This is a genomic window from Arthrobacter sp. 05T420, from assembly GCF_056396305.1.
The window spans coordinates 1-115,343 of sequence record NZ_JBFTLG010000003.1; the positions used below are offsets into that span (position 1 = coordinate 1).

General features: G+C 66.7%; 98 protein-coding genes (1 of these 98 running past the window's edge). 59 read left to right on the forward strand and 39 right to left on the reverse strand.

Translation table 11 applies throughout. The features are described 5' to 3' along the window. Together AC1DEM_RS04035 and AC1DEM_RS04040 are read left to right on the forward strand one after the other, a co-directional pair. Window positions 1-438 (forward strand): DUF2252 family protein (locus AC1DEM_RS04035; RefSeq protein WP_476883242.1); only part of this gene is annotated, 438 nt, incomplete at its 5' end. A 28-nt stretch (window positions 439-466) separates the two neighbouring features. Beyond that, window positions 467-2,065, forward strand: coding sequence for an FAD-dependent oxidoreductase (locus tag AC1DEM_RS04040; RefSeq protein ID WP_476883243.1), 1,599 nt, complete (start codon window positions 467-469; stop codon window positions 2,063-2,065). Between the two features lie 47 nt (window positions 2,066-2,112). On the opposite strand, the gene AC1DEM_RS04045 is transcribed toward AC1DEM_RS04040, so the two are convergent. The 3 genes from AC1DEM_RS04045 to AC1DEM_RS04055 all read right to left on the reverse strand — a co-directional run bounded on the left by AC1DEM_RS04045 (window position 2,113) and on the right by AC1DEM_RS04055 (window position 3,932). Continuing rightward, complete coding sequence (locus AC1DEM_RS04045; RefSeq protein ID WP_476883244.1) at window positions 2,113-2,952, reverse strand: CDP-alcohol phosphatidyltransferase family protein; 840 nt, start codon at window positions 2,950-2,952, stop codon at window positions 2,113-2,115. 147 nt (window positions 2,953-3,099) lie between these two features. After that, complete coding sequence (locus AC1DEM_RS04050) at window positions 3,100-3,573, reverse strand: hypothetical protein (protein ID WP_476883245.1); 474 nt, start codon at window positions 3,571-3,573, stop codon at window positions 3,100-3,102. Continuing rightward, window positions 3,570-3,932 carry a cupredoxin domain-containing protein gene (locus AC1DEM_RS04055; protein WP_476883246.1) on the reverse strand — a complete coding sequence of 121 codons (363 nt, stop codon included), beginning with the start codon at window positions 3,930-3,932 and terminating at the stop codon, window positions 3,570-3,572. Before AC1DEM_RS04055 ends, AC1DEM_RS04050 begins: the two co-directional genes overlap by 4 nt. 194 nt (window positions 3,933-4,126) lie before the next feature. Between AC1DEM_RS04055 and AC1DEM_RS04060 the strand changes: the two genes are divergently transcribed. Continuing rightward, on the forward strand, window positions 4,127-5,092 hold the full coding sequence (locus AC1DEM_RS04060) for a cation diffusion facilitator family transporter (RefSeq protein ID WP_476883247.1): 966 nt from the start codon (window positions 4,127-4,129) through the stop codon (window positions 5,090-5,092). Window position 5,093: 1 nt separating this feature from the next. On the opposite strand, the gene AC1DEM_RS04065 is transcribed toward AC1DEM_RS04060, so the two are convergent. The 3 genes from AC1DEM_RS04065 to AC1DEM_RS04075 all read right to left on the reverse strand — a co-directional run bounded on the left by AC1DEM_RS04065 (window position 5,094) and on the right by AC1DEM_RS04075 (window position 7,883). Continuing rightward, on the reverse strand, window positions 5,094-6,863 hold the full coding sequence (locus AC1DEM_RS04065; protein ID WP_476883248.1) for a putative bifunctional diguanylate cyclase/phosphodiesterase: 1,770 nt from the start codon (window positions 6,861-6,863) through the stop codon (window positions 5,094-5,096). Window positions 6,864-6,902: 39 nt separating this feature from the next. Then, window positions 6,903-7,208, reverse strand: coding sequence for a hypothetical protein (locus tag AC1DEM_RS04070; RefSeq protein ID WP_476883249.1), 306 nt, complete (start codon window positions 7,206-7,208; stop codon window positions 6,903-6,905). Window positions 7,209-7,580: 372 nt separating this feature from the next. Beyond that, a complete protein-coding gene (locus AC1DEM_RS04075; RefSeq protein ID WP_028276793.1) occupies window positions 7,581-7,883 on the reverse strand; it encodes a DUF4193 domain-containing protein in 303 nt (100 codons plus the stop codon). 302 nt (window positions 7,884-8,185) lie between these two features. Here AC1DEM_RS04075 and AC1DEM_RS04080 point away from each other — a divergent pair, with 302 nt between their 5' ends. After that, window positions 8,186-8,431 carry a hypothetical protein gene (locus AC1DEM_RS04080; RefSeq protein WP_277523824.1) on the forward strand — a complete coding sequence of 82 codons (246 nt, stop codon included), beginning with the start codon at window positions 8,186-8,188 and terminating at the stop codon, window positions 8,429-8,431. Between the two features lie 99 nt (window positions 8,432-8,530). After that, the gene (locus AC1DEM_RS04085; protein ID WP_476883250.1) at window positions 8,531-9,241 is read left to right on the forward strand and encodes a response regulator transcription factor; all 711 of its coding nucleotides are present in this window, start codon (window positions 8,531-8,533) and stop codon (window positions 9,239-9,241) included. Here AC1DEM_RS04085 and AC1DEM_RS04090 read toward each other — a convergent pair. Further along, window positions 9,189-10,664: a sensor histidine kinase gene (locus tag AC1DEM_RS04090; RefSeq protein WP_476883251.1), complete on the reverse strand. Its 1,476-nt coding sequence runs from the start codon at window positions 10,662-10,664 to the stop codon at window positions 9,189-9,191. The two genes, AC1DEM_RS04085 and AC1DEM_RS04090, sit on opposite strands and share 53 nt — an antisense overlap. Window positions 10,665-11,007: 343 nt before the next feature. After that, window positions 11,008-12,933 (reverse strand): amylosucrase, encoded by a 1,926-nt coding sequence (locus tag AC1DEM_RS04095; protein WP_476883252.1) that lies wholly within the window; start codon window positions 12,931-12,933, stop codon window positions 11,008-11,010. Window positions 12,934-13,100: 167 nt separating this feature from the next. On the opposite strand from AC1DEM_RS04095, the gene AC1DEM_RS04100 reads away from it, so the two are divergent. Next, on the forward strand, window positions 13,101-13,850 hold the full coding sequence (locus tag AC1DEM_RS04100) for an ABC transporter permease (protein WP_476883253.1): 750 nt from the start codon (window positions 13,101-13,103) through the stop codon (window positions 13,848-13,850). A gap of 24 nt (window positions 13,851-13,874) precedes the next feature. Here AC1DEM_RS04100 and AC1DEM_RS04105 read toward each other — a convergent pair whose 3' ends face one another. Further along, window positions 13,875-14,378 carry an HtaA domain-containing protein gene (locus tag AC1DEM_RS04105; protein WP_476883254.1) on the reverse strand — a complete coding sequence of 168 codons (504 nt, stop codon included), beginning with the start codon at window positions 14,376-14,378 and terminating at the stop codon, window positions 13,875-13,877. Between the two features lie 184 nt (window positions 14,379-14,562). Between AC1DEM_RS04105 and AC1DEM_RS04110 the strand changes: the two genes are divergently transcribed. From AC1DEM_RS04110 to AC1DEM_RS04120, 3 genes are all read left to right on the forward strand, one after another. Then, the gene (locus AC1DEM_RS04110; protein WP_476883255.1) at window positions 14,563-15,546 is read left to right on the forward strand and encodes a S1C family serine protease; all 984 of its coding nucleotides are present in this window, start codon (window positions 14,563-14,565) and stop codon (window positions 15,544-15,546) included. Between the two features lie 355 nt (window positions 15,547-15,901). Next, window positions 15,902-16,840 carry an AfsR/SARP family transcriptional regulator gene (locus AC1DEM_RS04115; RefSeq protein ID WP_476883256.1) on the forward strand — a complete coding sequence of 313 codons (939 nt, stop codon included), beginning with the start codon at window positions 15,902-15,904 and terminating at the stop codon, window positions 16,838-16,840. Window positions 16,841-17,024: 184 nt separating this feature from the next. After that, entirely contained in the window at window positions 17,025-17,288 is a 264-nt protein-coding gene (locus tag AC1DEM_RS04120) for a hypothetical protein (protein ID WP_277523809.1), read from the forward strand. A gap of 94 nt (window positions 17,289-17,382) precedes the next feature. Here the strand turns inward: AC1DEM_RS04120 and AC1DEM_RS04125 are convergent, their stop codons facing one another. The 10 genes from AC1DEM_RS04125 to AC1DEM_RS04170 all read right to left on the reverse strand — a co-directional run bounded on the left by AC1DEM_RS04125 (window position 17,383) and on the right by AC1DEM_RS04170 (window position 27,639). Further along, the gene (locus tag AC1DEM_RS04125) at window positions 17,383-18,003 is read right to left on the reverse strand and encodes an L-threonylcarbamoyladenylate synthase (RefSeq protein WP_476883257.1); all 621 of its coding nucleotides are present in this window, start codon (window positions 18,001-18,003) and stop codon (window positions 17,383-17,385) included. Between the two features lie 79 nt (window positions 18,004-18,082). Beyond that, entirely contained in the window at window positions 18,083-19,210 is a 1,128-nt protein-coding gene (locus tag AC1DEM_RS04130) for an XdhC family protein (protein ID WP_476883258.1), read from the reverse strand. A gap of 9 nt (window positions 19,211-19,219) precedes the next feature. Next, window positions 19,220-19,942: an SRPBCC family protein gene (locus AC1DEM_RS04135; RefSeq protein WP_476883259.1), complete on the reverse strand. Its 723-nt coding sequence runs from the start codon at window positions 19,940-19,942 to the stop codon at window positions 19,220-19,222. After that, window positions 19,932-21,239 carry a vWA domain-containing protein gene (locus AC1DEM_RS04140; RefSeq protein WP_476883260.1) on the reverse strand — a complete coding sequence of 436 codons (1,308 nt, stop codon included), beginning with the start codon at window positions 21,237-21,239 and terminating at the stop codon, window positions 19,932-19,934. Before AC1DEM_RS04140 ends, AC1DEM_RS04135 begins: the two co-directional genes overlap by 11 nt. Next, window positions 21,232-22,155, reverse strand: coding sequence for an AAA family ATPase (locus AC1DEM_RS04145; protein ID WP_476883261.1), 924 nt, complete (start codon window positions 22,153-22,155; stop codon window positions 21,232-21,234). The genes AC1DEM_RS04140 and AC1DEM_RS04145 overlap by 8 nt, the downstream gene beginning before the upstream one ends. Continuing rightward, window positions 22,152-22,829 carry a nucleotidyltransferase family protein gene (locus AC1DEM_RS04150; RefSeq protein ID WP_476883262.1) on the reverse strand — a complete coding sequence of 226 codons (678 nt, stop codon included), beginning with the start codon at window positions 22,827-22,829 and terminating at the stop codon, window positions 22,152-22,154. Before AC1DEM_RS04150 ends, AC1DEM_RS04145 begins: the two co-directional genes overlap by 4 nt. Then, window positions 22,813-23,781: an XdhC family protein gene (locus tag AC1DEM_RS04155; RefSeq protein WP_476883263.1), complete on the reverse strand. Its 969-nt coding sequence runs from the start codon at window positions 23,779-23,781 to the stop codon at window positions 22,813-22,815. Before AC1DEM_RS04155 ends, AC1DEM_RS04150 begins: the two co-directional genes overlap by 17 nt. Then, window positions 23,781-26,174 carry an aerobic carbon-monoxide dehydrogenase large subunit gene (locus tag AC1DEM_RS04160; protein WP_476883264.1) on the reverse strand — a complete coding sequence of 798 codons (2,394 nt, stop codon included), beginning with the start codon at window positions 26,172-26,174 and terminating at the stop codon, window positions 23,781-23,783. Before AC1DEM_RS04160 ends, AC1DEM_RS04155 begins: the two co-directional genes overlap by 1 nt. Further along, window positions 26,171-26,755 carry a (2Fe-2S)-binding protein gene (locus AC1DEM_RS04165; RefSeq protein WP_476883265.1) on the reverse strand — a complete coding sequence of 195 codons (585 nt, stop codon included), beginning with the start codon at window positions 26,753-26,755 and terminating at the stop codon, window positions 26,171-26,173. Before AC1DEM_RS04165 ends, AC1DEM_RS04160 begins: the two co-directional genes overlap by 4 nt. A gap of 5 nt (window positions 26,756-26,760) precedes the next feature. Beyond that, window positions 26,761-27,639, reverse strand: a complete 879-nt coding sequence (locus tag AC1DEM_RS04170; protein WP_476883266.1) for an FAD binding domain-containing protein — start codon at window positions 27,637-27,639, stop codon at window positions 26,761-26,763. 131 nt (window positions 27,640-27,770) lie between these two features. On the opposite strand from AC1DEM_RS04170, the gene AC1DEM_RS04175 reads away from it, so the two are divergent. Both AC1DEM_RS04175 and AC1DEM_RS04180 read left to right on the forward strand, forming a co-directional pair. Next, window positions 27,771-28,745, forward strand: a complete 975-nt coding sequence (locus AC1DEM_RS04175) for a LysR family transcriptional regulator (protein WP_476883431.1) — start codon at window positions 27,771-27,773, stop codon at window positions 28,743-28,745. A 108-nt stretch (window positions 28,746-28,853) separates the two neighbouring features. Further along, complete coding sequence (locus AC1DEM_RS04180; RefSeq protein ID WP_476883267.1) at window positions 28,854-29,171, forward strand: DUF6457 domain-containing protein; 318 nt, start codon at window positions 28,854-28,856, stop codon at window positions 29,169-29,171. Between the two features lie 186 nt (window positions 29,172-29,357). Here AC1DEM_RS04180 and AC1DEM_RS04185 read toward each other — a convergent pair whose 3' ends face one another. Continuing rightward, a complete protein-coding gene (locus tag AC1DEM_RS04185) occupies window positions 29,358-31,706 on the reverse strand; it encodes an FdhF/YdeP family oxidoreductase (protein ID WP_476883268.1) in 2,349 nt (782 codons plus the stop codon). Between the two features lie 396 nt (window positions 31,707-32,102). On the opposite strand from AC1DEM_RS04185, the gene AC1DEM_RS04190 reads away from it, so the two are divergent. From AC1DEM_RS04190 to AC1DEM_RS04210, 5 genes are all read left to right on the forward strand, one after another. Continuing rightward, window positions 32,103-33,215: an SDR family NAD(P)-dependent oxidoreductase gene (locus tag AC1DEM_RS04190; protein WP_476883269.1), complete on the forward strand. Its 1,113-nt coding sequence runs from the start codon at window positions 32,103-32,105 to the stop codon at window positions 33,213-33,215. A 118-nt stretch (window positions 33,216-33,333) separates the two neighbouring features. Then, entirely contained in the window at window positions 33,334-34,347 is a 1,014-nt protein-coding gene (locus tag AC1DEM_RS04195) for a glycosyltransferase family 2 protein (RefSeq protein ID WP_476883270.1), read from the forward strand. Window positions 34,348-34,878: 531 nt separating this feature from the next. After that, entirely contained in the window at window positions 34,879-40,257 is a 5,379-nt protein-coding gene (locus tag AC1DEM_RS04200; protein ID WP_476883271.1) for a peroxidase family protein, read from the forward strand. A 116-nt stretch (window positions 40,258-40,373) separates the two neighbouring features. Next, complete coding sequence (locus tag AC1DEM_RS04205) at window positions 40,374-42,083, forward strand: multicopper oxidase family protein (RefSeq protein ID WP_476883272.1); 1,710 nt, start codon at window positions 40,374-40,376, stop codon at window positions 42,081-42,083. A gap of 1 nt (window position 42,084) precedes the next feature. Next, entirely contained in the window at window positions 42,085-42,954 is an 870-nt protein-coding gene (locus AC1DEM_RS04210) for a hypothetical protein (RefSeq protein WP_476883273.1), read from the forward strand. A 33-nt stretch (window positions 42,955-42,987) separates the two neighbouring features. On the opposite strand, the gene AC1DEM_RS04215 is transcribed toward AC1DEM_RS04210, so the two are convergent. Then, window positions 42,988-44,727 carry a long-chain-fatty-acid--CoA ligase gene (locus AC1DEM_RS04215; protein WP_476883274.1) on the reverse strand — a complete coding sequence of 580 codons (1,740 nt, stop codon included), beginning with the start codon at window positions 44,725-44,727 and terminating at the stop codon, window positions 42,988-42,990. Window positions 44,728-45,133: 406 nt separating this feature from the next. On the opposite strand from AC1DEM_RS04215, the gene AC1DEM_RS04220 reads away from it, so the two are divergent. The 5 genes from AC1DEM_RS04220 to AC1DEM_RS04240 all read left to right on the forward strand — a co-directional run bounded on the left by AC1DEM_RS04220 (window position 45,134) and on the right by AC1DEM_RS04240 (window position 49,691). Further along, complete coding sequence (locus AC1DEM_RS04220) at window positions 45,134-46,450, forward strand: erythromycin esterase family protein (RefSeq protein ID WP_476883275.1); 1,317 nt, start codon at window positions 45,134-45,136, stop codon at window positions 46,448-46,450. A gap of 179 nt (window positions 46,451-46,629) precedes the next feature. Next, a complete protein-coding gene (locus AC1DEM_RS04225; protein WP_476883276.1) occupies window positions 46,630-47,316 on the forward strand; it encodes a hypothetical protein in 687 nt (228 codons plus the stop codon). A 266-nt stretch (window positions 47,317-47,582) separates the two neighbouring features. Beyond that, window positions 47,583-48,812 (forward strand): inorganic phosphate transporter, encoded by a 1,230-nt coding sequence (locus tag AC1DEM_RS04230; RefSeq protein ID WP_476883277.1) that lies wholly within the window; start codon window positions 47,583-47,585, stop codon window positions 48,810-48,812. Continuing rightward, window positions 48,809-49,030 carry a hypothetical protein gene (locus AC1DEM_RS04235; protein WP_277523773.1) on the forward strand — a complete coding sequence of 74 codons (222 nt, stop codon included), beginning with the start codon at window positions 48,809-48,811 and terminating at the stop codon, window positions 49,028-49,030. The genes AC1DEM_RS04230 and AC1DEM_RS04235 overlap by 4 nt, the downstream gene beginning before the upstream one ends. A gap of 112 nt (window positions 49,031-49,142) precedes the next feature. Continuing rightward, window positions 49,143-49,691, forward strand: a complete 549-nt coding sequence (locus AC1DEM_RS04240; RefSeq protein WP_476883278.1) for a dihydrofolate reductase family protein — start codon at window positions 49,143-49,145, stop codon at window positions 49,689-49,691. A 31-nt stretch (window positions 49,692-49,722) separates the two neighbouring features. Here the strand turns inward: AC1DEM_RS04240 and AC1DEM_RS04245 are convergent, their stop codons facing one another. Next, the gene (locus tag AC1DEM_RS04245; RefSeq protein ID WP_476883279.1) at window positions 49,723-50,187 is read right to left on the reverse strand and encodes a hotdog fold thioesterase; all 465 of its coding nucleotides are present in this window, start codon (window positions 50,185-50,187) and stop codon (window positions 49,723-49,725) included. A gap of 19 nt (window positions 50,188-50,206) precedes the next feature. Here AC1DEM_RS04245 and polA point away from each other — a divergent pair, with 19 nt between their 5' ends. The 4 genes from polA to AC1DEM_RS04265 all read left to right on the forward strand — a co-directional run bounded on the left by polA (window position 50,207) and on the right by AC1DEM_RS04265 (window position 57,166). Continuing rightward, entirely contained in the window at window positions 50,207-53,068 is a 2,862-nt protein-coding gene (gene polA, locus AC1DEM_RS04250) for a DNA polymerase I (protein ID WP_476883280.1), read from the forward strand. A 63-nt stretch (window positions 53,069-53,131) separates the two neighbouring features. Then, window positions 53,132-54,418: a GNAT family N-acetyltransferase gene (locus AC1DEM_RS04255; RefSeq protein WP_476883281.1), complete on the forward strand. Its 1,287-nt coding sequence runs from the start codon at window positions 53,132-53,134 to the stop codon at window positions 54,416-54,418. Window positions 54,419-54,681: 263 nt separating this feature from the next. Then, window positions 54,682-56,157 carry a 30S ribosomal protein S1 gene (gene rpsA, locus AC1DEM_RS04260; RefSeq protein ID WP_476883282.1) on the forward strand — a complete coding sequence of 492 codons (1,476 nt, stop codon included), beginning with the start codon at window positions 54,682-54,684 and terminating at the stop codon, window positions 56,155-56,157. A gap of 577 nt (window positions 56,158-56,734) precedes the next feature. Beyond that, complete coding sequence (locus AC1DEM_RS04265; RefSeq protein ID WP_476883283.1) at window positions 56,735-57,166, forward strand: VOC family protein; 432 nt, start codon at window positions 56,735-56,737, stop codon at window positions 57,164-57,166. Between the two features lie 283 nt (window positions 57,167-57,449). Here AC1DEM_RS04265 and AC1DEM_RS04270 read toward each other — a convergent pair whose 3' ends face one another. Further along, complete coding sequence (locus AC1DEM_RS04270; protein WP_476883284.1) at window positions 57,450-58,103, reverse strand: GNAT family N-acetyltransferase; 654 nt, start codon at window positions 58,101-58,103, stop codon at window positions 57,450-57,452. Then, window positions 58,087-58,788 carry an IMPACT family protein gene (locus tag AC1DEM_RS04275; protein WP_476883285.1) on the reverse strand — a complete coding sequence of 234 codons (702 nt, stop codon included), beginning with the start codon at window positions 58,786-58,788 and terminating at the stop codon, window positions 58,087-58,089. Before AC1DEM_RS04275 ends, AC1DEM_RS04270 begins: the two co-directional genes overlap by 17 nt. Before the next feature lie 22 nt (window positions 58,789-58,810). On the opposite strand from AC1DEM_RS04275, the gene coaE reads away from it, so the two are divergent. The 3 genes from coaE to AC1DEM_RS04290 all read left to right on the forward strand — a co-directional run bounded on the left by coaE (window position 58,811) and on the right by AC1DEM_RS04290 (window position 63,419). Continuing rightward, window positions 58,811-60,106 (forward strand): dephospho-CoA kinase, encoded by a 1,296-nt coding sequence (coaE, locus tag AC1DEM_RS04280; protein WP_476883286.1) that lies wholly within the window; start codon window positions 58,811-58,813, stop codon window positions 60,104-60,106. 40 nt (window positions 60,107-60,146) lie between these two features. Next, window positions 60,147-62,228, forward strand: a complete 2,082-nt coding sequence (gene uvrB, locus AC1DEM_RS04285; protein ID WP_476883287.1) for an excinuclease ABC subunit UvrB — start codon at window positions 60,147-60,149, stop codon at window positions 62,226-62,228. Window positions 62,229-62,390: 162 nt separating this feature from the next. Further along, window positions 62,391-63,419, forward strand: coding sequence for a TerC family protein (locus tag AC1DEM_RS04290; protein WP_277523753.1), 1,029 nt, complete (start codon window positions 62,391-62,393; stop codon window positions 63,417-63,419). 138 nt (window positions 63,420-63,557) lie between these two features. Here AC1DEM_RS04290 and AC1DEM_RS04295 read toward each other — a convergent pair whose 3' ends face one another. From AC1DEM_RS04295 to AC1DEM_RS04305, 3 genes are read right to left on the reverse strand one after another with little or no spacing between them, the layout of a single operon-like run. Continuing rightward, window positions 63,558-64,916, reverse strand: coding sequence for an alpha/beta fold hydrolase (locus AC1DEM_RS04295; RefSeq protein ID WP_476883432.1), 1,359 nt, complete (start codon window positions 64,914-64,916; stop codon window positions 63,558-63,560). A gap of 19 nt (window positions 64,917-64,935) precedes the next feature. Then, entirely contained in the window at window positions 64,936-65,472 is a 537-nt protein-coding gene (locus AC1DEM_RS04300) for an N-acetyltransferase family protein (RefSeq protein ID WP_476883288.1), read from the reverse strand. Between the two features lie 50 nt (window positions 65,473-65,522). Further along, a complete protein-coding gene (locus AC1DEM_RS04305) occupies window positions 65,523-68,069 on the reverse strand; it encodes a DEAD/DEAH box helicase (RefSeq protein ID WP_476883289.1) in 2,547 nt (848 codons plus the stop codon). 143 nt (window positions 68,070-68,212) lie between these two features. Here AC1DEM_RS04305 and AC1DEM_RS04310 point away from each other — a divergent pair, with 143 nt between their 5' ends. The 17 genes from AC1DEM_RS04310 (at window position 68,213) to AC1DEM_RS04390 (ending at window position 88,044) form a co-directional block, all read left to right on the forward strand. Next, entirely contained in the window at window positions 68,213-68,992 is a 780-nt protein-coding gene (locus AC1DEM_RS04310) for a trans-aconitate 2-methyltransferase (protein ID WP_476883290.1), read from the forward strand. Window positions 68,993-69,126: 134 nt separating this feature from the next. Next, the gene (locus AC1DEM_RS04315; protein WP_476883433.1) at window positions 69,127-70,863 is read left to right on the forward strand and encodes an ABC transporter ATP-binding protein; all 1,737 of its coding nucleotides are present in this window, start codon (window positions 69,127-69,129) and stop codon (window positions 70,861-70,863) included. A gap of 113 nt (window positions 70,864-70,976) precedes the next feature. Then, window positions 70,977-72,818: an ABC transporter ATP-binding protein gene (locus tag AC1DEM_RS04320; protein ID WP_476883434.1), complete on the forward strand. Its 1,842-nt coding sequence runs from the start codon at window positions 70,977-70,979 to the stop codon at window positions 72,816-72,818. After that, on the forward strand, window positions 72,815-73,207 hold the full coding sequence (locus tag AC1DEM_RS04325) for a GntR family transcriptional regulator (RefSeq protein ID WP_476883291.1): 393 nt from the start codon (window positions 72,815-72,817) through the stop codon (window positions 73,205-73,207). Before AC1DEM_RS04320 ends, AC1DEM_RS04325 begins: the two co-directional genes overlap by 4 nt. A gap of 67 nt (window positions 73,208-73,274) precedes the next feature. Beyond that, the gene (gene uvrA / locus AC1DEM_RS04330) at window positions 73,275-76,223 is read left to right on the forward strand and encodes an excinuclease ABC subunit UvrA (RefSeq protein WP_476883292.1); all 2,949 of its coding nucleotides are present in this window, start codon (window positions 73,275-73,277) and stop codon (window positions 76,221-76,223) included. Window positions 76,224-76,379: 156 nt separating this feature from the next. Next, a complete protein-coding gene (locus AC1DEM_RS04335; protein WP_476883293.1) occupies window positions 76,380-77,153 on the forward strand; it encodes an HAD hydrolase-like protein in 774 nt (257 codons plus the stop codon). After that, a complete protein-coding gene (locus AC1DEM_RS04340) occupies window positions 77,140-77,808 on the forward strand; it encodes a lysophospholipid acyltransferase family protein (protein ID WP_377986804.1) in 669 nt (222 codons plus the stop codon). Before AC1DEM_RS04335 ends, AC1DEM_RS04340 begins: the two co-directional genes overlap by 14 nt. A 67-nt stretch (window positions 77,809-77,875) precedes the next feature. Further along, the gene (gene uvrC, locus AC1DEM_RS04345) at window positions 77,876-79,882 is read left to right on the forward strand and encodes an excinuclease ABC subunit UvrC (protein WP_476883294.1); all 2,007 of its coding nucleotides are present in this window, start codon (window positions 77,876-77,878) and stop codon (window positions 79,880-79,882) included. Between the two features lie 123 nt (window positions 79,883-80,005). After that, entirely contained in the window at window positions 80,006-80,929 is a 924-nt protein-coding gene (rapZ, locus tag AC1DEM_RS04350; protein WP_476883295.1) for an RNase adapter RapZ, read from the forward strand. After that, window positions 80,929-81,948 (forward strand): gluconeogenesis factor YvcK family protein, encoded by a 1,020-nt coding sequence (locus AC1DEM_RS04355; protein ID WP_476883296.1) that lies wholly within the window; start codon window positions 80,929-80,931, stop codon window positions 81,946-81,948. The genes rapZ and AC1DEM_RS04355 overlap by 1 nt, the downstream gene beginning before the upstream one ends. A 10-nt stretch (window positions 81,949-81,958) precedes the next feature. Continuing rightward, the gene (gene whiA / locus AC1DEM_RS04360) at window positions 81,959-82,939 is read left to right on the forward strand and encodes a DNA-binding protein WhiA (RefSeq protein ID WP_377986807.1); all 981 of its coding nucleotides are present in this window, start codon (window positions 81,959-81,961) and stop codon (window positions 82,937-82,939) included. A 185-nt stretch (window positions 82,940-83,124) separates the two neighbouring features. Beyond that, the gene (locus AC1DEM_RS04365) at window positions 83,125-83,748 is read left to right on the forward strand and encodes a superoxide dismutase (protein WP_277523724.1); all 624 of its coding nucleotides are present in this window, start codon (window positions 83,125-83,127) and stop codon (window positions 83,746-83,748) included. 266 nt (window positions 83,749-84,014) lie between these two features. Then, on the forward strand, window positions 84,015-85,025 hold the full coding sequence (gene gap / locus AC1DEM_RS04370) for a type I glyceraldehyde-3-phosphate dehydrogenase (protein WP_476883297.1): 1,011 nt from the start codon (window positions 84,015-84,017) through the stop codon (window positions 85,023-85,025). A gap of 10 nt (window positions 85,026-85,035) precedes the next feature. Continuing rightward, window positions 85,036-86,262, forward strand: a complete 1,227-nt coding sequence (locus AC1DEM_RS04375; RefSeq protein ID WP_476883298.1) for a phosphoglycerate kinase — start codon at window positions 85,036-85,038, stop codon at window positions 86,260-86,262. Window positions 86,263-86,429: 167 nt separating this feature from the next. Further along, window positions 86,430-87,245: a triose-phosphate isomerase gene (tpiA, locus tag AC1DEM_RS04380; RefSeq protein ID WP_476883299.1), complete on the forward strand. Its 816-nt coding sequence runs from the start codon at window positions 86,430-86,432 to the stop codon at window positions 87,243-87,245. Window positions 87,246-87,293: 48 nt separating this feature from the next. Next, entirely contained in the window at window positions 87,294-87,551 is a 258-nt protein-coding gene (secG, locus tag AC1DEM_RS04385; RefSeq protein ID WP_377986810.1) for a preprotein translocase subunit SecG, read from the forward strand. Window positions 87,552-87,702: 151 nt separating this feature from the next. Next, entirely contained in the window at window positions 87,703-88,044 is a 342-nt protein-coding gene (locus AC1DEM_RS04390) for an RNA polymerase-binding protein RbpA (RefSeq protein ID WP_476883300.1), read from the forward strand. On the opposite strand, the gene pgl is transcribed toward AC1DEM_RS04390, so the two are convergent. The 6 genes from pgl to tkt all read right to left on the reverse strand — a co-directional run bounded on the left by pgl (window position 88,015) and on the right by tkt (window position 96,275). Next, window positions 88,015-88,833 (reverse strand): 6-phosphogluconolactonase, encoded by an 819-nt coding sequence (pgl, locus tag AC1DEM_RS04395; protein ID WP_476883301.1) that lies wholly within the window; start codon window positions 88,831-88,833, stop codon window positions 88,015-88,017. The two genes, AC1DEM_RS04390 and pgl, sit on opposite strands and share 30 nt — an antisense overlap. Further along, a complete protein-coding gene (locus AC1DEM_RS04400) occupies window positions 88,823-89,764 on the reverse strand; it encodes a glucose-6-phosphate dehydrogenase assembly protein OpcA (RefSeq protein ID WP_476883302.1) in 942 nt (313 codons plus the stop codon). The genes pgl and AC1DEM_RS04400 overlap by 11 nt, the downstream gene beginning before the upstream one ends. Next, a complete protein-coding gene (gene zwf / locus AC1DEM_RS04405) occupies window positions 89,761-91,323 on the reverse strand; it encodes a glucose-6-phosphate dehydrogenase (protein WP_476883303.1) in 1,563 nt (520 codons plus the stop codon). The genes AC1DEM_RS04400 and zwf overlap by 4 nt, the downstream gene beginning before the upstream one ends. A 15-nt stretch (window positions 91,324-91,338) precedes the next feature. Next, window positions 91,339-92,973 carry a glucose-6-phosphate isomerase gene (locus AC1DEM_RS04410; protein ID WP_476883304.1) on the reverse strand — a complete coding sequence of 545 codons (1,635 nt, stop codon included), beginning with the start codon at window positions 92,971-92,973 and terminating at the stop codon, window positions 91,339-91,341. Window positions 92,974-92,979: 6 nt separating this feature from the next. Then, entirely contained in the window at window positions 92,980-94,095 is a 1,116-nt protein-coding gene (tal, locus tag AC1DEM_RS04415) for a transaldolase (RefSeq protein WP_476883305.1), read from the reverse strand. A 62-nt stretch (window positions 94,096-94,157) separates the two neighbouring features. After that, on the reverse strand, window positions 94,158-96,275 hold the full coding sequence (tkt, locus tag AC1DEM_RS04420; protein WP_476883435.1) for a transketolase: 2,118 nt from the start codon (window positions 96,273-96,275) through the stop codon (window positions 94,158-94,160). A 497-nt stretch (window positions 96,276-96,772) separates the two neighbouring features. Here tkt and AC1DEM_RS04425 point away from each other — a divergent pair, with 497 nt between their 5' ends. Further along, window positions 96,773-97,735, forward strand: coding sequence for a heme o synthase (locus AC1DEM_RS04425; protein ID WP_476883306.1), 963 nt, complete (start codon window positions 96,773-96,775; stop codon window positions 97,733-97,735). A 168-nt stretch (window positions 97,736-97,903) separates the two neighbouring features. Then, a complete protein-coding gene (locus AC1DEM_RS04430; RefSeq protein ID WP_476883307.1) occupies window positions 97,904-98,869 on the forward strand; it encodes a threonine/serine dehydratase in 966 nt (321 codons plus the stop codon). Here the strand turns inward: AC1DEM_RS04430 and AC1DEM_RS04435 are convergent. Beyond that, window positions 98,866-100,095 (reverse strand): acyltransferase family protein, encoded by a 1,230-nt coding sequence (locus tag AC1DEM_RS04435; RefSeq protein ID WP_476883308.1) that lies wholly within the window; start codon window positions 100,093-100,095, stop codon window positions 98,866-98,868. The genes AC1DEM_RS04430 and AC1DEM_RS04435 overlap by 4 nt on opposite strands. A gap of 485 nt (window positions 100,096-100,580) precedes the next feature. Between AC1DEM_RS04435 and AC1DEM_RS04440 the strand changes: the two genes are divergently transcribed. Continuing rightward, window positions 100,581-100,808: a hypothetical protein gene (locus AC1DEM_RS04440; RefSeq protein ID WP_476883309.1), complete on the forward strand. Its 228-nt coding sequence runs from the start codon at window positions 100,581-100,583 to the stop codon at window positions 100,806-100,808. Here AC1DEM_RS04440 and AC1DEM_RS04445 read toward each other — a convergent pair whose 3' ends face one another. The 4 genes from AC1DEM_RS04445 to AC1DEM_RS04460 form a co-directional block, all read right to left on the reverse strand. Continuing rightward, on the reverse strand, window positions 100,809-101,333 hold the full coding sequence (locus AC1DEM_RS04445; protein ID WP_476883310.1) for a hypothetical protein: 525 nt from the start codon (window positions 101,331-101,333) through the stop codon (window positions 100,809-100,811). Between the two features lie 264 nt (window positions 101,334-101,597). Further along, complete coding sequence (locus AC1DEM_RS04450; RefSeq protein WP_476883311.1) at window positions 101,598-102,542, reverse strand: COX15/CtaA family protein; 945 nt, start codon at window positions 102,540-102,542, stop codon at window positions 101,598-101,600. Window positions 102,543-102,549: 7 nt separating this feature from the next. Further along, a complete protein-coding gene (locus AC1DEM_RS04455) occupies window positions 102,550-103,362 on the reverse strand; it encodes an ABC transporter permease (RefSeq protein WP_476883312.1) in 813 nt (270 codons plus the stop codon). Beyond that, a complete protein-coding gene (locus AC1DEM_RS04460; RefSeq protein ID WP_476883313.1) occupies window positions 103,359-104,327 on the reverse strand; it encodes an ABC transporter ATP-binding protein in 969 nt (322 codons plus the stop codon). Before AC1DEM_RS04460 ends, AC1DEM_RS04455 begins: the two co-directional genes overlap by 4 nt. A 112-nt stretch (window positions 104,328-104,439) precedes the next feature. On the opposite strand from AC1DEM_RS04460, the gene AC1DEM_RS04465 reads away from it, so the two are divergent. The 7 genes from AC1DEM_RS04465 to AC1DEM_RS04495 all read left to right on the forward strand — a co-directional run bounded on the left by AC1DEM_RS04465 (window position 104,440) and on the right by AC1DEM_RS04495 (window position 110,501). Next, window positions 104,440-105,300 carry a helix-turn-helix transcriptional regulator gene (locus AC1DEM_RS04465; RefSeq protein ID WP_476883314.1) on the forward strand — a complete coding sequence of 287 codons (861 nt, stop codon included), beginning with the start codon at window positions 104,440-104,442 and terminating at the stop codon, window positions 105,298-105,300. Continuing rightward, window positions 105,300-106,763, forward strand: coding sequence for a Fe-S cluster assembly protein SufB (gene sufB, locus AC1DEM_RS04470; RefSeq protein WP_476883315.1), 1,464 nt, complete (start codon window positions 105,300-105,302; stop codon window positions 106,761-106,763). Before AC1DEM_RS04465 ends, sufB begins: the two co-directional genes overlap by 1 nt. Continuing rightward, window positions 106,763-108,049: a Fe-S cluster assembly protein SufD gene (sufD, locus tag AC1DEM_RS04475; RefSeq protein WP_476883316.1), complete on the forward strand. Its 1,287-nt coding sequence runs from the start codon at window positions 106,763-106,765 to the stop codon at window positions 108,047-108,049. Before sufB ends, sufD begins: the two co-directional genes overlap by 1 nt. A gap of 31 nt (window positions 108,050-108,080) precedes the next feature. Then, a complete protein-coding gene (locus tag AC1DEM_RS04480) occupies window positions 108,081-108,440 on the forward strand; it encodes a non-heme iron oxygenase ferredoxin subunit (protein WP_223917407.1) in 360 nt (119 codons plus the stop codon). 88 nt (window positions 108,441-108,528) lie between these two features. Then, on the forward strand, window positions 108,529-109,326 hold the full coding sequence (gene sufC, locus AC1DEM_RS04485) for a Fe-S cluster assembly ATPase SufC (RefSeq protein ID WP_476883317.1): 798 nt from the start codon (window positions 108,529-108,531) through the stop codon (window positions 109,324-109,326). A gap of 13 nt (window positions 109,327-109,339) precedes the next feature. Continuing rightward, window positions 109,340-109,672: a metal-sulfur cluster assembly factor gene (locus tag AC1DEM_RS04490; protein ID WP_056434018.1), complete on the forward strand. Its 333-nt coding sequence runs from the start codon at window positions 109,340-109,342 to the stop codon at window positions 109,670-109,672. Between the two features lie 220 nt (window positions 109,673-109,892). Continuing rightward, window positions 109,893-110,501 carry a hypothetical protein gene (locus AC1DEM_RS04495; RefSeq protein WP_476883318.1) on the forward strand — a complete coding sequence of 203 codons (609 nt, stop codon included), beginning with the start codon at window positions 109,893-109,895 and terminating at the stop codon, window positions 110,499-110,501. Between the two features lie 71 nt (window positions 110,502-110,572). Here AC1DEM_RS04495 and ypfJ read toward each other — a convergent pair whose 3' ends face one another. Further along, window positions 110,573-111,460 carry a KPN_02809 family neutral zinc metallopeptidase gene (gene ypfJ, locus AC1DEM_RS04500; protein WP_476883319.1) on the reverse strand — a complete coding sequence of 296 codons (888 nt, stop codon included), beginning with the start codon at window positions 111,458-111,460 and terminating at the stop codon, window positions 110,573-110,575. Between the two features lie 58 nt (window positions 111,461-111,518). On the opposite strand from ypfJ, the gene AC1DEM_RS04505 reads away from it, so the two are divergent. From AC1DEM_RS04505 to AC1DEM_RS04520, 4 genes are all read left to right on the forward strand, one after another. Further along, window positions 111,519-112,979 carry a class I adenylate-forming enzyme family protein gene (locus AC1DEM_RS04505; protein WP_476883320.1) on the forward strand — a complete coding sequence of 487 codons (1,461 nt, stop codon included), beginning with the start codon at window positions 111,519-111,521 and terminating at the stop codon, window positions 112,977-112,979. 79 nt (window positions 112,980-113,058) lie between these two features. Then, window positions 113,059-114,237, forward strand: coding sequence for a thiolase family protein (locus AC1DEM_RS04510; RefSeq protein WP_476883436.1), 1,179 nt, complete (start codon window positions 113,059-113,061; stop codon window positions 114,235-114,237). A gap of 613 nt (window positions 114,238-114,850) precedes the next feature. Continuing rightward, complete coding sequence (locus AC1DEM_RS04515; RefSeq protein ID WP_476883321.1) at window positions 114,851-115,306, forward strand: MarR family winged helix-turn-helix transcriptional regulator; 456 nt, start codon at window positions 114,851-114,853, stop codon at window positions 115,304-115,306. After that, a protein-coding gene (locus AC1DEM_RS04520) for an MFS transporter (protein ID WP_476883322.1) crosses the window boundary here: on the forward strand, window positions 115,303-115,343 show its 5' portion. It continues 1,261 nt past the right edge of the window; 41 of the gene's 1,302 nt are visible here — the first part of the coding sequence; its start codon is at window positions 115,303-115,305; its stop codon lies off the right edge, out of view. The genes AC1DEM_RS04515 and AC1DEM_RS04520 overlap by 4 nt, the downstream gene beginning before the upstream one ends.

A 115,343-nucleotide genomic window follows, 5' to 3' on the forward strand; every position in this document is an offset into this window, starting at 1 on the left:
GTCAAGGAGGCCACGAAATCGGTGCTTGAGGACCACTTGCCGAAGAGCAAGTTCAAGCAGCCGGGCGAGCGCGTGGTGCAGGGGCAGCGGATGATGCAGGCCGCAAGCGACATCTTCTTGGGCTGGACCAAAGGCGTGCAGGACAACCGGTACCTGTATTGGCGCCAACTGCGTGACATGAAGGGCTCAGCCGTGGTGGAAGAGTTTAAGCCGCTCGGTATGGCCTTCTATGCCAACGCCTGCGGCTGGACGCTGGCGCGGGCGCACGCCCGGTCGGGCGACCCCATCGCGATCGCTGCCTATCTCGGCAAGAGCGACAAGTTCGAGCGCTCAATCACCGACTTTTCCGAGCGTTACGCGGATCAGAACGAAAAGGACTACCAGGCGTTTGCCGATGCAGTGCGATCCGGCCGCCTGGAAGCAACTGAGGGCCTCTGATTCCGGATTATCAGCGGAAGGCGGCGCCGTGGGTGAAAGGCTCGAAGGACGACAGATTTCGCTCTGGGTCGCCACGGCCGGTGCCATCCGCTATCCCTCCCTGGACTCCCACCTGGAGGTCGACGTGGCCGTCGTTGGCGGAGGGATCGCCGGCCTGACTGCGGCGCTGGCCCTTAAACGTGCCGGCCACACCGTCGCGGTCCTGGAGGCCGCGCACGTTGGCACCGGCGTCACGGGGCACACCACCGGCAAGGTCACCTCCCTGCACCGCCTCGTCTACACCGAACTTGCCGGCCGGCACGGACGGGACGTCGCCGGGATGTATGGGCAGGCCAACCAGGCCGCGATCGAGCACATTGCGCGCATCGTGGCGGAGGAGGGCATCGAATGCGACTTCCGTAGGGTGTCCAACTACACCTACGCAGAATCCGACGACGCCGTTGCCCGGGTTCGCGACGAGGCCGCCTTGGCCGCGCGGCTCGGCCTTCCTTCAGTCTTTACCTCAGAGACGCCGCTGCCGTTCGCTGTCCGGGGCGCAGTCCGGTTCGATGGCCAGGCGCAGCTTCACGCGGTGAAGTACCTTCAGGGCCTCGCCCGCGCAGTGGACGGGGGCGGAAGCCACGTGCTGGAGGACTCGCGTGTCACCTCGGTCCGCGATGGTGTGCCCGGCGTCGTCGAGACCGGGCGCGGCATGGTAAGGGCGCGCGAGGTGATCATTGCCACCAACGTGCCTATTGGCGGCGGAAGTCTGTTTGCGGAACGCTGCTACCTGCACCGCTCCTACATCGTTGCGTGCCTGGCGCCGGCAACGCCCCTGGACGGGACCTTTATCAGCGTCGACGAGCCGATGCGCTCAATCCTGGCGATCGACGTCGACGGTTCCCACTACGTTCTCACGGGCGGCGAAGGTCACCGGGCCGCCGAGAGCGCCGATGCCGGCGTCCGGTACCGCCGCCTCGCGGCGTTTTCCCGTGAGCGCCTCGGCACCGGGGAGACGAGCTTCCGCTGGTCCACGCAGGACGCCATGTCCGTCGACGGGTTGCCCTATGCCGGGACTCTGACCCCGACGGCGGCCCACGTTCATGTAATCACCGGGCTGCGCAAGTGGGGCCTTACCAACGGCACCGCCGCGGCGCTGGTCTTAGCCGACACCCTGTCGGGGCGGCACAACCCTTGGGCGGCGGTCTTCGACACCAACCGCTCTACTGCGGACGGCCCGGCCCCTGGGAGCAGTCCAGAGTCGGAACATGGATACCAACCGGACCTGGCATCCCAAGCGGACCAGGCAGCCGATGCCCAGCAGCCGGACCAGGCGACCGTCGCCGGGCTGCGCCCCGGCGACGGGGCCGTAGTGGAGATCGACGGCGAAATGACCGCCGTCTACGCCGATCCCGCTGGGGAGCTCCAAGCCGTTTCGGCCATCTGCACGCATCTGGGCTGCACAGTCGCGTTCAACGCGGACGACTCGACGTGGAACTGCCCTTGCCACGGCTCACGGTTTGCCGCGGACGGGACGGTCATCCAGGGCCCGGCTGCGGCGAACCTGGCGCCGAGACGCGCACCCTCCCGCACGGCCACAGCTGTGGCCGGCCCACCCCGCAGCCCTGCGGAATCTCCGCGCGGCTGACTGCCCGCCTGGCTAAACCGCCCGAGACGGCAGAGGACGCGGCCCCGTCATGCCCCCGCCGGGGTTTCGGCGCATGAGGCGGGGCAACCGGCCACCGGGTCCGGGCTTGCCCGGCGGAGCCGTTCCAGTTCGACGACGTCCCGCCCGAAGGAATAGGCCAACAGACCAAGCGCAGTGCCCAGGACCATGGCTCCCAGCGACGGAGGAACGCCGGGCAACAGGGCGAACAACAGGGCTGCGGGCTGGGCGGCCCCGATGACCCTGCGGACGGTGCTGGACGGCAGCGGGTTCTTCAGGGACGGCCGGAACCAGGCAGCTGCGAGGAACGCGTAGTACATCAGGCCGATGCCCAGGGGCCACAGGCCAAATGTTCCCGCCGCCGTGCAGGACAGCACCAGAACAAGCGCGGCGTCAGTATCCGAATCCAGCCGTGCACCCTCGACCGTGGCTGACCCCGTCAACCGGGCCAGCCGTCCATCCACGGCATCGAGCAGGAACGCTGCCGTGCCCAGCACAACCACCAGAGAGCTTGTTCCGGTTCCGGTTCCGGCGATCAAGCCGACCACCGTTTCGGCAGCACAGCAGGCCACGAGGGTGGCCCTGCCCAGGGTGACGCGGTCCGCGGGCGTGGAAAATTGGGGTTTCCGCCGCAGAACGGAGCCCGCGGCACGAAGGATCACCGCAGCGCCCGCCGCCAGGGCCAGGAACCAGAGAGGAGGATCGGTGAAGAGCGCCGGGCCGAGCGAGGCCCAGACCACGAGATAGGCAGCTACGGCGGTCCCCGCATCCGCGGCGGCACGGCGGGCGCCCGCTGATCCCTGGCTTGCTCGCCCTGCTGCCCCGGGCGGCGTGTCTGCCGATACGTCTGAAGTCTGGCCCGTAGGCATGCCTCTGGAAGCCGGGCCTGTAGCTGTCCCGCCCTCTTGTTGCGTGCCCCGTGTTATCGACTTCAGCCTGAACCACCCCGCCCACATGCTAGCAAGTCCGCTGTTCCGGCCCGTTCACTGTTGGGCCTTTTCACTGTCGGGGCATTTTCACTGCGGGGACGGGGCACGGCTCGGAGGCGTTCGGCGCCCGGCCCGGGCGAAGCCTACGGCCGCCAGAACGGCCCCGGAGCCTTCGGCCACTGCGCTAAGGGTCTTCTCGAAGAACCAGATGGGCTCGTACATGGCGGGAAATGGCCCGAACGCCGGAATATCCACGTAGCGGTACGCCACCACTGCGATGAAGGCACTGAACGCAACAACGAACGCGACGGCGTAGGCGGCCCTGCTTCCGCGCAGCAGGACATACAACCCGGACAGCACGGCCGCGGCCGCTTCCAGCAGGAAAAGATTGCCCTGGCCGATCCCCGCCGGATTCCCCGCCTGATAGCCCGGGGCCAGGTGGATGTGGACCGCGGCGTCTATGAACAAGGCAGCGGCCGTGAGGATGCGCAAGATCATCCCGGTTCCGCGGGCCCGCTGGGACTTTCCGGGGCTTTGGGCGCTCATCTGACGATCGCTCATTTGACGATCAGCGTCCCGTGCATGTTCGGATGGAAGGTGCAATGGTACGGATAGGACCCCGGCGTCGTCGGTGCGGTGAAGGTGGCGGTGCCACCGCCTTTGACCTCCGCATCAAACGCTGCGCCTTCGTCAGCCGTGACTGTATGCGGAGCGGTGTCCATGTTGGTTACTGTAACCGACGCGCCCGGCGTCACGGTCAGCGGGTCGCCGTAGGCGAAGTCCTTGATGGTGATCGTGGCGGCGGCCGTGCCCGCAGTCGGGCCGCCGCCGTAGACGGCGTCCGGTGGTGGCGCCGACGTCGACGCCGGTGTTCCGCTTCCGCCGGCGCACCCGCCGGTCCCCAGCAGGATGAGAACCAACCATAACGACGGCAGCTTCCGGCGAGCATTCATAGCGCACCACCCCGAGCATCTTGTGAAAAAGAGCCGATGAACGTACTAGTCTCATTGTGCTCCTACCCGGCGCGAATGGTGCAAGATCACCTTGAAACCCCGGACGCGGGAGATAGCGTAGTCACTGGCATGCATTCCATAGCCGCGGGAGGAAGATTTGCGTGAAGAGTGAAAGCAAGAAGTCCTGGTCCGCATCGATCACCGTGCTCATTGCCTTTGCGGCGAACGTTTTGGTGGCGGTGGCCAAGACCGGGGCCGCGCTCATCACCGGCTCGGCGTCCATGACTGCCGAGGCTGCCCACTCCTGGGCCGACACCGGCAACCAGGTCTTCCTGCTCATCGCCGAACGGAAGGCCGCGAGGAAACGGGACAAGGCCCACCCCATGGGCTACGGGCGCGAGGCCTACGTGTGGTCCATGATCGCCGCCTTTGGCTTGTTTACAGCCGGGGCGGTGGTGTCGGTGATGCACGGCATCCAGCAACTGCTCACCCCGGAACCCGCGGCAGACTATGCGATCGCCTACGTGGTGCTGACGTTCGCGTTTGTCTTTGAGGGCGTGTCCTTCATCCAGGCGTTCAGGCAGACCCGGAAGGCGGCCCGCGAGCTGGACCGGAAAACCCTCGAACAGGTCCTCAAGAGTTCCGATCCCACGCTGCGCGCAGTCTTTGCCGAGGACGGGGCTGCGCTGATCGGCCTGCTCATCGCGTTCGCCGGGATCTTCCTGCACCAGGTCACGGGGTCATCCGTGCCGGACGCCGTGGGATCTATTCTCGTGGGTATCCTGCTGGCAGCGGTCGCCGTCGTGCTGATCGATCGGAACCGCCGCTTCCTGGTGGGGCAGGCCGTGACCAGCGATATTGAGGGCTCCATGGCCCGCCGATTGCTGGAGCACCCCGAGATAGAGCGCATCACCTACCTGCATCTTGAGTATGTCGGCCCGCGCAAGCTTTACGTCGTGGCGGCAGTGGACATGCTGGGGGATCTTCGTGAACACGACGTCGCCGTGGCCCTGCGCCGGGTAGAACGCGAGCTTGAGGACCACGAAACCGTCGAGGAAGCCGTCCTGACACTCGCCACCGCGGACGAGCCCTCGTTGGTCTTCCCAGCCGCTTCAGGAGACCGCTGACTCAACCGCCGACACCGTTCGCCGGCGCGTCCATTCCGGCCAGTGCCTGCAGCCGCGCCCCCGAGACCAGCAGCGCCTCGAGAACGGGGGACGGGCTGGGACTGGCCAGGAGGAAGCCCTGCCCCATGTCGCAACCGAGGGAGCGCAACAGATCCAACTGTCCGGCGTCCTCGATGCCTTCGGCGATGACAGCCAGGTTCAGCTTCCGGGCCACTTCCAGGATCCCCTCGAGCATCGCTGCGGCCGGGGCGTCGCCAGGCAACCCGGAGAGGAAGGCGCGGTCGATCTTGAGAATGTCCGCAGGCAGCGCCGCGAGCGTGCTGAGCGAAGAGAACCCGGTCCCGAAGTCGTCGATTGCGATCCGGACGCCGAAGCTCTTGAGCCGGTTGAGGGCCGCGACCCCGCCGTCGGCGTTGGTGGCCAGGGCAGATTCGGTGACCTCGAGGATCACCTTGCCCGCCTGCGAAGCGGGGTGGGTCAGAATGCGCTCAAGAGCATCAAGGTTCCGGTCGCTGGATAACTGAAGCGTGGAGAGATTGACCGAGACCCAGAGGTCGGCGGGGGTGCCAGGGGAGCGGCGCCAGCCGGCGACGTGACGGCTTGCCGTCTCCAGCACCCAGCAGCCGATCGGGCCAATCTCGCCGGTTTCCTCGGCAAGGGGGATGAACTCTGCCGGCCCCAGCCTGCCCAGGGTCGGGTGTTCCCACCGGACCAAGGCCTCGACCCCGGCGATCTCACCGGTGCCCAGATTGACCACGGGCTGGTAGTCGAGGCGCAGCTGTCCCGCCTGCACCGCCGTGGCAAGGTCCGCCCGGAGGGCGGCACGGTAGGTCATTTCGTCGTAGCCCCGGGCGTCGAAGAGCTGGTAGCGGCCTTTGCCGCCGTGCTTGGCCATATACATGGCGAAATCGGCCTGCCGCATCAGCTCGGCAGGATCTGCAGTTGCGCCGCTCCGCTGGGCGGCGCCCATGCTGACGGACACCAAGAGCTGGACCTCATCGATGCTGAAAGGCTTGCGTAGCGCGTCCTGGATACGCACAGCGACGTCGTCCGTCGCCGCGCCGCCGTCGTCCATGACGACGATCGCGAATTCGTCCCCTCCCAGCCGGGCAACGAGGTCATGGGAGCGCACGCAGGCCCGCAGGCGTTGGGCCAGCTGCATAAGCAACACGTCCCCGCCTTCATGGCCCAGCGAGTCGTTGACGTCTTTGAAGTCGTCGACGTCGATGATCAACAGGCCTTCGCGCTGGTCGCTGCGCCTGTTGCCAGTAAGTTCCGTGGCTTCCGGCGCAGCAGCTCCGTGGCCAAAGACGGCGGCGAGACATTCGGTGAGGACGGCCCGGTTGGCCAGTCCCGTCAGCGGATCGTGCGTGGCGCGGAAGGTCAGTTCCAGGTGGTTGTCATGCACCGTGGCGGCCATGGAATTGAAGGCCCCGGCCAGTTGGCCCAGTTCGTCGTTGCGGACAACCTTAATCCGGTGGCTGTAGTCACCGGATTGCAGCTTCACGACCCCACGGTGCAGCCCCTCCAAGGGGCGCATCAGGTACTTGGTCATCCGCCGGCGAAATAAGAACACGCCGCCCACGGCCAGCGCAAAGAGGGCTATGCGGCCGGTCGACACCATCTGCTGGAGCTGGGCAGCACGGCTGACGCCGTCGTCGAGCGCATCGAGCGAGGCGCGGCGGACGTCGGCCAGCAACGTGCGGGCCCTCGCGCCGGATGCAGCAAATGCCGGCGCCTCCGCCACGCGGTTGCCATGGAGACTGGCCACCTGGCTTCCCCAAAGTCCGTGCGCGGACAGGCCCTCCTCCTAGGCGGTCCGGGCTTCGAGAACTGTGGCCCGCATGCCGTACTCCTCCGGCAGGATTCCTGCGGCAGCATTGAACTGGGCTGAGACGTCCTCTTGCTGCTGCAAAAAGGACCGCGTCTCGACGGACCCCGCGGACAACAGCTGGAGCCCGGCTTGTTCGTGGGCATCCATGCCGGTCCGCAGCTCGGCGACAGCCTCCGACTCGAGGCGCTGCTGTGCGGCGGCGTGCTGGATCTGATCCGTGACCACACGGACCCCGAAGACTGTTAAGGCGACCCCGGCGATCAGGGCCACGAGTATAAGCACGAAGGCCCTGGACCATTCTCGCTGCAGGCTCCCTGGGCGTGCGGGCCTCCCGGTCCGCGTCCGCCGGCCGGTCGTTCCTTCATCCGGCACTGCCGCCCCGGCGTCAGAACGTCCCGGTGAATTGGCGGCCGACGGCAACGCAGCAACAGGGTCCGCCAACCCGCTGTTGGAGTTACGCGTCATTACAGCCTCCGGCCACGTGCCGGCACTCGCCGCATCGTCCATCAGGAGCGTAGCTGAACCAGCCCCGGTGGGTCATGTCCTGCGGTCCCACGACACTATTGTGAAGCATGTGACAGCAGTGTATTCGGCGGGCGGCCGACACAGTAGCGCAGGGGCCGGGCTCACCCCGGGTTGAGCCTTCTGCAGGGGTTAGCTAAGGCAGTCGGCGCAGTACGCGTGGCCGGCCTTCTCTTTTGCCAGCTGGGACCGGTGCCGCACGAGGAAACAGGAATAGCAGGTGAACTCATCCTCTTTTTGCGGAATGACCGTGACGGTCAGTTCCTCGCCGGAAAGATCTGCTCCCGGAAGTTCTACGCCTTCGGAGGTATCGGCCTCGTCGAGTTCACGGACAACGCTGCGGGCGTCAGGCGCATTCGCTGAACGGAGCGCCTCCAGGGAAGCGTTGCGTGATTCCGCAACGTCGGAGCGTACTTCGTCATAATCGGTTGCCACCTGGTGGTACTCATTTCAGTTGCTGGGCGTGTTATTCAGTGTCAATACCGGATCTCCGGATCTCCGGGATTGAACGGTACAGCATGACGCCGTGTAAATGCTGGGGACCGAGGGAGTCGCGGCAGTGACTCTCGCGACACCCACAGACGGCCGGCCGCGGCACTTCCCTTCCCGCTTCGTTCGCCACTGGTCACCGGGACGACATGTGCCGTTAATTTGCGTGCCCTAGCCTGATTCTTTAGGGACCATCCAATCTGGGCTCCAGCCGCTCCATCCGCACCACCCGTCGGGAGGGATTCACCATGGCCGATATCGCTGCAGTACTGGGACGGCTCACGCAGGACGAACTCAACGAACTGCGGTCCCTTGGCCCCAGCGGGCACCTGACCCGGCGCCTTACCGACGCGATTGACCGAGCGGCCGGCGGCCCTGGGGCCGGCCGCGGCTACTACGTCCCCAACGGGAGCGTCAGTTCCACCGGAGGACCCCACGTAATCCTGCGCAGCGATGTTTCGGGCTGGCTTTTCGGGCCTGCCCAGCCGGCCTAACCGTACGGCGGCGAGCACGGCCCTCGCCCTGTCTACGCCAGGTTCTCCTTCCAGCCCGGCCCGGGAAGGGCCATACTGGCCCAAAGGGAGGGGGCCGGAGTGCGGATTCTGATGGTCGAGGATGAGCATGCCCTGGCGGAAACAGTCCGCCGCGGACTGAAGAACGAGGGCTTCGTGGTCGACGTCGCGCACGACGGCGTGCGCGGCCTCTCGGCGGCGCTGGAGAACGAGTACGATGCCATCCTCCTGGACCTCATGCTGCCCCGGATGAACGGCTACGACGTCTTGAAGGAAATGCGGCAACGCAAAGTCTGGACCCCGGTTCTGATGCTCACGGCCAAGGATGGCGAATACGACCAGACCGATGCCTTCGACCTCGGAGCTGACGACTATCTCACGAAGCCGTTCAGCTTCCTGGTGCTGGTGGCCCGGATCCGGGCGCTGATCCGGCGCGGAGCGCCAGCCCGGCCAGTGATCATGACGCTTGGGACCTTGTCGCTGGACCCCGTCAGCCACAGTGTGCACCGCGGCGACACCCTCATCAGCCTCACGGCCAGGGAGTATGGGCTCCTGCACTACTTGATGCGCCGGCACGACCAAATCGTCTCAAAGGCGGAGATTCTGCAAAACGTCTGGGACCCGGCTTTCGAAGGCGCGAACAACGTTGTGGAGGTCTATATCGGCTACCTTCGGCGGAAAATCGACGTCCCGTTTGGGCTCCACAGCCTGACCACCGTTCGTGGTATGGGCTATTTGCTCAGCGCCGACCCGATTCCTGAACCCCATGCCGCCGGGACTCGCGAGGCGTGAGGTCCGCCGGTTCTGCCGGTTCCGAACGGGGAAAGGCGATCTCAAACCGGCAGTGACCCGCTGGTCCGTCCGTCGGACGGATGCTCCCGTGATGGGCCGCCACAATTCCCGCCGCGATGGCCAGGCCCAGTCCGCTGCCGCCGCCTTCCCGGGAGCGGCTGCCGTCGAGCCGGACAAAGCGTTCGAAGATCCGCTCCCGATCCGCCTCAGGGATGGGGTCGCCGTCGTTGTCGACCGTGATGATGACCCGGTCCCCGACGGTGCGCAGGTCCACCGCGATCCGGGAAAGGGCGTGGCGGTCGGCATTGTCCAGGACATTACGCAGGACCTGGGTGAGCCGGCGAGCGTCGCCGCGGATCCGAGCCGGAACGAGTTCCACCGAAATCTCGTTCCGGCTGGTGGACCGCAGCCGGCGGATCTCCTGGTCCAACACGTCGTCAAGGTCGACGTCCTTCTGCTCCACCTTCAGGCCGCCGTCATTGGCCTTGGCCAGCGTCAGCAGGTCCTCGACGAGGAAGCTCATTCGGGTCGTCTCCTCGGTGAGGACATCCTTCATCTGCAGCCACATCGCCCCGGTTGGGTCCGCAGCCGCGATCTCGATTCCGGCCCGCAGCGTGGCCAGCGGGCTGCGCAGCTCGTGGCTGGCGTCCGAGACGAACCTGCGCTGTTCAGTGTCCGAGGCCTGCAGCCGGTCCAGCATCGTGTTCATGGTTAGCGCCAGGGCTTGGAGTTCATCGTTGGTGGGCGGCACATCGACGCGCCCGTCCAGCCGCTCGGCGTTGATCCGGGCCACCTGGCCACGGATCCGTTCCACCTGGCGCAGGGATCGCCCCACGAGGAGCCACACGGACCCGGCCACGGTAAGCAGCAGCAGCGGCGTGGCTCCCAGCATGAACCACGCAACCGTGGAAATGGTGTCCGCCTGTATCTGAGACGCCTGGGCCACAACCACCGTATAGCTCAGTGTGCCCGTCCGCGCTCCCACGGTGACGATGTGATAGTCGTCGTTGTCGCCGATGCTCGGAAGGCCTGAGACATCCTGCGTCATGGTCTGGCCCGGGCTGGGCCGCTGGGCTGACAGCGGCGTGCTGGCGACCTCGGCATCCGAGGCAGCCAATACGTACCCCCCGGTATCCAATACTTGGACGAACTGGCCCGCATGCGCCGTATCAATGATGTAGGCGCGGGCATCCGCGACGTCCATATCCTCCATTTCGGCGACCACATCGAGGGCCTTCTGCCGGGCTGCGCCGTCGCTGGACCTGGCCAGGGATGCCTGCAGCAGGATCAGGAGGAGCACGCCGCCAAGCAGCAGCGCCACGGCAACGACGCCGACGGCGACCGCCGTTGATTGCTTCCGCACGCCCCAGCGAATCTCGCCGCTGCCGGGACGGCCGGACGTGGCTCGTGTGCCCAGTGCCATGTTCCAAGAATGCGCCCATGCGCGGATCAGGACAACCACCGTGCCAGCATCGCCGCCACCTGGCGCCCGTCCCATAGCCGGAGGCACCCCGGATCGGCCCATCGGCGCACCGTCCACTCGGGGAGAGGCCGCTCTCAGTCTCTTCTCAGCGGTATGCGGGACAGTGGGAACAGGCCGCCGAAGACCGGCCAGCGGAGGCCACGGAGCCGTCCGTACCGAGTTTCCGGCCGCACGCTCTCCTCAACCAGCGTGCGGCCGGATACTACCGCGTCATAGCGGCGCAATTGGCGGCCACCACAGCCACTTTCCGGCCCGTCATGCCCATAAGCCGAGGGCGGACCGCTCATAGCCGGGGCATCACCCGGAGCCAGAGGAACTGCTGGGCGCGCAGGAGGAGTCCCGCGTCCAGGCGCAGGTGGGCGCCGGTCAGGATGTCAACGGCTTCGGCCGCGAAGCCGGAGAGCGTCACCCCTTGCACCTCCTGGGGGCCGTCGCTGAAGTTGGCCAGCACGAGGACCAGCGTTCCATCTCCCGGACGCTGGTACCCCAGAACGCCAGGGTTGTTCGTGGCGAACCCGACCAGCTTGGTGCCGGCTAGCTCCGGCGTCGCGGACCGCACGGAAATCATCCGGCGCAGCCCGGTGTAGACCGCGCCGGCGGGGGTTTCCTGATCCGCGCGTTGGGCATAGCGCGACGCGGGATAGTGGGGCCGGTGCACCCAGCGGCTGTCACTTCCGTGACCGTCCTCAACGGCGTAGTGGTAGTCGTTGGACTGTCCAACTTCGTCGCCAAGATACAGCAGCGGGATGCCCCCGGTGCTGAAGGCCACCGAATGGGCCAGCAGGATGCGGTTCACCGCCGCGGTTGCGCCACTTTCCAGCCCGCACAGCGACGCGGTGGTGCCGGAAATCCGGCAGTCGCCGGTGCGGGGGTTGTCCTGAAAGGGCACGCCACGGGCGAAGCTTCCGGGGAAACGGTTGACGTAGAAGGAGTTGAGGAACCGCCGGTGCTCGAAGGCATCGATGCCAAGCTCGGCGGCATCCTCATCCGCAAAGGTCCAGCCGATGTCGTCGTGGCTGCGGACGTAGTTCACCCAGGACGTGCCCTCCGGGACATTGTGGCGTCGCTCCAGGGCCTGGGTGAGCAGCGAAACGTCGCGGGTGGCCAACGCCTCCCAGATCAGGGCCATCTGCAGGGGGTTGTAGGAGAGCTGGCACTCGGCGGGGTCGATGTACCGGGCCACCTCATCGGGGTGGACGATCGCCTCGGATTTGAACAGCAGCGACGGCGCGGCCAGCCGGCATACGGCATTGAAGGCCTGCAGCAGCGTGTGGGCTTCGGGCAGGTTTTCACAGGGGGTGCCCAGCTCCTTCCAGATGAAGGCGACGGCGTCCATCCGAAGTATGTTCACGCCCTGGTTGGCCAGGAACAGCATCTCAGCGGCCATGGCCCGGAAGACGTCCGGGTTGGAGTAGTTCAGGTCCCATTGGTACGTGTGGAAGGAGGTCCAGACCCACCGTCCGTCGGGTATTTCAATGAAGGAGCCGGGGTGGTCGTCCGGAAAGATTTCGCGCACGGTTTGCTCGAACGCGTCCGGCATCGACCGGTCCGGGAAGATCCAGTAGTAGTCGCTGTACGCCGGGTTGCCCATGGCCGCTTTCCGGGCCCATTCGTGCTCATCGGAGGTGTGGTTGAAGATGAAATCGACGACGAGGCTGATGCCGTTCGCCCGCAGCTCGGCGGCAAGCTCACGCAGCTGCTGCATGGTGCCCAGCTGCGGGTTGACGTCCCGGTAACTGGAGACGGCGTAGCCGCCGTCGGAATGGGGTTCGGGGGCCAGGAACAGCGGCATCAGGTGCAGATAGGTGAGGCCCAGTTCCTTGAAATAGGGGATCCGGGCGTGGACCCCCGCCAGATCTTCGGCATACCGGTCGACATAGCAGACACCGCCGAGCATGGTGTTGGCCTGGAACCAGCCACTGTTGTGTTCCCGGTCGGCGTCGAGGCTCTTGAGCTCGGACGGCCTCTCGGCCCACGAGCGGGCCGACTGCATCACGAGGTCCGTGAGCTGATCCAGCCAATCGTGCCGTGCGCTGTAGAGATCGTGGAACAAACGGAACAAGGCCGGGAAGTGGCGGTCGAAGCGCTCTTCGAAGGCGGCCCGGTCCGGTCCGGCCCACCCGATGCCCGTGCCCGACGCCAGGGCCCGGAGCACATGCCGGCGGGCCTCGTTAGCTACCCCGTCAGTTACAAGGGCGGGTTCAACCATGGAGCGTCTCCTTCGATGAACTTCGGTCCTCGACGGCGCGACGACAGTTCACATCCTTGCAGACGCACGGATGGCTGCCCAGCACGGCCGGTGTGTTTCGGCGCGGAAAAGCAGTCGACAGCGGATGCTGCCGATTTTGTGGGTGGGAAGGTCTATAGGCTGGCGTGATGACCGGTTCCGTTGATCTCCTGCCCACGTTGCTGGGCGTCGGGCTCCTGATGCTGGTCACTGTGGTCCTGCTGGCGGTTTTCCGGATCCCGCACCGGACCGCGGCGGCGCTGGCCATCCTTCGCGGGGCTGCGCAACTGGCCGTCATTAGCCTGGTACTGGGCAGTGTCATCACCAGTCCGGTCTGGGTCAGCGCCGCACTTCTCGTGATGTTCTCGGTGGCAACCGTGACGGCCGCACGACGGCTGGGGTGGACTTGGGCCCGCCTGGCCACGGTGGGTGGCTCCATGGCGGCGGGCATCCTGGTGACCTTGGCGATCGTCTTCGGCACGGGCGCAATCGCGTTCACGCCCCGATACGCGCTGGCCATCGGAGGGATCGTGATCGGCAACGCGATGACCATTGCCACACTGGCCGGCCGGCACTTTGCCGAGTCCGTGAATGAACACTGGGATGAAGTTGAGGCGTGGCTTGCTCTAGGAGCGACGCGGCGCCAATCGACATTGGAGCTGGCACGGCGCGCTGTCTATTCAGCCCTCATCCCCTCGACCGACCAGACCAAGACTACGGGCCTTGTCACCCTTCCCGGCGCGTTCGTGGGTGCGATCTTCGGCGGGCTTTCACCCTTGGAAGCGGGCCGCTTCCAGATCGTCGTGCTCGCCTCGATCATGGCGGCAGGGTCCATCACCGCCGTCGTCCTGATCGAGATCATCGCACCGGTGAGGGTGCGTCCGGCCCGACCCCGCTAGGGTCCGCACCGTGGCCCGTCCTCTCTAGGCGGGCACCCGGATGACGAGGGGGTCCATGGCCTGGCCGTCGGCGTACTGGCCGTCGAACAATTCCGAACCGGCCTGGGATACGGCCACCTCGACGCGCTCCCAGACCAGAAACCCTTCCATGTTGCGGGGCGCGGCAGTACGCAGGGTGCCGACGTCCGAGCGGTCCTTCCCGCCGCCGTCGCCCGTGCTGATCGACAGGACCCCGTGCCCGGCCGTGAACTCGACCCATGGATCCAAGAGTCGGACGAACATCATTCCGTGGTGTCCGGCGACGCGGACGTCGCCGCGGAACCGGAGGACGCCGGTGCCGCTGGCGGGATCGTACTCGGAACCGGCTGGTGCGAAACAGAACTCGCCGGACGCGGTCACCGTGGCGCCGTCGGCCGCGGAAACCGCACCGTCAGGGAGTCCCGAAATGTAATCCATGAAGCTGCGCTTGATGCCCCAGGTCAGGCCCGGCAGGGGGAGCGGAGCGGGGGAAGCGGACGCTGATGTCACGTAGGTTCTCCTGGGCTGTCGGGCGGATCTACGTCCGAGCCTAGTCGGGGATCCGCGCGGGGCTGAACTGTTGCACCGTTGCCGCTTCATCCGGCGTATTTCACTGACGGCGTAGGCACTCCAGGACTACAGCCGGGGCGGCGGTGGTTGACTTGGATGAGTACCGGCAACCAGGAGGTGCACAGTGGCCGCGTCCATCAGTAGGGTATCCGGATCCGATGTGTCCGAAGACCCGCTGGATTCCTATTCCGCAACGGTCATCCGCGTGGCCGAGGCTGTCACACAGCACGTCGCAGCGCTGGAAATGACCGGCAACGGGCGCAACGGCAGGCTCCGGGTCGGCGCGGGTTCGGCCGTACTGTTCACCACCGACGGATATCTGCTCACCAACGCCCACGTGGTGGGCGGCGCCCAGTCCGGCCACGCGGTTTTCGCCGACGGCACCGCCACTGCTGTTGACGTGGTGGGCGCCGACCCGCTGTCCGATCTTGCGGTGGTCCATGGCAGGGCCCCTACGGCTGCACCGGCGGAAATGGGCGACGCCGAGTCCCTTCGGGTCGGCCAGTTGGTCATCGCCGTGGGCAATCCGCTCGGGCTCGCCGGCTCCGTCACCGCCGGGGTGGTAAGCGGGCTGGGCCGTTCCATCCCCGTTTGGTCCGGACGAAGCCGGCGCGTGATCGAGGACGTCATCCAGACCGACGCGGCCCTCAACCCCGGCAGTTCCGGCGGTGCGCTGGCGGACGCCCGCGGGCGGATCGTCGGTATCAACACAGCCGTGGCAGGAGTCGGCCTCGGACTGGCTGTTCCCATCAACGCCACGTCCAGGCGCATCATCGCTTCGCTGCTCAAGGACGGCCGTGTCCGCCGGGCCTACCTGGGTCTGGTGAACACTCCGATCCAGCTGCAGCCAAGCGCCGTCGTCCGGACAGGGCGCAGGGAGGGGCTGCTGGTGGTCGAAGTCCTCCCAGGTTCGCCCGCCGAACGCGCCGGGCTGCGGGCCGGTGACATCCTCCTGAAGGTCGGGCCGATGTACGTGTCCAACGCCGAGAGTCTTCAGAAACTGCTGTTCGCCGAAGCGATCGGGGAGCCTCTGGAGCTTGCCGTGCTCCGTGACGGCTCGGACCTGCGGCTGGTGGCGGTGCCCGCGGAGATGACCGACAACCAGTAGGGAATTCCAGCCCAGACATGGCGATTCCGCCCGCTGAATAACTCCAGCCAGGGCCGAATTCCTGCCCCGCTAAACTACTTGGATCCAAATTGCGGCGGCCTGCGGAATTACTCGTTTGGCGCCTCAAATACCTGCCCGCCGCTCCACGTCCTTACGCAACGGTACTGACCCCTGTACGCGTCTTTCTTTGGGCGAGAGATCGGGTACCGGCACGCCTTGTTGCGCCCAGCGGGGGCGTGCCACGGTGTCATTGGAAGCCGGAGGAAACCGGGTCTCAGTAAGGCCTTGTTTCATTGTTGCTCTGGCTCTTCGCAGACGATTGAGTTCGTTTTACCTGGGGAAATCGGAGAACATCGTGGGTAACCCAACGGAAATTACACCCTCCATTTCGGTCCGCCTATTCGGATCATTCGAAGTACGCCGTGACGGCGCGGCGCTTACCGCCGCTGACATGGGGGGCTGCAAACCCCGGCACATTCTGGAAATTCTGCTGCTGAACCTTGGTACGCCGGTGTCCAAGACCCGCCTCATCGATCTTCTTTGGGGCGCCGGCGCGAGTGACGGCTCCGTGGCGACGCTGGAAAGCTATATCAGCGGTATCCGGCGCGCCATCCAGCCAGGCCAGACCAAGACCGGTCCGCTCCGCACGGCCAATAGTGGCTACGTCCTGGACCCCACCCTCGTGGATCTTGATCTGTTCCGGTTCCGTGGACTGGTCCGCGACGCCAGTGAGCTGCTTCCGGATGAGGCGTATCCTCTGATGCTCGAGGCCCTCGAGATCTCTGCCGAGCCGCTGCTCGGGTTCGAACTTGCCTCTGACTGGGCAGAAGAGGCGCGCGCACGCCATGCCGCGGAGAAGGTGGCGCTGCAGATCCTCGCGGCCGAAACGGCGGCCCTGCTGAACAAACCGGACGAAGCCGTCAATCTGGTTCAGGCCGCCATTCGGGCGGAACCCCTGAACGAGCGGGCCTGGACAGTTCTGGTGACAGCCTATGAACAGGCCGGCCTGCCGGCGGAAGGCCTGGCGGCCTATGACCGGTGCCGCAGGCTCTTTGACCGCGACCTTGGCTGCACCCCCGGCCCGGCCCTGCAAGAGGCACATCTGCGGCTCCTGCGGCAGCGCGCGGAAGGTAACTCCGAACTCTCCGAGGTCTTGGCGGCGTTGCTTTATCTGGGGGAGCGGTTGAACGGTCCAAAGAGCCGACAGCTGCCGGCGGCGGAATCGCGGCGCATGCATGAGAACGCCGGGCGGGTGCTTGATTCCTTCCTCCAGCGCGTCCGGGCCGCGGTTTGACCCCCTGCATCCCGCGCTCCGGCGGGCCGGCCGCTCCAGTTTGAGGACCCGCGCCGCCGGCACCGCCTGAACGAGGAGTTAGCTTCGTCACGTGGCCGTGATTCTAGGGAAATTCCACTGGGTAGGGCCCCATACTGGGAATGACCCTGGCGGGCAGTCCCACCGCCGGACGTGAGGAGGGCCCATGGAAACCTTGAAGAAAGTCGTCACGAACGAGTATTTCCCCGCAGCTGCAGTGCTGTCCGGGGTCATCCTGTTCTGGATCCTAGGCTTCTTCGGCGGGCTGTCCCTCCTAAGCACCCGCCAGTCCCCGGTGACCACCCTGACCTGGATGATGTTCGTCTATGCCGCAGCGGTCCTGTCGCCCCTAGCGGGGCTTGTTGCCGCCATCGACCTCGTTCGTCGGTGGCTGCGGAACCGGCAGGCGAGCACGGCGGAAACCGCCTAGCCTGCCGCGCCTAGATTTCCGCGCTGCCCTGCGCGCCTAGCCGGCACCGGACGCAGCGCGAAGCGGACGCTGGGCCGCTGCCGGGTATCTCCGGCTACTCGAAGCGGGACGGATCGCCCATGCCCCGCCGCACGACTTCCGCGACGCCGCTGGAGAAGTCGATGACCGTGGTTGGCTCAGCACCGCAGTCGCCGGAATCGATCACGGCATCCACGACGTGGTCTAGGCGCTCCTTGATCTCCCAGCCCTGCGTAAGAGGTTCTTCCTCATCCGGAAGCAGCAGTGTGCTGGACAGCAGCGGTTCGCCGAGCTCAGCGAGAAGTGCCTGGACCACATGGTTGTCCGGGATGCGCACGCCGACTGTTTTCTTCTTTGGGTGCAGTAGCCGCTTGGGGACCTCCCGGGTGGCGGGCAGAATAAAGGTGTAGCTGCCCGGCGTGACGGCCTTGATGCTCCGGAAAACGTCGTTGTCGATCTGGACGAGCTGGCCCAACTGAGCGAAGTCCTTGCAGACCAGCGTGAAGTGGTGCTTGCTGTCGAGGTTTCGGATGCTCCTGATTCGGTCCAGTGCCTCCCGGCTTCCCAGCTGCGCGCCGAGCGCATAGCAGGAGTCGGTGGGGTAGGCGATCAGGCCACCTGAGCGAACGATTTCCACCGCCTGGTGGATGGAACGCGCCTGGGGGTTCTCGGGGTGCACATCGAAGTATCTCGCCATGGGTCGAGCTTACGCCCGGGGTGGCCCTCCCGCTGGCGGCCCCGTCCGACTTCACGGCCGCCTGTTCATTTCGGCGCGCTCACAGTTGCTCGTCGTGGTGGATCCGTTCGCCGAGTTGCCGCAGCGGCTCCCCGCTGCCGCTCCACTGCTGGGCGATGAATTCCGCGGCGATGGACACGGCCGTTTCCTCGGGCGTGCGGGCGCCCAAATCAAGGCCCACGGGACTGTGGAGCTTCGACAATTCGGCCTCGCCCAATCCCGCCTCGCGCAGCCGAGCCATCCTGTCCTCGTGCGTGCGCCTGGATCCCATGGCGCCGATGAAGGCTACTGGGCTGCCGCGCAGCGCCACCTCCAGGACGGGGATATCGAACTTCGGATCGTGGGTCAGGACGCACAGCACGGCCCGGGAATCCAGCAGTCCCTGGGCGAACTGGTCGCTCAGATACCGGTGTGGCCACGCGTTGACCACCTCGGCGGCGTCGGGGAACCTCACGGGGGTGGCGAAAACGGACCGCGCATCGCAGACGGTTACCCGGTACCCCAGGAAAGCGCCCAGCCGGGCCAGCGCCGCGGCGAAGTCAATGGCACCGAAGACGATCATGCGTGGCGGGGGCGCGTAGCTCGCGAAGAAGACGCGCATGCCGGTGTCGAGCCGCTCGCCGTCAACGCCGTAGTGCAGGATGCCCGTCCGCCCGGCCGCCAGGAGGCCCTGGGTGTCGTCGCCGACGGCGCGGTTAGTCCGGTCCGAGCCCAGGTCGCCTTCGCAGCCAACAGGTCTGACGATGAGGTGGCGCCCCACGCGGTCGGCATCTGGGTGTTCGATGACCGTGGCGACCCCCACGCGGCGCCCGGCGGCGATGTCCTGCGCGACGGCGGCGAGTTCGGCAAAGCGGCGCTGGGAGACGGGTTCAACGAAGATGTCGATGATTCCGCCGCAGGTCAGGCCCACGGCGTAGGCATCGTCGTCGCTGATCCCGTAGCGCACCAGGGCCGGCTCGCCGTCGTCCTTGACTTGGGTGGCCAGCTCATACACGGCACCTTCGACGCAGCCGCCGGAGACGGAGCCCACGGCCTCGCCGTCGGCCGTCACCAGCATGGCGGCGCCGGGGAGCCGGGGTGCCGACTTGAAAGTACTCACGACCGTGGCCAGGCCTGCGGTGGCACCCCTCCGCCAGTCAGGCAACATGGCCGCCAGGACATCGCGCATAGTCGCTCCTCAGAGCCTGCCGCACAGCCGGAGCATCCGGAACGCTGAACGCCGGCCGGCCCAGTAGGCGATGCACGCCACGACGGCGACGACACCGAGGACTTTCACCGGGCTGGACAGCTGCTCCGCCGCGATTCCCTTGGCCAGGCTCAGCGCATCCAGGCTGCCGCCCGGCGCGGCCGACGCCGGCATTGGCTCCGGGACAGCCGCCGGGACAGACGCCGGCACCGGCTCCGGGACAGCCGCCGGGACCGCTTCGGCTGGTGCTTCCGGGACTGGAGGTGTTCCCTCTGCCAGCATGGCCTGGAGGTTATTCGCGAAGAGGGACATCGTCTGTTCCGTGACGCTCCCGATCACCCCTTTGCCCATGGCCGCGGCCTTCCCGGACAGCGCGAGATCTGCGCTGACGGACCCCCGCGTGGCCGCGCCGTCTTCGGCCAGCGTCAGGGTGACGGTGGCCTCGGCGGTGCCCTGTCCGCGGGTTTCCTGGGCCTTGCCGCCAAGGACGGCGCGGTGTTCCGAGGCGTTTCTTTCAATGACGTTCAGCAGGCCCTTGTATTGCATCGTGACCGGGCCCAGCTTTACCGTCATGCCCACTTGGTAGGCGTCCTCCGAGAGCTTGTTCAGGATCTTGGCCCCGGGGAGGCATCCGGCCACCCTTTCAACGTCCATCAGTGTGTCCCACACCTGGCTTATCGGTGCGACCACCGAGAAGGTGCTGTCAATTTGCATGCGCTGGTTCCTTGCCTCTCGCTCGTCCGTGCCGCTGGCCCGGTTGCTTGCCGTCACCCCGAATTGCGGCTGTCAGCTCGGCCAACGCCTGGTAGCTGTGGCCGCTGACGAATGCGTCGCAGTAGGGCAGTGCTGCTGCCATGCCGCCCACCAAGGGCTGGTACTGCGGGGCCGCCTTCCGCGGATTTACCCAAATGATCCTGTGGGCGAGCCGGCGCAGGCGGGCCATTTGCGCCGCGACTTGTTCCGGATCTTCGGACGCCCAGCCGTCCGAAAACACCACCACCACGGCGCCCCGCGCCAGTCCGCGGCGGCCGTGCTCGTCGACGAAGCGCCGGAGGCATTCGGCGATCCGGGTTCCGCTGGCCCAGTCGGGCGCGGCGACGGCGGCGCGGGCCAGAGCCTCGTCCGCATCGCGCAGGGCCAGTTGCCGCGTAAGCCTGGTCAACCTCGTGGAGAAAACGAAGGCTTCGGCCCCTGCCCCGGTCACAGCGCCCTGCAACAGGGAGATGAAGACGCGCGCGTAGGGCTCCATCGATCCGGAAACATCGCACAGGAGCACCAGTTTGCGGCGTTGCTTGCGCCGGCGGGCGTACAGCAGCAGTGGGGCGTCGGTTCCGGAGCGCCGGGCAGTGCGAACCGTCGCCCGGACGTCCAGGCTCGCTGTGCTGTGTGCCGATGTGCGTGTGCGGCGGCTCAGGCGCAGCGGTGTCGCCAGCTGCAGCGCCGCAGCCAGCCGCCGCACCTCAGCCACTTCATCGGCAGAGAGCTCGGCAAAGGAAGTCACATTAAGGTGTTCGTCCCCGGAAACCATGGCCAGGACGGCATCCCGATCGGCGCGGAGGCCCCGGGCCGAGCTGTCCCGGCCGGGGAAGGCCACGCGCGGATGCCGGCGCGTCCCCTCGGCCGCGCCCCCCTCCCGGGTGCCAGGCGCCGCGGGCCGGGTCTGCGGCTGCGGCTGCGGTGTGGGCGGCGCCGGCAGTGCCGGGCGGGCCACCCGGCCCGGTTGAGCCGCGCTGGCATTTGGGCCGAACACGGCGGCGAAGACGGCATCAAACAAGGGCACCTGTCCGCGCGCGGACACGAGCACCACGCGGCAGGTCCAGTACAGCTGCTCAAGCTGGGCAGGGGGGATCAGGTGGAGCGCCTCGGCCAGCCGTGCGGCCCGGTCCGGCGACGTAGCAAGCCCAGCCCTCCGGATTGCTGTGACGAACGCGGCGGACAAGGCTGCTGCCTCGACTCGCGGCGGCCGATCGGTGGCGCTGCTGGTTTGGGCGGGCCCGTGGTCTTCAGCCATCGTTGCCCTCCACGAGCCAGGCCGCGCCGCGGGAGCCGACGAGTTCGAGGTCATCGCGGTTCTTGACGATGGAGCCCCACGTTTGCTCGGTAATGCCGGGCTCGATCCGTGCCACCCCAAGCACAGCCAGGGCCGAGACCCAGTCGATTGCCTCAGATATGCCCGGGGGCTTGGCGAGGTCCAGTGTCCGCAGCCGGGTGATGACGGACGCGGCCTGGAGCGCCAACGGGCCGCTGCTGGCGGGAACCCGACGGCGCACGATCTCGGCGATCCGTGCCGGTCCGGGGTAGTCGATCCAGTGGTATAGGCAGCGGCGGGTCAGGGCGTCATGAAGGTCCCGCGTCCGGTTGGAAGTGAGGATCACGATGGGCGGATGGGTGGCGCGGATTGTGCCCAGCTCCGGGATGGTGACGGCGGATTCCGCCAGCAGTTCGAACGTGAAGGCCTCGAATTCGGCGTCGGCGCGGTCGATCTCATCCAGGAGCAGCACGGCAGGCCGCGGGCCGGGATGCTCCAGCGCCTGCAGGAGCGGCCGCCGCAAAAGGTACTGGGGAGCGAAGAGGTCAGTTTCCGTGACCTCGGTATCGCGGACTTCGGCCAGCCGGATGCCGAGCAACTGGCGTTGGTGGTTCCATTCATAGAGGGCCTCACCGGCGTCGATTCCCTCGTAGCACTGCAGCCGGTACAGCGGGGTGTCGAGGAGTTCGGCCAGCGCCTTCGCGGCCTCCGTTTTCCCGACTCCCGCCTCGCCCTCGAGCAGGAGGGGCTGCGGCAGGCGGACGGCCAGGAACAGGGCCGTTGCCAGCCCGGCATCGGCCAGGTAGTTGGTGCGGTCCAGCGCGGCCATCAGCGACCCCACATCCGGGACCCGGCGCCGGACGTCCTCCTCCGCGCCGGCCCGCGCCGCCGTCGTCATACGGCCCCCTGCAGCCCGTCAAGCAGGCGCCGGTAGTCTTCCTCGGTGTCCACGTCCAAGGGGATGGGACCGGGTGTGCGGACCTCGACGACGTCGTCCGCCCGCTGTTCGAGGAGCTTCCAGACTGATTTGTCCCCGTGCAGGGCGGCCAGATCCGGCAGCAGGCGCCGGGCAAACGCAAGGGGGTGGCCCACGCCGTCGTCGTAGCGGCACACCGCGATGCCGCCTAAGGCAGCAGGAGCGGCGCCGGCCGAAGGGGCGCCGGAACCGGGCTGGAGGGCGCCGAGCACGGCCCGGACACTCGCGGCCCGGACACCGGGCTGATCGCCGAGCAACAGGACCACGGCGTCGGTATCCGGATGCAGGGCCGCGAGCGCCGTCGCGATCGAGGACGCGCACCCGTCGCCGAAGTCCGGGTTGAGCACCACATCGCAGCCACTGGTGTCGACGGTGCGCCCTACCTCGGCCGCCGCGCCGCCCAGGGCCAGCACCGTCTGGCCGAAGAGGCAGTCCCGGGCAGTCGCCAGGACGGCATCGAGCAGGACCCCCGTGCCGTAGGGCAGGAGCTGCTTGGGCTGGCCCAGGCGCCGGGACGCCCCCGCGGCCAGGATGATTCCCGCAGTCCGGGGCTCAGGGCTTCCAGCCGGCCTCAGCGATTCAGGTCGTGAGGGCATAGCGCTCCGGATCCTTGCGGAAGGCGGCCCGGCAGCCGGGGGAGCAGAAGTAGACCGTGACCCCATGGTGTTCCAGGTGCAGGGACGATTCGAGGGCCGGGATGGACATGCCGCATACCGGGTCGACCGCGCTCGCCGGCCCTGACTCCTTGGGCCCTGACTCCGTGGGCGCCTTCAGGCCTGCGGGGGTGGCGGCAGCGTCCGCCGCTAGGGGCGGGGACGCGCGCCTTGCCTTGGACCGTTCACCAACCAGCTGGGCCAGGATTGAAAGCGCGATCTCCCCGGGAGTCCGGGCACCGAGCTGCAACCCGGCCGGCGTGAAAACCCGCGCCCGCCGGGCGTCGTCGACGTCGAGCGATTCCAGGACGGCGGCGCCGCGGGTTTCGCTGGCCACGAGGGCAACGTAGGGGACACCCGCGCGCAGGGCCGCCTCCAGCGCACCCTCTTCCGCTTTTCCGTGCGAGGCGACGATCAGTGCCGCGTCATCGCCGCGGGGATCGGCGGATTCGCCGTCCGTCAGTTCAACTTCGAGGCCGACGCCGGAACCGAGCGTCGCCAAGGCCTGCGCCACCGGCGTCGTACCCACCACCAGGACCCGGGGCGCCGGAATCCGCGGCTGGAGGAAGATCTCGATCGCCCCGCCGCTGAGGCAGGGGTTGGAGACCTCGACGGCGCCCTCCTCCGCGGTGAGGGACGGTTCCCCGGGCAGCACGCGCAACAGGAGCGGTTCCTGGGAGGCGAGGACCTGCAGGCTGTATTCGCGCACCGATGCCTCGACGCAGTTCCCGCCCACAAAGCCCTGGATCTCCCCGGTGGGCAGCACCAGGGCCGTGTCCCCGGCGTGCGCGCTCGTCGGACGCTGGGCACGGACCACCGTGGCGTGGACAAACGGCTCGCGGCGGCTGGCGAGTTCATCGGCCCTGGCGGCCAGGGTCTCTGCGATGGTGGGCATCAGATCGGCGGCCTGGCCCGGCCCTGCATGGCGGCCCAGACGCGGGCCGGGGTGCAGGGCATGTCCATGTGGGTGACGCCGAACGGCGCCAGGGCATCGACGACGGCGTTGACGATCGCCGGCGGGGAGCCGACGGTGGCGGACTCGCCGATGCCCTTCGCCCCGATCGGGTGATGCGGGGACGGGGTGACCGTGAATCCGGTTTCCCAGTCCGGCACTTCCATGGCCGTGGGGATCAGGTAGTCCATGAAGGACCCGGCGAGGCAGTTGCCGGCCTCGTCGAACTCGATGATCTCCATCAGCGCCATGCCGACGCCGTCCGTCAGACCGCCGTGCACCTGGCCTTCGATGATCATCGGGTTGATCCTCGTGCCACAGTCATCCACCGCCACGAAGCGCCGCACCTTGACCTGACCCGTGCCGGGGTCGACATCTACGACGCAGATGTAGGCGCCGAACGGGAAAGTGAGGTTTGGCGGGTCGTAGGTGACTTCCGCGTCGAGGTTGCCGTCCACACCCTCGGGCAAGGCAACGGTGCCATGGGCGCCCATGGCGATCTCGGCGATGGTCTTGCCGACGCTGGGATCGCCCTTGACGAACCAGCGGCCCTTTTCCCACTCGAGGTCCTCGGGTCGGGTTTCAAGCATGGCCCCGGCGATCAGCTTCGCCTTCTCACGCACCTTCCGCGCGACGAGGGCCACGGCGCCGCCGCTGACCGGCGTCGAGCGGCTTCCGTAGGTGCCCAAGCCGAACGGGGTCTGGTCCGTATCCCCGTGGACCACCTCGATGTCCTCCGGCGGGATGCCGAGTTCCTCAGCCACGATCTGGGCGAAGGTGGTCTCGTGGCCCTGGCCCTGGCTCTGCACCGAGATGCGGACCACGGCCTTCCCGGTGGGGTGCACCCGCAGTTCGGCGCCGTCGGCCATGCCGAGGCCAACAATGTCGAAGTGCTTCCGCGGGCCGGCCCCCACCACTTCCGTGAAGAAGGCCACGCCGATGCCCATGAGTTCCCCGCGTTCGCGTTTTTCGGCCTGCTCGCGGCGGAGGTCCTCGTACCCGGCGAGCTGCATCGAGAGGCGCATGGCGGCCTCGTAGTCGCCTGAGTCGTAGACCCAGCCGGTCTTGTTGGCATAGGGGAACTGCTCCGGCTTGATGAAGTTCTTGAGCCGCAGCTCCGCCGGGTCCATGTCCAGCTTGCGGGCCAGGACGTCCACCATCCGCTCCACCAGGTAGACGGCCTCGGTGACGCGGAACGAGCACGCGTAGGCCACCCCGCCGGGCGCCTTGTTGGTGTAGACGCCGGTGACGGAGCAGTAGGCGGCCTTGAGGTCGTAACTGCCGGTGAAGATGGAGAAGAATCCGGCCGGGTTCTTGGTGGGCTGGGCGGTGGCGTTGAACGCGCCGTGGTCGGCCAGCACATGGGTGCGCAGGGCCAGGATCTTGCCCTCCTTGGTCGCCGCGATTTCGCCCTGCATGATGTAGTCCCGGGCGAACGAGGTCGACATCAGGTTCTCGGAGCGATCCTCCACCCATTTGACCGGACGCCCGGAAACGATCGAGCCGACGACGGCGAGGATGTAGCCGGGATAGATCCCGACCTTGTTGCCGAAACCCCCGCCGATATCGGGGGAGACGATCCGGATTTTGTGCTCGGGGATGCCGGCCACAATCGCGAACAAGGTCCGGTGCGCGTGCGGGGCCTGGGTGGTCTCGTAGAGCGTCAGCTTGCCGTTGACGGCGTCGAAATCCGCGACGGCGCCGCATGTCTCCATCGGTGCGGGGTGGACCCGGGGGTACACCACCTCCTGGCTGACCACGACATCGGCGGCGGCGAACACCGCATCGGTTTCGGCTTTGTCGCCAATCTCCCAGTCGAAGATCCGGTTGTCCGTCCGGCCCTCGATCTCGTCGCGGATCACCGGCGCGCCCGGGTCAAGGGCCTTGCGGGCGTCCACCAGCGGGGGAAGCACATCGTATTCGACGTCGATCAGCTCCAGCGCGTCCCGGGCGGCGTAACGGTCCTCGGCCACCACAAACGCTACTTCCTGGCCCTGGAACCGGACTTTGTCGGTGACCAGCACGGCCTGGACGTCCGCGGAGAGCGTCGGTGCCCACGCCAGCTTCAAGCCCAGGAGGTCCTTGCCGGTGATGACTGCCACGACTTTGGGATGCGCCAGGGCGTTGGTGGTATCGATGGACACGAGCCGGGCGTGCGCCACCGGAGCGCGCAGGATGGCGCCGTGCAGCATCCCCGGCAGCACGATGTCATCCAGGTAGTGGCCCTTGCCGCGCACGAAGCGCGGGTCTTCCTTCCGCTGGATACGGCCGTAGCCGATCGGGCGGTCCTCGTCGCCGGCGGCCGGGTTTGACGGCCGGTCATGGATGACAGTCATGCCTTCACCTCCGTGCCTGTCTCCGCTGTCTCTGCCCCGACATCCGGGACGCCGGTGTCGGTGCCGTCCAGGCCGGTGCCGGCAGAATGGTCGGCGGCGGGTGCGTCGCCCAGGCCGGTGCCGACGGGATGGGCGGCGGCCCACTGCACCGAACGGACAATCGTGGCGTACCCCGTGCACCGGCAGATCTGCCCGGAAATGGCCCGCCGGATCTCGGCGTCGTCCGGGTGCGGATTCTTATCAAGGAGCGCGCGTGCCGTGAGCATCATCCCCGGGGTGCAGAAGCCGCACTGCAACCCGTGCTCCTCCATGAAGCCCTGCTGGACGGGGTCGAGGTTGCCGCCCGTGGCCAGTCCCTCAACGGTCCGGATGTCGTGCCCCGCGGCCATGGCGGCCAGGACAGTGCAGGACTTCACGGGCTGTCCGTCCATCAGCACCACACACGTCCCGCAGTTGCTCGTGTCGCATCCCCAGTGCGTACCGGTGAGGCCCAGGACCTCGCGGATGTAATGGACCAGGAGCACCCGGGGCTCGATCTCGCTGGTGACGTCGTTGCCGTTGACGGTCATGCTGATCTGCATCGGCTTCAGCCTTCCTGCATCTGGGCGGCGCGGGCACAGGCCCGCCGCAGCACCCTTTGGGTGAGCTCATCGGCGAGGTGCCGCTTGTAGTCGATCGGGCCGCGCTGGTCCGCCACCGGATCGCAGGCCGCCGCCGCCAGCCTGCCGGCCTCAGCGAACAGTTCCTCGTCCGGACGCCTGCCGCGGAGCGCCGCGGCGGCATCGGACACCAGGTGGTCAAGGCCCAGCGCCGTGAGTCCGACGGCGGCGTCGTCGACGGTCCCGTCCGCGGCGAGGGTGACTGCGGCGCCGGCGGCACCGACTGCCCAGTCCCCGACCCGGCGTTCGACCTTTTCATAGGCGCTGCCCGTGCGGGGCCGGATGCCGAACCTGAGTTCGCAGAGCAGCTCATCCTGCCCGACCGCGGTTTCGTAAGGTCCGCGGTGGAACTCGGACATGGGCAGGATGCGCTCGCCGCGTGGCCCGCGGATCACCGCCTGGGCGGCAAGGACATCACAAACGGTGGAGAGGTCCTCGGCGGGGTCGGCCTGGCAGAGCGAGCCGCCTATGGTGCCGCGGTTGCGTACCACGGGGTCGGCGATCACCAGTTCGGCGTCCCGCACAATGGGGAACAGCGCGGCGACCTCCTCCGACTCAAGCAAAGTGGTGTGGCGCGTCAGGGCGCCGACCCGTAGCTTGTTGCCGTCACGGAGGATGAAATCGAGCTCGTAGAGGTCATTGATGTCGATCAGCCATTCGGGCCGGGAGAGGCGAAGCTTCATCATCGGCAGGAGGCTGTGGCCGCCGGCCACCACCCGGGATTCGGGGCCGTACCGGGCGAGAAGTTCCAGCGCGTTGTCCACGCTGGTGGCGCGGACGAAGTCAAATGGAGCCGGAATCTGCATAGTCCCTACCTCACTCCGAACGACCGGCGGCGTGGTGCAGCGGCAGCGTAGCGCCGGATTGAGGTCAGTCTTGCCCCGGCCTGAGTGGGCTGTCAATATCGTCATAAGCGAAAGGTTATGAAGCCGTGGCGATGACATTGGGACAGTTGCGGACGTTCGCCCTGGTGGCCAAGCTGGGCTCTCTTCAAGCGGCCGCTGTCCACCTCGGAGTCAGCGAACCGGCCGTTTCGACAGCGCTTGCCGCCCTCAGGCAGGATCTGGGTGATCCGCTCTTCGTGCGCGCCCACGGCGGGATCGCGCTGACTCCCGGGGGCCGGGCCCTCGCCGAACACGCCCAGGACATCGTGGGACTGGCGGACCGGGCCCGGTGGGAGGTGGCCCACGCTCAGACCGAGACCGGCCGCCTGAAAATCGTGGCCACGGCGCCGTTTGCCGAGCACGCGGCTGGCCGCCTGCTGGACCTGTTCACCCGCCGGGTCCCCGGCGCCTCCGTCGATGTTGTGGTGGAGGAGGCCGAGGACATTGCCCCGCTGATGCTGGAACGCGTCTATGACATCGCCTTCGGAGCCAGGCCCCCCGTCCGCAATGGTTCTGCCAACGTCGGCATCGACTCCGTCCCGTTCCTGCGGTACCAGCGGATCGTCGTGGCGGCCGCCGGGCATCCGCTCGCCGCCCTGCACGGACCGGTGGCGCTGGCCGAACTGCTGCGCCGGCCGTGGTTTGCCGGTCCCGCCGGCATCCAGGCGGCCAGCGAGGAGGGCCGCTGGTTGGCGTCCCAGGCAGTGGCGCCGGAGATCGTCCGGCTGAGCAGCGAGACGGAGGCCCTCGCCGCCGTCAGGGCGGGCGAGGGAACCATGCTGGCGCTGGGCCATATTGTCCGGACTGAAATCCGCAGCGGATCCCTGGCCCGTGTCCCGGTGACCGGAACGCCGATTTCCGGGCTCTGGTGGGCCAGTACGCTGGACCGCCGCCGGGCCACCACCATGGCGCGGACCCTGCAGAGGTTTGCCGGCACCGCCGATGCCACCGCGGCCATGGTGGCCCCCGGCGGTTCACGGGGGCTGGAACGGCGGGGGTCCAAGTTCCACGTTGCACTCTGGAGCTGAGGCGCCTGCCGCTGTGTCGCCTGCCGCTGTGTCGCGTTGCGAAACGCCGGGCCGGGTGCTACCCCTTGAGGGTTAGGCGATCCATTCACCCCGCGAGAAGGAGTAGCAATGACGTTGTCCCGAGACGAAGACAGCTCGCTGCGGCATTGGAGCAGCCGTCTGATTCAGGCGCTGCAGATCCTCGACCTGGAAGTCGACCACGAAAAGATCGTCCAGGTCGCCGAAGAATCCGTCAAAGCCGTCGGTCCTCACGCAGACGCCATCAGCGCGTTCATCGTGGGCTACGCGGCGGGCACCGCGTCCACCAACGGCCGCAAGGGCACGCAGGAGGCCGTACACGCCGCGTCCAACAAAGTCATTGAGCTCTGCGAGCACGGCGAGTCCGGCGGCCCGGATGAGGAAGGCTGGGCCAAGAGGGCCCAATAACCAAGAGGGCACAGTAACGCGGCCACGCTGTAGGCCCGCCCCGCCAGCACGGGACATGCTCCACGGTTGGGTTCAGGGATGGACAGATTGGTGTTATGTCCAGTCGCCGGGGCCGGGGTTGGGCATGTCCCGTGGCCCCGCCCCGCGCCGGCGTGTGCCTAGAGTTGTGTGCCTGGTGTTGTGAGCCTAGGGTGAGGCCACCCCGGCGGGGACCGTTGCCGCGCCCTCGGGCGTCTGGTCCAGGCTCGGCTCAAACCGGACGATGACCGCCTTTGAGACCGGTGTGTTGCTGCCCTCGGCCGTATGGTTCAGCGGCACCAGCACGTTGGCCTCAGGGTAATAGGCAGCCGCGCAGCCCCGTGCGGTGGGAAACGACACCACGCGGAACTTGCGCAGCACGCGTTCCTCGCCGTCGTCGTGCACGCCGTGGACGTCCACGTCCTGCCCGTCGGCCAGACCGAGTTCGGCGATGTCGTCCGGGTTCACAAAGACCACATGGCGGCCCTTCTTGATGCCGCGGTAGCGGTCGTTGTGCGAGTAGATAGTGGTGTTGAACTGGTCGTGGGAGCGCATGCTCTGCAGGATCAGGGTTCCCTCCGGCCGTTGAACAAGTTCCAGATCGTTGACAGTCAGCACCGCCTTGCCGGTCGGCGTGGGGAAGGTGCGGGAATCGCGGGGACCATTGGCGAGGATAAACCCGCCTTCCTGCCGGATCCGCTGGTTGTAGTCCTTGCAGCCGCCCACGACCCGCGAAATGTGATCGCGGATGAGGTCGTAGTTCTTCTCATAGCCGTCCCAGTCGGCCTTGATTTTGTCGCCCACCAGGAGTTTGCCCATCCGGCTCACGATGGCGGGCTCCGAGAGCAGATGATGGGAAACGGGCTCAACGCTTCCCCAGGACGGGTGCACGGCGCAGACGGTGTCTTCCACGGAAACGAACTGGGGCCCGGATTCCTGGATGTCGATCTCGGTCCGGCCCATCGTAGGGAGGATTAGCGCCTCGCGGCCCGTCACAGTGTGCGAGAGGTTCAGCTTGGTCGAGATCTGGACTGTCATGTCCGTGTTCTGCATGGCAGCCACGGCGGCATTGGTGTCCGAGATGGCCCCCACCAGGTTGCCGCCCAGGGCGACGAAGACCTTGATCTCGCCCGCGCGCATTTTATTGATGGTCTCGACGGCGTCCGTGCCGTGCTCGCGGGGCGGTTCGAAGTCGAACTCCTTGCCGAGGGCGTCCATGAAGGACTGCGGCATCTGCTCCCAGATGCCCATGGTGCGGTCGCCCTGCACATTGCTGTGCCCGCGGATGGGGGAGGCGCCGGCGCCCGGCTTGCCGATGTTGCCGCGCAGCAGCAGGAGGTTGATGATCTCCTTGATGGTGGCGACACCCTTCTTCTGCTGCGTGATGCCCATGGCCCAGGTGATGATGACTTTCTCGGCCTTGAGGTAGCGGGCGGCGAGCTCATCGATGTCCTCGCTGCGCAGGCCCGTGGCTTCGAGCACCGTGCGCTCATCCAGCTGGGCGAGGTGCTCCTTAAGCTCTTCGAGTCCCTCGCAGTGTTCGGCCAGGAAGGCGTGGTCCAGGACGCTCCCGGGGTTCTTGGCTTCGGCGTCGAGCACCCGCTTGGACACAGCCTGCAGCAGGGCCATGTCGCCGCCGATCCGGATCTGGAGGAACTGGTCCGCGATCTGGGTGCCGTTGCCAATAACGCCCTTGACCTCCTGCGGGTTCTTGTAGCGGCGCAGGCCGGCCTCGGGAAGGGGATTGACGGCCACGATCTCGCCGCCGTTGTTCTTACACGCCTCGAGTTCGGTCATCATCCGGGGGTGGTTGGTGCCCGGGTTCTGGCCCATGACGATGATCAGGTCGGCTTGGGCGTAGTCGTCGAAACTGACTGTGGCCTTGCCGATGCCGATGGTCTGGCCCATTGCCCAGCCCGAGGATTCGTGGCACATGTTGGAGCAGTCCGGCAGGTTATTGGTGCCGTAGCCGCGGACCATCAGCTGGTAGAGGAAGGCGGCCTCGTTCGACGTCCGGCCGCTGGTATAGAACGCCGCCTGATCGGGGGAGTCCAGCCCCTTGAGCTTGTCGGTCACAAGCCGGAGCGCTTCGTCCCAGCTGACCGCCTTGTAGTGGTCCTCGCCGGCGGCTTTGTATACCGGTTCGGTAAGCCGGCCCTGCATTCCAAGCCAGTACTCGGACCGGCTGCGCAGTTCGCTGACGGAATTCTCGGCCCAGAAAGTTCCGGGGACCACCACCGGAGTCGCCTCCCAGGTCACAGCCTTGGCCCCGTTCTCGCAGAACTCGAACGCCTTGCGGTGGTGCGGATCCGGCCACGCGCAGCTCGGGCAGTCGAAGCCGTCCTTCTGGTTCATCGCCATGACGGTCTTGCGGGTCCGGTTCAGGCCCATCTGTTCGATGGCCGGCTTCATGGAGTGGTACACGCCTGGGACACCGGCGGCCCAGCTCTTGGGCCCGTCCGCTACAACGAGGTCTTTCTCGGACGGTTCCTCGATCTGAGGAGTCTTGCGAGTCACGTGAACTTCCCTTCTGCAAGCACCGTCCGGAGGGGACGGCGTGCTGATCTGCTGCCACTATGCACAATACCGTCAGGCCTATCAGCTTGATCGGACCGCCGCAAGCAATTGGCTGGCCCGCTCAGGTACCACGCCCCACCCGTACGCACCCCTCCCGAGTATCGTCCTCGCGCTTTTCAGGTAGCCGTTACTCGTGTTCCCGCTGCTGAAGCCGTGTGTTCTAGGGGTGGAAGGTCTCAGTGGGGAAAACCAAGCGGAGTCAAGGGGCGTTAGCCCTGCGGCATACGGGTTCTTCGTTGCGTTCGGCCGCCTTCAGGCGGAGCCGAAGGGATCCGTCCTGACTTCAATGGGCTCGATCAACAGCTGAAAAATCATGTGAATACTGGGGGAAGCGTCATGAAAAAAATTTGTGCCGACCGACTGCTTGGTAGAGAGTCGATCCACGTTTACGGGGCTGCAGCGAAAGCCTTGTTCCAAGGCCGAACCATCCTGGTCACGGGCGCCGGGGGTTCCATCGGTTCGGAGATTGTCCGTCAGATGCTCATGCTGGAAGTAGCGAAGGTCTACTGCATAGATAACGACGAGTTCGCGCTCTACAACCTGCAAATGGACCTGGAAGGCATGGCATTGCTGGACGATGACGTCTACCGGCTGGCCGACATACGCGATGAGCAGTTGATGCGGCGCATCATGCAGGAGGTCCGTCCAGACGCGGTGTTCCACGCCGCAGCGCACAAGCACCTGCCGCTCTTGGAGCGGGCACCCGAAGCGGCCGTCAAGACAAATGTCTTTGGGACCCAGTCCGTAGTGCGTGCCGCAATAGCCGCAGGCGTGGACAGGGTTGTCAACATAAGCACGGACAAGGCGGCGAATCCGACATCGGCGTTGGGATGGTCCAAGCGTCTCGCGGAGCACGTCGCCGACAAGTACGCCGACACCTCGGCGACCAAAGTGGCAAGTGTCCGCTTTGGAAATGTATTGGGCAGCCGAGGCTCATTTCTGCCCACGCTCATGACGCAAATTGAAACAGGACAGACGATCCGGATCACCGATCCCGCTGTCGCACGCTACTTCATGACCATCCCAGAGGCGGCCGGCCTGGTGATCGAAGCCGCCTGCCTGGCCGCCGGCGGGGAAACGTACGTGTTGGACATGGGTGCGCCGGTGCGGATCGAGTCGCTGCTGCGCCGGTATGTCGAATTGGTTGACTGCCCGATGCCTGAAATTGAGTACACCGGGCTCCGCCCCGGCGAAAAGATGTCCGAGGAACTTTTCGACCAGCGCGAGACCCACCATGCCACGCCTCATCCGCGCATTTTGAAGGTCGACGTCGGAGCGTATCCGATTGACCATGCACTGGCACTCCTTCGCGAGCTCGTCGACCACGGCGCCCACCCTGCACTCGTTCGCGAGGCGCTCGAATTCAATACTGCCGGAAAGGTAAACGATGGACTGGACAGCTTCGCTTCTAGCGCTCTTGGCACTGCCCCTTCTGGCAGTCTTAGTTGACGCTGTCGGAGCGGCCCGCAGCAGCCGCTTCGGAACTGGGCATCGGGAAGCTGGCAGCGCCTCACTTGAGGGTCTGTCCTTCGATGTACTTGTTCCCATTTACGGTGATATCCGGTATTTGACCAACGTCGACTTTCTCGACAGTTACGGGCGTCAAGTCATCCTCTGCACGACCTCCGGCGAAACCGACGATTTCCGGCAATCGCTGGAGGAAATAGCGGCGAACCACGGTTTCCGGGTATTTCACAGCGATTACGTTCCTCCGTCGGCCGGCACCAGGCGCCGGACCGGCGGAACAGTCCGCGACCGCGTCATCAGGGACGCGCTGGGATCTGCCGTGGAAGCTGACTATGTGGTGTGTCTGGATGCGGACTCGACGTCGGTCCGGCCGCTGTCTGAACTGGTGGGTGAGCTTCGAAGGCGCGGCGACGATGTCGCTTCAATTGAGCTGGTGCCGCAGGAGGAGGGCTCCGCCCTGGTCCAGTTGCAGCGGCATGAGTACCGGCTGGCAATGCGCCTCCGGTTCGTCATGCCATGGCTTCTAAGTGGCGCATGCCACGCCGGAACAGCATCTGCGATGCGGGCCATCATGGCGCAGCATTCACTCTTCTTCCAGGGCAATGATGTTGAGACAGGTTTGCTCGGCGAGCGTCTCGGATACCGCATGACCCACATTCCTTTCGCCGTGAACACGGACGTTCCCGCATCGTTGCGGGCCTGGTGGCGGCAACGCCTTGCCTGGGCGGGCGGGGAATTCCGTTTGTATATTGTGAACATCCGTTTCTGCTTCTGGCATCCATTCTTCTGGGCATACGGGAGTGTTGTGCTCTTTGCATTTCTCGTTCTTCGGTGGGAAGCGCTCGTTCATCCCGGGCTGTCGCTGCTGGCCGCGGCCACTCTCTATTTCGGCATGGTCTATGCCATTCATTGGAAAGGGCGCAATCGCTGGCTTTTGCTGATGCCCTTCTACACGCTTGCCACCAGTCTGATCATCCTTCCGCTCGGTGTGGTCTGGTACTTTGCCATGGCAATTCCAGAGAGGAACTTCGGACTCATCAGGTTCCATCGCGGCGCCGTGGGTTCCCATGCGCCAGGTCAGCCCCGCAAAGCCGTGGGCGTGGCCGGCGCATAGCCAGGGCGCCGCTGCCGCGGGCGCTCACAGGAGGTTCGTGGCACAATCCACGAGCCTCCTGTGAGCGTCATCCGGCCAGCGCTTGCACCCGTGCGCACCCCTTATACCAACACCGTCTTGGCGCTCGCTGAGAGCCTGCTGTACTCCGGCTGTAGGTAGCAGGGGTCAAAAATTCGAGTCCTCGAGGGGTAGCGGTTACCCGTCTGTTATCCGCCGCCGGCCCTTGCGGTCAGTACCCCCCGCGCGGGCTGCCTCGCCGCCGTCGGCCGCCGGGCGGGTATCCCAACGCGTCGGAGCGGGTACCCGCAGCGCGTGAGCCAAGTGGTCGGAACCCCCGGAAATCAACGGACCGCGGTCCGGAACGCAAGGTGCCGGCTGCTCCCAGTTTTCTCCAAGGAATCACCAAGCACTGTTGCACCATCACTCACTCTAAGAGGCAGGTGTGCAATGAATTTGTTTGCAAGCAGGAAGGTCGGCGGCCAAAGACGAGTCTTTAGCCGCCCAACCCGCGCAGTAGCCGCAGGAACAGCGATGACGCTGCTCACTTTCGTCGGGCTCACTACAACGGCGCTGGGCGCCAGCGCCGCGCCGGCGCCCGTCGGCGCAGGCTTCACCGTCACCGCAGCCGACTTGGCCTTCATCCTCAAGCAGATCAAGATCGCCGAGGCACACGTCGCGAATACGACGTCGGCCACCGGCCCTTGCGGGGCGCTTATCGGAAGAGGCCCTAACCAGATCCCCGATGCCCTTACCTCGTACGGACTCCGCACGGTTGACGGCTCCTGCAACAACCTGATCAAGGGCCGCGAAACATTCGGGGCCGCCGACCAGCTTTTCCCGCGTCACACGACGCCGTCGTTCAACACAGCGGATGGTGTCCCTGCCGGGTTCGGCCCCGCCGGTACGTCCTCGTACGCCCAGAAGTCGGGCAATGTGTTCGACTCCCAGCCCCGCCAAATCAGTAACCTGATCGTGGACCAGACGTCCACTAATCCGGCCGCCGTGGCCGCTGCCGGGTTCCCGGTCCGGACCCAAGGCAACCCAGGGTTGTTCCCCTGCACCACCGATCCTGACCCCCTGGCGGCTCCGCCGGTCGAGGCTGTGCCGGCCGGCTGCGTCCCCACGGGCCACACACTGTTCATCCCCAACGTCACCACCGACGTTGGACTCTCCCCGCCCTACAACTCCTTGTTCACGCTGTTCGGCCAGTTCTTCGACCACGGTGTGGACCAGACGGTCAAGGGCGGCGGAACGGTGTTCGTTCCGCTCAAGGCCGACGATCCGCTGATTACAGTCGGACCCGACGGCAAGGCCGGAACCGGCGATGAAGTGGCTCCCAACAGCCCGAACGCGTTCATGGTCCTTACCCGGGCCCAGAACCAGCCGGGCGCGGATGGCGTCCTCGGTACCGCAGATGACGTCCAGGAAGCCGCCAACACGGACTCGCCGTACGTGGACCAGTCCCAGACGTACACGTCCCACCCCTCGCACCAGGTGTTCCTGCGGGAATACATCAACAACACCGCCGGCAGGCCGGTCGCAACCGGCAAGCTGCTCGGCGGTCCTGCCGGTCCCACCGCCGGCGGCATGGCCACGTGGGCGGGCGTCAAGGCGCAGGCAGCGATCTTCCTGGGCCTCAAGCTCGAGGACAAGGATGTCACCAACATTCCGATGATCGCCGCGGATCCGTACGGCAAGTTCATCCCGGGCCCCGCGCGCGGTCTGCCGCAGTACGTCACCCTGACCGGCTTGGTTGAGGGCGACACGGCTAACCCCGTTCCGGTACCGGCGAACGTGCGGTACTTCGATACCCCGTTCCTGACCGACATCGCGCACAACGCCGATCCGTCGCCGCAGGACACGGACCACAACCCTGCCACGCCGCCTGTCGCGCCCACTCCGGACGCTGACACCACGGCCTCGGCGGATTTTGCGAACCAGCCCGCCGGGACTTACGACGACGAAATGCTCAATGCGCACTTCTGTGCCGGTGACGGCCGCGTCAACGAGAACATCGGCCTGACCACCATCCACCAGGTGTTCCACTCGGAGCACGACCGCCTGGTGGCGGATATCGAGAACACCCTCACCAACGACACCTCAGCCACCGGCGTTGCCGCGCTTGCGGAGTGGAAGCTGACTGCGGGTGCTAACGGTTGGAACGGCGAACGCCTGTTCCAGGCGGCCCGGTTCGTCACGGAGATGGAATACCAGCACCTGGTCTTCGAGGAGTTCGGCCGCAAGGTCCAACCCGCGATCCAGCCCTTCCACGTCTACCACACGGACATCAACCCGGCCATCAGGGCGGAGTTCGCCCACGCGGTCTACCGCTTCGGCCACTCCATGCTGACCGAGACCATCTCCCGCACCAACGCGGACGGCAGCGACAACTCCATCTCCCTGCTTAAAGGATTCCTGAACCCGCCCGAGTACACCAACGGCGGATCGGCGGGGTCCCTGACCTCGGAAGAAGCCGCGGGCAGCATCGTCATGGGCATGAGCGACCAGGTCGGCAACGAACTCGATGAGTTCGTGACCGGCACGCTGCGCAACAACCTGCTGGGTCTTCCCCTGGACCTGGCGACGATCAACATGACCCGTGCACGTTCCGAAGGCGTCCCGCCGCTCAATGAGCTGCGCCGCCAGATCAACGAGTCCACGGGCGACGCCCAACTGGCTCCCTACACGAGCTGGGCCGACTTCGGGCAGAACCTCAAGCACCCCGAATCGCTGATCAACTTTGTTGCCGCCTACGGCACCTACCCGACCATCACCAGCGAAACCACGCTGGCGGGCAAGCGGGCAGCAGCCAAGGCAATCGTTGATCCCGGCACCTTGGCATCTCCTCCCACGGCTGACATGTCCGACTTCATGAACAGTGCCGGTCCGTGGGCCACCCAGGAGACCGGGCTGAACAAGGTCGACCTCTGGGTCGGCGGGCTGGCGGAGAAGACTAACCTCTTCGGCGGCCTCCTGGGCAGCACTTTCAACTACGTGTTCGAGAACCAGATGACCGACCTGCAGAACGGTGACCGCCTTTACTACCTGGCGCGCACACCCGGCATGAACCTGCGGTCTCAGCTGGAGAGCAACTCCTTCGCGGAGATGATCATGCGCAACACCGACGCGCACTCGCTCAAGGCAGATGCTTTCGGCACAGCCGACTGCAAGTTCCAGCTCGGCAACCTGGCTGGTACGCCGGCGGGGTATACGACATCGGGGGCCACGGTCGCCGATGACCCAGCCAGCGAGTGCAAGGAGAACCTGCTGCTCCTGCGCAAGCCGGACGGCACCATCCAGTACATGGAGAAGAACACGGTAGATCCCAGCGGCATTAACGGCCAGTCCGTATACAACGGCACGGCCAACGCTGACCGGGTCACCGGCGGCAACGACAACGACACGTTCCTCGGCAACGAGGGCAACGACGTCATTGAGGGCAACGGTGGCGACGACATCGCACTCGGCGGCGACGGCAACGACCGGATCACGGATCTGTCCGGCGCCGACGTCCTCAAGGGCGGTCCGGGCAACGACTACCTCAACTCCGGTATCGGTGATGACATCATGATGGGCGGCGACGGCCAGGACTTCACCAACGGCGGCGCCAACGACAACGAAACCTTTGCCGGCGAAGGAAACGACTTCGTGCAGTCCGGTGACGGTGCCGATGCGACGTTCGGTGACGGCGGCGATGACTGGATCCAGGGCGGTTCCGGCCAGGACCTGCTGATCGGCGACCACGGCGCACCGTTCTTCGACGACCCGGCCCAGACGAAGCCCGGAAACGACATCTTCGTCGGACAGGTTGGCGAGAATGACTACGACGCCGAAGGCGGCGACGACATCATGACGTCCAACGCGGCGATCGACCGCTACGCCGGTGCTGCCGGTTTCGACTGGGCCACGCACCAGTACGACACTGTCGCCGCCGACGACGACATGAAGATCAACAACAACCTGGTCGGACTCCCGCTTCCTGTCGTGGTCAACCGCGACCGCTGGCAGGAAGTGGAGGCCAACTCCGGTTCCAAGTTCGACGATGTCATCCGAGGCGACGACGCAGTGCCCAGCACCGTAGGTGGTGCAGGCTTCAGTGGCTGCGACGTCCTCGACCAGACGGGCATCAACCGGATCGCCGGCCTGGGGGCCATTCTCCCCGCGCCGACCACCCCGCTTGCACCCGTGGCTGCACTCTCACCGATGGGCGTCTGCCCGCTAACCGGTCCGGTCTGGGGTGACGGCAACATCATCATCGGCGGCCTTGGCAGCGACAAGCTCGAGGGCCGCGGCGGCAACGACGTGCTCGACGGTGACCGGTACCTGAAGATCCGCATCAGCGTGCGGGACGACGCAGGCACGGAGATCGGTACCACCGACCTCATGGAACGCCCGTACCAGACGGGTAACCCGCAGACCCTGGCGGCTGCAGTAGCAGCCGGCGTCGTCAACCCGGGGAACCTGGTGGCTGTCCGCGAAATCGTGACCCCCACCGCCCTCGAAACCACGGGCAACCGGGACGTCGCGATCTTCTCCGGACCCCGGGCCAACTACACCATCACCACGACTGGCGGCACCGGCACCATTGGTTCGGCTGGCTCGACTACCACGGTGGTGGACAACGTCGGAATTGACGGCACGGACACGATCCGCAACATCGAGTTCCTGCAGTTCTCCGATACCGTTCTGCCCAACGCCCCGGTTATCGGGACGGCAGCCGCCGGCCCCGGGCAGGCAACGGTGCGCTGGACGGCCCCGACCGTCGGCATTGCCGACACCTTCTCCGTGAAGGTGCTCGACGTGACGACAGACCCGGCCGGCGTCCAGGTCGGTGCGCTGCGCACCGCTCCGGCGGGCGCCACCAGCCTGGTGGTGACGGGTCTGACGAACGGATCCCAGTACCGGTTCCAGGTGCTGGCCAGCAACGCCCTCGGTGACAGCCCGTTCTCGGCACTCTCCAACACAGTGAGCCCGACGACGGCGACCGCACCGGGAGCGCCCACCATCGGGACGGCCACGGCCGGGAACGCCTCGGCGACCCTGACCTGGACCGCACCGGCATCCAACGGCGGATCCGCCATCACCGGTTACACCGTGCGGGCCTTCGCCGGGACCGTCCTGGCACGCACGCAGGCGGTCACCGGAAACGTCGGAACCGTCGTCGTGACAGGCCTTACCAACGGGACGGCGTACACGTTCGACGTCGCCGCCATCAACACGGTGGGTACGGGCGGATTCTCGGCCCGCACCGCAGCGGTGACACCACGTACCGAATTCGTGGCTCCCACCCTCACCGCGCGGTCCCCTGCGCCGGGGGCATTGTCGGTCAGCCAGGGCGCCAACGTGACGGCAACGTTTAGTGAACCGGTGACGGGAGTTACGGGAACGAACTTCCAACTGCGGCAGGGCACCACGGCGATCGCCGCCGTCGTCTCCTACGATTCGCTGACCCGCGTCGCGACGCTCAACCCGGTGGCAACGCTGCCGGCAGACCGCGTCTACACCGTGACCGTCTCCGGCGTCCGTGACCTTGCGGGCAACACGATGGCGACGAGCACGTGGACGTTCACGTCGGGGCCTCTTCCTGTCATCACCTCATCGACCCCCGCTGCGGGAGCCACAGGGGTGCTGCGGAACAGCAACACGACGGTGACGTTCAGTGAGTCCATCACCGGGTTCGCCGCTGCAGGCAGTGTCCGGATCGTCCGGGCCTCGACGGGAGTCGACATCGCGGTCGCGGTGACTTACAACGCCACGACCAGGGTGCTGACAATCAACCCGAGTGCCACGCTCCTTGCCGGCACGCAGTACAGGGTCATCATCACCGGTGGCACCACCCGGATCCGCGATCTGGCAGGCAACCCGTTGCCCAGCCGTTCGTGGACGTTCACCACGGGATCAGCACTGTAGCAGCAGTGTGAGAACGCCGGCTGGCGGACCCTCAGCGGCCCGCCAGCCGGCTTCCTCAAGTCTTCGAAATTCATTTTGGACACTGTATTCAGCTCTATTGCCCACTTGGAGGGGCCATGACTACACGACGAGAGATCTTCAAACTGGGCGCTGTCGGCGCCCTCGGCCTTGCCGGCTTCAAAGGCGGCGACGACGACGTCCCGACGACGGGCACTGCCGCGCCGGCCGGGACACCGGTCACGGCCAGCCTTCTTGCACCCCAGAACATGCCTGTTCCCTATGCCGGAGTGTTTCGCCGCCCGCCGGAGCTGGTCCCTTTTCAGACGGGCTTCGACGACGGCGACCCGGCCCGTCCGTTCGCCCGGTATGCCCTCACCCAGAAACTCGGCCAGGCCCAGTTCGTGCCCGGCCTGAACACCACCGTCGCGGGCTACAACGGCATCTTCCCGGGCCCCACCATCCGGGCCACCCAGGGCACCCGGATCGAGGTGCGGATCCGCAACGCGCTGCCGGCCGCAGGGCTCCTGCAACCCGCCCGCTTTGATACCGTCACCCACCTGCACGGCTCGGCGTCGCTGCCGCAGTACGACGGATACGCCAACGACATCACCGTCCCGGGAAACGTCAAGAACTACCATTACCCAAACTTTCAGACGGCACGGACCCTCTGGTACCACGACCATAAGCACCACATCACCGCCCAGAACGTGTATTCGGGGCTCGCGGCCTTCTATCCGCTATCCGACAAATTTGAGCGTGCGCAACTGCCTCAGGGGGAATTCGACGTACCGCTCATGATTTCGGACGCCATGTTTAACGCCGATGGCTCCCTGGCATACAACGACAACGACGTGAAGGGCCTGTGGGGCGATGTCATCATGGTCAACGGCGTGCCGTGGCCCACCATGAAGGTCAAGCCCCGGATCTACCGCTTCCGGGTGCTCGACGCCTCGATTTCGCGGTCCTATCGGCCCACGCTCTCCACCGGAGACCCCGTCTACGTGGTGGGCACCGACGCCGGTATGACGCCCAAAGTGGAAGCCGTGAAATCGTGGCGGCAGGGCACGGCGGAACGCTATGAAGTACTAATCGACTTTCGGAAATACCGGACAGGCCAGCTGATAGAACTGCGCAACCTCAGCAACAAGAACAACATCGACTTCGCCAACACCAACAAAATCATGCGCTTCCAGGTAGTGGCCGATTCCGGGTCCGGGGCCGGCTCCATTTCCAGTATTCCGGCAACTCTGGACGACGGCGGCTCCGTCAACGCGTCCAAGGGCGGCATCCCCACTATGAGCCTCACTCCGGCAATGGCGAAGGCGAAGCGCGAACTGAGATTTTTCCGGGACCACGGACAGTGGACCGTCAACGGCGTCACGTGGGCCGATGTGGAGAAGTCCGGGTTTACCAAGCTGTTTGGCAACCCCCAACCATTCGACATTGAGCAATGGACCATCATCAACGCATCCGGCGGCTGGTTCCATCCGGTGCACATCCACCTCATTGACGCCAAGATTATCGCCAGGAACACCAACGGCGGCCAGCCGTTTGCCTGGGAGAAGGGCCCCAAGGATGTCTTCTACGCTGGCGAGAACGAGTCCGTCACCGCCCTCATGCAGTTCGACACGGGTACCGGCGGGGGTGGTCGCTACATGATCCACTGCCACAACCTGGTCCACGAGGACCACGACATGATGGTGCAGTTCTCCGTCGGCGACCTGCGGACCAACGACCCCATCACTTCGGATCCACCGGTCCTGGACACCGCTGCTCCGGACGCCTTCCCGCCGGTGTACCGGCCCGGGCTGCCGGCGGGGACCTGAGATGGGCCGCGTTGGGACGCTGGGCGCGGCGGCCCTGCTCGTGCTGGCGCTGAGCGCCTGCACGGGCGGAACACCGTCGCCGGCACCGCCCGTGCCTAACGCCGCGGCCGTTCAGAGCGCGGCGCCCGTCTCGCTGGAGACCGGGACAGACGTAGGCAACGGCCGCCCCGCCGTGAGCAACGACGGGCTGATGGTGCGGCGCCGCGCGGTCATTGCCATCCACCCCACCGCGGGCGGAAAGCCGGGCGCACCGCGCGCACGGCTCGAGCAGACCGCGGCTGCCAGCCGCATCGTCCTTTCCGACATCCCCCCGGACGTGCTCGAACCAGCGATCCTGGAGCATCTCGCACCGGAATTGATCCTGGCGCTTCCGGCCGGAAGCACGGGCGAGGACGCGGAGAAGCTGGCCGAACTCGCCTTCGGCCCGGAGGGCAGCTACCCCGGCGTGGAGCATGTCCACGTCGCGTCAGTCCTGGTCCACGACCTCCAGTTCAGCGTCGCTGCCGCCGATCCGGCAGCCGTGGCCAGGTCCGTTGCCGCGGAGGGCATCCTCTCGGACGCGCTCGGGAACTACGGCACCATCCTGGACAAGGCGGCCTTGAAGGTTACCTATATGGGACCGCTGCTCAGCGACTTGCTGGTGGAATCCGTGCGGATCGGCATGGCCCGCGGCGCCGGCGTCAAGCCAGCGGACGTGACCTTGGCTCCCCGTTCGGCCACGGGCGAGGGAGTGGACATGTCCCTCGAGCCGGAACCGGCACCCGAGCCTGAACCGTCGGCGGAGGACAGCGGAACGCACTCGCACGACGCCGGCGGCGGCAGCGGCGATGCCACAGCAACGACCCCGGGTTCTGCGGAATCCGGGCACTGACCGCACCAGTGGCCGGCCGGAGCAAGGGGAACGCTACCGGCCGGCCACGAGTGTGTCCCGGATCTCGCGGCGCAGGACCTTGCCGATCAGCGAACGCGGCAGCTCGTCCATCACGGCAACGCGGCGCGGCACCTTGTAGGCGGCCAGGCTCTCCCGGGCGAACGCCAGTAGCGCCTCCGGGTCGATGCCGGCACCCGCGGACGCCACGACGGCGGCCACCACGTCTTCGCCGCCGCCGGGGCGGGGCAGACCCACCACGCACACGTCCTTGACGCCGGGGAATTCGGAGAGAACGTCCTCGACTTCCGTGGGGGAGACGTTGAAGCCTCCCGTGATGATGAGTTCCTTGAGCCGGTCCCGGACAGTCACAAAACCATCCTTGTCCACCGTGACAATGTCCCCCGTGCGGAACCAGCCGCCTTCCAGCAGCGCTTCCTCTGTCTCCTGCGGCCGGTTCCAGTAACCGGCAAAAACCTGCGGACCCCGGATCAGGAGCTCCCCCTCCGCGCCGGGGGCACAGCCCAGGAGAACGTTCCGCGGGTCCACCACGCGGATGTCGGTCAGGGGAAACGGGACCCCCACAGTTCCCGGTTTCCGGCTGGGCCCGAAGGGGTTGCCCAGGGCGATGGGCGAGGTTTCCGTCAGTCCGTAGCCCTCGATCAGGAAGCCCCCGGTCGCGTTCTCCCACCTCTCCACTGTCGCCGTTGGCAGGTTCATCGCCCCCGAGATGGAAAACCGGATGCTGTCCAGCGCGATACCGCGCTCGGCGGCTGCTGCGGCGATCCGGTCGTAGATCGGCGGCACCGCCGGCAGGAACGTTGCAGGGGACTTCTTGTGCGCCTTCAGTACGAGGTCGACGTCGAACTTGGGGAACAGCACCAGCCTGGCACCAATGCTCAAGGCAAACGTCATGCACAGCGTCAGACCGTACGCGTGGAACATGGGCAGCACCGCGTACACAGTTTCCCGGCCGTCCTTGAGCCCGGGCACCCACGCGCGGCCCTGCGCGGCATTGGCCTGCAGATTGGCATGGGTCAGCATGGCGCCTTTCGGCTGGCCCGTGGTGCCGCTGGTGTATTGGATGACGGCCAGGTCGCCGGCGGCCGGACGCGGATGCCGTTTTTTCAGCGCGCCGGCGGCAAGGAGTTCTTTCCAGGCCAGCACGGTCCGGCGCGCCGGCTGCGCCACGGGCCTCGGCGGGTGCTTGCCGGCTGCCAAGGCGGCCCGGGCGGCGCGGGCTGCCGGCACGGGGAGTCGCAACGCCATCCGTTGCAGAAACGGCATCGCCGGGATCAGCTCAACTGAGACGATGCTGTGCAGCCCGACGTCGGCCGGCAGCTGACGAACCTTGTCAACGGCCTTGTCCCAGACTATGGCGACGGTAGCGCCGTGGTCCTCGAATTGATGGCGTAGTTCACGGTCTGTATATAAGGGATTGTGTTCGACGACGACGGCGCCCAGGCGCAGCGCCGCGTGGAAGGCGATGATGTGCTGCGGGCAGTTCGGCAGGACCAGCGCCACCCGGTCACCGGCCCGGACGCCGAGCGCCTTCAGGCCCGCGGCCGCCCTGCTGATGGCGGTCCCCAGTTCTCGGTAGCTGGTGCACGCGCCGAAGAATTCCAGCGCGGTCTTGTTCCCGTAGCGCCGGACGGACGAGTCCAAGAGGTCGACAAGGGACCCTTCGGGGAGCTTGAGGTCGGCCGGAACTCCGGGGCTGTAGTGGCGGATCCAGGGGCGGTCGGGACGCAGAGGCCCCACGGATCTGGTGCTCATGGTGTGTCCTTGCCACTGGGCTGGGTTGGGCTGGCTGGGTCCGGCTCCCGGCCCCGGGCCCGGCAGGGCCCGCCAAGAAATCCTACCGGCGAAATCCCACCGGCGCGGCCCCACACGGACGAGCGTCGCCGGCGAGGGCCGCAGTGGTGGCGCGCGGTGAGTAACCGGAGGTGACTTTCGGCCCTTGGCACCCGGCAGACCCGGGCGGAGGCTGGGGCGTACACCGCGAGCCGCAGGTCCGCACACTTCAGGGCCGCGCTGTTCCACATGCTTGCAATTCCACATGCTACGCAATGTAAGAGGTCCTCGGGAGCGCCATGAAGTACCAGCAGCCGACCCTGAAGTTCCGGGGTCCCTCCGACTCCGGGACGATCGACACAGGAAGTATCGACACAGGGGACCTGCGATGAACTCCAACGGCGTCACCCGGACCACCCTGTTGAAGGAGATCCACGATCTGGCCCGGCCGCTGAAAACCGACCGTGATCTTAACGGCCTCGTTCGGCGCGCTGCCGAGTGCCGTTTCGTAGCCATCGGCGAAGCGTCCCACGGCACCCACGAGTTCTACACCTGGCGCGACACCCTCAGCAGGAGGCTGATCGCGGAGGAAGGCTATAACTGGATCGGGGTGGAAGGGGACTGGCCCGACTGCTGGCGCATCAACCGCTGGGTCCGCGGCCAGGAGGGGAAGGACCAGGGCGTCCACGCGCTGCTGGCCGGTTTCGAACGCTGGCCGACCTGGATGTGGGCCAACGAGGAAGTCGCGGCGTTCCTGGACTGGCTGCGCGGCTGGAACGCCGGCCGGCCCCTGGATAAGCGTGTCGGCTTCTACGGACTGGATGTCTACTCGCTCTGGGATTCGCTCCGCGAAATCATCGGCTGGCTGCAGGAGAACGATCCCGACGCCGTGCCCACAGCCGAGCGGGCCTGGCAGTGCTTCCTGCCCCACCACGAGGACCCGCACCAGCACGCCTGGAGCACGCGGCTGGTGCCGCAGTCCTGCGAGCCCGACGTCGTGGCCCTCCTGACCGAGGTCAGGAACCGGGCCTTCAGCCCCGGACCCCATGAGGAGGACGCCTTCGACGCCGTCCAGAACGCCGAAGTGGCGGCCAACGCGGAGCACTACTACCGCATCATGGTCCGGGGTGACCGGCAGTCCTGGAATGTCCGCGACCACCACATGGCAGACACCATCGACCGGGTCAGCAGGCATCTCGGAGCGGCGTCGAAAGGCCTGGTCTGGGAACACAACACGCACATCGGTGATGCCCGGGCCACCGACATGGCGCAGGACGGCCTGGTCAACGTCGGGCAGCTGCTGCGCGAACGCCACGCGGGCGAAGGGGTGCTGCTTGTTGGCTTCGCAGCCCACCGCGGCTCCGTGCTCGCCTCTGACGGGTGGGGCCGCCCGGAGCGCATCCTTACGGTGCCGGCGGCACGTCCGGGCAGCCACGAAGACTTCCTGCATCAGGCCCTCGGCGTGCCGTCCGTGCTGGACTTCGGCGACGACCGGACCGGGCCATGGCTGTCGACATGGCTCGGGCACCGGGCGATCGGCGTCGTCTATCACCCCGAGAGGGAAGCCGGGAACTACGTTCCGACCCGGATGGGGGAGCGCTACGATGCCCTGATCTGGCTTGAACGCACCAATGCACTGCGTCCGGTGCACCACGAGGGGCCGCCCAAGGAACCGGAGTTCGAGACCGAGCCCACCGGATTCTAGTCCGGTGCCGATTCCAAGAAGGCAGGAGCCAGGATGGGCAAGCCAATCGTCGTCGGTTTCAACGGGTCTGCGGGCAGCGAGGCCGCGGTGGCCTGGCACGGACCGACCCCGGACTGGCGGGAAGCCCCTGTCCGCAGAGGGGGCTTTTCCCGGCTGCCAACGGATGGGAGGATGATGCCGTGGACCCCTTCTTCAATTTCGTCACTCACTTCTGGTGGCTCGTCTTTCCCCTGAGCGGACTGGCCGGCGGATGGGCGCGCTCTTGGTCCAAAGCAGCCGAACGCCGGCACCGGCGCCGTGTGGAGCTCTACACGCTCAAGAACCAAGCGGCGCAGGCCGAGCAGGCAAGCAAGGACGATGTGCTTGCCCTCATGAAGGCGCACGACGCCGTCAACCGGCGTTGGCTGGACTACGAACTCGACGTGGGAAAGCTGATCGACTTTCCGGTCATGACGGATGTCCGGGAGCCCCTCACGGTGGCTTTCCTGCGGGCCAAGCGTGAGGCCGACGGTCTGCGCCCCGCCGCCCCCGGAGAGGTCAGGACCGCCGCAAGGCTCGCGGAGTACCGGGCAGCCGTGACCAGTTTTGAACTGGCATTCGACGTCGCCGAGCGGGAAGCCAAGCGGATCAGGGACAGCAAGTTCACCGGGCCGGAACGCCAGCGGCTGGAGACTGCCCGGAAGCTCCTGCGGATCGCCTCAGACGCGGCCGCGACTCCTGCCGAGCGCCAGACGGCGTACAGGCGCGCCCGCCGGGAACTCGACGGGCTCATCGTGTTGCCGGAGGCCACGCTCGCTGCGCTTGAGGAAAAAATCGCTTCGGTGCTCGACGCCGGCCCGGCACCGGAGGTCCGCCGGACCGTCTAGGGCCGCCGTGAGTCGGGGCGAAGCCCGCCACGCCCGCTGTGAAACGCGTCGCACCGCCACCATGAATGTTGCGTGCCGTACCGGGGACCGGAATTTAGGGTCTTCTGGCATGTTTTGCCCTGCCGTCTTTCCCACGTACCATCGATAAGGTTTCAAGCTGCTTAAGTGACCACTGCGAGTCCGGAGAGTCATCGGAGAAACGCGGTGTTCATCCGGCATGGGGGATGTGGAACTGCTGACCATGGACACTGCAGATTGGGCAACAGGTGGAAATCACCGTAATGGTGGCGCTAGTGATATCGCTGGCGCTGTTCTTCGACTTCACGAACGGATTTCATGACACCGCGAACGCCATGGCTACGCCCATCGCGACCGGCGCCATCAAACCGAAAACAGCGGTTGCCCTCGCGGCGGTGCTAAACCTCGTGGGAGCGTTCCTCTCCACGGAAGTCGCCAAGACCGTTTCCGGCGGCATCATCAAGGAAGGCGCGGACGGTGTCCAGATAACCCCGGACATCATCTTCGCCGGCCTGATGGGCGCCATTCTCTGGAACATGGTCACCTGGCTCAAGGGCCTGCCGTCCAGTTCCTCGCACGCGCTCTTCGGCGGCCTGATTGGGGCTGCGATCGCCGGCATTGGCATCCACTCGATCAATTTCGAGTCGCTCATGCAGAAGGTCATTCTTCCTGCGATTTTTGCGCCTGTCATCGCCGGCGCCGTGGCGTACCTGTGCACGAGGCTGGCCTACGCGCTTACCTCCCGGCACGACCCCGAAACCGGGGACAAGCTCACGCAGAAGCGCGGCGGATTCAGGACCGGCCAGATCTTCACGTCCAGCCTCGTTGCACTCGCGCACGGGACCAACGACGCCCAGAAAACCATGGGGATCATCACCCTGGTCCTGATCTCTGCCGGCACCCAGCCCGCCGGCTCCGGACCGCAGTTCTGGGTCATCGCCTGCTGTGCCTTCGCCATCGCGATCGGCACCTACTCCGGCGGCTGGCGGATCATTCGCACCATGGGCTCCGGCCTTACCGAAGTCAAGCCTGCCCAGGGGTTCGCGGCCGAAGCCAGCACCGCCAGTGCCATTCTGGCCTCGTCGCACCTGGGCTTCGCCCTCTCCACCACGCAGGTGGCCTCCGGTTCGGTCATCGGCTCCGGAATGGGACGCCGCGGCACCACCGTGCGGTGGGGCACCGCGGGCAAGATTGCGCTCGGCTGGCTATTCACACTCCCCGCAGCCGGCATCGTGGGTGCACTGACTGCAATGCTCGTTCAGACCGGAGTCATTGGTGTGATCATCGCGGCCGTGGCCGGTACCGCCGCAGTGGCCTATATGTTCGTGCATGCACGCAAATCCCACGTTGGCCACCACAATGCCGTCCAAATCGAGGAAGTCGGCCAGGCCGTGCAGTTCCGTAAGAAGAAGTCCACCGCCAAGGCCATCAAGAATTCCGCCGTCAACGCGATCAAGAACGGGAGCGCCAAGCGATGAAGTGGTTGGAACTGTTCACCGTGGCCGGTGCCACGCTTCTGTCCGCGGTGACCGTCGTCGTCCTCTATGCCCTGGGTGTCCGGCTGACGGCCATCGCGGGCGACATCCGGAACTCTCCGGCGTCGTGGACCCGACCGCTCGCTTACGCCTGCTTCGCCGTGTGTGGGGTTGCCGTCCTCTTCGGGCTCTACTTGATCATTCCTTACTTCCACAAGTAAGCCGCCGCCTGCAGGCCGGTCGGGTCGTCCGCGCTGTTCGGCTGTCCCTTGCAGGGGTGAGGCCGCGCGTCGGGGGATGGGAACCGGGCACGGCATTGGCTAGGCTGGGGCCATGGTGAGCTTCCAGTACTTTGTGGCCTCCTCCCTCGACGGGTATATCGCCACCGATAAGGATGATCTGGCCTGGTTGCTCCAGTTCGACGGATTTGACGGCGGGCAGGAGAGCTACGACGCCTTCATCGCCGACGTCGGCTGTATCGTTATGGGCGGCGAGACCTACGCCTGGCTTCGGGAACACGAACCCGACACTTGGCCCTATCCGGGCACGCCCTGCTGGGTCTTCACCCACCACGAACACTCAGCCCCCACGGGCGCCAATGTCACGTTCGTGCGCGGGGCCGTCGGCGAGTTCGTGGACGACCTCAAGGGCGACGCCGGCGGCCGAAACATCTGGGTTGTGGGCGGCGGCGCCCTGGCAGCGCAGTTCGCGGACGCCCGGCTGCTGGACGAACTGATTGTCTCGGTCATCCCAGTGGTTTTGGGCAGCGGCAAGCCGTTACTGCCGATGAGAGGGCCGACGCCGCCGCTGGAGCTGACGTCGTCGCGCACCTTGGGCCGGGGCATCGTGGAACTGCGGTACCGCTTCCCGGACCGGACCTAGCCGGGTCCGGAACCCCAAGCCGTGCGAGCCCCTAGGGCGCGATGTCGCGGATAAGGTTCGTGATCCGGGCGGTAGAGAGCCGGCGGCCGTGCTCGTCGGTCATCACGATCTCGTGAGTGGCGAGGGTCCGGCCGAGGTGGATGGCCGTGCAGGTGCCGGTGACGGAGCCCTCGGAGATCGCCCGGTGGTGTGTCGCCCCGACCTCAATCCCCAGAGCCTGCCGGTTGGGACCCGCGTGCATTCCCGCAGCGAAGGAACCCAGGGTTTCGGCGAGGACCACGTGGGCCCCGCCGTGCAGGATGCCGGCCACTTGGGTGTTCCCCTCCACCGGCATGGTGGCCACAGTGCGTTCCGGACTCATTTCAAGGAAGTGGATCCCCATCTTCACCACGAGGGCCCCGACGCCGTATTGGCCCAGCCAATCGTGCATTTCCTCGGGAACCCCGGCCGCCGCGAGCTCGGCCGCGTAAGGGCCGGGCGTGAAATTGTCCATCATGGGAACTAGGCTGGCACCTGTGAGCGAAACTACCAAACCGGCCCTTGCCCCCTTTGCGGCAGCTGCCCCCCTTTCTGCGGACACTGCCGCAGACCTTCTCCCGGCAACTGAGCCGGAATCAACGCTTGCGGCCAAGCCCGCCCGAAAATCCGGCCGGGCCGCGGCATCGGTTTCCGCCACCGAGGCTCCCGTAATTCCCATCACGAACCAGCCGCGCCTACTCGTGCTGGACGGACATTCCATGGCGTTCCGGGCGTTCTTCGCCCTGCCCGCAGACAAGTTTTCCACCGCCACGGGGCAGCACACGAACGCGATCCACGGCTTCACCTCCATGCTGATCAACCTGATCAAGGAGCAAAAGCCCACCCACGTGGCCGTGGCGTTCGACGTCTCCGACGACACGACCCACCGCAAGGCCGAGTACAGCGAGTACAAGGGCGGCCGCAATGAGACGCCCCGGGAAATGAGCGGCCAGATCGACCTGATCGACAAGGTCATGGGCGCGTGGGGCATCAAGACCATCAAGATGCCCGGCTGGGAAGCTGACGACATACTGGCTACCCTCGCCGCCATGGGGGAAAAGGCAGGTTACGAGGTGCTGCTGGTCTCCGGTGACCGCGATGCCTTCCAGCTCATTACTGACAACGTTTTTGTGCTGTACCCCAGGAAAGGCGTCAGCGATATTCCCCGGATGGACGCGGACGCCATCCAGGAGAAGTATTTCGTCAGCCCCGCCCAGTACTCGGACCTCGCCGCCCTGGTGGGGGAGTCCGCGGACAACCTCCCCGGCGTGCCCGGCGTCGGTCCCAAGACGGCAGCCAAATGGATCAACCTCTACGGCGGTCTTGAGGGGGTCCTGGAGAACCTCGACGCGATCGGCGGCAAGGTGGGGGACTCCCTCCGCGAATATGTTGAGGACGTCAAGCGCAACCGCCGGCTCAACAGGCTTCACACCGATCTCGACCTGCCCGTCACACTGGACGAGCTCGCGGACCCACGGCCGGACCAGGCCGCCCTTGAGGAGCTGTTCGACACCCTCGAATTCAAGACCATCCGTACCCGGCTCTTTGCCCTCTACGGCAGTGAAGTTACGGAGGCCGAGCGGGAAAGCCTCGACATCCCGGACTTCGTGATCCCGGCGGACGCAGCCGAGCTCGGCGCCTTCCTCGCGGCCGGTGCCGGCCAGCGCTCCGCCGTGGCGGTCGACCTTGTGCCTGGCCGGATCGGCGACGACGCCGCCGCGGTGGCGATCGTCCGCGATCACGCCGGCGTTTACATCGACCTGGCCAGCCAGGACGCCGAAGCCGAAAACGTCCTGGCCGCCTGGCTGCGTGACGCCCACGCGCCGAAGGTCGTGCACGGGTTCAAGGCTGCCCTGAAGGCACTGACCGCCCGCGGCCTGGAACTGGAGGGCGTGGTGGATGACACCTCCATCTCCGGCTACCTCATCCAGCCCGACCGCCGCAGCTACGAGCTCGCGGAGCTGGCGCAGCATCACCTCAACATCGCCGTTTCCACCGAGGCCGCCAAGGAAGGCCAGCTTGAGCTGGCGTTCGACGGCGACGACGCCGCCGCCGCCGGCGCGCTGGTCCACGTCGCCGCCGTCGTCCAGGCCCTGAGCCGTTACTTCGAAGCAGAACTGAAGGAACGCAAAGCCCAGGACCTGCTGACCACCCTTGAACTTCCCGTCAGCCGGGTGCTGGCCGACATGGAACTCGCGGGAATCGCCATCGACATGCCACGCATGGATGAGCAGCTCTCGGACCTCGCCAAGGTGATCGAGAACGCCCAGGAGCTTGCCTTCGCCGCGATCGGCCACGAGGTCAACCTCGGATCGCCGAAGCAGCTCCAGACCGTGCTGTTCGACGAGCTCCAGTTGCCGAAAACCAAGAAAATCAAGTCCGGCTACACCACCGATGCCGCATCGCTCAAGAACCTGCTGGAAAAGACCGGGCACGAATTCCTGGTCCAGCTGATGGCACACCGCGAGTCGTCGAAGCTGCGCCAGATGCTGGAGTCGCTGAAGAAGTCCGTCACGGAAGACGGCCGAATCCACACCACCTACGCGCAGAACGTCGCTGCTACCGGCCGGATCTCCTCCAACAACCCGAACCTGCAGAACATCCCCATCCGCAGCGAGGAAGGCCGGCGGGTCCGCGGCATCTTTGTGGTCAGCGAGGGCTACGAGTGCCTGCTTTCCGCGGACTACTCGCAGATCGAAATGCGCATCATGGCCCACCTCTCGGGCGACGCCGGGTTGATCCAGGCCTACAAGGACGGCGAGGACCTGCACCGCTTCGTGGGCTCGAACATCTTCCATGTGCCCACAGACCAGGTGACCAGTGCCATGCGTTCCAAGGTCAAGGCGATGTCCTACGGCCTTGCATACGGCCTGACGTCGTTCGGCTTGTCCAAGCAGCTGGAGATCTCTGTTGACGAGGCACGGAACCTCATGAAGGAGTACTTCGACCGGTTCGGCGCCGTCCGGGACTACCTCCGCGGCGTGGTGGACCAGGCCCGGATCGACGGCTACACCGCCACCATCGAGGGGCGCCGGCGTTACCTCCCGGATCTGACCAGCACCGACCGGCAGCTGCGGGAGAACGCGGAGCGCATTGCGCTGAACTCGCCAATCCAGGGGTCGGCCGCTGACATCATCAAGCGCGCCATGCTGGGAGTGCACGCCGAACTGGCGGCACAGGGCCTCAAATCGCGCATGCTGCTGCAGGTCCATGATGAACTCGTCCTCGAAGTCGCGACGGGCGAGCGTGAGACCGTCGAGAAGCTCGTGACGGAGCAGATGGGCTCTGCCGCGGATCTCAGCGTTCCGCTGGATGTCCAGATCGGCCTCGGCTCAAGCTGGTACGAGGCGGGGCACTAACGTTTACCGGTTCCGGCGCCGCCGGGACCTCAGAATTCGTAGGATTCTCAGGGGGAGAAGCACGTGGCAGAAAAGTACGAGCTCAGGCGGTTCCGCGCGGTCGAAAAAGACTTGGCGGATTACGCGCAGGGCACCGCGTGGCTGCGGGGAGTCGGGATCGGCTTCTATGACGAGCCGCGCAAGGACGACTTCGTGGACAAGATCATGGCCATGTATCTCGTGGACAACCGTGAGATGACCGGTGTCTATCAGGCCGACGGCGTCGCTGCCCACTCGCTGGCGGCCGAGGTCCCGGTGGCGACTTTCGCCACCCTGCGCAAGGACCTGAACATCGGCTACGGCCGGCAGTTGGAAGCCCACCTCGTCACGGCCGTCACTGTCCGCGGGACCCACCGCCGCCAGGGGCTGCTGCGGCGGATGATGACCGAGGACCTTGCCGCGGCGAAGGCGGACGGCGTCGCACTTGCGGCACTCACTGCCTCGGAGGCCTCGATCTACGGGCGGTTCGGTTACGGTGTGGCCACCTTCGAGCGCAGCGTGAAAGTTGATACCGGGCCGCGCTTCCGCCTGCGCCACGTGCCGGTCGGTTCCGTGGAGATTGCCGACCGCAAAGTCCTCCTGGAGCTTGCCCCGGAGGTCTTCGGGCGGGCCCACGGATCTATGCCCGGATCGATCTCGCGGCAGGAAGCGTACCGGCTGCGGTCCTCGGGCATGCTCGGGCGCGACGGCGGCGAGGACGAGGCCATCCGATGCGCCCTGCACTACGACGCGGCGGGCACCGTGGACGGTTACGTCTCCTATAAGTTCGCCGGCTGGGACACCAAGCCGTACACCATGGAGATCGTTGACCTCGTGGCGGCGACCGACGCCGCGTACCTGGAACTGTGGCAGTTCCTCGGCAGCATCGACCTCGTAGATCGGATCAGCTGGCAGGAAGCGCCGGTGGACGACCCCCTGACCTGGGCGCTGGAGGACCCGCGCTGCGTCGAGTCCTCGGACCACCGGGACATGCTGTGGCTGCGCGTCCTGGACGCGGCCCGGGTGCTGGGGGCCCGCCGCTACTCCGCCGACGGGACCGTCGTTCTTGCCGTACGCGACAGCCTCGGCTTCGCGGCCGGCACCTTCGCCCTCACGGTCTCGGGGGGAGAGGCCACTGTGACGCCGGCTCCGGAGGCTGAGCCGGACCTGTCGCTGGACGTCGCGGATCTCGGCTCCATCTACCTGGGCGCCGTCTGTCCCGTGACCCTGGAAGCCGCCGGCCGGATCACCGAGCACACTGCGGGGGCGGCGCTGACAGCGCGGCTCATGTTCGCCGTCGAACGCTCACCGCACTGCCCCACGCACTTCTAGGCCTCCGGCCCGACTCCAACCGGCACCGGCGGCGGCGGTCGGGGCGCCGGTCGGGGCGCGAACTGCCCCGGGCGCTTTGACCGGCCTTCGCGGAAACGACTAGACTAAACGGGCGTGCACTACGTGCGCGCATCTACAATCCACAAAATCAGGATGACCCGGCGGAACACTTGCTGTGACGCCGTGTGCTTGGCCTGCATTCCATAATGCCGGCGAAGCGGTTTGCCTGACCGACTAACTATCCACAACGGAGCCCCTACTACATGACCATCACCTCCACCGAGAAGCCCGGTACCCCCGTAGTCGCCATTAACGACATCGGTACCGCTGAGGACTTCCTCGCAGCTGTCGACGCCACCATCAAGTACTTCAACGACGGAGACCTCGTCGAAGGTACCGTCGTCAAGGTCGACCGCGACGAAGTTCTGCTCGACATCGGTTACAAGACCGAAGGTGTCATTCCCTCCCGCGAGCTTTCCATCAAGCACGACGTTGACCCCGGAGACGTCGTCTCCGTTGGCGATCAGGTCGAAGCCCTGGTGCTCACCAAGGAAGACAAAGAAGGCCGCCTGATCCTCTCCAAGAAGCGTGCTCAGTACGAGCGTGCCTGGGGCGACATCGAGAAGGTCAAGGAAGAAGACGGTGTTGTCACCGGTACCGTCATCGAGGTTGTCAAGGGTGGTCTTATCCTCGACATCGGTCTGCGCGGCTTCCTGCCCGCATCCCTCGTCGAGATGCGCCGTGTGCGCGACCTCGCTCCGTACATCGGTCAGCAGATCGAAGCCAAGATCATCGAGCTGGACAAGAACCGCAACAACGTTGTTCTTTCCCGCCGTGCATGGCTCGAGCAGACCCAGTCCGAGGTCCGCTCCACGTTCCTCAACAAGCTGGAAAAGGGCCAGGTTCGTCCCGGCGTCGTTTCCTCCATCGTCAACTTCGGTGCCTTCGTGGACCTGGGCGGCGTAGACGGCCTGGTTCACGTTTCCGAGCTGTCCTGGAAGCACATCGACCACCCGTCCGAGGTTGTCGAAGTTGGCCAGGAAGTCACCGTCGAGGTTCTCGAGGTCGACCTGGACCGCGAGCGCGTCTCCCTGTCGCTCAAGGCTACGCAGGAAGATCCGTGGCAGACCTTCGCCCGCACCCACGCCCTCGGCCAGGTTGTTCCGGGTAAGGTCACCAAGCTGGTTCCGTTCGGCGCGTTCGTTCGCGTTGAAGACGGCATCGAAGGCCTGGTCCACATCTCCGAGCTCGCCGTGCGCCACGTTGAGCTGGCCGAGCAGGTTGTCTCCGTTGGCGACGAGCTGTTCGTCAAGGTCATCGACATCGACCTCGAGCGCCGCCGCATCTCGCTCTCCCTCAAGCAGGCCAACGAGGGCGTCGACGCCGACAGCACCGAATTCGATCCGGCACTCTACGGCATGGCCGCAGAGTACGACGAAGAGGGCAACTACAAGTACCCGGAGGGCTTCGACCCGGAGTCCAACGAGTGGCTTGAAGGCTACGAGAACCAGCGCTCCGCCTGGGAGCAGCAGTACGCTGACGCCCAGACCCGCTGGGAAGCACACAAGAAGCAGGTTGCCCAGCACGCTGCCGACGACGCTGCAGCTGCAACGTCCGGCGAGAGCGATTCCGGCACCACCAGCTACTCCTCCGAACCGGCTGCAACCGAGACCGGTGCAGGCACGCTTGCTTCGGACGAGGCTCTTGCCGCTCTGCGCGAGAAGCTGACCGGCAACTAATTGCCCAAGTTTCTCACGGAGTCCGCTCCCTGAGGCCAGGCAGTTTGTAGCTTGAAGGTGGCCGTCCCCTCGGGGGCGGCCACCTTTTTTTGTGTGGATCGTGTCTTTGTGGGGATCGGGGTGCGGACATGCGCCGCGGCTGGCCTCACCACCGTACATGCTCATTCTTGAGGCCCACGCCCGGGGGACATACCCATTTTTGGAGCCCGTCCGTGGGCACAGGTGCATTACGCTCAGTCATCGCCCCGGGCGCGGGACATGTCCACTGATCGGCGGCCCGCACTATGCCCTGGCGCAGGACATGCCCCGCAGCCGCCCTGACCTCCGGACATGCGCCGCGGCTGCCCTCACCACCGGACATGCTCATTCTTGAGGCCCCCTCCCGGGGGACATGCCCATTTTTGGAGCCCGCCCGTGGGCATAGTTGGATTGGGCCCGGTACTGGCCCCGGGCGCGGGACATGTCCAGTGCTGGGAAGCCTGCGGCGAGGCGGGGTGCGGGCTCCTTGACGGCAGCCCGGCGTTGAGCGCAAACTCGGGAGGTTGAGATATTCGCCAACGATGATGAGGGGACTTCCATGGCTGATACTTCAGAGGCTGTTGAATCGCAAGACACAGTCAGAACTGCGGGTCCGTGGCCGCGGGGCATCGGTGCCGTCACCTTGTTTGTCCAAGACTTGGCCACCACGAAGGGCTTCTATGAGGCCGTCTTCGGGTTGCCGCTCGTTTTCGAGGACGACGCCTCTGCTGTCTTCAAGTTCGAGAACACGTTGATAAACCTGCTCGACGTCTCCGAAGCTCCCGAGCTCATCCGACCAGCTGCAGTGGCCAGCGCAGATTCCGGTGCCCGAATGCAGTTCACCATCGCAGTGGACGATGTCGACGCCATGTGTGCCGAGTTGGCGCGCCGCGGCGTCGACCTGCTCAACGGCCCAATGGACCGGCCCTGGGGTATCCGCACCGCTTGCTTCCGCGACCCTGCCGGATTCATCTGGGAAATTGCCCACTAGAAGTTGACCCAGACTGACCGCTTAGGTTCGCGCGACGGGCATGTCCATTGCTGGGTGCTTGGGACGGACATAAGAGGAATGGGCGCAGTGCGAGCAGCTACCGGTGGGCATGTCCAGTCCTCGACCTGAGCCCGGGGACTCTGAGGCTTGGCACTGGGCGCGGGAGGGCATGTCCACAGCTTGGTGCGTGGGACGGGCACAGGGGAAACGGGCGCAGTGCTCGCAGTCACCGGAGGGCATGTCCAGTGGAGAGAGGCGAGTCCGGCCCCCGGATGCCATGCCGTCAGCGCAGCGGGATCGTGCCTTTGACCGGCACCGTATCCGTCTCGGAGTCCGCACCGGTCACTAGTTCGGCGCCTGCGGATTTCAGCAGTGCGAGGGCACCCACATTGCCGGCCGTGGTTTCGGCCACCAGGACGGCTGCCCCTGCGGCCGCGGCCCGATCCTTCACAAGGCGCAGCGACTCGCGGCCCACGCCACGGCCACGGAAGCTCCGCGCGAGCCAGATGCCGGTTTCCAGCGCCCCGCCGCGAGCCCCGCCAGCACCAACCCCAGCCCCACCAGCACCAAGCCCAGCCCCGCCAGCACCAAGCCCAGCCCCGCCAGCACCAACCCCAGCCCCGCCAGCCCCGCCGTCAACCGCCCCTGGTGGCTCCGCGTCCGTCCGCCTCAGCCGGATGGACCCTGCCAGTTGCCCGTCGCAGCTGATGGCCCAGCTCTTCTGACCCGAGGGACCGTCCAGTCCGGCTGCGGCGGCGCGGTGGAATTCGCGGAACCAACTGATCCGGTCGGTGTTCCAGCCGGGGGTCGTACCCAGCGGCGGGGTGACCTCGTCGGCGTCGGCGTCCCGCAGCGCAAGTTCTAGAAGCTGCTCAAGAAGGGCTTCGCTGACGTCAAGCAGGGCGACCGCGGGCACGGGCTCAGCTGATGGGGACATCGATCCACTCCGTTTCTCCGGGCACCAGCGATGCGCTGCCGGCTGACATCGCGGCCACGCGGTCCGCGGCCCGGGCCAGTTCTTCCGGATCATCCGGCAGCGCCAGCCTCAGGACAGTAGTCTGCGCCTCGTAACGGGTTTCGGCCATGACATACCCCGCGGCGCGCAGATCATTCTCCAGCCGCCCGGCCACGGCGTGCTGCACCGGAACCGAGCAGATTCGCTGCCGGCGGCGCCGCACGAGAGGCGCGAGCTCCAGCGCCCCGGAAACGGATTCGGAATAAGCGCGCACCAGGCCGCCGGCGCCCAAGAGAATGCCGCCGAAATAGCGCACCACGATCGCGGCGGCGTCGCTGAGGTCGGCGACGCCGGGCGCGGTCTCCCGCTTCAGCAGCGCTTCGAGCATGGGGAGGCCAGCGGTACCGGACGGCTCGCCGTCGTCGTTGGACCGCTGCACGTCCCGGTCGGGACCGAGCACGAAGGCGAAGCAGTGATGCCGTGCGTCATGGAATTCCCGGCGAAGGCGGGCAAGGGCGGCGCGGGCGGCATCCTCGTCCGGAGTGCGGGCCAGGATGGTGATGAACCGGGACCGCTTGACCTCGATTTCGTGGCGGAATTCGGACCCCGCGGCGAGGGTGGTGTAAATGGCCGTCCTGCTCTCGGGGGTTTCCGCCGCATCTGCCACCGGTTCAGTTTAGTCTGGTGAGGTGTTGAAGATCGGGTTGACCGGCGGAATCGCCTCGGGGAAGTCCATGGTGGCTTCGCGCCTGAGGGAGCTGGGCGCAGTGCTTGTCGATGCCGACGCGGTGGCCCGTGAGGTGGTGGAGCCAGGCACGCCCGGGCTGGCAAGCGTGGCCGCCGCCTTTGGCGCTGCCACACTGACGCCGGACGGCCGGCTCGACCGCCCCCGGCTGGGTGCCCTGGTCTTCGGCGATCCGGAGCGTCTGGCCGTGCTCAATGGGATCATCCACCCCTTGGTGCGGGAGCGCGCCGCAGCGATCGTTGCCGCCGCCCCGGCCGGCGCCGTCGTAGTCCAGGACATCCCGCTGCTGGTCGAAACCGGACAAGGGAGGAACTTCCACCTGGTGGTCGTGGTGGATGCCCCGGACGACGTCCGGATCCAACGCATGGCCGAACACCGCAACATGAGCATCGAGGACGCGCGCGCCCGGATGAGCGCCCAGGCGGCCCGCGAGGACAGGCTGGCCGCGGCGGACGTCGTGCTGGAGAACTGCGGCACCCCCGAGGAACTCAGGCACGCGGTCGACGCGCTGTGGGGGCAGCGGCTGACGCCGTTCGCGGTGAACCTCAAGGAACAGAGGATTGCCCCGCGGACGGAAGGGCCGGTCCTCGCCCCTGCCGATCCCGCCTGGGCCGCACAGGCCGGCCGGCTGATAGCCCGGCTGCAGACAGTGGTTCCGCGTGATGTCCTGGCCGTGGACCACATCGGGTCCACGGCCGTCCCGGGCCTGGATGCCAAAGATGTGATCGACCTCCAGCTGAGCGTCCGCGACCTCGACGCCGCGGACCGGATCGCGCCGCTGCTGGCCAACGCAGGCTTCCCGCGCTGGCCCGGCATCATCGCCGACAACCCCAAGCCAGCTCACCCGGACCCCGCCGACTGGGGCAAACGGCTGCACGGCAACGCCGATCCCGGCCGGCCCGTGAATCTTCACCTCCGCGCGGCCGGCTCCCCGGGCTGGCGGTATGCCCTGTGCTTCCGCGACTGGCTCCGCGCCGATGCCGCGGCCCGGGCGGACTATGTCGCCGAGAAGAGGCGGGTGGCCGGGCTGCACGAGACGGACAGGTCCACTGCCGGCTACGCGGCCGACAAGGAGGGCTGGTTCACGGGCTACGCCGCGCCCCGGATGGAGGCGTGGGTGCAGTGCACGGGATGGGAGCCGCCGTCGTACCCGGATGATGAGCGGGCGGCCGACGACGAGCGGACGGACGACAGCGGTGCCACCGGCGGCGCTGTCAGCCCAGGTACTGCCCAAAGCTGAATCAGGACATCCTGTCGCAGCCCGGCGGTAGATTAGGTACATGAGTCTTGCCCAGGAAATCAACCGTGTCGTGGCGCCCTTTGAGGTCATCAGCGAGTTCCAGCCGGCGGGTGACCAGCCGGCCGCCATCGCCGAACTGACCGAGCGCATCAAGAACGGTGAAAAAGACGTTGTGCTGCTCGGCGCCACCGGTACCGGTAAGAGCGCGACGACGGCGTGGCTGATCGAGCAGGTCCAGCGTCCCACCTTGGTGATGGTGCAGAACAAGACGCTCGCCGCGCAGCTGGCCAACGAATTCCGGGAACTGCTGCCGAACAACGCGGTGGAGTACTTCGTCTCCTACTACGACTACTACCAGCCCGAGGCCTACGTCGCCCAGACGGACACCTTCATCGAGAAGGACTCCTCCGTCAACGAGGAAGTCGAACGGCTCCGGCACTCCGCCACCAACGCGCTGCTGACCCGCCGCGACGTGATCGTGGTGGCTACCGTCTCCTGTATCTACGGCCTGGGCACCCCGGAAGAATACATCGCCGGCATGGTGACCCTCCGCAGGGGAGCGGAGATGAACCGCGACGACCTGCTCCGAAAATTCGTCTCCATGCAGTACACCCGCAACGACATGGACTTCCACCGCGGCACGTTCCGGGTGCGCGGCGACACCGTGGAAATCATCCCGATGTATGAAGAACTGGCAATCCGGATCGAGTTCTTCGGGGATGAGATCGAGAACATCCAGACTCTTCACCCATTGACCGGCGAAGTGCTCCGGGACGAGACCGAAATGTACGTCTTCCCCGCCTCCCACTACGTCGCCGGGCCGGAGCGGATGGGCCGGGCCATCAAGAGGATCGAAGACGAACTGGCCGAGCGCCTCGCGGTGCTGGAAAGCCAGAACAAGCTGGTCGAGGCCCAACGGCTCCGGATGCGTACCACCTATGACCTGGAAATGATGCAGCAGATGGGGTTCTGCAACGGCATCGAGAACTATTCCTCGCACATTGACGGCCGCGCCCGCGGGACAGCGCCGCACTGCCTCATCGATTACTTCCCGGACGACTTCCTTCTGGTGATCGACGAATCCCACGTCACCGTCCCGCAGATCGGCGCCATGTACGAGGGCGACATGTCCCGCAAGCGCAACCTCGTGGACCACGGCTTCCGGTTGCCCTCGGCGATGGACAACCGCCCGCTCAAGTGGGACGAGTTCCAGGACCGGGTGGGCCAGACGGTCTACCTCTCAGCCACTCCGGGCAAGTACGAGCTCGGCAAGTCCGACGGCTTCGTCCAGCAGATCATTCGCCCCACCGGCCTGATCGACCCCGAGGTCGTCGTGAAGCCCACGAAGGGCCAGATCGATGACCTCTTGGGGGAGATCCGGACCCGCACCGCGAAGAACGAACGAGTCCTGGTCACCACCTTGACCAAGCGGATGGCCGAGGACCTCACGGACTACCTGCTGGGCCATGGCGTGAAGGTGGAGTACCTGCACTCCGACGTCGACACCCTGCGCCGCGTGGAACTCCTGCGCGAACTACGCATGGGCGTCTTCGACGTCCTGGTCGGCATCAACCTGCTCCGTGAAGGCCTCGACCTCCCGGAGGTGTCGCTGGTCAGCATCCTGGACGCGGACAAGGAAGGCTTCCTGCGCTCCTCGACGTCCCTGATCCAGACCATCGGCCGTGCCGCCCGCAACGTGTCCGGCCAGGTGCACATGTACGCGGACCGGATCACCGACTCGATGGCCCATGCCATCGACGAGACGAACCGCCGCCGCGCCATCCAGGTTGCCTACAACACGGAGAAGGGGATCGATCCCCAGCCGCTTCGGAAGAAAATCGCGGACATCACCGACCAGCTGGCCAAGGAAGATGCCGACACCCGCGAGCTGCTGGCCGCGGCCGGCAAGAACCGCGGCAAGGGCAAGGGCGCCGCGCACATCCGCGCGGATGGCCTTGCGGCCGCGCCGGCGGAGGACCTCGTTGGCCTAATCGAGCAGCTGACCGAACAGATGCACGCCGCGGCCGGGGAGCTGCAGTTTGAGCTCGCCGCCCGGCTCCGCGACGAGGTGGGGGAATTGAAGAAGGAACTGCGGCAAATGCAATCCGCTGGGCACGCCTAGGGTAAACTCGGACAAACGTAGGGGAGTATCCCAAGCGCTACGATCGTCAACACGCACGGCTACGATGCCGCGCCGGGCGTAGCGGGCAGCCAGGCGGCGTCATACGCCAGCGGTCGGAGAGACTTACACCGCTGAGCTGTACCCTACGAAAGGTATTTCCTCGTGCCCGAGCTTCCCCTATGGTTTGAGATCGGCTCGTTTGTCGTCCTCGGCGTCATCCTTGCCATCGACCTGCTGATGGTCCTCAAACGCCCGCATGAGCCCTCCATGAAAGAAGCCGGGTTGTGGGTTGCGTTCTACGTGGCCTTGGCCTTGGTCTTCGCCGGGGCCATGTTCGCCTTTACCGGCCCGGAATTCGGCGGCCAGTTCATCGCCGGCTGGGTGACGGAATACAGCCTGAGCATCGATAACCTGTTCGTCTTCATCATCATCATGGCGCGCTTCTCGGTACCGCGTAAGTACCAGCAGGAGGTGCTCATGGTGGGCATCATCATCGCCCTCATCCTCCGCGGCATATTCATCATGCTCGGCGCCATCGTGATCGAGCAGTTCAGCTGGGTCTTCTACATCTTCGGCGCCTTCCTGCTCTGGACCGCCTGGAAGCAGGCCCAGGACGAGGGCGAGGACGAGGAAGACAAGGAAAACCCGCTGATCGCCCGGATCCGAAGGGTCCTGCCGATGTCCGAGAAGTTCGACGGCGGCAAGCTCCGCACCGTCGTCGACGGCAAGAAGGTCTTCACCCCGATGCTGATCGTCTTCGTGACCATCGGCATGACCGACCTGCTCTTCGCCGTCGATTCCATTCCGGCCATCTTCGGCCTCACCCAGAGCGCCTTCATCGTGTTCACCGCGAACATCTTCGCCCTGATGGGGCTGCGGCAGCTGTACTTCCTGCTCGGCGGCCTCATGAACCGGCTCATCTACCTCAAGCACGCCCTGTCCGTCATCCTGGCGTTCATCGGCGTGAAGCTGGTCCTGCACGCCATGCACGTCAACGAGCTGCCCTTCATCAACGGCGGCCAGCACATTGAATGGGCGCCGGAGATCCCCACATACGTCTCGCTCGGGGTGATCATCGGCACCATCGTCATCGCGGTGGTCGCCAGCCTGATCAGCTCCAAAGCGTCCAAGTCCAAGTTGGACGCCCGGCTGGAAGAAGACTCCCGCAAGAGCCTGAGCGACGTCGACTAGCACCGCCACGTCGATTCTCAGCCGGGGTTCCCGGCAGCGCACAGCAAGCCCCAAACAAGTACGGCGCTGGACCCTCACGGGTCCAGCGCCGTACTTGTTTGGGCTGGCCGCCCTTAGTTCAGAGGAGCCGGGGCCAGGTCAGCGGCGGGCGGAACGGGCCATGCCCAGCAGCCGCCCGAAGATCGCCTCGCCGTCGTCCGCGATGCCGTCATGGTGGAATTCGCCGGTCTCCCACACGTGCAGGCCCCGGACGGCGGCTGCTGTTTCCAGGGAGAGCTCGCGGTCCACGTAGATGTCGTCCGTGTAGACGGCCGCGGCGACGGGAACGGAATTCAGCGCCAGTCGCTCCGGATCGTACAGCGGAGCCCAGTCGTCCTTTTCCGCGAGGAGCCGGGCCACATCCTTTAGCGGGCGCAAGGCGGGGTCCTGCTCGAAGTACCAGGGGTAGACCATTTCCCCGGTCAGGAGCGGCTCAGCGGCGTCGGGATGGAACTCCGGGAACTCCTCCAGCACGCGCCAGGCGGCCCAGTTGGTGGCCTCCGCCTGGCCATAGATGGACTCGTGCATGAGCGCGTACAAGGGGTTCGCGGCCCGGGATGCGAGGCCCCGAACCTGTTCCAGGAAGGCGTCCGAGAGGCGGTCGCCGTCGGGGGTGGCCACGAAGGCGTCTTCGAGCAGGTGGTGCAGCGCGTCCACCCGGGTGTTGCCGCCCAGGAACGAACCCACCATCTGGAACCGTTCCACGGTGAGCCGGCCGCCGTCGGGCAGGAACTCCTCCGTGTCCCGCAGGTGCCTGGCGATCCGGGTGATGGCATCCCGGTCCTCGGGGTACCAGCCAAAATACTCGGCGTTCCTGGCCGCGACACGCCCAAACGTCGCGCGGTACACACGCTCCGCGGCGCCGCCCAGCGGGGCCAGGCCGCCCGTCACGAGCACCTCGCGCAGCCCCTCGGGGGCGAACGACAGGTAGCTGAGCGCGCAGAACCCGCCGTAGCTCTGGCCGTAGATGGTCCAAGGGGCGGACCCCAGGGCGGCCCTGATGGCCTCGGCGTCGGCGACGATCGAGTCGGCGCGGAAGTGCGTCAAGTAGCGGGCCTGGTCCGCGTCGGTGCCGCGCAGGGGCAACGTGTTGCGGTCCACGGCCGAGGACAGGCCGGTGCCGCGCTGGTCCAGCATGAGGATCCTGAAGTCCCTCGCGGCGGCCTTGCTCCAGCCGCCCAGGGACGGGAACCGGTTGCCGCGGCCGCCGGGACCACCCTGCAGGAAGAGCAGCCAGGGAAGCTCGGCGGCGTCTTCCTCGCTGTGTTCCGTGGAGACATACTCACGGGCGAACACCGAAATGGTCTCGCCGCGGCGCCCCGCCTCGCTGAAGTGGTCCAAGGGGACCTGGAAGTAGTGTTCAGCGGTCCGCATTCCACGGTAGGTGTGGCGTGCCCGGACGCTGTGACGGGCGCTGCGCGGGGCGTCGGACGCAGCCTCCAGGAGGGAGGCTCCCATGAGCCCTGTCAGCGGAAGATCAGCCACGGTTGGCCGCCTCGCGGGAACCGGCGGGGGAGGCTGTGCCGGAAACTGGGCGGCCGCCGCCGAATGCTGCCAGCGCCGGTCCGGCGAGGCGGAACGTGGACCATTCCTCCATGGGGGCGGCGCCAAGCTTCTTGTAGAACTGGATGGAGGGCTCGTTCCAGTCCAGGACACTCCATTCGACGCGCGCATAACCGCGGTCGACGGCGGTCGCGGCCAGATACTGCAGGAGGGCCTTCCCGTGGCCCTCGCCGCGGGCCTCCGGCCTGACGTAGAGGTCCTCCAGGTAGATCCCGGGGACGCCTTCCCACGTGGAGTAGTTCAGGAACCAGAGGGCGAATCCGCGCACCTCGCCGGCCGCGTTCTCCGCCATGGTGGCGAAGACCCTCGGATTCTCGCCGAAGAGGGCCTCGGTGAGCAGCTCCGGGGTGTTCCGGACGGCCTCCGGTTCCTTCTCGTAGAGGGCGAGGTCGTGGATCATCTGCAAGATGGCAGGGACGTCAAGAGGCGCGGCAGGCCGGATTACACTCATTATTCGAGTTTACTCGCGGCGCGAACCGTCCCCGGGCCGCCACCCCCCGGCTAGAGGCGGTTAACGTCCGTGACGCGGACGACGGCGGTCCCGGACTCGTCCGAGGCCGCCAAATTCACCTCGGCGGAGATGCCCCAGTCGTGGTTCCGGGCCGGATCGTCAAAGATTTGCCGGACCTTCCACACACCGGGCTCCTCGGTGATGATCAGCAGCCCGGGGCCGCGGGCGTCCGGTCCGGTGCCGATGTCGTTGTGTTCGTCGAAGTAGTCATCCAGGACGTCCTCCCAGCGCTCCGCGTCCCAGCCGGAACCGGCGTCGAGCTCGCCCAGGGCGGTGGCGGCCTCATCGGCGAACAGTTCCACGCGGCGGAACATCTCGTTGCGCACCATCACCCGGAAGGCCCGGATGTTGGAGGTCAGCGACGGCGGCGGGGGCGGGGGAGCGTCGTGCGGTGTGGGCGCCGCGCCGGACGTCAGTTCTTCCCATTCGTCGAGCAGGCTGGAGTCCACCTGGCGGACCAATTCGCCCAGCCAGGCGATAAGGTCCTCGAGGTCCTCCCGGAGGGCGTCCTGCGGGACAGTCTGGCGGAGCGCCTTGAAACCGTCGGCGAGGTAGCGCAGCACGATCCCCTCCGAGCGGGCCAGGCCGTAGAACTGGACGAATTCGCCGAAATTCATGGCGCGCTCGTACATGTCCCGGACCACGGACTTGGGCGCGAGCTCGAAGTCGCCGACCCAGGGCGCGGCCTTGCGGTAGACATCGAAGGCCTCGCCGAGGATCTCCGCGAGCGGCTGCGGGTAGGTGACCTCCTCGAGCATCGCCATCCTCTGGTCGTACTCGATGCCGTCGGCCTTCATCGCCGCGATGGCTTCGCCGCGTGCCTTCTTCTGCTGTGCGGTCAGGATCTGGCGCGGCTTCTCCAGGGTCGCCTCGATCACGGACACAACGTCCAGGGCGTACGACGGCGACTCCGGGTCCAGCAGTTCCAGTGCGGCGAGGGCGAACGGGGACAGGGGCTGGTTGAGGGCAAAGTTGGCCTGCAGGTGGACGGTGAGCCGGACCGTGCGGCCGTCCGGCCCCTGCTCCTGCGGCGGGATTCGCTCCACGACGCCGGCGGCGAGCAGCTCGCGGTAGATGCCCAGGGCCTTCTTCATAAGGCGCAGCTGGGCCGGGCGGGTTTCGTGGTTTTCGGTGAGCAGGCGGCGGGCTGCCTGGAAGGGGTCGCCGGGGCGTTCCATGAGGTTCATGAGCATCGCGTGCGTCACGGTGAAACTCGACGTGAGCGGATCGGGAACAGACTCGACCAGCCGCTTGTAGGTCGGCTCGCCCCAGGACACGAAACCTTCCGGTGGCTTCTTCTTGACCACCTGGCGCAGCTTCTTCTGGTCGTCGCCGAACTTGGCGGTGGCCTTGGCCATCGCCTTCACGTTCTCCGTCACGTGCTCCGGGGCCTGGACCACCACGGTCCCGGCGGTGTCGTAGCCGGCGCGTCCGGCCCGGCCGGCGATCTGGTGGAATTCGCGGGAGTTCAGCAGCCGGGTGCGGACGCCGTCGTACTTGCTCAGGGCCGTGAGCAGCACGGTGCGGATGGGCACGTTGATGCCGACCCCCAGGGTGTCCGTGCCACAGATGACCTTCAGCAGGCCGGCCTGGGCAAGCTGTTCGACCAGCCGGCGGTACTTCGGCAGCATGCCGGCGTGGTGGACGCCGATGCCGTGCCGGACCAGCCGGTTGAGGGTTTTGCCGAAGCCCGCGGCGAAGCGGAACCCGGCGATGAGCTCGGCAATCTTGTCCTTTTCCTCGCGGGTGCAGACGTTGATGCTCATCAGGTTCTGGGCCCGGTCGATCGCTTCGACCTGGCTGAAATGGACCACGTAGACCGGGACCTGCTTGGTGGCGAGCAGCTCCTCAAGGGTCTCGTGGACCGGGGTCTGCTCGTAGTAGTAGTGCAGCGGAATGGGACGTTCTGCGGAACTGACCGTGGTGGTCGCGCGGCCGGTCAGGTTGCGGAGGCCGTCCTCGAAACGGCTGACATCGCCGAGGGTCGCTGACATCAGCAGGAACTGCGCCTGGGGCAGTTCCAGCAGCGGCACTTGCCACGCCCAGCCGCGCTGCGGGTCCGAGTAGAAGTGGAATTCGTCCATGATGACGGCCCCGAGTTGGGCCGCCGCGCCTTCGCGCAGGGCGATGTTGGCAAGGATTTCAGCGGTGCAGCAGATGATCGGGGCGTCCTGGTTGACGCCGGAGTCGCCGGTGATCATGCCGACGTTGTCCGCACCGAAGATCTCGCAGAGGGCGAAGAACTTTTCCGAGACGAGGGCCTTGATCGGGGCGGTGTAGTAACTGCGTTGCCCGCGGGCCATGGCCTGGAAGTGCGCGGCGATGGCCACGAGGGATTTTCCGGATCCGGTCGGCGTGGCCAGGATGACGTTGGAACCGGCGGCCAGCTCCATCACGGCCTCGTCCTGGGCGGTGTAGAGGGCAAGGCCGCGGGTCTCGGTCCACTCGACAAACCGGGTGTAGAGCTCGTCCGGGTCCAGGGCCGTCCTGCCGGGGACTCGGGCGGCCGGGGCGGGGAGCTGATCAACGAGTTTCATTGCTGTCCAGCTTAGTGCCCGCGGTGTGCCCGCGGCACCGGCGGGAGCCTGCGCCACACGCAGCGACTGTAGGCCTCCTTGGCTGGCCTACGGGGCGGGGCTAGGCTTCGGGTAGGACGACTTTGCCCGGAACTGGAGGCGCCATGAAGTGGGATCCCGAGAAATATGTGCAGTTCGGGGATTACCGGGACAGGCCATTTTTTGACCTGACGGGGCGGATTCACGCCGAAGCCCCGCGGCACGTCGTGGACCTCGGCTGCGGTCCCGGCAACCTAACCGCGACGCTCGCGGACCGGTGGCCGGGCGCCCAGGTGGTGGGCCTGGATTCTTCGCCGGAAATGCTGGCCACTTCGAAGGATTACGCCGCCGCGGCGGCCAATCTGTCGTACGAACTGGCCGACATCGCGCACTGGCTGCCGTCCGGAGACACGGACGTGGTGGTCACCAACGCCGCCTTGCAGTGGGTGCCCGGGCACCGGAAGATGTTGCCCGCATGGCTCGATGCCCTCAAGCCGGGCGCCTGGTTCGCACTTCAGGTGCCGGGGAACTTCAACGCCCCGTCCCACACCCTGATGCGGGAACTGGCCGAGTCCCCGGCCTGGGCGGGGCGGCTCGCCGGGGTTCTGCGCCACGAAGACGTGGTGGGGGAAGCGGCGGAATACCTGGAGATCATGCTGGACGCTGGTTGCGCCGCCGACGCCTGGGAGACCACCTACCTGCAGCTGCTCCCGGGCGCCCACCCCGTTTTGGACTGGGTCCGCGGCACTGGACTCAGGCCGGTCCTCGCGGCCCTCCCCGAGGACGAGGCCAGGGAGTTCGAGGCCGAATATTCGGCGCGGCTGGACGAGGCGTATCCAGCGGGCCGGCACGGGACCGTCTTCCCGTTCCGGCGCACGTTCGCGGTGGCGCAAAAAACCGGGTGAGCGGCGTGTCTGTAGCATGACACGAAGCACTCCGGAATGGGGCTTACAATGACGTGGCGGTATGGGGGCAGCCGTTAGGCTGATTCCATTCCGGGCCCTGGGCTAGTTATGGAGGTTCGGTGCTTATAGGCCTGATGTCGCGGCTGCTGTCCGCGCACAAGGGGAGCGTGCTGGCCATCGCTGTGCTGCAGCTCGTCCAAGCCACTGCCAACCTGCTCCTGCCCACCCTGAACGCCGCGATCATCGACGACGGCATCATCGGCGGGGACCACGGGGAAATCCTCCATCTCGGCGGCTGGATGGCCGGAATCGCCGCCGTTCAGGTGATCACGGCCATCGCGGCCGGTTATTTGGGCGCCGTCGTCGCCATGGAGATCGGCGGCCAACTGCGGCAGGAACTTTTCGCGAAGGTGCAGTCCTTCTCCTCCCAGGAGGTCAGCGCCTTCGGTGCGCCCAGCCTCGTCACCCGGGCCACCAACGACGTCGCCCAGATCCAAAACCTGGCCATCTTGGTTTTCATCATGCTGATTGCCGCACCAGCGATCTTCGTCGGCGGCATCGTGCTGGCCGTGCACCAGGATGTTGTGCTGTCCTGGATCGTGGTGGTGGTGATCCCGGTCCTCACGGTGATCATGACAGTGATCGTGCGCCGCCTGATTCCCCTGTACCGGCAAGGCCAGGGGCTCCTTGACCGGATCGGCCGGGTGCTGCGCGAACAGATCATCGGCGCCAATGTCATCCGCGGCTTCGTCCGGCAGGACCACGAAATCCGCCGCTTCGATGAAGCGAACAAGGACCTCACCCGGAACAACCTGAAATCCGCCCTCCTGGTCGCCGCCATGATGCCGATGATCATGTTCGTGGTCAACCTGTCTTCCGTGTTCGTGGTGTGGTTTGGCGGCCACCGGATCGACGCCGGCGAAATGCGGCTCGGGGCGCTCACGGCGTTTATCGCCTACATCCTGCAGATCCTGATTGCCATCATGATGGCGATGTACGTCTTCATGACCGCCCCCCGGGCGGCGGCGTGCGCCGAGCGGATCCGCGAGGTGCTGGACACGCAACCGGCCATCGCGGATCCGGTCGCCCCCGCCGGCAGCGCCCCTGCCGGCCAGATACCTCCTTCCGGCAGCACTGTCGAATTCCGGAACGTGTCCTTCGCCTATCCCGGCGCCGAAGCGCCCGTGCTGGACGGCGTCTCGTTCACCGCCAGAGCCGGGACCACGACGGCGATCATCGGGGCGACCGGCAGCGGCAAGACGACGCTCCTGAACCTGCTTCCCCGCTTCCTTGACGCGACCGCCGGCGGGATCAGCATCGGCGGGCGCAACGTGCGGGCCATGCCGCTGGAGGCCCTGCGGGACCTCATCGCGATGGTCCCGCAGCAGTCCTATCTCTTCACTGGCACGGTCGCGGATAACCTCCGGCTCGGCTCGCCCGCCGCGGACGAGCCCGAATTGTGGCAGGCGCTCGAGGCTGCCCAGGCCGCCGACTTTGTCCGCGCCCTGCCATTAGGTCTCGAAGCGCCCGTGAGCCAGGGCGGCACCAACTTCTCCGGCGGCGAACGGCAACGCCTGTGCATCGCGCGGGCACTGCTCAAGAAGGCCCCCGTCTACCTGTTCGACGACAGCTTCTCAGCCCTGGACTACGGAACCGACGTCAGGCTCCGCGCGGCCATCGAGCCTCTGTTGCGCTCGGCCACCGTGCTGATCGTGGCCGAACGGGTGTCAACCATTGTGGACGCCGGGCTGATCCTCGTTCTGGAGGACGGCCGAGTCGTCGCTCAGGGGACGCACAGCGAGCTCATGGAGTCCTCGCCCAGCTACCAGGAAATTGCCGATTCCCAGCTGGTCCTGGAGGAAACCCCGTGAGCCGCGGCGGGGCACACCGCGCCGGGACCGCTGCTGGGCCCGGCGTCCCGGAACGCATCAAGTGGCCCACCGCCGCACGGCTGCTGCGCCTGCTCCTGCCGCTGAGATGGCGGATGGCCGGTGTCATCGCCGCCACCTGTGCGTTCGTGACACTCAACGTTGCGGCCCCGAAAGTCCTGGGCGACGCCACCGACGTCGTCGTCGCGGGCTTCCTGGGCGGCTCCCTCGACGAGCAAGCCCTGGCCGAGCGGCTACTGGCGGTCTCTGCCATGTACGTTGGGGCGTCGCTGTTCAGCTGGATCCAGGGCAGCCTGACCGCCACGGCGGTGCAGCGCCTCAGCTACGGGCTCCGCGGCTCCGTGGAGCAAAAACTCCACCTGCTGCCGTCCAGCCATTTCGAGGAGCAGCGCCGCGGCGACGTGCTCAGCCGGGCCACGAACGACGTCGACAATATCTCCCAGGCGCTCAACCAGCTCCTGAATCAGCTGATCATGTCCATCCTCATGCTCTCCGCCGCACTCGCCATGATGCTGTGGCTCTCGCCCCTGCTGGCATTGATCGCTGTCCTGTCGGTACCGGTGTCCACGGCCATCACCGTGCTCGTGGCCCGGCACTCCCAGGCTCACTTCAAGGAGCAGTGGAGCAGCACGGGGGCACTGAACGCCCAGCTCGAAGAGTTCTTCACCGGGCACGAAGTGGTCAAGGCGTTCGGCCGGAAGGAGGCCTCGGCGGAGAGCTTCCGGGAGTGCAATGACAAGCTCACGCGAGCGAGCACCCGCGCCCAGTACTTGTCCGGCATCGTGCAGCCGCTGTTGATGTTTGTCGCCAACCTCAACTACATTGCGGTGGCCGTTGTGGGGGCGCTCCAGGTCACCGCGGGGGCGATGACCATCGGCGGCATCCAGGCCTTCGTCCAGTTCTCCCGCCTCTTCAGCCAGCCCGTGGGCCAGATCGGCGGAATGCTGAACCTCATGCAATCCTGCCTGGCCTCGGCCGAGCGCGTGTTTGAGCTGCTCGATGCTCCGGAAATCCCGCCGGACAGTGCCGTGCCGGCCGTTTCGGCCAACGGCGCCGGGAAGCTTCACCGCGCCGCCGCTCCGCGAAAACTCCACGTCCCGCGCAAATCCACCAATGGGCGCAAATCCCGTGCCCCGGGCAGGTCCCAAATCCCTACGAACTGGGGCGCTGTGGCGGGCCGGGTCACGTTCGAGGACGTCAGCTTCGGTTACAGCCCCGGCACCCCCGTAGTGAAGGACCTCTCCTTCACAGTGGAGCCGGGACAGACTGTGGCAATCGTGGGACACACCGGGGCCGGCAAAACCACCGTGGTCAACCTCCTGATGCGGTTCTACGAACTCGACTCCGGGCGGATCATGGTGGACTCGACCGACATCGCCACCATCCCGCGGGACGAGCTCCGCAGCGCCTTCGGCACCGTCCTGCAGGATGCCTGGCTGTTCACCGGCAGCATCCGGGAGAACATTGAATACGGCCGGCCCGGTGCCACCGAGGCCGACATCGTGGCGGCGGCCCGCGCCAGCCACGTGGACCAGTTCGTCAGGTCCCTTCCGGCCGGCTACGGCACGATGCTCGGCAACGACGGCGACTCGCTGAGCCGGGGCCAGCGCCAGCTCGTCTCGATCGCGCGGGCGCAGATCGCCGGGCGCAGCATCCTGGTCCTGGACGAGGCGACGAGTTCCGTTGACAGCCGCACCGAGGTGCAGATCCGGCATGCGATGGAGCGGCTGCGGGAAGGTCACACGAGCTTCGTGATCGCGCACCGTTTGTCCACGGTGCGGGACGCTGATCTAATTCTCGTCATGGACCACGGACGAATCGTTGAACACGGGACTCATCAGCAGTTGATGGCCAGGCTCGGACTCTACAAGGATCTGTACGAGGCGCAGTTCGCCGGTCGCGAACAGGTCCCGGCCGTCCAGGAGGCGGAACAGTGAGTCCCACGGATACCGCGGGGGAGCGTTTTCCCGGTGCCTGGCGGCCCAATCCTGCCAGCTCCGTGCCCCTCTTCGAACAGCTCCGGCTATATGTTATTGAACGCGCCGACAACGGCACCCTCGCGCCGGGCACCAGGCTTCCGGCGGTGCGGAGCCTCGCCGGCGAACTGGGCGTGGCACCCCACACCGTGGCGCGGGCCTACAAGGAGCTCGAGGCCGCCGGCGTCGTGGTGACGCGGGGCCGGAACGGCACCGTTGTGTGTGCCCGCGATGCGGCCTGGAGCTCGCTGTCCGCCGCAGCCGCCGAGTTCGCCGCGGCTGCCAAAGCCCAGGGCGCGAGTTTCGCCGAGGCTGTGCAATTGCTGGCCGCCGCTTACGACCGCCAGTAGCACATCCGGCGCTGCCCCTGACGCGCGGAATAGTTTTTCGAAGAAGTTTTCGATTAGCATTAGATTCGTGCCTAAAGCTGTAGCTGAAGATCCAGCCGTTGAAGTCCATTCCGCCGTCGAGTCGCTGGCAGCCCGGGATGCCGCCCTGTCCCGCCCCGTCGTGAAGCGTCCGGACATGACGCGACTGGTGGTCAAGGGCGCCCGCGAGCACAACCTGCGCAACGTGGACCTGGACCTGCCGCGCGATGCCATGATCGTGTTCACCGGCCTGTCCGGCTCCGGCAAGTCCTCCCTCGCCTTCGACACCATCTTCGCCGAGGGCCAGCGCCGCTACGTCGAGTCGCTCTCCGCCTATGCCCGGCAGTTCCTGGGCCAGGTGGACAAGCCCGACGTCGACTTCATCGAGGGCCTTTCGCCAGCGGTCTCCATCGACCAGAAGTCCACGAGCAAGAACCCGCGCTCCACTGTGGGCACCATCACCGAGATCTACGACTACATGCGCCTGCTGTGGGCCCGCGTGGGCCGGCCGTATTGCCCCGTCTGCGGGGAGCTCGTGACCAAGCAGACTCCGCAGCAGATCGTGGACCAGCTGCTCGAACTCCCGGACGGCACACGCTTCCAGGTGCTGGCCCCCGTGGTCCGCGGCCGCAAGGGCGAATTCGTGGACCTCTTCAAGGAACTCACCGCCAAGGGCTACTCGCGGGCCCGTGTGGACGGCGAGCTGGTGCACCTGAGCGATCCGCCGAAGCTGGGCAAGCAGTTCAAGCACACCATCGAAGTGGTGGTAGACCGCCTGGTGGTCAAGGACGGCATCAGCCAGCGCCTGACCGACTCCGTCGAAACCGCCCTCGGCCTGGCGGAGGGCCGCATTTTGGCCGAATTCGTTGACCTCGACGCGGACGACCCCGAGCGGATCCGGGCGTTCTCCGAACACCTCGCCTGCCCCAACGAGCACCCCCTGGCGATCGACGAGATCGAGCCCCGCTCCTTCTCGTTCAACAACCCTTTCGGCGCCTGCAGCGCGTGCAGCGGCATCGGCACCAAGCTGGAAGTCGATGAGGAACTCCTGATCCCCAACCCGGAGCTCTCGCTCTCCGAGGGCGCCATCGCGCCGTGGTCCCTGGGCACCGCCACCACGGAGTACTGGAACCGGCTGCTGGCCGGCCTCGCGGACGAGCTCGGGTTCTCCATGACGACTCCGTGGGAGAAGCTCGACGCCGACGTCCGGCAGACAGTCCTGCACGGCAAGGACCACAAGGTGGTGGTGCAGTACCGCAACCGCTTCGGCCGGGAACGCAAGTACAGCACCGGTTTTGAGGGCGTCGTCCAGTACGTCCACCGCAAGCATGCCGAGACCGATTCGGACTCTGCGCGCGACCGCTACGAGGAGTACATGCGCCAGGTCCCATGCCCGGCCTGCAACGGCGCACGGCTAAACCCTGCCTCCCTTTCGGTGCTGATCAACGGCAAGTCAATCGCCGAGGTCGCCGCGCTGCCGATGCGAGACTGCGCAGACTTCCTCGACAACCTCGTCCTCACCGGCCGCGAAGCCCAGATCGCCCACCAGGTCCTCAAGGAAATCCAGGCCCGGCTAACCTTCCTCCTCGACGTCGGACTTGAATACCTGAACCTGGAACGACCCTCCGGCACCCTGTCCGGCGGCGAGGCCCAGCGCATCCGGCTGGCCACCCAGATCGGCTCCGGCCTCGTGGGCGTGCTCTACGTCCTCGACGAGCCCTCAATCGGCCTGCACCAGCGGGACAACCGCCGCCTGATCGAGACCCTGACCCGGCTCCGGGACCTCGGCAACACCCTGATCGTGGTGGAGCATGACGAGGACACCATCCAGGAGGCCGACTGGGTAGTGGACATCGGGCCGGGCGCCGGCGAGCACGGCGGCATGGTGGTCCATTCCGGCTCCTACCAAGACCTGCTAAAAAATACGGCCTCGCTGACCGGTGACTACCTCTCGGGCCGGAAGAAAATCGAGATCCCCAAAAAGCGGCGCAAGTACGACAAGAAGCGCGAGCTCAAGGTGGTCGGGGCCAAGGAAAACAACCTCCTGAACATCGATGCCAGCTTCCCGCTGGGCCTCTTCACCGCCGTCACCGGCGTCAGTGGCTCAGGCAAGTCCACCCTGGTGAACGAGATCCTGTACAAAGTGCTCGCCAACAAGCTCAACGGCGCCAAGCAGGTGGCCGGCCGGCACAAGTCCGTTCAGGGCCTGGAGCACCTGGACAAGGTGGTGCACGTCGACCAGAGTCCCATCGGACGCACCCCGCGCTCGAACCCGGCCACCTACACCGGCGTGTTCGACCACATCCGGAAGCTCTTCGCCGAGACCACCGAGGCCAAGGTCCGCGGCTACCTGCCGGGCCGGTTCTCCTTCAACGTCAAGGGCGGCCGCTGCGAGGCGTGCTCCGGCGATGGCACGCTGAAGATCGAGATGAACTTCCTGCCGGACGTCTACGTCCCTTGTGAGGTCTGCCACGGCGCCCGGTACAACCGAGAAACCCTGGAGGTGCACTACAAGGGCAAGACCATCGCGGACGTGCTGAACATGCCCATCGAGGAAGGGGCCGAGTTCTTCGCGGCCTTCTCACCGATCGCGCGGCACCTCAACACGCTCGTCGACGTCGGCCTTGGCTACGTCCGGCTGGGCCAGCCCGCCACCACGCTCTCCGGTGGCGAGGCGCAGCGCGTGAAGCTCGCGGCCGAGCTCCAGAAACGCTCCAACGGCCGCAGCGTCTACGTCTTGGATGAGCCCACCACAGGCCTGCACTTCGAAGACATCCGCAAGCTCCTCATGGTGCTGCAGGGCCTCGTGGAGAAGGGCAACACGGTGATCACGATCGAACACAACCTCGATGTCATCAAGAGCGCGGACTGGATCGTGGACCTGGGCCCCGACGGCGGCTCGGGCGGCGGCCGGGTGATCGCTTCCGGAACGCCGGAGCAGGTGGCCAAGTCGAGCGAAAGCTACACGGCAACGTTCCTCGCCGAGCTCCTCGCCTGACCACCCGCCGGGGACCGTGCGGGCGGGAGAGAGCATGCTTTCGCCCGCACACGTCCCGCCCGCACGGGAATGCCTTCCCCCGACGAACCCGCCTGATGTATTCCTGAACGAGTATGCGAATTTCTGGCATCTCCACACTCGTGAGAAACTAAGCCGGTGACGCATACAACAGTGCCCGTGATCTTCGACCTTGACGGCACTCTTGTCGATCCCGCCGGGGGGATTACGGGCGGAATCGCCGCCGCCCTCACCGAACTTGGCCTGCCGGTTCCGGACCCGTCCCGGATGGACGCCATGATCGGGCCCAAGCTCAGCCACTCCCTCACGGAAATCGCCGGCGTCCCGGCCGCACTGCTGGCAGACGCAATCCGGATCTATCGCGCGCACTACGTTTCCACCGGCATCGCGCAGAGCCGGCTGTACCCGGGCATCCGCGACCTCCTCGAGGACCTCGTGGCCGCGGGACGCCCCATTGCCGTTGCCACCCAGAAGCCGGAAGGCCTCGCCCGCACCGTCCTGGCGCAGCACGGGATCGCCGGGCTCTTCCACAGCATCCGGGGCTCCGCCGCCGACGAGGCCGGCCCGGGAGCGGGCCCTGCTACCGAAGGCTCTGGCCCCGAAGACGCTGTACCTGAGGGCAAAGCCGATATCGTCGCTGCCGCCCTTTCTGACCTGGCTTCGGGGAACCCTGAGGCCGCCGGCCGTGCCGTCATGGTGGGGGACCGGGCGCAGGACGTGGCCGGGGCCGCTGCGAACGGACTGGACTGCATCGGCGTAGGCTGGGGTTTTGCGCCCGACGGCGAACTGCACACGGCTGGTGCCATCGAGGTCGTGCACAACACCACGGCGCTTCACGCGACGATCAACAGACTCTCCGAACGCCCGGGGACCCCAGCCCTGAACGAGGTGCACACCGATGGCAATGTTTGACGCAATCCGCTGGACCACGCGCGGGCTCATATCCTCCACGTGCCGTCCCACGGTCATCGGCCTGGAAAACGTGCCCACGGACGGACCGTTCATCGTGGCCCCGAACCATCTCTCCTTCCTGGACAGCGTGATCGTCCAGGCACTCATGCCGCGGCCCGTGGCATTCTTCGCGAAGGCCGAATACTTCACCACCGGCGGCGTCAAGGGCAAGGCTATGAAGTCCTTCTTCGAGGCCGTGGGTTCCATTCCGGTGGAACGCGGCGAGCAGGCTGCGAGCGTGCAGGCACTGAAGACGCTGCTGGACATCCTTGACTCCGGCAGGGGCGTGGGCATTTATCCCGAGGGTACGCGCTCCCGCGACGGCATCCTGTACCGCGGCCGCACCGGCGTCGGCTGGCTGGCCCTCACCACGGGCGCGCCCGTGATCCCGGTGGGCCTGATCGGGACCGAACACCTGCAGCCTGCGGACAGCAAGTCCGTCAAACCGCAGCACTTCACCATGAAGGTGGGCGAGCCGCTGTATTTCGAGAAGACCGGACCGGACCACTCCCTGCCGGCCCGCCGCCAGGTCACGGACCGCATCATGGACGCGATCGCGGAGCTGAGCGGCCAGGAACGCTCCACGAGCTACAACCAGAGCAAGTCGGCCGAATAGCGCACGCCACTCTGCTCTCCGCAGGGCGGGTGCCACGGCACCTCCGGCGGCTCAGTAGACTTGATGTGTGGCAGATCCAGCGAGTTACCGACCCCAGACGGGTGAAATTCCGACCAATCCGGGCGTGTACCGCTTCCGCGATCCGCACGGCCGGGTCATCTACGTCGGCAAGGCCAAGAACCTCCGTTCCCGGCTGAATACGTACTTCGCCAACCCTGCCGGACTGCTGCCCAAAACCTACGCGATGGTGCACACGGCCAGCAGCGTCGAATGGACTGTGGTGGGCAGCGAGCTCGAATCGCTGCAGCTGGAATATACCTGGATCAAGGAATTCACGCCCCGCTTCAACGTGATGTTCCGGGACGACAAGACCTACCCGTACCTGGCCGTCACGATGGGGGAGAAGTATCCGCGCGTCCAGGTGCTGCGTGGCGAGCGGCGCAAGGGGACCCGGTATTTCGGCCCGTACACCGCCGGCGCGATCCGGGACACCATGGACACCCTGCTGCGCGTATTCCCGGTGCGCAGCTGCAGCCCCGGGGTGCTGAAGCGCGCCCAAGCCAGCGGCCGGCCCTGCCTGCTCGGCTACATCGACAAATGTTCCGCGCCCTGCGTCGGCCGGATCTCCGCCGAGGACCACCGCGCCCTTGCCGAGGACTTCTGCACCTTCATGGGCGGCGAAGCCAAACCCTTCGTCAACCGGCTGGAACGGGAGATGGCCGCGGCAGTTGCCGAGCTCGACTACGAACGCGCGGCCCGGATTCGGGATGACATCGTGGCGCTGAAGAAAGTCTTCGAACGTAACGCCGTGGTCCTCGCCGAGGGCACGGACGCCGACGTCTTCGCCCTGCACGAAGACGAGCTCGAGGCGGCCGTCCAGGTCTTCCACGTCCGCGGAGGCCGGATCCGCGGCCAGCGCGGCTGGGTCGTGGAAAAAGTCGAGGACTCCACCACCCCGGAACTGGTCGAACATCTGCTCCAGCAGGTCTACGGCGAGGAAGCCGGGCTCCAGGGCAGGCTGCCCCGGGAAGTCCTGGTGCCCACCGAACCCAGCAACGCCCCGGAGCTCGCGCAATGGCTCAGCGGCCTGCGCGGGGCCCGGGTGGACGTCCGGGTGCCCCAGCGCGGCGACAAGGCGGCCCTCATGTCCACAGTCCGTGAGAACGCCGAGCACGCGCTCAAGCTCCACAAGTCCCGGCGCGCCGGCGACCTCACCATGCGCTCCCAGGCCCTGCAGGAAATCCAGGAAGCCCTCGAGCTGCCCGTGGCGCTGCTGCGGATCGAGTGCTTCGACATCTCGCACGTCCAAGGCACCAACGTGGTCGGCTCCATGGTGGTGGTGGAGGACGGCCTGCCGAAGAAGTCCGAGTACCGGAAGTTCGCCGTAACCGGAGCCGCCGCCACCGATGACACTGCGGCCATGCATGACGTGCTGACCCGCCGGTTCCGGCACTATCTCCAAGAGAAAGACGAGCAGGCTGCAGCCGCGGCCAAACCGGCACACCAGGCCGCGCTGGACGCGGCAGCCGCCGCTGCGATCGCAGACTCCACCACGCCCGCGCCGCGGAGCAAGTTCGCCTACCCGCCCAACCTCGTCGTCGTCGACGGCGGCAAACCGCAGGTCAATGCGGCGGCCCGGGCGCTGGCAGAGCTCGGCATCGAGGACGTCTATGTGGTCGGCCTGGCCAAACGGCTCGAAGAAGTGTGGCTGCCGGAGAGCGATTTCCCGGTGATCCTGCCGCGCGCCTCCGCCGGCCTGTATCTGCTGCAGCGGATCCGCGACGAGGCCCACCGCTTCGCCATCACCTTCCACCGGCAAAAGCGTGGCAAGGCCATGACGGCCTCGGCGCTGGACAGCGTGCCCGGGCTGGGGGAGTCGAAACGCAAGGCCCTCCTGGCCGAGTTCGGCTCCGTGAAGAGCATCAAGGCTGCCACGGAGGAAGAACTCACCGGCGCCAAGGGGATCGGTCCGTCCCTGGCCGCCGCAATCGTCCGGCACTTCAATGCCGACGACGGCGACGACGCCACAGTTCCCGCCATCAACATGACCACCGGTGAAATCCTCGACGCTTAGCTAGCGCCGCCAAACTTAGCTAGGGTAAAGACTTGGGAAACGCCCTGGCCGCGGCATCACCGCGGCCCGGGCGCAAACCTGATCGGAACAGCAAATCGCACAGGCAGAGATGGGGCTTCACTGATGGCAGAGTCGACGGCAGGATCCGAGACGGATGCGGACGGCATGACGCCCGTTAAACCCGTCGAGGCGGAACTGCTCGTAGTGACCGGAATGTCGGGAGCCGGCCGGAGCACTGCCTCGGACGCCCTTGAGGACCATGGCTGGTACGTCGTGGAAAACCTGCCGCCGCAGATGCTCGGCACCCTCGCCGAACTCGTCTCGCGGACACCGCACTCGATGTCCAAGCTCGCCGTCGTGATGGACGTCAGGAGCAAGGAACTGTTCGTGGACATGCGCGCGGCCCTCCGCGCCCTGGAAGCCACCGGCGTGACCTTCCGCGTGCTCTTCCTCGACGCCAGCGACGACGTCCTCGTGCGCCGCTTCGAGCAGGGCCGCAGGCCCCACCCGCTGCAGGGCGGCGGCCGGATCCTCGATGGCATCGCGGCGGAACGCGAACTTGTCCGGGAACTGAAGGACACCGCGGACATCGTCCTGGATACCTCCTCCCTCAACGTCCACGGTCTCGCCACCGCGATCACCGAGCTTTTCAGCGAGACCGGGCCGGTGGCGCTCCGGCTGAATGTCATGAGCTTCGGCTTCAAGTACGGGCTGCCGGTGGACGCCAACTTCGTGGCCGATGCACGCTTCATCCCCAACCCGCACTGGGTGCCCCAGCTGCGCCCGCACACCGGGCTGGACAAGGACGTCAGCGACTACGTGCTGGAAGCCGCGGGCGTCAGCGACTTCGTGGAACGCTACGTCCTGGCCCTGGAACCGGTTCTGGACGGGTACCGGCGGGAGAACAAGCACTACGCGACCATCGCCGTCGGCTGCACCGGCGGCAAGCACCGCTCCGTGGCGGTCGCCGTCGAGCTCTCACGGAGGCTGGCGCAATATCCGCGCGTCACCGTGACGACGACGCACCGGGACCTGGGCCGCGAGTAATGGCGCTGCTGACCGGCCCGCTGCCCCTTGTCCCGCCCGCCAGCGCGGCATTCGCCAGCCAGCAGGACAAGGGCCCCTCCGTCGTCGCGCTCGGCGGCGGCCACGGCCTCTCCGCCTCCCTGTCTGCCCTGCGGCTGCTGACTTCCGAGCTCACCGCGATCGTCACGGTCGCGGACGACGGCGGATCCTCCGGCCGGCTCCGTGAAGAGTACGGCGTCCTGCCGCCGGGCGATCTCCGCATGGCCTTGTCCGCGCTGTGCGATGACACCGACTGGGGCCGCACGTGGCGCGACGTCATGCAGCACCGTTTCGCCCCCGGTGCGGGCCGGGGCGGGTCCCTCGATGAGCACGCCATGGGCAACCTCCTGATTGTCACGCTCTGGGAGCTCCTGGGCGACACCGTTGGGGGCCTGAAATGGGCCGGCGCCCTGCTCGGCGCGCGCGGCGAGGTCCTGCCGATGTCCAGCGTGCCGCTGACCATCGAGGGCCAGATCCGGGTTACCGCCCCGGACGGCACCACAGCACTGCAGACGCTCAGCGGCCAGGCCAAGTGCGCGGTGGCAGGGTCCCTGGAACACGTCCGGCTCCTGCCGGAGAACGCTCCGGCATGCACGGAGGCGCTGACGGCGATCGAGCTGGCCGACTGGGTGATCCTCGGGCCGGGTTCCTGGTACACGTCCGTGCTGCCGCACCTGCTGCTGCCCGAAATGCGAGAGGCCCTCTGCCACACAGCCGCCCGCCGCTGCCTGACGATGAACCTCGCCACGGACACCAAAGAGACCGCCGGCATGACCGCCGCCGATCACCTCCGGGTGCTGCGCGAGTACGCGCCGGAGTTCACAATCGACGTCATCCTGGCCGACCCGGCGTCGGTCCAGGACCTGCCCGACTTCAAGGCGGCGGCAGGAATGCTCGGTGCCGAGGTGGTCTTGGGTAAAGTGGGGGCGTCTGGTCGCCGTCCGGTCCACGATCCGTTGCGGCTGGCGACGGCGTACCACGATATTTTCGGGAACAGTTAGGAAAGGTGCCATGGCACTGACAGCATCAGTCAAGGAAGAACTTTCCCGTCTGGATATTAAGAAGTCCTCGGTCCGCAAGGCCGAGGTATCGGCCATGCTCCGCTTCGCCGGCGGGCTGCACATCATCTCGGGCCGGATTGTGATCGAGGCTGAAGTCGACCTCGCCTCGACCGCCCGGCGGCTGCGCGCGGCAATCGCCGAGGTGTACGGCCACCAGAGCGAGATCATCGTCGTCTCCGGCGGCGGCCTGCGCCGCGGCAGCCGCTACGTGGTGCGCGTGGTCCGCGACGGTGAGGCCCTGGCCCGCCAGACCGGACTCCTGGACGCCCGCGGACGTCCCGTGCGGGGCCTTCCGTCAGTAGTGGTGAACGGCTCCGCCTCGGACGCCGAGGCCGTCTGGCGCGGCGCCTTCCTGGCGCACGGCTCGCTCACCGAGCCAGGCCGCTCCTCGGCCATGGAAGTCACGTGCCCCGGCCCCGAATCGGCCCTTGCCCTCGTCGGCGCCGCCCGCCGCCTCGGTATCCAGGCCAAGGCCCGCGAGGTCAGGGGAGTGGACCGCGTGGTGATCCGCGACGGCGACACGATCGCTGCGCTGCTGACCCGGATGGGCGCCCACGACGCGCTCATGGTCTGGGAGGAACGCCGCATGCGCAAGGAAGTCCGCGCCACGGCCAACCGGCTCGCCAACTTCGACGACGCCAACCTGCGCCGTTCCGCGCAGGCCGCCGTCGCCGCCGGTGCCCGCGTGGACCGTGCCTTGGAGATCCTGGGCGACGACGTCCCGGACCACCTCAAGTACGCAGGCGAGCTCCGGGTCGCGCATAAGCAGGCCAGCCTGGACGAACTTGGCCGCCTGGCTGACCCCGTCATGACCAAGGACGCCATCGCCGGCCGGATCCGCAGGCTCCTGGCCATGGCGGACAAGCGGGCCCAGGACCTCGGCATCCCGGGCACGGAAGCCAATGTGACGCCGGAGATGCTCGACGACTAGCCCGCCCCTAGAATCAACCCCGACCCTGAAAACACCACAGATAAATGCCGGGAATGGAAATACCCGGGAGCCGCGGCGGGTTGTTGCCGTTGGATCCCACCGTAAACTTCCGGATGCCCCGCATCCGGATGCACAATCCGAGAGTTACCGAACCGGACAACCCGTCCACGACATTGGAGGATTTTGTGACCGAGTACGTACTGCCACAGCTCGACTATGACTACGCAGCGCTGGAACCGCACATCTCCGCGAAAATCATGGAGCTGCACCACAGCAAGCACCACGCCGCCTATGTGACCGGCGCCAACAACGCCCTCGCCCAGCTGGCCGAGGCGCGCGAAAAGGGCGACTTCGCCAACATCAACCGCCTCTCCAAGGACCTCGCGTTCCACACCGGCGGCCACATCAACCACTCCGTCTTCTGGAAGAACCTCTCGCCGGACGGTGGCGACAAGCCCGAAGGCGAGCTCGCTGCGGCCATCGACGACGCGTTCGGCTCGTTCGACGCGTTCCGTGCCCAGTTCAGCGCCGCGGCGCTGGGCCTGCAGGGCTCCGGCTGGGGCTTCCTGGCGTACGAGCCCATCGGCGGCAACCTGGTCATCGAGCAGCTCTATGATCAGCAGGGCAACGTCGCACTCGGCACCACCCCGCTGCTGATGCTGGACATGTGGGAGCACGCCTTCTACCTGGACTACGTCAACGTCAAGGCCGACTACGTCAAGGCCTTCTGGAACATCGTGAACTGGGCCGACGTCGCCAAGCGCTTCGACGCCGCCCGCAAGAACGCGACGGGTCTCATTACCCTCTAAGCGGTGACGGAAGCGACTTCCGTTTGTAACAAACCTCACATTACGGGCGCTTTGGCCCGAAATGTGGACGGACTGCCCCTGCACTTGCGGGGGCAGTCCCGGTTAAACGTAAGATGGATCACGGAAGGCGGTTAGCCTTCAGCAATGTGGCTGGTCGCCCTCCGATCTGGTAATTATCTCTGCCCAATGGCGTGCGGGATCTGTTAGTTGGCTTGAACGCCTTCTCAACTAGTCGTGCTCGCAGGAGCACCAAGGAGACTGAAAACGTGACGACCCGTATTGGCATCAACGGCTTTGGCCGTATCGGCCGCAACTACTTCCGCGCCGCCCTCGCACAGGGCGCAGATCTTGAGATCGTTGCGGTCAACGACCTCACCAGCCCTGAAGCCCTCGCTCACCTCCTCAAGTACGACTCCGTGGGCGGCCGCCTGGCCGAAACCATTGAGGTCAAGGACGGCAACATTGTCGTCGACGGCAACATCATCAAGGTCCTCGCCGAGCGCGATCCGGCGAAGCTGCCTTGGGGCGAGCTCGGCGTCGACATCGTCATCGAGTCCACCGGCTTCTTCACGAAGGCCGCCGATGCGCAGAAGCACATCGACGCCGGCGCCAAGAAGGTCCTGATCTCCGCCCCCGCGTCGGATGAGGACATCACGATCGTGATGGGCGTCAACGACGGCCTGTACGACAGCGCGACGCACCACATCATCTCCAACGCCTCCTGCACCACCAACTGCCTCGGCCCGCTGGCCAAGGTCATCAACGAGGCCTTCGGCATCGAGCGTGGCCTGATGACCACTATCCACGCCTACACGGCCGACCAGAACCTGCAGGACGGCCCGCACAAGGATCTCCGCCGCGCCCGCGCCGCCGCCATCAACATGGTGCCCACCTCCACGGGTGCCGCCAAGGCAATCGGCCTGGTCCTGCCGGAGCTCAAGGGCAAGCTCGACGGCTACGCCATCCGCGTGCCCGTGCCCACCGGCTCCGCCACGGACCTGACCGTCACTGTCTCCCGCGAGACCACCGTCGCTGAAGTCAACGCCGCCCTCAAGGCAGCGTCCGAGACCGACGAGCTCCGGGGCCTGCTGACCTACACCGACGAGCCGATTGTCTCCTCGGACATCGTCGGCGACCCGGCGTCGTCCATCTTCGATTCGGGCCTGACCAAGGTGATCGGCGACCAGGTCAAGGTTGTGTCCTGGTATGACAATGAATGGGGCTACTCCAACCGCCTCGTGGACCTCACGGAGCTTGTCGCGTCCAAGCTGGGCTAGGGTAAGACTCATGACATTCCACACCCTCAACGAACTGATCGCTGATGGTGTCCGCGGGCGGTACGTTCTGGTCAGAAGTGACCTGAACGTGCCGCTCGACGGCTCTACAGTGACTGACGACGGCCGCATCAAGGCCTCCCTGCCAGTGCTGGCGAAGCTCACGGACGCCGGTGCCCGCGTGCTGGTCACAGCACACCTGGGCCGCCCCAAGGGCGCCCCGGAGGAGAAGTACTCGCTCAAGCCCGCGGCCGCCCGGCTGGCCGAGCTCGCCGGTTTCAAGGTCTCGCTTGCCGGCGACACCGTCGGCGAGTCGGCCAAGGAACTGTCCGCCGCGCTGCTGGACGGCGAAGCGCTGGTCCTGGAGAACGTGCGCTTCGACGCGCGCGAGACCTCCAAGGCCGACGCCGAACGCGGCGCCTTCGCGGACGAGCTCGTCGCTCTCACCGGCGACAACGGCGCCTTCGTCGATGATGCCTTCGGTGCCGTGCACCGCAAGCACGCCAGCGTGTACGACGTCGCGACGCGGCTGCCGTCCTACCAGGGCGACCTGGTCCGCACGGAGGTCGAGGTGCTGCGCAAGCTCACCACCGACACCCAGCGGCCCTACGTCGTGGTCCTCGGCGGTTCCAAGGTCTCCGATAAGCTCGCTGTCATCGACAACCTCCTGGGTAAGGCGGACACGATCCTGGTGGGCGGCGGCATGCTGTTCACGTTCCTCGCCGCCGCGGGCCACAAGGTCGCGGCCAGCCTGCTCGAAGAAGACCAGATCCCGGTGGTCCAGGACTACCTGAAGCGGGCCGCGGACGCCGGTACCGAGTTCGTCGTGCCCACCGACGTTGTGGTGGCGGCCAAGTTCGCGGCCGACGCCGAGCACGAGACCGTCGCAGCTGACGCCATCGAGTCGAGCAGCTTCGGGCCCCAGGGCATTGGGCTGGACATCGGGCCGGTATCGGCAGCGGCTTTCGCGGAACGGATCAAGGGCGCCAAGACGGTGTTCTGGAACGGTCCCATGGGCGTGTTCGAATTCGCGGCCTTCGCCGCTGGTACCCGGGCCATCGCCCAGGCGCTGACGGAGACGGACGCGTTCACGGTGGTTGGCGGCGGCGACTCCGCGGCTGCGGTCCGGACCCTCGGCTTCGCCGATGACCAGTTCGGCCACATTTCCACCGGCGGCGGCGCCAGCCTGGAGTACCTTGAAGGCAAGGAACTCCCCGGCCTGAGCGTCCTGGACCGTTAGAAGCACAGGTCGTTAGAAGCGCCGGCCGTTAGAAGCACAGGCAGTTAGCAGCAGCGGCCGCCAGTAGCAGCAGCGGCCGCCAGGCCATCGAGCCGGCAGGGTGCCCTCCGCAAGGAACCGGGTACCCTGCCGGCTGCTCTCATACAACAAGAACTTTTGGAGATCACGTGACCACGTCAACCAACGGTAAATTCGACCGCAAGCCCTTCATCGCCGGGAACTGGAAGATGAACATGGACCACGTCCAGGGCATCACCCTCCTGCAGAAGCTCGCGTGGACCCTGTCCGACGCCAAGCACGACTACAGCCGGGTGGAGGTCGCCGTCTTCCCGCCGTTCACGGGTCTCCGCGGCGTGCAGACTCTGGTCCAGGGCGACGAGCTCGCCGTCGTCTATGGCGGCCAGAACCTCTCCCAGTTCGACTCCGGCGCCTACACGGGCGATATCTCCGGGCAGTTCCTGGCCAAGCTCGGCTGCACTTACGCACTGGTTGGCCACAGCGAACGCCGCACCATCCACAACGAGTCCGACACCGTGCTCAACGCCAAGACCCAGGCCGCCTTCCGGCACGGCGTCACCCCCGTCCTCTGCGTCGGCGAAGGCCTCGAGATCCGGCAGGCCGGCACCCACGTGGACCACACGCTCGCCCAGCTCCGCGCCGGAGTCGAAGGCCTCACCCCGGAGCAGGCTGCCGAGCTCGTTGTCGCCTACGAGCCCGTCTGGGCCATCGGCACCGGCGAAGTTGCCGGCCCGGAAGACGCGCAGGAAATGTGTGCTGCCATCCGTGCGGAACTGTCCACCCTCTTCGGAGCCGACGTCGCTGCCAAGACCCGCCTGCTCTACGGCGGCTCGGTCAAGGCCAACAACGCCGCCTCGATCCTGAAGGAACGCGACGTCGACGGCTTGCTGGTCGGCGGTGCCAGCCTGGACGCTGCCGAGTTTGCTAATATTGTCAGGTTCGAGAGTCACCTGTTGACGGATTAGTCCGGACACAGCCTGACCCCCGTAATCCAATTCTTCTGAAAGGCCGTCGTGGACGTTCTTCATGTCATTCTGCAGGTCCTCCTGGGCATCACCAGCCTCCTGCTGACGTTGCTCATCCTGCTCCATAAGGGACGCGGAGGCGGCCTGTCCGACATGTTCGGCGGCGGCATGAGCTCGGGGCTGAGTTCCTCCGGTGTTGCCGAGCGGAACCTCAACCGGTTCACGGTCATCCTGGGCATCACCTGGGCGGTCGTGATCATCGCCCTCGGCCTGCTCATGCGGTTCAGCACGGGCGCCGATTCGTAGGACGCCCGTCCGAAAAACTCCACAAGGGGTCCTTAAGGCCCTCCCGGCATCGGGAACTCCCAACCTAGACTGGCGTCTTGCACACGTCCGCCAGCCAAGTAGCCAGGAGTTCCCGATGCTGCATTCTGCTTCCGGATTCAAAGGAATCCGTGTGGGCGCCACCGAAGGGGCAACTCCCCGCCATGAGCCACTGAACGGGGCCGGCGTACGCCAGCCCCGTATTCGTGTCTCCTTCCGGTGCGCCAAGGGCCATGAAACCACGCTTGTTTTCGCGCAACTGCCGGAGGAGCAGATCCCGGGAGTCTGGGACTGCCGGCGCTGCGGCGGGACCGCAACCCGCGACGAAACCAAGTTTGCGCTCGAGGATGCGCCGATGGAGGGCTTCAAGACCCACCTGGAATACGTTAAAGAACGGCGCTCCAGCCAGGACGCCGAAGACGTGCTAGCTGGAGCGCTGGAACGGCTACGCGCCCGACGGTCCCTTCCGGACTAGCTGTTCCGGGACCCGCGACGCCGCGTTCTCGTCAATCAGCCACAGGGTTTGCCGGCGGCCGCGCGGGCCAGCCGCGGGAACCTGCACGGGATTGGCGCCGGCCAGCGCCAGCCCCACGGCGCCGGCCTTGTCGTCACCGGCCACCACCATCCACACCTCTAATGCCGTATTGATCGCCGGCAACGTCAGGGACACCCGCGCCAGCGGCGGCTTGGGGGAGTTGTGGACCCCGACGACGGTCAACTCCTTCTCCCGGATACCAGCATGTTCAGGGAACAGCGACGCGACGTGCGCGTCCGGCCCCACGCCGAGGAGGACGATGTCCAGGCGGGGGAGCCGCGCCGGATTTTCCGGCCTGTCATCGGACATGTCCGCGGCGTGTTCGGCGGCCGCAGCCTCAGCGAGGCGGCGCGCATAGTCCGCTGCAGCTTCATCCGGGCTGTCGAAGTCATCGGTGGAACCAGGCACGTGGACGCGCGCCGGATCAACATTGATGTGGGCCAAGAGAGCGTCATGGGCCTGGCGGGCGTTGCGTTCGGCGTCGTCGGACGCTACGAAGCGCTCGTCACCCCACCAGAAGTTCACCTTTGACCAGTCGACGGCCGGCGCCGCCGGCGATTCAGCGACTGCCTTGAGCGAGCCGATGCCCATTGTGCCCCCGGTAAGCACCACCGTGGCCTCGCCGTGCCGGTCCTGGATATCCACGAGCTTGGTGATAAGGCGGGCTGCGATCGCAGCCATCAGGACGGTCGAGTCAGGATGGATGCTTACTCTCGGGTCAGCGCTCACTGGGACGGACACTCCTTAGATTGGTACGTGGGAGTCCCATAGTAATCACTTCGCCGAAGACTTCGTCCGGATCCAGGCGGCGTAGTTCTTCGGCCAGACAGTCCTTGAGGCTGCGACGGGGCAGTGAGATCCGCTGCGCCGGCTGGCCGGGCTGCGTCAGTTCCGCAATGGTGAGCCCGGGCCGGAAGAGCTGGATGTCGCCGCCAGGCCGGGTCAGCCGGACGCGGCGGATCCCGGTGCCGGCCGGATCCGCCACGATCGTGACGGGAACGTCCAGGGCCAGGGTGAGCCAGGCCGCGAGCAGCACCGTGCTGGGGGAGTCCGAGGCACCCTCGACGGCGACGGCCGTCACCGGCGAGTCGTCCACCTGGTCCAGGACCGCGGCCAGCTGGATGCGCCAGTTGGTCAGGCGGGTCCAGGCGAGGTCCGTGTCGCCGGCCTTGTAGGTGCGGCGGATGTTTTCCAGCGCCGCGACCGGGTCTGATTCGTTGGCCGAATCGGTGATCCGGCGGTGCGCGATGCTCCCGACCGAAGTCTGGCACGCATTCCTGGGGGCGCCATGCGGCCACCAGGCCACGATCGGTGCGTCCGGGAGCAGCAGGGCCGCCACAAGGGATTCGCTTTCCTCGGCGAGTTCGCCGTAGCCGCGCAGCAGGATGACCTCGGAAGCCCCGGCGTCGCCGCCGACGCGGATCTGGGCGTCCAGCCGGGTCGGGGCCGAGGCCCCGGCGTCGGCGAGGACGATGATCCGGCACGGGTGTTCCCGGCTGGCCTCGTTGGCGGCCTCAATGGCCTCCTCCTCGAGCCCGGAGCGGGTGACCACCACAAGGGTCAGCACCCGGCCCAGGGCAATCACGCCGCCCTGCTCGCGCAGGGCCATGATCTTCTTGGAAATCTTGGAGGTGGTGGTGTCGGGAAGATCTACGATCATGGCCTTCTCCAGGTTCGTCCGTCGCGGGCAAGGAGCTCGTCGGCGGAGGCGGGGCCCCAGCTGCCGGGAGCATAGGGCTGGGGCTGTTCGTCGAGGCCGGCCCAGTATTCCTCGAACGGGTCCAGGATCTTCCAGGACAGCTCAACTTCCTGGTGCCGGGGGAACAGCGGCGGCTCTCCCAGGAGCACATCCAGGATCAGGCGTTCGTAGGCTTCGGGACTGGACTCGGTGAAGGAGTGGCCGTAGCCGAAGTCCATGGTGACATCGCGGACCTCCATCTGGGTGCCCGGGACCTTGGACCCGAACCGGATCGTGGCGCCTTCATCGGGCTGGACCCGGATTACTACGGCGTTCTGGCCGAAGTCGTCCTCGCCGTGGTCGGTGAAGAGCAGGTTCGGCGCGCGCTTGAACACGACGGCGATCTCCGTCACCCGGCGGCCGAGCCGCTTCCCCGCGCGCAGGTAGAACGGCGCTCCGGACCAGCGCCGGGTGTTGATGTCCACCCGGATCGCGGCGAACGTCTCGGTCTTGGAATCGGCCGGGATGCCCTCTTCCTCCAGGTACCCCAGGACTTTCTCGCCGCCCTGCCAGCCGCCGGTGAACTGCCCGCGGGCGGAGTGGGTGGAGAGGTCATCGGGGAGCCGGACGGCGGCGAGGACCTTTTCCTTCTCGGCCCGCAGGTCGTCGGCGTTGAAGGAGATCGGCTCCTCCATGGCCGTCAGCGCCAGGAGCTGGAGCAGGTGGTTCTGGATGACGTCGCGAGCCGCGCCCACGCCGTCGTAGTAGCCTGCCCGGCCGCCGGTGCCGATGTCCTCGGCCATGGTGATCTGGACGTGGTCCACATAGTTGGCGTTCCAGAGCGGCTCGAAGAGCTGGTTCGCGAAACGCAGTGCCAGGATATTCTGCACCGTCTCCTTGCCCAGATAGTGGTCGATCCGGAAGACAGCGTCCGGCGGGAACACCGATTCGACGATGTCGTTCAGCTGCCGGGCCGACTCGAGGTCGTGCCCGAACGGCTTTTCAATAACGACGCGGCGCCAGTTATCGCCCGATGCCTGGGCCAACCCGTGCTTGGAGAGCTGGCGGCAGACCTGCTCGAACGCCTTCGGGGGAATCGAGAGGTAGAACGCGTGGTTGCCCCGCGTCCCACGGTGTTCGTCGAGCTCATCGATCGTCTCGCCGAGCCGCTTGAACGCGTCGTCGTCGTCGAACTCGCCCTGCACGAAGCGGATGCCCTCGGAGAGCTGCTTCCAGACCGTCTCATCGAACGGCGTGCGCGCGTAGGCCTTGACCGACTTCAGGACCTCCGCGGCGAAGTCCTCGTTCTCCCACTGCCGGCGGGCAAAGCCCACCAGGGCAAAGCTCGGCGGCAACAGCCCGCGGTTGGCGAGGTCGTACACGGCCGGCATCAGCTTCTTGCGGGCGAGGTCACCGGTTACCCCGAACAGGACCAGCGACGACGGCCCGGCAATACGGTTTAGACGGCGGTCACGGGGGTCCCGGAGCGGATTGCGCCTCCGGCCGGCCGTGTTCCTGCCGCCGTTGTTGGTTTCTGGCATGGTTGCGTGGGTGCCTTAGCTTTCAGTGGTGGATGCTGCCTGGCCGGCAAGGGACGTGACGAGCTCCTGGAGCTGCTTCACACCCGCAGGGCGGTCGGTCAGGTGCAACCGGAGGACCGGGCGGCCGTGTTCGGACAGGACCTGGGCGTCGCCTGCGGCCTGCGCCGAGATCAGCTTGCCGAACGTGAAGGGCCGGTCCGGGATGGCGAGGTCCGTCGCGGAGGCGGCCGTGACCTGCAGGAAGACGCCGATTGCGGGGCCACCCTTGTGGAACTGGCCGGTGGAGTGCAGGAACCGGGGACCCCAGCCGAACGTGACCGGGCGCCCGGTGACAGCAGCCAGTTCGTCGCGGACACCTTCGAGGCTGGCGTAGGCGAGCCGGTCGAAATAGGCCTGGACGCTGAGGTAGCTGTCCGGGCCGAGTTCGGCGAGCAGGGCGCTGACGGCTTCTGCCGCCGTGGCGGCGCCGCCGAGCCATTCCCCGCCGCGGACCTCGATGGCGCCGTCGGTGAAGTTCGCCGGCGTCGGCTCGGGCTGAGCGTCCAGTAGGCCGCGTGCGGCGATCTTGGCTGCCTCGACGTCAGGCTGGTCGTACGGGTTGATGCCCAGCAGCCGGCCGGCCACGACGGTGGCGAACTCCCACACCATCATCTGGGTGGCCAGGCCGCCCGCAATGGCGACCTCGTTCTCGCCGAGCTCCACGTCGGCATCTGCCGCGACGAGCCGGACGACGAGGACATCGGGAGCGCCAAGGGTGGCCTCCGGGGAGGCAGGGCCCGCGACGACCGGCAGCACTCCGGTGCCGAGCTTGCCGGTGGATTCGGCGATGAGCTGTTCGGCCCAGTCGGCGAAGCCCACGATCCCGGACCCGTCCTCCGCGATGACGATCTTGTTGCGCAAAGGGTTGGTGCCGCCCAGGGCGGTGCCCAGGGCGAGGCCGATGTTGTCCTGCGAGTCTTCATTGAGGATCTCGGCTGCTTCCTCCGCTTCATCCAGGAACGCCTGGATGTCCACTCCGGCCAGCCCGGAGGGGACCAGACCGAAGGCGGTCAGGGCCGAGAAGCGGCCGCCGACGTTGGGGTCGGCGTTGAAGACGGCGCGGTAGCCGGCTTCCCTGGAGGCCTTGTCCAGCGGGGAACCCGGATCGGTGACGATGATGATGCGGCTCTTCGCGTCGATCCCGGCATCGGTGAATGCCTGCTCGAAGACCCGGCGCTGGGAATCGGTTTCCACGGTGGAGCCGGACTTGGACGAAACGACGATGGCCGTTTCGTCCAGCCGGTCCGCCAGCGCAGCACTGACCTGTTCGGGGTCGGTGCTGTCAAGAACAGTCAGCTCGACGCCAGCGGTGCCCGCGATGACTTCAGGCGCCAGCGAGGAGCCGCCCATGCCGCAAAGGACGATCCGCGTAACACCGTCGGCCTTCAGCGCCTCGCGGAGTGCCAGAATCCCGCTGACCAGCGGCTGGGAGACGGTAGCCGCCTCGACCCAGCCCAGCCGGACGGCGGCTTCCTGCTCTGCGTCCGGACCCCACAGGGTGTGGTCCTTCGCGAAGATCCGGGTGGCAATGCGGTCCTCCAGCAGTGCCGGGAGGTGCTGCTCATGGGCCTGGCGGGCTGCGCCGGTGGCGTCGTAGCTGAGTGTGCTCATGATGTTTTAGGAAGCCTTCCGTGCAGAGGCCAGGGCGCCGTCGACGTCACCCAGCAGTTCCTTCCAGCTGGCCACGAACTTGTCCAGGCCTTCGGATTCGAGCAGTGCAACGACTTCGTTGTAGGAAATCCCGAGGGCATCGAGGGAGTTCAGTGTGGCGTTGGCGTCGTCGTAGCCGCGGGTGACGGTGTCGCCCGTGACGGTGCCGTGGTCAAACGTGGCGTCGAGGGTCTTCTCCGGCATGGTGTTCACGACGCCGGGCGCGACGAGTTCCGTGACGTAGAGGGTGTCCGGGTAGGCCGGGTCCTTAACGCCGGTGGAGGCCCAGAGGGGGCGCTGCGGCAGGGCGCCGGCCTCGGCCAGGAGGGCCCAGCGCTCGGTGGAGAAGAGCTCCTCGTACACCTGGTAGGCCAGGCGGGCGTTGGCCAGGCCGGCCTTGCCCTTCAGTGCCTTGGCCTCGTCGGTGCCGATGGCGTTGAGGCGCTTGTCGATTTCGGCATCGACGCGGGAGACGAAGAAGGACGCGACCGAGTGGATCTTGGACAGGTCGTGGCCGTTGTCCTTGGCCTGTTCGAGGCCGGACTGGAAGGCGTTGATCACGGCGCGGTAGCGTTCCAGCGAGAAGATCAGGGTCACGTTGACGCTGATGCCCTCGGCCAGGGTGGCCGTGATGGCCTCAAGGCCTTCAAGGGTTGCCGGGATCTTGATCAGGACGTTGTCCTTGTTGACCTTCTTGTACAGGTGCTTCGCTTCGGCGATGGTGCCGGCCGTGTCCCAGGCCAGGCGGGGGTCCACCTCGATGGACACGCGGCCGTCGACACCCTTGGTGGCCGCGGCGACGGGAGCGAACAGGTCGCAGGCGTCGGCCACGTCGGTGGTGGTGATTTCGAAGACGGTCTCTTCAACGGTGGCGCCGGCGGCGGCCTGGGCGGCGATGACGGCGTCATAGTCCGTGCCGGCGGTGATGGCGGCGTGGAAGATGGACGGGTTGGTGGTGACGCCAACGACGTTCTTCTCTTCGATGAGCTTGCGCAGGGTGCCTGTGTCCAGGCGGCCGCGGGAGAGGTCATCGAGCCAGATCGAGACGCCGGCGTCGGAGAGCTGCTGTGTGGGGGTAGTCATTTCATAACTCCTGGAAATCATGGTTCCGGGGGCACAACGTCCCCCGGAACCGTGGTGGTGGATCAGTTGGTGAGGCTGGCCAGGGATTCCTTGGCGGCGGCGGCGACTGCTTCTGCGGTGATGCCGAATTCCTGGAAGAGCCGCTTGTAGTCCGCGGACGCGCCGAAGTGTTCCAGGGAGACGGAACGGCCGGCGTCGCCGACGAATTCCTTCCAGCCCAGGGCCAGTCCGGCCTCGACCGAGACGCGCGCCTTCACGGCGGGGGGCAGCACGGCGTCGCGGTAGGCGGCGTCCTGCTTGTTGAACCACTCCACGCAGGGCATCGAGACCACACGGGTGGGGATGCCCTCGGCCTGCAGGGCTTCGCGGGCGTTGACGGCCAGCTGGACCTCGGAGCCGGTGCCGATCAGGATGACCTGCGCTTCGACGGTGTTGCCGTCCTTGGATGCCTCGGCCAGGACGTAGCCGCCCTTTTCGACGCCGGCAGTGGAGCCGAAGGTGTCGCCGTCGGCCTGGCCGGTGCCGCGGGCCCAGGTGGGGATGTTCTGCCGGGTCAGGACGATCCCGGCGGGGTTTTCGTGGTTTTCCAGCATGGCCTTCCAGGCCGCAGCGACCTCGTTCGCGTCTCCCGGGCGGACGACGTCCAGACCGGGGATGGCCCGCAGGGACGCGAGCTGCTCGACGGGCTGGTGCGTGGGGCCGTCCTCGCCCAGGCCGATCGAGTCGTGCGTCCAGACGTAGAGCGAGGGCACGCCCATGAGGGCACCGAGCCGGATCGCGGGGCGCTGGTAGTCGGAGAAGATCAGGAACGTGCCGGAGAACGCCCGGGTCCGCCCGTGCAGGGAGATGCCGTTCACGATCGAGGCGGCGGCGTGCTCGCGGATGCCGAAGTGAAGCACCCGGCCGTAGGGGTTGCCCTTCCACGCGGCGGTGGACCGGGATGTGGGGATGAACGAGGGCGAGCCTTCGATCGTGGTGTTGTTCGACTCCGCGAGGTCGGCGGAGCCGCCCCAGAGTTCGGGCATGACCGGGCCGATCGCGTTCAGGACCTTGCCGGACGCGGCCCGGGTGGAGACGTCCTTGCCGGCTTCGAAGACCGGCAGGGCGGCCTCGAACTCGCCCGGGAGTTTCTTGGCCTCGACGCGTTCGAGCAGGGCCGCGGCCTCGGGGTTGGCCCCCTGCCACGCCTCGAACGAGGCCTGCCACTCGGTGCGGGCCGCGGCGCCGCGGTCCTGGACGGCGCGGGCGTGGGCCAGGACGTCCTCGTCGACCTGGAAGGCGCGTTCCGGGTCGAAGCCCAGGACCTTCTTCAGCGCGGCGACTTCCTCCGCGCCCAGGGCCGAGCCGTGGATCTTGCCGGTGTTCTGCTTCTTCGGTGCCGGGTACCCGATGATGGTCCGCAGCGAGATGATCGAGGGCTTGCCGGTTTCGGCCTTCGCGGCCAGCAGCGCGGCGTGCAGCTCGGCGACGTCCTCCTTGTATTCGCCGGTCCGGGTCCAGTCGACCCGCTGGGTGTGCCAGCCGTAGGCCCCGTAGCGGGCCAGGACGTCCTCGGTGAACGCCACGTCGGTGTCGTCCTCGATCGAGATGTGGTTCTCGTCGTAAATCACCACGAGGTTGCCCAGCTCCTGGTGCCCGGCGAGGGAAGAGGCCTCGGAGGTCACGCCTTCCTGCAGGTCCCCGTCGGAGGCGATCACCCAGATGGTGTGGTCGAACGGGCTCGTGCCGGCGGGAGCGTCGGCATCGAAAAGACCGCGCATGCGGCGCTGGGAATACGCGAAGCCGACCGCGGACGCCAGGCCCTGGCCCAGCGGGCCGGTGGTGATCTCCACACCCTTGGTGTGCTTGTATTCCGGGTGGCCCGGAGTCAGCGAGCCCCAGGTCCGCAGCGCCTCCAGGTCCTTCAGCTCCAGCCCGTAGCCGGAGAGGAACAGCTGGATGTACAGGGTCAGGGACGTGTGCCCGGGGGACAGGACGAACCGGTCACGGCCCAGCCAGTCCGGGTTCGCCGGATCGTGGCGCATCAGCTTCTGGAACAACAGGTACGCGGCCGGAGCCAGACTCATTGCCGTCCCCGGGTGGCCGTTCCCGACCTTCTCCACCGCATCCGCGGCCAGCACCCGGACGGTGTCCACGGCGCGCTGGTCCAAGGTGGTCCATGACAGTTCTTGCTCTTCCAAATGTGGCACGAAAACCGGGCCCCTCTCTGTGCTGACAGCCGGCGGTACGCTCTATTTCCCGCCCCGGGCACAGTTCGGTGCCCGCTGCGGTTCGTACCAGCCGTTCACCATCGAAACGTTGATCTATCATTCAGACGCAGATGCAGAGCCGCCTGTTCCGGCAATTGCCTTATGCGTGCCCGTGTGCGCTGATCTAAGGACAGCCTAGTCCCATTCCACTTTGTGGTCAGCGTATATCTCACCAATTGGACGGGATTTCGCCTATATGAATCACCGTCCGCCGCTGCGCCGGTGAGGACGCGTTTACACGCCGGAATCATGGGCGCGCCCCGGCGGCTCTGTTGCCCGGAGCTCCACGGTATGATTGGTGGTGGCCTTCGACTGGGGCAAAGACACGGGCGCGCGCCGAGCGTGGCTCCCGCTCTGCAGCCAAGCGTGTTGCGAAATCCACCCGGGGCTGCCCAGCCAGACAGAACTGCACAGCCAGACAGAACAGAGTGACTGCCACCGTGAGCACAACTAATACGCCGCTGAACGCCTCCCCGGTCTCGGGAAGAACGGGCTTCGGCCGCAAAGCCAAGGCCTACCTGGCGCTCACGAAACCCCGCGTCATCGAGCTTCTGCTCGTCAGTACGCTGCCCACCATGATCTATGCCGAACGGGGCTTCCCGTCGATCGGCCTGATTCTGGCGACGCTTGTGGGAGGGGCATTCGCGGCAGGCTCCGCTGGGGCCTTCAACTGTTACATCGACCGCGACATCGACAAGCTCATGCACCGCACGGAGAATCGGCCGCTGGTCACCGGGGAGGTCACTCCCCGGGAAGCGCTGATCTTCTCCTGGCTGCTGGGCGCTGCGGCGATCGCCATCCTCTGGTTCGGGGCCAACCCGCTCGCCGCGTGGCTGGGACTGGGCGCCATCGTCTTCTACGTGGTCATCTACACCATGATCCTCAAGCGACGCACGGCCCAGAACATTGTCTGGGGCGGTGCCGCCGGGTGTTTCCCGGTACTGATTGCCTGGGCAGCCGTCACCAACACGGTCGAGTGGCCCGCCGTCGTGCTGTTCATGGTGATCTTCCTCTGGACACCGCCGCACTACTGGCCGCTGTCGATGCGCTACGGCGAGGACTACCGCAACGCCAACGTGCCCATGCTGGGCGCAATCGCCGGCGCAAAAGTGGTCTCGGTGCAGGTGGTCCTCTACGCGTGGGCCATGGTGGCGTGTTCGCTGCTGATGATCCCCGCCGGCGGCGCCGGCTGGGTCTACACCGTGACCGCCGTCGCGGCCGGTGCCTGGTTCCTGTACGAATCGCACGCCCTGTACAACCGCGCCCAGGCAGGCGACGTGTCCAACAAGGGAGCCATGAAGGTCTTCCACGGCTCCATCAGCTACCTGACGCTGCTCTTCATTGCCCTGGCCGTCGACCCGTTCGTCGGCTCGGCCATCATGGGCGGCTAGGGCGTCCCTGATTGTCTATCCGACGCTCCCTCACCAGTGGTGGGGGAGCGTCAGCCGTATCAGCGCGATGGTCCGTTCGGCCAGGGGATATCCTGACGAACCGACCTGTCAACCCAGGCAACACCGGAACAGGCAGGGCCGGCCAGCAACATGACCCCAGGGGAGCCAGTGATCAACCGCAGCGATGTACTGAAGGCAGAGAGCCGCATTAGCGGCTACGTGCGGCGCACGCCTTTGCTCCGCGGGGGGACGGCTGCAGCCCCTCTCTGGTTAAAATGCGAGTTCCTGCAGCACACCGGTGTTTTCAAGGCCCGCGGCGCGTTCAACCGGCTCCTCGCTGCCCGGGAGCGCGGGGAACTTGACCCCGGGGTCGGGGTGGTGGCGGCGTCGGGCGGCAACGCGGGCCTGGCCAATGCCTATGCCGCGGCGGCGCTCGGCGTTCCGGCAACAGTGTTCGTGCCGGAGAACGCCCCGCGCGTGAAAGTGCAGCGCCTTCTCGGGTACAACGCGACGGTCCGGCAGGTCGGCGCCGAGTACGCGGAGGCTTTCGCCGCGGCCATGGAATATGTGGAAGAAACCGGCGCCCTGTTCTGCCATGCGTTCGACCAACTCGAAATCGCGGCCGGTGCGGGCACCGTCGCCGAAGAGATCCTCCAGGACGAGCCCAGCATCGACACGATCGTGGTCGCCGTCGGCGGCGGAGGCCTGTACGCGGGAGTCGCGGCGGCGGCCGAAGGGCGGGCACGCGTCGTCGCGGTTGAACCTTTCAACATCCCCACCCTGCACGCCGCCCTGGCCGCCGGCCACCCGGTCGATGTGGCCGTTTCAGGAGTCGCCGCGGATTCCCTGGGTGCCCGGCGGGTGGGCGAGATCGCCTTCAACATTGCCTCGCTCGTCCCTCCGACCTCCGTCCTGGTGGACGATGCCGCCATCGTCGCCGCCCGGTCGCAGTTGTGGAACGACTACCGGATCCCTGCCGAATACGGCGCGGCGGCGGCGCTTGCCGCTCTCACCTCAGGGGCGTACACGCCCGGCGAAGGGGAACGCGTGGCGGTGATCGTCTGTGGGGCGAACACCGATGTTTTCACGCTGGAGGACCATCCCGACGCCGTCACAGCTGGCGAACCTGCCTAGTCCGCGGACTTCTCCCGGCTCGGCCTCGTTGAAGCCTGCCGGGAAACGGGGCCGCTGCCGGCCTCCCGCTGGTCCCCGCCCCGATGCTCGCGCTGGTCCCGCTGGTCCCGCTGGTCCGCGGCGGAGTAACGCCGGTCGAAGCGTTCCCGCGCGATCCTTCCCAGCCTTTCGACGGTGTGCCAACTGGCCACCGCGATGAGCAGCGTCAACGCGATGGCCGACACCGCGACGAGCGGCGGCAGATCGGCCGTCGAGCCGCCATTGAGCCACAGTATGACGGGGTAGTTCCACAGGTACGCGGCGTAGGACACGGTGCCCAGCATCTGCGCCGGGCGCGTCCATTTCGGCATCCCTGCTACGCGCGAGGCGGCCAGGGCGACCAAAACGGCTGAGGCAGCCATAGCAAGCGGGCCGCCAATGAGGATGAAGACCGGCGTCTCGTTCGCCTTGGGGAAGAACATCAGCGAGGCCAGGACGGCGACGGAGCCAAGCAGCGCCGCACACCTGAGACGGCGGCCGGCGAACAAGCTGAACACATGGACCCTGTAAAGCCGCAGGGCCGCTCCGACGATCAGGCCCAGGCCCCACGTCGTAGGCAGTGCGTAGACCAGTGCGTGGAGTTGCGGGGCCAGGGCCGCCATCGCCAGCACGCTTGCGGACATGAGCAAAAGGGCGACGGCGGCAGAGAAGCCAATCAGCCGGCCCTGTCGGTGGCGCCGCAGGGCGAGCACCAGCAGCGCCGGCCAGATCAGGTAGAACTGTTCCTCTACTGCCAGGGTCCAGAGCGGTCCGATAGCCATGCTGACGTCGAAAGGCAGGGGCAGGTCCTTGAGGTAGCCAAGGCCGGCAAGGACGGTGTAGCCAACGATTCCCTTGGTTCGGTCCCCAAGGAAGTCGGTGGCCAATTCGACGATCGCGTACACGCCCAAGAGGGAGACGAGTGCCGGCACCAGCCGGAAGGCCCTGTGGGCATAGAAACGGCCGTAGCGAATTTTTCGGTGCCGTTCAATGTCCCGGACGAGCACATTGGTGATCAAGTACCCGCTCAGCACGAAGAAGGCAATGACGCCAACAATGCCGGCGCCTTGAAATATGGCAGGCCAGGAATGTCCCAGCAGGACGGCGCCTACTGCAGCACCGCGTAGCACGTCCAGGCCGTCAAGCCGTGGGCGCGGTGCAGTTTGTTGGGCCGCCTTGGCGGGCCTTTCGCCGACTAGTATCGCCACTTATCCTCCGGTGCCTCTATCTGGCCAGTTCCTATTCCAGTTGCATTAAGGCAAAACCGAGCCGTCCTACTTTCCATGAATGCGATTGCGGCGCCACTCTTGCGCCGTCTCAAAGTATCCCCGACTGGGCTGGACGAAACCTGACCCCGGCCGCCAAGCGGACCGCCAACCAGACCCGCGGATCCGCGGCCGGCGTACCGGCGATCGGCTGCCCTTCCAGGCAGTAGGGCGAAGGGATACAAGTTCCAGTATTCCCAAAGTTCCCCCCGCCCGACAAGTGACCGGCCAGTAACTATTAGTCGAATAGTGGGAGAAATTGTGCCTTCTGGACTCCGCGGGGGCTTCCTCCGGGCCCGGCAGGGGTGACCCAGGCCGGGCTCGTGTTCCTGCCCTCGGCAGCCTTCAGCGTCATCGGAAACATCGTCAGCGGAACGCTTTCGAAATGCTTCGGGCCACGGGTCCCGGCCGTTCTCGGATTTCTGTCGATGGTTGCCAGTGTGCGGTCCGGGCAGGCGGGCACCGCGAGTGCGGTCTTCAACACCTTCCGCCAGGTCGGCGGGGCTGTGGCCATAGCCGTGTTCGGTGCCCTGATCGCCGATCGGGGCACTTTTGTTCGCGGCATGCAGATCAGCTTCACCATCGCGGCCTCACTCCCCTTCCTGGCGGCCATGGCACGCCTGTTACTCCGCCCGCCGGCAGCTTCTGCCGTGTGATCAGAGGTTGTGGGCCAGCAGTTCGAGGCCGATCACCAGAAGGCTCAGCACAACCTCGGCGAACATGATGGCGGCCTTGTGATGGAGCGGGATTTCGAGGCGCCGGATCGCGAGGAATCCGACGACGCCCAGAGAGACAACGAGCACCACAACCGCCCACCCGAGAGCGGCCGCCGTCGTCAGTAGCCCAAAGCCTGCCGCCGCCAGCAGAAGCAGCGGGGTCACTAGGACGCCGAGACCGTCCGCGCTGACCGCCATCATATGGTGCAGTTCTTCACCGGTGGGGAGCTTGGAATGGACAGTCAGGTGGCTGAGGAGGTCGGCGACGAAAATCCCCAGCAGGGACCCGATCACCACGATGCTGAGGGTGGCCGCCGCGGCTGCGGGCGTGGTCTCGTCCGCGTGGCTCCGAAGCGCCAGCACCACTGCCAGGCTCGTGAAGATGATGTAGACGCGCTCTTTGAGGCTCGCCGCGCGTTGGCGGGCTGAGGGTGACGGGGGCACGGTCGGTTCTGTCGCTTGCATCAGGGAAGGCCTTCCGGTCTGCGTCACGGGAACGAACACCAAAAGCCCACCGCCGCGACGATCCATGTCCATGCCATCCCATAGTCCACCCGGAAATCCCGTCAAGGCCAGCCCCCGTGACGTGCTACAGGTACAGACGTTCGTTGCCGCGGCGCCCGGACCCGCGCGCAGACAACAAACGCGGGGTCACTTGCGGCCCATTCCGACGCTCCGGATGGGCGGTAAGTGACCCCGCGTTGTTTTGATCAGCGGTGCTGCGGCTGGCTAGTCCACCGGGCTGCAGCGGGCGAGGTCCGCGGCGTTGGTGGCCGCGCTCATCAGCAGGGCCGCCGCCAGCATGTGCGCGCCGACGAGCAGCGCCGGGATGCCGTTGTAGTACTGCGTGAAGCCGATGACGGCCTGAAGCACTGTGACGCCCAGGAGCATGAACACCGCCGAGCGGAACGGGCCCTGGATCCGGCCGCGGACCACGAGGAACACCGCGAACAGCGCCCCGGCGGTCACCAGGTAGGCGGGCACAGCATGGATGTGCGCGAACAGGTCCCAGTCGAGATCGTTGCGCGGGGCGTTCGCGTCGCCGGCGTGCGGGCCGGCGCCGGTCACCACCACGCCGAGGCAGACGGCGACGGCAGAGAGAAGCGCGACGGCGGTCATCACCGGACGCGCAGCGCCCGGCAGGGCGGGAAGTTGCACGGTCCTGGCTTTGCCGGTCCGGCCGTAGGCCCGGTTCACCAACAGGGTCGCGAGGACCACGAGCGCCATGGAAACGAGGAAGTGCAGGCCCACAACCCACGGGTTCAGCTGGGTCAGGACCGTGATGCCGCCGATGACGGCCTGGGCCGGGATGCTCGCGAGCAGGCCGAGGGCCAGCAGGAAGAGGTCCCGGCGTTCCTTGCGGAGGTTCCAGAGGTAGACGAGCATCATCACAGCGACGGCTGCCAGCGCGAACGTCAGGAGCCGGTTACCGAACTCAATGATTCCGTGGAACCCCATTTCCGGCGTGGTCGCCAGGGATCCTTCCGTGCAGCGCGGCCAGGTGGGGCAGCCGAGGCCCGAGGCGGTCAGCCGCACGGCGCCGCCGGTCACTACCAGCACGATCTGGCCGATCAGGGACAACACAGCCAGCCGCCTGATCGTCTTGTCTACGCTGACTGGCAGCCGGGAGGTGATTCCGGAGACGATCCGGGGAGTGCGTGACGCCGTGCTCACAGTTTTCTCAATTCCACTTGAACCAACGGGTTGCTGCGCCACCGGCGATCGCCGTCCAGAGCAGCAGGACAAGCACGGCGGCACCATTGACGCTGCCGTGCAGGAAGGCATCCCTTAGCGCCTGGCCCAGCGCGCCGGAGGGGAGGAAATGCACGATGGCCTGCGCCAGCGCGGGGAGCCGTTCGGCCGGGATGACGATTCCGCCGAGCGCGCCGAGGAGGATCCAGAGCAGGTTGGTGATGGCCAGGGTCGCTTCCGGCCGGACTGTCCCGGCGACCAGGAGCCCGAGTGCGGTGAAGGCTGCGGCCCCGAGCACCAGGATGGCGAGGCCGGGCAGCCAGCCGGCGGGGTTGGGCTGCCAACCCAGCATGAGGGCCGCCGCTGTCACGATGAGCACCTGCAGGAACAGGACGGCCAGGACGGCCAGGACCTTCCCCGCAATCAGTCCGGTGCGGCCCAGGGGAGTGGTGGAAAGAAAGCGCAGGACCCCGTAACGGCGGTCGAAGCCGGTGGCGATGCCCTGCCCGGTGAAAGCGGTGGACATGGCGCACAGGGCCAGGATGCCAGGCACAGCGACGTTGATGCGGCTCGAACCGAGTCCGTCCAGCAGCGGCGTCACGGTCAGGCCGACCATCGCCAGCAGCGGCAGCACGATCGCGAGGATCAGCTGCTCGCCGTTTCTGACCATGGTGACGGTTTCGTACTGCCCCTGCAGCAGGATGCGGCGCACCAAGGAAGCGGGGGCGCTGCCATGCGCGGTACGGGGCGCGCTGGCGCGGTGTGCGCTTTCCAGCGGGGCGCCACCTGTTACGCGGGTCATCGGATCTCCCTTCCGGAGATGTCCAAAAAGACGTCCTCGAGGCTGCGGGCTTCAAGGCTCAGGGAGCTGGGCATGATCCCGCGCGCGGCCCACCATGCGGTGATCGCGGCGAGGTCGGCGGGGGTCAGTGCGCCGGTCGCGGCGTAACTGCCGGCCCGCGCCTCGGTGACGTCGACGCCGTCAGGCAGCACGCCGGTGAAGTCCAGTCCGGGTTCGGTTTCGAACAGAAGGGTGCGGATGTGCTGCGCCGGGTCGCCGGCGGGCAGCTGGTGCCGCAGGAGCTCGGCGACAGTGCCCTCGGCCACGTTACGGCCGGCGTCGATGATGTAGACGTAGTCCGCGAGGCGTTGGGCGTCGTCCATCAGGTGTGTCGTCAGGATGATGCCCATGCCGCTGTTCCGCAGCTCGGAGATGAGGTCGAAGACCATTTGGCGGGACTGCGGGTCCAGGCCGGCGCTCGGCTCGTCGAGGAAAAGCACCTCCGGATTGCCCACCAACGCCGCGGCGAGGGCGAGGCGCTGTTTTTGGCCGCCGGACAGGCGCCGCACATTGGTGCGGCTGAAGGTGTCGATCCCCAGTCGTCCAATGAGCTCATCTACCGGCCACGGGTCCTGGTACATGCCGGCGATGTGCCGGAGCAGGGGGATGGGCCGGGCGGACGGCGGCAGGCCGCCGTCCTGCAGCATGACCCCCACGCGGGCGCGGAGTCCAGCGCCGGCCGAATCCGGGTCCTGGCCCAGTAGGCTGATGGTGCCGGCAGTGCGCTTCTGGAGCCCCTGGGCGCATTCGATGGTGGTGGTCTTGCCGGCGCCGTTGGCACCGAGCAGGGCCGTGACCTGGCCGCGTTCGGCCATGAGGGAAAGGCCGCTGACCACGCGCAGCATCTTGCCGTCGAGGGTGGGCAGTGGACCAACATCCTTGACAAGCCCGTTGATGGTCAGAACGGGGGATTCGGGAGATCGCACCACAGCATTCTACGCGATGTAGTACGTCGGCTTCCCGGAGGGGGCCCCGCAGGCAAGCCATGCCTTACTGGAATGCCGGAGTAAATTACGACATGATTGTGTTGTGTATTCCATGAGTTCCTCTGCGTCCGCAGCCCCGTCAGCGCGCGGCGCCACGCGCGTCGGGTCCGCCTGGGCGCACGTGGCGGCCGTACCCGACGTCGTTCCCGCGGCCGCCGGCACCCACACCCACGACGCGGAAGAGCGCACGCGTGACCGCGTCCTGAACGCGGTGCTGGAGCATGGACCCATTAGCGCCACCGAACTCGGCGACCTCCTGGGCTTCACCCCCGCTGCCGTGCGCCGCCACCTCGACCACCTCGCGCGCAGCGGAGTGATCGAGGTCAAGCGGGTTGCCCGAGCCGGAGCCGGCGCCGGCCGGCCCGCCCGCCGCTACGTCCTGAGCTCCCAGGGCCAGTCGACCCTGGGCAACGACTACCTCGACATCGCCTCCGTCGCACTACGGCGCCTCAGCGAGGCCGCCGGCCCCGAGGCGGTGCGGGAGTTCGCCGTCGAGCGGTTCGCCGATATGGAGCGCCGCTACGCACCCGAGATCGAGCAGGCCGGACCGGACATCACGGCCCGCGCCCAGGCTCTCTCCGAGGCGCTGAGCCGAGACGGTTTCGTGGCCTCGGCGCAGTCACTTGTGGCCAAAGCGCCGTTGCCGGCCGCGCTCTCCAGCGTCCAGCTCTGCCAAGGGCACTGCCCCATCCAGCACCTGGCTGCCCAGTTCCCCGTGTTCTGCGACGTGGAGACGGAAATGTTTGCCCGGCTGGTCGGCGTCGATGTGCGCCGGCTATCCACCCTGGCGCGCGGCGGCCACGTCTGCACCACCCACATACCTACGGGCCGTCCGGCCGCCGTCGGGACTCCCGGTCCCGCAGCCCCGGTCAACCCGGACGAAGTATCCAACCATCTCCAAGAAAGGCCGTGATGACGGACCAACTATCAGAGAAAAAGGTTGCTGACTCTACTGTGATTTCGGAGATTCTGGAAAAGAATCCCGAGCTCCACGGAATCGGCACGTATGAGTACGGCTGGGCCGACAAGAACGACGTCGGCGCCAACGCCCGCCGCGGCATCAATGAAGACGTTGTTCGCGACATTTCGGCCAAGAAGAGCGAACCGGAATGGATGCTCGACCTCCGCCTCAAGGGCCTGAAGTACTTCGACCGCAAGCCCATGCCCACCTGGGGCGCGGACCTGTCCGGCATCGATTTCGACAACATCAAGTACTTCGTGCGCTCCACCGAGAAACAGGCCGCAACCTGGGAAGACCTCCCCGAGGACATCCGGAACACGTACGAGAAGCTGGGCATCCCGGAAGCCGAGCGCAGCCGCCTCGTCTCCGGCGTCGCCGCCCAGTACGAGTCTGAGGTTGTCTACCACCAGATCCGCGAGGACCTGGAACAGCAGGGCGTCATCTTCCTGGACACGGACACCGCGCTGCGCGAACACCCGGAGATCTTCCAGGAATACTTCGGCACCATCATCCCGGTGGGCGACAACAAATTTGCCTCGCTGAACACGGCTGTCTGGTCCGGCGGTTCGTTCGTGTACGTGCCCAAGGGCGTCCACGTGGACATCCCGCTGCAGGCCTACTTCCGCATCAACACGGAAAACATGGGCCAGTTCGAGCGCACGCTGATCATCGCGGACGAAGACTCCTACGTCCACTACATCGAAGGCTGCACAGCGCCGATCTACACCTCGGACTCGCTGCACTCCGCCGTCGTGGAAATCATCGTGAAGAAGGGCGCCCGCGTCCGCTACACGACCATCCAGAACTGGTCCACGAACGTGTACAACCTGGTCACGAAGCGCGCCATCTGCGAAGAGGGCGCCACGATGGAGTGGATCGATGGCAACATCGGCTCCAAGGTCACCATGAAGTACCCGGCCGTCTACCTCGTGGGCGAAGGCGCCAAGGGCGAGACCCTGTCCATCGCGTTCGCCGGCGAAGGCCAGCACCAGGACACCGGTTCCAAGATGGTCCATATCGCGCCCAACACCAAGAGCTCGATCGTCTCCAAGTCCGTGGCCCGCGGCGGCGGCCGTGCCGCCTACCGCGGCCTGGTCCAGGTCCGCGAAGGCGCCAAGCACTCGGCCAACACGGTCCGCTGTGACGCACTGCTGGTGGACACCATCAGCCGGTCGGACACGTACCCGTACATCGATATCCGCGAGGACGACGTCACCATGGGCCACGAGGCCACGGTCTCGCGCGTCAGTGAAGAGCAGCTGTTCTACCTGATGTCCCGCGGCATGCGCGAAGACGAGGCCATGGCGATGATCGTCCGCGGCTTCATCGAGCCGATTGCCCGCGAACTGCCGATGGAATACGCCCTCGAGCTGAACCGACTGATTGAACTGCAGATGGAAGGATCGGTCGGTTAATGACTGACATCACTACTGAAAAGGCCCGCGTCGGCGCGCCCTCAGCCCAGCCGTTCATCAACGGTTTCACCGAGGAGGGCGAAAGCCTTTCACCGCTGAACGCGGCCGAGTCCAAGTCGCCGCTGGCCGGCGAAGCCGTCAAGCGCCACTCGCACGGCGGCGGCGTCGGTGTTCCGGACAGCTCACGCGCCGGCCGCCTGACCTCCTACAAGCTGGCGGACTTCAAGCCGCTGACCGGCATGGAAGAGGACTGGCGGTTCACCCCGCTCAAGCGCCTCCGCGGCCTGCACACCGAGGTCCTCAACGGTGCCGCGCCGTCCGTGAGCGTCACGGCTCCGGACAGCGTCAGGGTCGAGACGGTCGGCCGCGACGACCGCCGGATCGGTTCCGCCGCCATCCCGGAGGACCGCGTCTCCGCGAACGCCTGGGAGAACTTCGCCGAGGCCACCGTCATCACGGTCCCGTCCGAGGTCCAGGTGGACGGGGAGGTCAGCGTACTGCTGACCGGCCAGGGCACCGAGGCTTCCGCGCAGCACATCGTGATCGTTGCGGAGAAGTTCTCCAAGTCCGTCGTCGTCCTGGACCACCAGGGCACCGCCGTCGTCTCGGAAAACGTCGAAATCCTCGTGGAGGACGGCGCGCAGCTGACCGTCATCTCGCTCCAGGAATGGAACGACGACGCCGTGCACGCCTCCTCCCAGCAGGTCAAGCTCGGCCGCGACGCCAAGTTCAAGCACATCGTCGTCAGCCTCGGCGGCGACCTTGTGCGCGTCACGCCCTCGGCACGCTTCACTGCACCGGGCGCCGAAGTGGAACTGTTCGGCCTGTACTTCGCCGACGCCGGCCAGCACCTCGAGCAGCGCCTGTTCGTGGACCACGCGGTGGCCAACTGCAAGTCCAACGTCCTGTACAAGGGCGCCCTGCAGGGCCGCAACGCACACACCGTGTGGGTGGGTGACGTTCTGATCCGCAAGGAAGCAGAAGGCACCGACACTTACGAGGCCAACCGCAACCTGGTCCTGACCGACGGTGCCCGCGCCGATTCCGTGCCGAACCTTGAGATCGAGACCGGCCTGATCGCCGGCGCCGGCCACGCCAGCGCCACCGGTCGATTCGATGACCAGCACCTGTTCTACCTGATGGCCCGTGGCATCCCGGAAGACGTGGCCCGCCGCCTGGTGGTCCGCGGATTCCTGAACGAGATCATCCAGAAGATCCACGTGCCGGCCATCGAAGAGCGCCTCACGGAAGCCGTCGAGCGCGAGCTTGCGGCAACGGACAACTAGTGCGCAGCACTAGAGAACACGGAATAGATCAATGACTGAACAGCCAAAGGGCGAGCTAGTCTGCAACGCCAGCGAGATCCAACTCAAGCAGGCGCTGCGGATCCTGATCGACGACTACCCCGTAGCGATCGTGAAGGACTCGATGGGGGAGATCCACGCCATCGGCGACACGTGCTCGCACGCGGATATCTCCCTCTCCGAAGGAGAAGTCGAAGGCTGCAAGATCGAGTGCTGGGGCCACGGTTCCCAGTTCGACCTGCGCAGCGGCGAGCCGCTGCAGCTGCCAGCCTATGATCCTGTTCCAGTGTTTGCCGTGACCGTCCTGGATGACGAGGTCTACGTGGACTTCACCAACGTCCTGAACGGCGCCGAGGCTCCAAACTTCAGCTAGCTGCCTGCAGCCGGCAACTCGCACAAGAAAACTTATCGCCAAGAAACGCACGGTGCCGGAGGGCACGGTGCAGAGGAGAACAAGACATATGTCGACTCTTGAGATCAAGGACCTGCACGTCAGCATTGACACCGAGCAGGGCACGAAGGAAATCCTGAAGGGCGTCAGCCTGACCATCAGGACCGGCGAGACGCACGCCATCATGGGCCCGAACGGTTCCGGCAAGTCCACGCTGGCGTCCACCATTGCCGGGCACCCGCGCTACAACGTCACCTCCGGCACCATCACCCTCGACGGTGAGGACGTCCTCGCGATGAGCGTCGACGAGCGCGCCCGCGCCGGGATGTTCCTTGCCATGCAGTACCCCGTCGAGGTCCCGGGTGTGAGCATGACTAACTTCCTGCGCACCGCCAAGACCGCGATCGACGGCGAAGCGCCGAAGCTGCGGACCTGGACCAAGGACGTCAAGGCGGCCATGGCGCAGCTGCGCATCGACGCCGACTTCACCCAGCGCAACGTCAACGAAGGCTTCTCCGGCGGCGAAAAGAAGCGCGTCGAGATCCTCCAGCTGGAGCTCTTCAAGCCGAAGTTCGCCATCCTCGACGAGACCGACTCCGGCCTCGACGTCGACGCGCTCAAGGTTGTCTCCGAGGGCGTCAACCGCGCGCACGGCGAAGGCAACATGGGCACCCTGCTCATCACGCACTACACCCGGATCCTGCGCTACATCAAGCCGGACTTCGTGCACGTGTTCGTCGATGGCCAGGTTGTGGAAGAGGGCGGCCCGGAGCTCGCCGACCGCCTCGAAGAAGAAGGCTATGACCGCTACGCCACCGGCGCAGGGGCAGCCACGATCGCTGCCGCCTCGGCTGCAGCCCAGGCGTAGTTAGGACTCCGCGATGACCGAACTCAATGTGGCCCGCACGGGCCTCGAGGATGTCGAAGAGGCGCTCAAGGATGTGATCGACCCGGAACTCGGGGTCAACATCGTTGACCTGGGCCTGCTGTACGGTCTGAAGTACTCAGACGACGACGGCGCCCTGCTGATCGATATGACGCTCACCACCGCCGCCTGCCCGCTCACCGATGTCATCGAGGAGCAGGTCGGCAAGGCCCTGGACGGGGTCGTCGATGAATGGCGGCTCAACTGGGTGTGGATGCCGCCGTGGGGTCCGGAACGGATCACCGAGGACGGGCGCGACCAGATGCGCGCCCTGGGCTTCAACATCTAAGCTCCTTACGCATAGCTACGCACGGACGGGCCGGCACGGCCCGGGATGCGAACGACGACGGCGGCCCCACCTCACCGAGGCGGGGCCGCCGTCGTCTTGCCTTCTGGCATTCCCTGATGGCGGTTCCCTTAACAGCGTGGCGGTGGTCTGATAAAGACAGCAAGTCCACGCGGCCACAAGCAGCAGATCCGGCACACTGTCGAACAGGAGGCGCACCGGAATGGATGCCACCGCAGCCACTGCAGCATCGCGGCCCTCCGGCGCGGGCGGGGACTTCGTCGTTGTTGAGGACAGCGGCGAATTCTCCTACTACCGCTCCAAGGAAGCCCTCCTCGCCGACTTTGAATATGTCGGCGAGGCCAGGTGCATCATTGACCGCAGCACCACCACGTTCAGGCTCGAGCTGGACGAGCACCGCCATCTGCGGATGGGACCGCCCCTGGGGTCCGTGGAATTCCATTGGCTGCGCCAGGCTCTGGCCGACGCCCGCGACGTGCATCCGGAGGTTCACCGGCTCCAACGCGCCGAATCGGCCGGGCTCGCCGGGTTGGTGGCCGGACTGTTCGAGACCCTGCAGCTGGAACGCGGAACGGATGCTGAGTTGGGGCTATGGAGCCTGGACATCGATGGGCTTGCGACGCGGCGCAATGCGCTGGCCGACGTCGACCGCCTCCTGGCCGGGAATCAGCAACTGGACACGGTCCGGGTGACCGATCCGTTCGGGCACGAGTACCGTCCGGTGTGGCATCCGAAGCACCGGCACCTGGGCCACGCCGGATTTCTGAACTACGTCGAAGTCCCGGTCCAGCGCTGGCCGCGACGCGGATGAGGCCACGCCGTTGACCTATGGCTTCGGGACTACCGGCGTGGGACCAGGGGTTTCGGGTTACTGGTTTGGAGCTACGGCGTTGCCACCGCAAACGTGTCGCACTTTTTGATGTCCCCGGTCTTGTAGCCCTGGTAGAACCACTTCTGCCGCTGGGCACTTGAGCCGTGGGTCCATGCCTCCGGTGAGACGCGGCCCGTGGCAGCCTTCTGGATCCGGTCATCGCCCACGGCCGAAGCGGCCGACAAGGCATCTTGAATGTCCTTGTTTGTGAAGGGTTCGAGGTACGGCTGGCCGGTCTTGGGGTCCGGCTGCGTGGTTGCATAGTGGGCCCACAGCCCTGCGTAGCAGTCGGCCTGGAGCTCAACCCGGACACCGCCCGAGCCTGGGCCCTGCGGATCCTGCTGAGCCCGATCGAGGTCGCCCAGGATGTTCTGGATGTGGTGGCCGAATTCGTGGGCCACCACATATTCCTGTGCCAGCGGGCCGCCGGACGAGCCGAAGCGGTCGACGAGTTCCTGGAAGAAGCCGGGATCGAAGTATGCCGTGGTGTCGACGGGGCAGTAGAACGGTCCCACGTCTGAGGTGGCGGCGCCGCAGCCAGTGTTGGTTGCGCGGGCGAAGATCACGGCATCGGGCCGCGGGTACTTCGTGTTGTACTTCGCCAGGTAGGCCGGCCAGAAGGCGTTCAGGCTGTTGACCGTGCCGGTGATCCTGCAGTCGAGGCGGGCGTCGGCGTCGGCGCCGGTCCGGCAGGCGGGAGCGGAGCCCTGGCTCTGCGACTGGGGGTCCTGGGCGGTGCCGGCCAGGCCTTCGAGAAGCTGGGGGTTGATGCCGAAGAGGGCTGCCAGTAACAGGATGATGCCGCCACCGATCCCGCCGCCGATCATGGGGCCGCGGCCCATCCCGCGGCGGTCCTGGACCTGTGACGGATCCAGCGGGGCGTTGTCGTTAAAGCTCATGGAGTCACAATATCCCGCACAAGCCGCCCGGGCGCCCGGCGGCGGTAAAGTTGGTGCGATGCCCTTTCTCGACAGACTCCAGCGCTGGGCCGATGACCGTCCCGACGACACAGCCGTCGTGGTGGCCGGAGAGCACCTCAGCTGGTCCGGTCTCCGGGACCAGGCAGCGGCGCTGGTGCCCTCCGCGCCTGCCATCACCGTGCTGTCGGAGCAAAATTCAACCCGCTTCGCCGTGGCGTTCGCGGCGGCCGTCGCTGGTGAGCGGCAGTGCGCCGTGCTGGACCCGGCCTGGCCGCAGCAGTTGCAGGACGGCATCAACGCCCGCATCGCCGGGATGCCCGCGACTCCGGCCGATCCTCGCCCGGCGGGGCCGGTAGCGGCGCCTGCAGCGCAGTGGACGGGGCTGGCCGCAGCGCTGTGCACTGAGCTGGTTGACGGGCCGCCCGACACCTCCTTCCTGATCGGCCTGACCTCCGGCACCACCTCGGTACCCAAGGCGTTCACCCGCTCGCGGCGGTCGTGGCAGGAATCGTTCGAGGCCTCCATTGAATTCTTCGGCCTGACGCAGGATGACAGATCGCTGGCCCCCGGTCCGCTCGCGGCAAGCCTGAACCTCTACGCCCTCGCCGAATGCCTGTACGCCGGTGCGGAGTTCCACAGCCTGGACCACTTCGACGTTGGCGCCGCGCACGCGGCGGTCAGCCACGATGGCATCACCCGGCTGGTCCTGGTGCCCACCATGCTCCGGCTGCTCAGCGAGCGCGGCCTGGCGGGCGGGGTGGACGCCTCCGGCATCCGCAGCATCATCTGCGCCGGTTCCAAGCTGGACGCCCGGACAATGGAAGCCGCCCGGCGCTGGGCACCGAATGCCACCATTTTCGAATACTACGGAGCGTCCGAACTCAGCTTCGTCTCGGGCGCCGGGCTGCGTCCGGGTGAACCCGTTGAGCCGGGCGGGACCGGCATCGGAAAGCCGTTTCCCGGCGTCGAAATCCGCATCCTGGACGATCACGGCGCCGAGCTCCCGGACGGCGGCGACGGCAACATCTGCGTCCGCAGCGGCATGGTCAGCAACGGCTACCTGTGGGGCGACGACGGCCAGGCGCTGCGCTGTTTCGACGGCTGGTACACCGTGGGGGACCAGGGGTACCTCTCCGGCGGGACCCTGCACATGCTGGGCCGCCGCTCCGACATGATCATCACCGCCGGCACCAACGTCTACCCGCACGAAGTCGAGATGGCGCTGGCCTCCGTTCCCGGCGTCGCGGCGGCCGTGGCCGCCGGCATGGCCGACGACCTTCGCGGCCAGCGCGTCGTGGCCGGCGTGGTGCCCTCGCACGGGGCGGTCACCGCCACCCAGCTGAGATCCGGGATCGCCGATGTGCTGGCCCGAAACAAACGCCCCCTGGAATACTTCGCCCTGACCGAGCTGCCCCTGACGGACCGCGGCAAGATCAGCCGGCAACTGCTCCTCGACTGGGTGGCCCGGAACGATCCCAGGATCCGGCGCCTTGGCTGAGCCGCGCGTGGGCAACGGGTCATCTGACATCGGGCCGTCTTCACCCGGGCTGCCGTTCCCGGGACCGTCACTCCCGGGGATGCTGCCGGAAGACCGGCAGCCGGTAATCATCGCCGCGCGCCGGACGCCGCTCTGCCGGGCCAACGGGGCCCTGAAGAAGTTGCGCGCCCATGAACTCCTGGCCCCGGTGCTTCGCAGCCTGCTCGCCGACGCGGGCGGCGGGCTCGCCCCGGAGTCGGTGACCGACGTCGTGATCGGCAACGCCGTAGGCGGCGGCGGGAACGTGGCCCGGCTCGCCGCGCTGGAGGCTGGCCTGCCCGTCACCGTCCCCGGCGTCACGGTGGACCGGCAGTGCGGCTCCGGCCTGGACGCGATCGTCCTGGCCTCCCGGCTGGTCGCGGCGGGCGGCGGCGGCCTGTACCTGGCCGGTGGCGTGGAGAGCATCAGCACGGCTCCGCTCCGGGCCCGCCGGAACGACGACGGCAGCCCCGAGTACTACACCCGGGCCCAGTTCGCGCCTCTCAGCCTCGGCGATCCCGACATGGGAGTGGCGGCCGAGAACGTTGCCGCCCACTTCGGCATCAGCCGGGAACGCCAGGACGCCTTCGCGCTCCGCAGCCACCAGCGCGCCCTGGCCGCCGCCGCCGCCGGGACGTTCGACGGCGAGATCGTGCCGCTCGCTGCGGGCTCCGGGGCGGCCGCGGCCGCCGATGACGGTCCCAGACCGAGTCTGGGCCCGGCCCTGTTGGCCCGGTTCCCGCCCGTGTTCGCCGCCGGGGGCACGGTGACGGCCGGGAACTCGTGCTTCGACGCCGACGGTGGCGCCGCTGTGGTCATCACGTCCGTGGAACATGCCCGCCGGCTGGGCGCCGCGGACGGGTTGCTCATACTGGGAACCGACACCGCCGGGGTGGCGCCGCAGCTCCTGGGCATCGGCGCGGCCGCAGCCGCAGAACGGCTCCTCGCGGCACACGGGCTGACGGCCGCGGACCTGGGCCTCGTGGAATTCAACGAGGCCTTCGCTGCCCAAACCCTCGCCTGCTTTGACCGGCTGGGGATTGATCCGGAGCAGGCCAACCTCGACGGCGGGGCCCTGGCTCTTGGCCACGCCTATGGAGCCTCGGGCGCGGTGCTGGTTACCCGGCTGCTGGCACAGGCGCGCAGGTCCGGGCAGCCGGGCCAGCTTGCCCTGGCGATGATCAGCATTGCGGGCGGCATGGGCACGGCCGCGCTGCTCGGGTACACGCGCTTCACCTGACCCTCCCGGGGGACATGCCCAGTCCTGGCGCCCGGGAGGGACATGTCCATTCTTCGCCGTGTCTGGTGGGCATAGGGGCCACATGTCCATCGGTTGCGGACAGGGGAGCGCATGCCCCTCTGCCTGGTGCGGACATGCCCCGTCCTGGGACGGCGGATGGGACATGTTCTGTCCTGGGACCGCGGAACGGACATACCCACTCTTCGCCGTGTCTCGCGGACATGTGGGCCATATGTCCATCGGCTGCGGGCAGGGGAGCGCATGCCCCTCTGCCTGACACGGACATGCCCTGCCTTAGTACTGGGAAGGGACATGGCCACTGGCCGACCGGAATCGGGGATGCCTTTATAGGCTTCAGGCCGCTCAACATCACTGGGGGAACCGGGTCGCCAGCCAACGCCACCGCACTGACTCGACTTGGTCGAGGTGCTGAATGACGCGGAACCCCACCCCGTCCGACCGCACCCCTACCACGTCTGGAACGGTGCAGTCAGATTGGACTTGGTGCTACCAGCAGTGGCTGTGCTCTTTTCTCGATAGAAGAGTAGAATAGTAGTTAGCAATGCTAATTAGCGCGGCTAACTATTTCGGCCGGGCCGGCCCTGGAGGCACTATGACCACCACCCACGATTCCCCTCACGCAGGGGATAGCATCCGACCCGACATCTTGGCGATCGAGTTGCGGACAGCCGTCATGCGCACGTCCCGACGGCTCCGCATCGAGGCAAGCGGTGACATTCTTACGCCGGGACAGTACACAGTCCTGGCACATCTTCGAAGCAGCTCCCAAACCCTTCGCGAACTGGCCGAGCTGGAGCATGTCCAGGCGCCGTCGATGACTCGGATAGTCAACGCGCTGACCGACCAAGGGTTCGTGTCGCGGTCAGAGCATCCCGAGGACGGCCGTCAGGTTCTCGTCTGGATTACTCCGGCCGGTGAGTCCGTCCTGAACGAGGCCCGCAGCCAGCGGACAGCATGGCTGGCCCAGCGGGTCGCGCTGCTGAGTGACGAGGACCGTCTGACGCTGAGCCGTGCCGCTCGCATCATGCAGGAGTTGAGCGCCAGATGAGTGTCATGTTCCGGGCGCTGGGGAACCGCAACTACCG

Excerpts from the sequence above, each read along its gene's own strand:
- AC1DEM_RS04045 (WP_476883244.1), bottom strand. The coding sequence starts at position 2,952 with ATGCCTACGGGCCAGACTTCAGACGTATCGGCAGACACGCCGCCCGGG.
- AC1DEM_RS04050 (WP_476883245.1), bottom strand. The coding sequence starts at position 3,573 with ATGAGCGATCGTCAGATGAGCGCCCAAAGCCCCGGAAAGTCCCAGCGG.
- AC1DEM_RS04080 (WP_277523824.1), top strand. The coding sequence starts at position 8,186 with ATGGCCGATATCGCTGCAGTACTGGGACGGCTCACGCAGGACGAACTC.
- AC1DEM_RS04090 (WP_476883251.1), bottom strand. The coding sequence starts at position 10,664 with ATGGCACTGGGCACACGAGCCACGTCCGGCCGTCCCGGCAGCGGCGAG.
- AC1DEM_RS04095 (WP_476883252.1), bottom strand. The coding sequence starts at position 12,933 with ATGGTTGAACCCGCCCTTGTAACTGACGGGGTAGCTAACGAGGCCCGC.
- AC1DEM_RS04100 (WP_476883253.1), top strand. The coding sequence starts at position 13,101 with ATGACCGGTTCCGTTGATCTCCTGCCCACGTTGCTGGGCGTCGGGCTC.
- AC1DEM_RS04120 (WP_277523809.1), top strand. The coding sequence starts at position 17,025 with ATGGAAACCTTGAAGAAAGTCGTCACGAACGAGTATTTCCCCGCAGCT.
- AC1DEM_RS04125 (WP_476883257.1), bottom strand. The coding sequence starts at position 18,003 with ATGGCGAGATACTTCGATGTGCACCCCGAGAACCCCCAGGCGCGTTCC.
- AC1DEM_RS04130 (WP_476883258.1), bottom strand. The coding sequence starts at position 19,210 with ATGCGCGATGTCCTGGCGGCCATGTTGCCTGACTGGCGGAGGGGTGCC.
- AC1DEM_RS04135 (WP_476883259.1), bottom strand. The coding sequence starts at position 19,942 with ATGCAAATTGACAGCACCTTCTCGGTGGTCGCACCGATAAGCCAGGTG.
- AC1DEM_RS04140 (WP_476883260.1), bottom strand. The coding sequence starts at position 21,239 with ATGGCTGAAGACCACGGGCCCGCCCAAACCAGCAGCGCCACCGATCGG.
- AC1DEM_RS04145 (WP_476883261.1), bottom strand. The coding sequence starts at position 22,155 with ATGACGACGGCGGCGCGGGCCGGCGCGGAGGAGGACGTCCGGCGCCGG.
- AC1DEM_RS04150 (WP_476883262.1), bottom strand. The coding sequence starts at position 22,829 with ATGCCCTCACGACCTGAATCGCTGAGGCCGGCTGGAAGCCCTGAGCCC.
- AC1DEM_RS04155 (WP_476883263.1), bottom strand. The coding sequence starts at position 23,781 with ATGCCCACCATCGCAGAGACCCTGGCCGCCAGGGCCGATGAACTCGCC.
- AC1DEM_RS04160 (WP_476883264.1), bottom strand. The coding sequence starts at position 26,174 with ATGACTGTCATCCATGACCGGCCGTCAAACCCGGCCGCCGGCGACGAG.
- AC1DEM_RS04165 (WP_476883265.1), bottom strand. The coding sequence starts at position 26,755 with ATGCAGATCAGCATGACCGTCAACGGCAACGACGTCACCAGCGAGATC.
- AC1DEM_RS04170 (WP_476883266.1), bottom strand. The coding sequence starts at position 27,639 with ATGCAGATTCCGGCTCCATTTGACTTCGTCCGCGCCACCAGCGTGGAC.
- AC1DEM_RS04175 (WP_476883431.1), top strand. The coding sequence starts at position 27,771 with ATGACATTGGGACAGTTGCGGACGTTCGCCCTGGTGGCCAAGCTGGGC.
- AC1DEM_RS04180 (WP_476883267.1), top strand. The coding sequence starts at position 28,854 with ATGACGTTGTCCCGAGACGAAGACAGCTCGCTGCGGCATTGGAGCAGC.
- AC1DEM_RS04190 (WP_476883269.1), top strand. The coding sequence starts at position 32,103 with ATGAAAAAAATTTGTGCCGACCGACTGCTTGGTAGAGAGTCGATCCAC.
- AC1DEM_RS04200 (WP_476883271.1), top strand. The coding sequence starts at position 34,879 with ATGACGCTGCTCACTTTCGTCGGGCTCACTACAACGGCGCTGGGCGCC.
- AC1DEM_RS04205 (WP_476883272.1), top strand. The coding sequence starts at position 40,374 with ATGACTACACGACGAGAGATCTTCAAACTGGGCGCTGTCGGCGCCCTC.
- AC1DEM_RS04210 (WP_476883273.1), top strand. The coding sequence starts at position 42,085 with ATGGGCCGCGTTGGGACGCTGGGCGCGGCGGCCCTGCTCGTGCTGGCG.
- AC1DEM_RS04215 (WP_476883274.1), bottom strand. The coding sequence starts at position 44,727 with ATGAGCACCAGATCCGTGGGGCCTCTGCGTCCCGACCGCCCCTGGATC.
- AC1DEM_RS04220 (WP_476883275.1), top strand. The coding sequence starts at position 45,134 with ATGAACTCCAACGGCGTCACCCGGACCACCCTGTTGAAGGAGATCCAC.
- AC1DEM_RS04235 (WP_277523773.1), top strand. The coding sequence starts at position 48,809 with ATGAAGTGGTTGGAACTGTTCACCGTGGCCGGTGCCACGCTTCTGTCC.
- AC1DEM_RS04240 (WP_476883278.1), top strand. The coding sequence starts at position 49,143 with ATGGTGAGCTTCCAGTACTTTGTGGCCTCCTCCCTCGACGGGTATATC.
- AC1DEM_RS04245 (WP_476883279.1), bottom strand. The coding sequence starts at position 50,187 with ATGATGGACAATTTCACGCCCGGCCCTTACGCGGCCGAGCTCGCGGCG.
- rpsA (WP_476883282.1), top strand. The coding sequence starts at position 54,682 with ATGACCATCACCTCCACCGAGAAGCCCGGTACCCCCGTAGTCGCCATT.
- AC1DEM_RS04265 (WP_476883283.1), top strand. The coding sequence starts at position 56,735 with ATGGCTGATACTTCAGAGGCTGTTGAATCGCAAGACACAGTCAGAACT.
- AC1DEM_RS04270 (WP_476883284.1), bottom strand. The coding sequence starts at position 58,103 with ATGTCCCCATCAGCTGAGCCCGTGCCCGCGGTCGCCCTGCTTGACGTC.
- uvrB (WP_476883287.1), top strand. The coding sequence starts at position 60,147 with ATGAGTCTTGCCCAGGAAATCAACCGTGTCGTGGCGCCCTTTGAGGTC.
- AC1DEM_RS04295 (WP_476883432.1), bottom strand. The coding sequence starts at position 64,916 with ATGGGAGCCTCCCTCCTGGAGGCTGCGTCCGACGCCCCGCGCAGCGCC.
- AC1DEM_RS04300 (WP_476883288.1), bottom strand. The coding sequence starts at position 65,472 with ATGAGTGTAATCCGGCCTGCCGCGCCTCTTGACGTCCCTGCCATCTTG.
- AC1DEM_RS04305 (WP_476883289.1), bottom strand. The coding sequence starts at position 68,069 with ATGAAACTCGTTGATCAGCTCCCCGCCCCGGCCGCCCGAGTCCCCGGC.
- AC1DEM_RS04310 (WP_476883290.1), top strand. The coding sequence starts at position 68,213 with ATGAAGTGGGATCCCGAGAAATATGTGCAGTTCGGGGATTACCGGGAC.
- AC1DEM_RS04315 (WP_476883433.1), top strand. The coding sequence starts at position 69,127 with ATGTCGCGGCTGCTGTCCGCGCACAAGGGGAGCGTGCTGGCCATCGCT.
- AC1DEM_RS04320 (WP_476883434.1), top strand. The coding sequence starts at position 70,977 with ATGGCCGGTGTCATCGCCGCCACCTGTGCGTTCGTGACACTCAACGTT.
- AC1DEM_RS04340 (WP_377986804.1), top strand. The coding sequence starts at position 77,140 with ATGGCAATGTTTGACGCAATCCGCTGGACCACGCGCGGGCTCATATCC.
- rapZ (WP_476883295.1), top strand. The coding sequence starts at position 80,006 with ATGGCAGAGTCGACGGCAGGATCCGAGACGGATGCGGACGGCATGACG.
- AC1DEM_RS04355 (WP_476883296.1), top strand. The coding sequence starts at position 80,929 with ATGGCGCTGCTGACCGGCCCGCTGCCCCTTGTCCCGCCCGCCAGCGCG.
- whiA (WP_377986807.1), top strand. The coding sequence starts at position 81,959 with ATGGCACTGACAGCATCAGTCAAGGAAGAACTTTCCCGTCTGGATATT.
- AC1DEM_RS04375 (WP_476883298.1), top strand. The coding sequence starts at position 85,036 with ATGACATTCCACACCCTCAACGAACTGATCGCTGATGGTGTCCGCGGG.
- AC1DEM_RS04400 (WP_476883302.1), bottom strand. The coding sequence starts at position 89,764 with ATGATCGTAGATCTTCCCGACACCACCACCTCCAAGATTTCCAAGAAG.
- zwf (WP_476883303.1), bottom strand. The coding sequence starts at position 91,323 with ATGCCAGAAACCAACAACGGCGGCAGGAACACGGCCGGCCGGAGGCGC.
- AC1DEM_RS04410 (WP_476883304.1), bottom strand. The coding sequence starts at position 92,973 with ATGAGCACACTCAGCTACGACGCCACCGGCGCAGCCCGCCAGGCCCAT.
- tal (WP_476883305.1), bottom strand. The coding sequence starts at position 94,095 with ATGACTACCCCCACACAGCAGCTCTCCGACGCCGGCGTCTCGATCTGG.
- AC1DEM_RS04440 (WP_476883309.1), top strand. The coding sequence starts at position 100,581 with ATGGTTGCCAGTGTGCGGTCCGGGCAGGCGGGCACCGCGAGTGCGGTC.
- AC1DEM_RS04445 (WP_476883310.1), bottom strand. The coding sequence starts at position 101,333 with ATGCAAGCGACAGAACCGACCGTGCCCCCGTCACCCTCAGCCCGCCAA.
- AC1DEM_RS04455 (WP_476883312.1), bottom strand. The coding sequence starts at position 103,362 with ATGACCCGCGTAACAGGTGGCGCCCCGCTGGAAAGCGCACACCGCGCC.
- AC1DEM_RS04465 (WP_476883314.1), top strand. The coding sequence starts at position 104,440 with ATGAGTTCCTCTGCGTCCGCAGCCCCGTCAGCGCGCGGCGCCACGCGC.
- sufB (WP_476883315.1), top strand. The coding sequence starts at position 105,300 with ATGACGGACCAACTATCAGAGAAAAAGGTTGCTGACTCTACTGTGATT.
- sufD (WP_476883316.1), top strand. The coding sequence starts at position 106,763 with ATGACTGACATCACTACTGAAAAGGCCCGCGTCGGCGCGCCCTCAGCC.
- AC1DEM_RS04480 (WP_223917407.1), top strand. The coding sequence starts at position 108,081 with ATGACTGAACAGCCAAAGGGCGAGCTAGTCTGCAACGCCAGCGAGATC.
- sufC (WP_476883317.1), top strand. The coding sequence starts at position 108,529 with ATGTCGACTCTTGAGATCAAGGACCTGCACGTCAGCATTGACACCGAG.
- AC1DEM_RS04490 (WP_056434018.1), top strand. The coding sequence starts at position 109,340 with ATGACCGAACTCAATGTGGCCCGCACGGGCCTCGAGGATGTCGAAGAG.
- AC1DEM_RS04495 (WP_476883318.1), top strand. The coding sequence starts at position 109,893 with ATGGATGCCACCGCAGCCACTGCAGCATCGCGGCCCTCCGGCGCGGGC.
- ypfJ (WP_476883319.1), bottom strand. The coding sequence starts at position 111,460 with ATGAGCTTTAACGACAACGCCCCGCTGGATCCGTCACAGGTCCAGGAC.
- AC1DEM_RS04505 (WP_476883320.1), top strand. The coding sequence starts at position 111,519 with ATGCCCTTTCTCGACAGACTCCAGCGCTGGGCCGATGACCGTCCCGAC.
- AC1DEM_RS04510 (WP_476883436.1), top strand. The coding sequence starts at position 113,059 with ATGCTGCCGGAAGACCGGCAGCCGGTAATCATCGCCGCGCGCCGGACG.
- AC1DEM_RS04515 (WP_476883321.1), top strand. The coding sequence starts at position 114,851 with ATGACCACCACCCACGATTCCCCTCACGCAGGGGATAGCATCCGACCC.